The sequence below is a fragment of the Wenzhouxiangella sp. YN1 genome (assembly GCF_056324145.1).
This window is the reverse complement of sequence record NZ_JBJNIO010000120.1, coordinates 1-110,693: the sequence shown is the minus strand read 5'-3', so window position 1 is coordinate 110,693 and position 110,693 is coordinate 1. Positions and strand designations below refer to the sequence as shown.

General features: G+C 64.1%; 105 protein-coding genes, 11 tRNA genes and 1 other RNA gene (1 of these 117 running past the window's edge). 57 read left to right on the top strand and 60 right to left on the bottom strand.

From position 1 onward, the window contains the following. From ACEWQZ_RS03935 to ACEWQZ_RS03915, 5 genes are all read left to right on the top strand, one after another. Nucleotides 1–161, top strand: partial view of a type II toxin-antitoxin system RelE/ParE family toxin gene (locus ACEWQZ_RS03935; RefSeq protein WP_476481761.1) — the 3' portion only. It extends 118 nt beyond the left edge of the window; only the last 161 of its 279 coding nucleotides appear in the window; its start codon lies off the left edge, out of view; the stop codon is at nt 159–161. A 9-nt stretch (nt 162–170) separates the two neighbouring features. After that, nucleotides 171–455, top strand: a complete 285-nt coding sequence (locus tag ACEWQZ_RS03930) for a HigA family addiction module antitoxin (protein ID WP_476481760.1) — start codon at nt 171–173, stop codon at nt 453–455. A gap of 68 nt (nt 456–523) precedes the next feature. Next, nucleotides 524–1,303 carry a hypothetical protein gene (locus tag ACEWQZ_RS03925; protein ID WP_476481759.1) on the top strand — a complete coding sequence of 260 codons (780 nt, stop codon included), beginning with the start codon at nt 524–526 and terminating at the stop codon, nt 1,301–1,303. Continuing rightward, a complete protein-coding gene (locus ACEWQZ_RS03920; protein ID WP_476481758.1) occupies nt 1,300–1,797 on the top strand; it encodes an RNA polymerase sigma factor in 498 nt (165 codons plus the stop codon). Before ACEWQZ_RS03925 ends, ACEWQZ_RS03920 begins: the two co-directional genes overlap by 4 nt. Beyond that, on the top strand, nt 1,794–2,366 hold the full coding sequence (locus ACEWQZ_RS03915; RefSeq protein WP_476481757.1) for a hypothetical protein: 573 nt from the start codon (nt 1,794–1,796) through the stop codon (nt 2,364–2,366). The genes ACEWQZ_RS03920 and ACEWQZ_RS03915 overlap by 4 nt, the downstream gene beginning before the upstream one ends. 19 nt (nt 2,367–2,385) lie before the next feature. Here ACEWQZ_RS03915 and ACEWQZ_RS03910 read toward each other — a convergent pair whose 3' ends face one another. The 4 genes from ACEWQZ_RS03910 to ACEWQZ_RS03895 all read right to left on the bottom strand — a co-directional run bounded on the left by ACEWQZ_RS03910 (nt 2,386) and on the right by ACEWQZ_RS03895 (nt 7,363). Next, nucleotides 2,386–3,723, bottom strand: a complete 1,338-nt coding sequence (locus ACEWQZ_RS03910; RefSeq protein ID WP_476481756.1) for an FAD-binding oxidoreductase — start codon at nt 3,721–3,723, stop codon at nt 2,386–2,388. Next, nucleotides 3,720–4,856 carry a cyclopropane fatty acyl phospholipid synthase gene (cfa, locus tag ACEWQZ_RS03905; RefSeq protein WP_476481755.1) on the bottom strand — a complete coding sequence of 379 codons (1,137 nt, stop codon included), beginning with the start codon at nt 4,854–4,856 and terminating at the stop codon, nt 3,720–3,722. The genes ACEWQZ_RS03910 and cfa overlap by 4 nt, the downstream gene beginning before the upstream one ends. Nucleotides 4,857–4,985: 129 nt before the next feature. Next, nucleotides 4,986–5,870, bottom strand: a complete 885-nt coding sequence (locus ACEWQZ_RS03900) for a universal stress protein (protein ID WP_476481754.1) — start codon at nt 5,868–5,870, stop codon at nt 4,986–4,988. Nucleotides 5,871–5,881: 11 nt separating this feature from the next. Then, nucleotides 5,882–7,363, bottom strand: coding sequence for a SulP family inorganic anion transporter (locus ACEWQZ_RS03895; RefSeq protein ID WP_476481753.1), 1,482 nt, complete (start codon nt 7,361–7,363; stop codon nt 5,882–5,884). Between the two features lie 363 nt (nt 7,364–7,726). Here ACEWQZ_RS03895 and ACEWQZ_RS03890 point away from each other — a divergent pair, with 363 nt between their 5' ends. From ACEWQZ_RS03890 to ACEWQZ_RS03870, 5 genes are all read left to right on the top strand, one after another. Then, nucleotides 7,727–11,143, top strand: a complete 3,417-nt coding sequence (locus ACEWQZ_RS03890; protein ID WP_476481752.1) for a hypothetical protein — start codon at nt 7,727–7,729, stop codon at nt 11,141–11,143. A 79-nt stretch (nt 11,144–11,222) separates the two neighbouring features. After that, a complete protein-coding gene (locus ACEWQZ_RS03885) occupies nt 11,223–12,683 on the top strand; it encodes a sodium:solute symporter family protein (RefSeq protein WP_476481751.1) in 1,461 nt (486 codons plus the stop codon). A 73-nt stretch (nt 12,684–12,756) separates the two neighbouring features. Continuing rightward, nucleotides 12,757–13,992: an efflux RND transporter periplasmic adaptor subunit gene (locus tag ACEWQZ_RS03880; RefSeq protein WP_476481750.1), complete on the top strand. Its 1,236-nt coding sequence runs from the start codon at nt 12,757–12,759 to the stop codon at nt 13,990–13,992. A 65-nt stretch (nt 13,993–14,057) separates the two neighbouring features. Beyond that, complete coding sequence (locus ACEWQZ_RS03875) at nt 14,058–14,741, top strand: ABC transporter ATP-binding protein (RefSeq protein ID WP_476481808.1); 684 nt, start codon at nt 14,058–14,060, stop codon at nt 14,739–14,741. Next, entirely contained in the window at nt 14,738–15,946 is a 1,209-nt protein-coding gene (locus tag ACEWQZ_RS03870; RefSeq protein ID WP_476481749.1) for an ABC transporter permease, read from the top strand. Before ACEWQZ_RS03875 ends, ACEWQZ_RS03870 begins: the two co-directional genes overlap by 4 nt. 46 nt (nt 15,947–15,992) lie before the next feature. Here ACEWQZ_RS03870 and ACEWQZ_RS03865 read toward each other — a convergent pair. The 6 genes from ACEWQZ_RS03865 to grpE all read right to left on the bottom strand — a co-directional run bounded on the left by ACEWQZ_RS03865 (nt 15,993) and on the right by grpE (nt 20,934). Then, nucleotides 15,993–16,068: transfer RNA gene (locus tag ACEWQZ_RS03865), tRNA-Glu, on the bottom strand. A 36-nt stretch (nt 16,069–16,104) separates the two neighbouring features. Then, a tRNA-Ala gene (locus ACEWQZ_RS03860) sits at nt 16,105–16,180 on the bottom strand. A gap of 59 nt (nt 16,181–16,239) precedes the next feature. After that, nucleotides 16,240–16,968 (bottom strand): 4-hydroxy-tetrahydrodipicolinate reductase, encoded by a 729-nt coding sequence (gene dapB / locus ACEWQZ_RS03855; RefSeq protein ID WP_476481748.1) that lies wholly within the window; start codon nt 16,966–16,968, stop codon nt 16,240–16,242. Nucleotides 16,969–17,015: 47 nt separating this feature from the next. Continuing rightward, nucleotides 17,016–18,137 carry a molecular chaperone DnaJ gene (gene dnaJ / locus ACEWQZ_RS03850; RefSeq protein WP_476481747.1) on the bottom strand — a complete coding sequence of 374 codons (1,122 nt, stop codon included), beginning with the start codon at nt 18,135–18,137 and terminating at the stop codon, nt 17,016–17,018. Between the two features lie 188 nt (nt 18,138–18,325). Then, complete coding sequence (gene dnaK, locus ACEWQZ_RS03845; protein ID WP_476481746.1) at nt 18,326–20,260, bottom strand: molecular chaperone DnaK; 1,935 nt, start codon at nt 20,258–20,260, stop codon at nt 18,326–18,328. A 125-nt stretch (nt 20,261–20,385) separates the two neighbouring features. Further along, entirely contained in the window at nt 20,386–20,934 is a 549-nt protein-coding gene (grpE, locus tag ACEWQZ_RS03840; protein ID WP_476481745.1) for a nucleotide exchange factor GrpE, read from the bottom strand. A 136-nt stretch (nt 20,935–21,070) separates the two neighbouring features. Between grpE and recN the strand changes: the two genes are divergently transcribed. Next, complete coding sequence (gene recN / locus ACEWQZ_RS03835) at nt 21,071–22,747, top strand: DNA repair protein RecN (RefSeq protein ID WP_476481744.1); 1,677 nt, start codon at nt 21,071–21,073, stop codon at nt 22,745–22,747. Between the two features lie 87 nt (nt 22,748–22,834). On the opposite strand, the gene fur is transcribed toward recN, so the two are convergent. Next, complete coding sequence (gene fur / locus ACEWQZ_RS03830) at nt 22,835–23,257, bottom strand: ferric iron uptake transcriptional regulator (RefSeq protein ID WP_476481743.1); 423 nt, start codon at nt 23,255–23,257, stop codon at nt 22,835–22,837. A gap of 57 nt (nt 23,258–23,314) precedes the next feature. Here fur and ACEWQZ_RS03825 point away from each other — a divergent pair, with 57 nt between their 5' ends. Then, entirely contained in the window at nt 23,315–23,749 is a 435-nt protein-coding gene (locus tag ACEWQZ_RS03825; RefSeq protein ID WP_476481742.1) for an outer membrane protein assembly factor BamE, read from the top strand. Between the two features lie 26 nt (nt 23,750–23,775). Here ACEWQZ_RS03825 and ACEWQZ_RS03820 read toward each other — a convergent pair whose 3' ends face one another. Further along, entirely contained in the window at nt 23,776–24,078 is a 303-nt protein-coding gene (locus tag ACEWQZ_RS03820; RefSeq protein WP_476481741.1) for an RnfH family protein, read from the bottom strand. Beyond that, a complete protein-coding gene (locus ACEWQZ_RS03815) occupies nt 24,068–24,499 on the bottom strand; it encodes a type II toxin-antitoxin system RatA family toxin (protein WP_476481740.1) in 432 nt (143 codons plus the stop codon). Before ACEWQZ_RS03815 ends, ACEWQZ_RS03820 begins: the two co-directional genes overlap by 11 nt. A gap of 130 nt (nt 24,500–24,629) precedes the next feature. On the opposite strand from ACEWQZ_RS03815, the gene smpB reads away from it, so the two are divergent. From smpB to ssrA, 3 genes are all read left to right on the top strand, one after another. Beyond that, entirely contained in the window at nt 24,630–25,094 is a 465-nt protein-coding gene (gene smpB / locus ACEWQZ_RS03810) for an SsrA-binding protein SmpB (protein WP_476481739.1), read from the top strand. Between the two features lie 37 nt (nt 25,095–25,131). Continuing rightward, on the top strand, nt 25,132–26,232 hold the full coding sequence (locus ACEWQZ_RS03805; protein ID WP_476481738.1) for a diguanylate cyclase: 1,101 nt from the start codon (nt 25,132–25,134) through the stop codon (nt 26,230–26,232). Nucleotides 26,233–26,287: 55 nt separating this feature from the next. Next, nucleotides 26,288–26,645: a transfer-messenger RNA gene (ssrA, locus tag ACEWQZ_RS03800) on the top strand. A gap of 70 nt (nt 26,646–26,715) precedes the next feature. Here ssrA and ligD (ACEWQZ_RS03795) read toward each other — a convergent pair. Genes ligD (ACEWQZ_RS03795) through ACEWQZ_RS03785 form a run of 3 tightly spaced genes read right to left on the bottom strand, consistent with a single transcriptional unit; the run spans nt 26,716 to nt 29,259 of the window. After that, nucleotides 26,716–27,654, bottom strand: coding sequence for a non-homologous end-joining DNA ligase (gene ligD / locus ACEWQZ_RS03795; RefSeq protein ID WP_476481737.1), 939 nt, complete (start codon nt 27,652–27,654; stop codon nt 26,716–26,718). After that, nucleotides 27,651–28,667 carry a non-homologous end-joining DNA ligase gene (ligD, locus tag ACEWQZ_RS03790; RefSeq protein WP_476481736.1) on the bottom strand — a complete coding sequence of 339 codons (1,017 nt, stop codon included), beginning with the start codon at nt 28,665–28,667 and terminating at the stop codon, nt 27,651–27,653. Before ligD (ACEWQZ_RS03790) ends, ligD (ACEWQZ_RS03795) begins: the two co-directional genes overlap by 4 nt. After that, nucleotides 28,660–29,259, bottom strand: a complete 600-nt coding sequence (locus tag ACEWQZ_RS03785; protein WP_476481735.1) for a DNA polymerase ligase N-terminal domain-containing protein — start codon at nt 29,257–29,259, stop codon at nt 28,660–28,662. Before ACEWQZ_RS03785 ends, ligD (ACEWQZ_RS03790) begins: the two co-directional genes overlap by 8 nt. A 20-nt stretch (nt 29,260–29,279) precedes the next feature. Here ACEWQZ_RS03785 and ACEWQZ_RS03780 point away from each other — a divergent pair, with 20 nt between their 5' ends. After that, entirely contained in the window at nt 29,280–29,507 is a 228-nt protein-coding gene (locus ACEWQZ_RS03780; protein ID WP_476481734.1) for a KUP/HAK/KT family potassium transporter, read from the top strand. A gap of 41 nt (nt 29,508–29,548) precedes the next feature. Then, nucleotides 29,549–31,360 carry a cation:proton antiporter gene (locus ACEWQZ_RS03775; RefSeq protein ID WP_476481733.1) on the top strand — a complete coding sequence of 604 codons (1,812 nt, stop codon included), beginning with the start codon at nt 29,549–29,551 and terminating at the stop codon, nt 31,358–31,360. A gap of 33 nt (nt 31,361–31,393) precedes the next feature. Here ACEWQZ_RS03775 and rlmKL read toward each other — a convergent pair whose 3' ends face one another. Beyond that, entirely contained in the window at nt 31,394–33,520 is a 2,127-nt protein-coding gene (gene rlmKL, locus ACEWQZ_RS03770; protein ID WP_476481732.1) for a bifunctional 23S rRNA (guanine(2069)-N(7))-methyltransferase RlmK/23S rRNA (guanine(2445)-N(2))-methyltransferase RlmL, read from the bottom strand. Nucleotides 33,521–33,629: 109 nt separating this feature from the next. Here rlmKL and ACEWQZ_RS03765 point away from each other — a divergent pair, with 109 nt between their 5' ends. Further along, nucleotides 33,630–34,166: an acyloxyacyl hydrolase gene (locus ACEWQZ_RS03765; protein ID WP_476481731.1), complete on the top strand. Its 537-nt coding sequence runs from the start codon at nt 33,630–33,632 to the stop codon at nt 34,164–34,166. Nucleotides 34,167–34,170: 4 nt separating this feature from the next. Here the strand turns inward: ACEWQZ_RS03765 and ACEWQZ_RS03760 are convergent, their stop codons facing one another. The 3 genes from ACEWQZ_RS03760 to ACEWQZ_RS03750 all read right to left on the bottom strand — a co-directional run bounded on the left by ACEWQZ_RS03760 (nt 34,171) and on the right by ACEWQZ_RS03750 (nt 38,011). Continuing rightward, nucleotides 34,171–34,695, bottom strand: a complete 525-nt coding sequence (locus ACEWQZ_RS03760; RefSeq protein WP_476481730.1) for a Z-ring associated ZapG family protein — start codon at nt 34,693–34,695, stop codon at nt 34,171–34,173. Between the two features lie 68 nt (nt 34,696–34,763). Next, on the bottom strand, nt 34,764–36,314 hold the full coding sequence (locus ACEWQZ_RS03755) for a GNAT family N-acetyltransferase (RefSeq protein ID WP_476481729.1): 1,551 nt from the start codon (nt 36,312–36,314) through the stop codon (nt 34,764–34,766). Nucleotides 36,315–36,355: 41 nt separating this feature from the next. Next, the gene (locus ACEWQZ_RS03750; protein WP_476481728.1) at nt 36,356–38,011 is read right to left on the bottom strand and encodes an amidohydrolase; all 1,656 of its coding nucleotides are present in this window, start codon (nt 38,009–38,011) and stop codon (nt 36,356–36,358) included. A 142-nt stretch (nt 38,012–38,153) separates the two neighbouring features. Here ACEWQZ_RS03750 and xseA point away from each other — a divergent pair, with 142 nt between their 5' ends. After that, nucleotides 38,154–39,521, top strand: a complete 1,368-nt coding sequence (xseA, locus tag ACEWQZ_RS03745; protein ID WP_476481727.1) for an exodeoxyribonuclease VII large subunit — start codon at nt 38,154–38,156, stop codon at nt 39,519–39,521. Beyond that, a complete protein-coding gene (locus ACEWQZ_RS03740; RefSeq protein WP_476481726.1) occupies nt 39,518–40,102 on the top strand; it encodes an IMPACT family protein in 585 nt (194 codons plus the stop codon). The genes xseA and ACEWQZ_RS03740 overlap by 4 nt, the downstream gene beginning before the upstream one ends. 27 nt (nt 40,103–40,129) lie before the next feature. Here the strand turns inward: ACEWQZ_RS03740 and glmM are convergent, their stop codons facing one another. After that, the gene (gene glmM / locus ACEWQZ_RS03735) at nt 40,130–41,485 is read right to left on the bottom strand and encodes a phosphoglucosamine mutase (RefSeq protein WP_476481725.1); all 1,356 of its coding nucleotides are present in this window, start codon (nt 41,483–41,485) and stop codon (nt 40,130–40,132) included. 2 nt (nt 41,486–41,487) lie between these two features. After that, nucleotides 41,488–42,354, bottom strand: coding sequence for a dihydropteroate synthase (gene folP / locus ACEWQZ_RS03730; protein ID WP_476481724.1), 867 nt, complete (start codon nt 42,352–42,354; stop codon nt 41,488–41,490). A 122-nt stretch (nt 42,355–42,476) separates the two neighbouring features. On the opposite strand from folP, the gene ACEWQZ_RS03725 reads away from it, so the two are divergent. After that, nucleotides 42,477–43,313: a methylated-DNA--[protein]-cysteine S-methyltransferase gene (locus tag ACEWQZ_RS03725; protein ID WP_476481723.1), complete on the top strand. Its 837-nt coding sequence runs from the start codon at nt 42,477–42,479 to the stop codon at nt 43,311–43,313. A gap of 274 nt (nt 43,314–43,587) precedes the next feature. On the opposite strand, the gene ftsH is transcribed toward ACEWQZ_RS03725, so the two are convergent. Continuing rightward, the gene (gene ftsH / locus ACEWQZ_RS03720; protein WP_476481722.1) at nt 43,588–45,501 is read right to left on the bottom strand and encodes an ATP-dependent zinc metalloprotease FtsH; all 1,914 of its coding nucleotides are present in this window, start codon (nt 45,499–45,501) and stop codon (nt 43,588–43,590) included. A gap of 70 nt (nt 45,502–45,571) precedes the next feature. Beyond that, nucleotides 45,572–46,171 carry an RlmE family RNA methyltransferase gene (locus ACEWQZ_RS03715; RefSeq protein ID WP_476481721.1) on the bottom strand — a complete coding sequence of 200 codons (600 nt, stop codon included), beginning with the start codon at nt 46,169–46,171 and terminating at the stop codon, nt 45,572–45,574. Between the two features lie 264 nt (nt 46,172–46,435). Here ACEWQZ_RS03715 and yhbY point away from each other — a divergent pair, with 264 nt between their 5' ends. Together yhbY and ACEWQZ_RS03705 are read left to right on the top strand one after the other, a co-directional pair. Further along, the gene (gene yhbY, locus ACEWQZ_RS03710; protein ID WP_476481720.1) at nt 46,436–46,729 is read left to right on the top strand and encodes a ribosome assembly RNA-binding protein YhbY; all 294 of its coding nucleotides are present in this window, start codon (nt 46,436–46,438) and stop codon (nt 46,727–46,729) included. Nucleotide 46,730: 1 nt separating this feature from the next. Continuing rightward, nucleotides 46,731–47,123: an Mth938-like domain-containing protein gene (locus tag ACEWQZ_RS03705; RefSeq protein ID WP_476481719.1), complete on the top strand. Its 393-nt coding sequence runs from the start codon at nt 46,731–46,733 to the stop codon at nt 47,121–47,123. On the opposite strand, the gene ACEWQZ_RS03700 is transcribed toward ACEWQZ_RS03705, so the two are convergent. The 4 genes from ACEWQZ_RS03700 to surE form a co-directional block, all read right to left on the bottom strand. Beyond that, complete coding sequence (locus ACEWQZ_RS03700; RefSeq protein ID WP_476481718.1) at nt 47,092–47,829, bottom strand: peptidoglycan DD-metalloendopeptidase family protein; 738 nt, start codon at nt 47,827–47,829, stop codon at nt 47,092–47,094. The genes ACEWQZ_RS03705 and ACEWQZ_RS03700 overlap by 32 nt on opposite strands. A 110-nt stretch (nt 47,830–47,939) precedes the next feature. Beyond that, nucleotides 47,940–48,515 (bottom strand): YqaA family protein, encoded by a 576-nt coding sequence (locus ACEWQZ_RS03695; protein ID WP_476481717.1) that lies wholly within the window; start codon nt 48,513–48,515, stop codon nt 47,940–47,942. A gap of 8 nt (nt 48,516–48,523) precedes the next feature. Beyond that, a complete protein-coding gene (locus tag ACEWQZ_RS03690) occupies nt 48,524–49,183 on the bottom strand; it encodes a protein-L-isoaspartate(D-aspartate) O-methyltransferase (RefSeq protein WP_476481716.1) in 660 nt (219 codons plus the stop codon). After that, complete coding sequence (gene surE, locus ACEWQZ_RS03685; protein WP_476481715.1) at nt 49,183–49,965, bottom strand: 5'/3'-nucleotidase SurE; 783 nt, start codon at nt 49,963–49,965, stop codon at nt 49,183–49,185. The genes ACEWQZ_RS03690 and surE overlap by 1 nt, the downstream gene beginning before the upstream one ends. A 60-nt stretch (nt 49,966–50,025) precedes the next feature. Here surE and ACEWQZ_RS03680 point away from each other — a divergent pair, with 60 nt between their 5' ends. Next, nucleotides 50,026–50,559, top strand: a complete 534-nt coding sequence (locus ACEWQZ_RS03680) for a Smr/MutS family protein (RefSeq protein WP_476481714.1) — start codon at nt 50,026–50,028, stop codon at nt 50,557–50,559. Continuing rightward, nucleotides 50,556–50,891 carry a DUF3301 domain-containing protein gene (locus ACEWQZ_RS03675; RefSeq protein ID WP_476481713.1) on the top strand — a complete coding sequence of 112 codons (336 nt, stop codon included), beginning with the start codon at nt 50,556–50,558 and terminating at the stop codon, nt 50,889–50,891. Before ACEWQZ_RS03680 ends, ACEWQZ_RS03675 begins: the two co-directional genes overlap by 4 nt. Nucleotides 50,892–50,913: 22 nt before the next feature. On the opposite strand, the gene ACEWQZ_RS03670 is transcribed toward ACEWQZ_RS03675, so the two are convergent. From ACEWQZ_RS03670 to petA, 5 genes are read right to left on the bottom strand one after another with little or no spacing between them, the layout of a single operon-like run. Then, nucleotides 50,914–51,321, bottom strand: coding sequence for a ClpXP protease specificity-enhancing factor (locus tag ACEWQZ_RS03670; protein WP_476481712.1), 408 nt, complete (start codon nt 51,319–51,321; stop codon nt 50,914–50,916). Between the two features lie 3 nt (nt 51,322–51,324). Further along, complete coding sequence (locus ACEWQZ_RS03665) at nt 51,325–51,936, bottom strand: glutathione S-transferase N-terminal domain-containing protein (protein ID WP_476481807.1); 612 nt, start codon at nt 51,934–51,936, stop codon at nt 51,325–51,327. Nucleotides 51,937–51,994: 58 nt separating this feature from the next. Further along, on the bottom strand, nt 51,995–52,732 hold the full coding sequence (locus tag ACEWQZ_RS03660; RefSeq protein WP_476481711.1) for a cytochrome c1: 738 nt from the start codon (nt 52,730–52,732) through the stop codon (nt 51,995–51,997). Then, a complete protein-coding gene (locus tag ACEWQZ_RS03655; protein WP_476481710.1) occupies nt 52,732–53,976 on the bottom strand; it encodes a cytochrome b in 1,245 nt (414 codons plus the stop codon). Before ACEWQZ_RS03655 ends, ACEWQZ_RS03660 begins: the two co-directional genes overlap by 1 nt. Before the next feature lie 2 nt (nt 53,977–53,978). Then, entirely contained in the window at nt 53,979–54,599 is a 621-nt protein-coding gene (gene petA / locus ACEWQZ_RS03650) for a ubiquinol-cytochrome c reductase iron-sulfur subunit (RefSeq protein ID WP_476481709.1), read from the bottom strand. 328 nt (nt 54,600–54,927) lie between these two features. On the opposite strand from petA, the gene ACEWQZ_RS03645 reads away from it, so the two are divergent. Together ACEWQZ_RS03645 and dcd are read left to right on the top strand one after the other, a co-directional pair. After that, a complete protein-coding gene (locus ACEWQZ_RS03645) occupies nt 54,928–56,025 on the top strand; it encodes a S1C family serine protease (RefSeq protein WP_476481708.1) in 1,098 nt (365 codons plus the stop codon). Nucleotides 56,026–56,083: 58 nt separating this feature from the next. Then, on the top strand, nt 56,084–56,653 hold the full coding sequence (dcd, locus tag ACEWQZ_RS03640; protein WP_476481707.1) for a dCTP deaminase: 570 nt from the start codon (nt 56,084–56,086) through the stop codon (nt 56,651–56,653). Between the two features lie 233 nt (nt 56,654–56,886). Here the strand turns inward: dcd and apbC are convergent, their stop codons facing one another. After that, the gene (apbC, locus tag ACEWQZ_RS03635) at nt 56,887–57,960 is read right to left on the bottom strand and encodes an iron-sulfur cluster carrier protein ApbC (RefSeq protein ID WP_476481706.1); all 1,074 of its coding nucleotides are present in this window, start codon (nt 57,958–57,960) and stop codon (nt 56,887–56,889) included. Nucleotides 57,961–58,261: 301 nt separating this feature from the next. Continuing rightward, nucleotides 58,262–58,486 carry a hypothetical protein gene (locus tag ACEWQZ_RS03630; protein ID WP_476481705.1) on the bottom strand — a complete coding sequence of 75 codons (225 nt, stop codon included), beginning with the start codon at nt 58,484–58,486 and terminating at the stop codon, nt 58,262–58,264. On the opposite strand from ACEWQZ_RS03630, the gene metG reads away from it, so the two are divergent. The 5 genes from metG to ACEWQZ_RS03605 all read left to right on the top strand — a co-directional run bounded on the left by metG (nt 58,485) and on the right by ACEWQZ_RS03605 (nt 63,980). After that, entirely contained in the window at nt 58,485–60,509 is a 2,025-nt protein-coding gene (gene metG / locus ACEWQZ_RS03625; protein WP_476481704.1) for a methionine--tRNA ligase, read from the top strand. The two genes, ACEWQZ_RS03630 and metG, sit on opposite strands and share 2 nt — an antisense overlap. Nucleotides 60,510–60,631: 122 nt before the next feature. Further along, nucleotides 60,632–61,210 (top strand): electron transport complex subunit RsxA, encoded by a 579-nt coding sequence (gene rsxA, locus ACEWQZ_RS03620; RefSeq protein WP_476481703.1) that lies wholly within the window; start codon nt 60,632–60,634, stop codon nt 61,208–61,210. A gap of 82 nt (nt 61,211–61,292) precedes the next feature. Further along, nucleotides 61,293–62,597, top strand: coding sequence for a PQQ-dependent sugar dehydrogenase (locus ACEWQZ_RS03615; RefSeq protein ID WP_476481702.1), 1,305 nt, complete (start codon nt 61,293–61,295; stop codon nt 62,595–62,597). Between the two features lie 25 nt (nt 62,598–62,622). Beyond that, nucleotides 62,623–63,192, top strand: a complete 570-nt coding sequence (locus tag ACEWQZ_RS03610) for a PH domain-containing protein (RefSeq protein WP_476481701.1) — start codon at nt 62,623–62,625, stop codon at nt 63,190–63,192. Further along, nucleotides 63,189–63,980, top strand: coding sequence for a DUF2189 domain-containing protein (locus ACEWQZ_RS03605; RefSeq protein WP_476481700.1), 792 nt, complete (start codon nt 63,189–63,191; stop codon nt 63,978–63,980). Before ACEWQZ_RS03610 ends, ACEWQZ_RS03605 begins: the two co-directional genes overlap by 4 nt. 3 nt (nt 63,981–63,983) lie before the next feature. Here the strand turns inward: ACEWQZ_RS03605 and ACEWQZ_RS03600 are convergent, their stop codons facing one another. Next, a complete protein-coding gene (locus tag ACEWQZ_RS03600; RefSeq protein WP_476481699.1) occupies nt 63,984–64,355 on the bottom strand; it encodes a cupin domain-containing protein in 372 nt (123 codons plus the stop codon). Nucleotides 64,356–64,459: 104 nt separating this feature from the next. Here ACEWQZ_RS03600 and rsxB point away from each other — a divergent pair, with 104 nt between their 5' ends. The 3 genes from rsxB to ACEWQZ_RS03585 are packed head-to-tail and all read left to right on the top strand — an operon-like array spanning nt 64,460 to nt 67,564. Continuing rightward, nucleotides 64,460–65,017: an electron transport complex subunit RsxB gene (gene rsxB, locus ACEWQZ_RS03595; protein ID WP_476481698.1), complete on the top strand. Its 558-nt coding sequence runs from the start codon at nt 64,460–64,462 to the stop codon at nt 65,015–65,017. Next, nucleotides 65,010–66,542: an electron transport complex subunit RsxC gene (gene rsxC, locus ACEWQZ_RS03590; RefSeq protein ID WP_476481697.1), complete on the top strand. Its 1,533-nt coding sequence runs from the start codon at nt 65,010–65,012 to the stop codon at nt 66,540–66,542. The genes rsxB and rsxC overlap by 8 nt, the downstream gene beginning before the upstream one ends. Further along, nucleotides 66,539–67,564 carry an RnfABCDGE type electron transport complex subunit D gene (locus ACEWQZ_RS03585; protein ID WP_476481696.1) on the top strand — a complete coding sequence of 342 codons (1,026 nt, stop codon included), beginning with the start codon at nt 66,539–66,541 and terminating at the stop codon, nt 67,562–67,564. The genes rsxC and ACEWQZ_RS03585 overlap by 4 nt, the downstream gene beginning before the upstream one ends. Before the next feature lie 361 nt (nt 67,565–67,925). On the opposite strand, the gene ACEWQZ_RS03580 is transcribed toward ACEWQZ_RS03585, so the two are convergent. The 3 genes from ACEWQZ_RS03580 to ACEWQZ_RS03570 all read right to left on the bottom strand — a co-directional run bounded on the left by ACEWQZ_RS03580 (nt 67,926) and on the right by ACEWQZ_RS03570 (nt 70,602). Then, complete coding sequence (locus ACEWQZ_RS03580) at nt 67,926–68,564, bottom strand: hypothetical protein (protein ID WP_476481695.1); 639 nt, start codon at nt 68,562–68,564, stop codon at nt 67,926–67,928. A gap of 210 nt (nt 68,565–68,774) precedes the next feature. Beyond that, on the bottom strand, nt 68,775–69,254 hold the full coding sequence (locus ACEWQZ_RS03575) for a nucleoside deaminase (protein WP_476481694.1): 480 nt from the start codon (nt 69,252–69,254) through the stop codon (nt 68,775–68,777). A 25-nt stretch (nt 69,255–69,279) separates the two neighbouring features. Continuing rightward, the gene (locus tag ACEWQZ_RS03570) at nt 69,280–70,602 is read right to left on the bottom strand and encodes an OmpP1/FadL family transporter (RefSeq protein WP_476481693.1); all 1,323 of its coding nucleotides are present in this window, start codon (nt 70,600–70,602) and stop codon (nt 69,280–69,282) included. 238 nt (nt 70,603–70,840) lie between these two features. On the opposite strand from ACEWQZ_RS03570, the gene ACEWQZ_RS03565 reads away from it, so the two are divergent. The 8 genes from ACEWQZ_RS03565 (at nt 70,841) to nth (ending at nt 76,690) form a co-directional block, all read left to right on the top strand. Continuing rightward, entirely contained in the window at nt 70,841–71,491 is a 651-nt protein-coding gene (locus tag ACEWQZ_RS03565; RefSeq protein ID WP_476481692.1) for a c-type cytochrome, read from the top strand. Then, nucleotides 71,488–72,543 carry a c-type cytochrome gene (locus ACEWQZ_RS03560; RefSeq protein WP_476481691.1) on the top strand — a complete coding sequence of 352 codons (1,056 nt, stop codon included), beginning with the start codon at nt 71,488–71,490 and terminating at the stop codon, nt 72,541–72,543. The genes ACEWQZ_RS03565 and ACEWQZ_RS03560 overlap by 4 nt, the downstream gene beginning before the upstream one ends. A gap of 140 nt (nt 72,544–72,683) precedes the next feature. Beyond that, nucleotides 72,684–73,025, top strand: coding sequence for a DMT family transporter (locus tag ACEWQZ_RS03555; protein ID WP_476481690.1), 342 nt, complete (start codon nt 72,684–72,686; stop codon nt 73,023–73,025). Then, nucleotides 73,025–73,339, top strand: coding sequence for a DMT family transporter (locus ACEWQZ_RS03550; RefSeq protein WP_476481689.1), 315 nt, complete (start codon nt 73,025–73,027; stop codon nt 73,337–73,339). The genes ACEWQZ_RS03555 and ACEWQZ_RS03550 overlap by 1 nt, the downstream gene beginning before the upstream one ends. 134 nt (nt 73,340–73,473) lie before the next feature. Further along, a complete protein-coding gene (locus tag ACEWQZ_RS03545) occupies nt 73,474–74,607 on the top strand; it encodes an FG-GAP repeat domain-containing protein (RefSeq protein WP_476481688.1) in 1,134 nt (377 codons plus the stop codon). A gap of 65 nt (nt 74,608–74,672) precedes the next feature. Further along, nucleotides 74,673–75,290, top strand: coding sequence for an RnfABCDGE type electron transport complex subunit G (locus ACEWQZ_RS03540; RefSeq protein WP_476481687.1), 618 nt, complete (start codon nt 74,673–74,675; stop codon nt 75,288–75,290). Between the two features lie 45 nt (nt 75,291–75,335). Beyond that, nucleotides 75,336–76,031, top strand: a complete 696-nt coding sequence (locus tag ACEWQZ_RS03535; RefSeq protein WP_476481686.1) for an electron transport complex subunit E — start codon at nt 75,336–75,338, stop codon at nt 76,029–76,031. Then, the gene (nth, locus tag ACEWQZ_RS03530) at nt 76,028–76,690 is read left to right on the top strand and encodes an endonuclease III (RefSeq protein WP_476481685.1); all 663 of its coding nucleotides are present in this window, start codon (nt 76,028–76,030) and stop codon (nt 76,688–76,690) included. The genes ACEWQZ_RS03535 and nth overlap by 4 nt, the downstream gene beginning before the upstream one ends. Nucleotides 76,691–76,719: 29 nt before the next feature. Here nth and ACEWQZ_RS03525 read toward each other — a convergent pair whose 3' ends face one another. Then, complete coding sequence (locus tag ACEWQZ_RS03525) at nt 76,720–77,589, bottom strand: TraB/GumN family protein (RefSeq protein ID WP_476481684.1); 870 nt, start codon at nt 77,587–77,589, stop codon at nt 76,720–76,722. Between the two features lie 33 nt (nt 77,590–77,622). On the opposite strand from ACEWQZ_RS03525, the gene rnt reads away from it, so the two are divergent. From rnt to ACEWQZ_RS03505, 4 genes are all read left to right on the top strand, one after another. Then, on the top strand, nt 77,623–78,243 hold the full coding sequence (gene rnt / locus ACEWQZ_RS03520) for a ribonuclease T (RefSeq protein ID WP_476481683.1): 621 nt from the start codon (nt 77,623–77,625) through the stop codon (nt 78,241–78,243). A 95-nt stretch (nt 78,244–78,338) separates the two neighbouring features. Next, the gene (locus tag ACEWQZ_RS03515; protein ID WP_476481682.1) at nt 78,339–78,920 is read left to right on the top strand and encodes a superoxide dismutase; all 582 of its coding nucleotides are present in this window, start codon (nt 78,339–78,341) and stop codon (nt 78,918–78,920) included. Between the two features lie 98 nt (nt 78,921–79,018). After that, complete coding sequence (locus tag ACEWQZ_RS03510; RefSeq protein ID WP_476481681.1) at nt 79,019–80,194, top strand: acetylornithine/succinylornithine family transaminase; 1,176 nt, start codon at nt 79,019–79,021, stop codon at nt 80,192–80,194. Further along, the gene (locus ACEWQZ_RS03505; RefSeq protein ID WP_476481806.1) at nt 80,191–81,264 is read left to right on the top strand and encodes an ABC transporter ATP-binding protein; all 1,074 of its coding nucleotides are present in this window, start codon (nt 80,191–80,193) and stop codon (nt 81,262–81,264) included. Before ACEWQZ_RS03510 ends, ACEWQZ_RS03505 begins: the two co-directional genes overlap by 4 nt. Before the next feature lie 30 nt (nt 81,265–81,294). Here the strand turns inward: ACEWQZ_RS03505 and ACEWQZ_RS03500 are convergent, their stop codons facing one another. Next, complete coding sequence (locus ACEWQZ_RS03500) at nt 81,295–82,434, bottom strand: 5-(carboxyamino)imidazole ribonucleotide synthase (protein WP_476481680.1); 1,140 nt, start codon at nt 82,432–82,434, stop codon at nt 81,295–81,297. After that, a complete protein-coding gene (gene purE, locus ACEWQZ_RS03495; protein WP_476481679.1) occupies nt 82,431–82,928 on the bottom strand; it encodes a 5-(carboxyamino)imidazole ribonucleotide mutase in 498 nt (165 codons plus the stop codon). Before purE ends, ACEWQZ_RS03500 begins: the two co-directional genes overlap by 4 nt. A 73-nt stretch (nt 82,929–83,001) precedes the next feature. Here purE and ACEWQZ_RS03490 point away from each other — a divergent pair, with 73 nt between their 5' ends. The 4 genes from ACEWQZ_RS03490 (at nt 83,002) to ACEWQZ_RS03475 (ending at nt 85,133) form a co-directional block, all read left to right on the top strand. Then, the gene (locus ACEWQZ_RS03490) at nt 83,002–83,304 is read left to right on the top strand and encodes a Trm112 family protein (protein WP_476481678.1); all 303 of its coding nucleotides are present in this window, start codon (nt 83,002–83,004) and stop codon (nt 83,302–83,304) included. Between the two features lie 49 nt (nt 83,305–83,353). Continuing rightward, entirely contained in the window at nt 83,354–84,439 is a 1,086-nt protein-coding gene (gene metX / locus ACEWQZ_RS03485) for a homoserine O-acetyltransferase MetX (protein ID WP_476481677.1), read from the top strand. Further along, complete coding sequence (locus tag ACEWQZ_RS03480; RefSeq protein ID WP_476481676.1) at nt 84,436–85,008, top strand: cysteine dioxygenase family protein; 573 nt, start codon at nt 84,436–84,438, stop codon at nt 85,006–85,008. The genes metX and ACEWQZ_RS03480 overlap by 4 nt, the downstream gene beginning before the upstream one ends. Nucleotides 85,009–85,046: 38 nt before the next feature. Beyond that, nucleotides 85,047–85,133 (top strand) — tRNA-Leu (locus ACEWQZ_RS03475). A gap of 74 nt (nt 85,134–85,207) precedes the next feature. On the opposite strand, the gene ACEWQZ_RS03470 is transcribed toward ACEWQZ_RS03475, so the two are convergent. Beyond that, a complete protein-coding gene (locus ACEWQZ_RS03470; RefSeq protein WP_476481675.1) occupies nt 85,208–87,040 on the bottom strand; it encodes an SUMF1/EgtB/PvdO family nonheme iron enzyme in 1,833 nt (610 codons plus the stop codon). A 160-nt stretch (nt 87,041–87,200) separates the two neighbouring features. Between ACEWQZ_RS03470 and ACEWQZ_RS03465 the strand changes: the two genes are divergently transcribed. Further along, on the top strand, nt 87,201–88,361 hold the full coding sequence (locus ACEWQZ_RS03465; protein WP_476481674.1) for a ribonuclease D: 1,161 nt from the start codon (nt 87,201–87,203) through the stop codon (nt 88,359–88,361). An 11-nt stretch (nt 88,362–88,372) separates the two neighbouring features. Next, nucleotides 88,373–88,449, top strand: a tRNA-Arg gene (locus tag ACEWQZ_RS03460). A gap of 201 nt (nt 88,450–88,650) precedes the next feature. Here ACEWQZ_RS03460 and ACEWQZ_RS03455 read toward each other — a convergent pair. From ACEWQZ_RS03455 to ACEWQZ_RS03445, 3 genes are read right to left on the bottom strand one after another with little or no spacing between them, the layout of a single operon-like run. Beyond that, nucleotides 88,651–91,722 carry an efflux RND transporter permease subunit gene (locus tag ACEWQZ_RS03455; RefSeq protein WP_476481673.1) on the bottom strand — a complete coding sequence of 1,024 codons (3,072 nt, stop codon included), beginning with the start codon at nt 91,720–91,722 and terminating at the stop codon, nt 88,651–88,653. Then, the gene (locus ACEWQZ_RS03450) at nt 91,719–92,792 is read right to left on the bottom strand and encodes an efflux RND transporter periplasmic adaptor subunit (RefSeq protein ID WP_476481672.1); all 1,074 of its coding nucleotides are present in this window, start codon (nt 92,790–92,792) and stop codon (nt 91,719–91,721) included. Before ACEWQZ_RS03450 ends, ACEWQZ_RS03455 begins: the two co-directional genes overlap by 4 nt. After that, entirely contained in the window at nt 92,789–93,436 is a 648-nt protein-coding gene (locus tag ACEWQZ_RS03445; RefSeq protein ID WP_476481671.1) for a TetR/AcrR family transcriptional regulator, read from the bottom strand. The genes ACEWQZ_RS03450 and ACEWQZ_RS03445 overlap by 4 nt, the downstream gene beginning before the upstream one ends. A 110-nt stretch (nt 93,437–93,546) precedes the next feature. Between ACEWQZ_RS03445 and ACEWQZ_RS03440 the strand changes: the two genes are divergently transcribed. Beyond that, nucleotides 93,547–94,332, top strand: coding sequence for an enoyl-ACP reductase FabI (locus tag ACEWQZ_RS03440; RefSeq protein WP_476481670.1), 786 nt, complete (start codon nt 93,547–93,549; stop codon nt 94,330–94,332). Nucleotides 94,333–94,396: 64 nt separating this feature from the next. Here the strand turns inward: ACEWQZ_RS03440 and ACEWQZ_RS03435 are convergent, their stop codons facing one another. The 13 genes from ACEWQZ_RS03435 to ACEWQZ_RS03375 form a co-directional block, all read right to left on the bottom strand. Continuing rightward, nucleotides 94,397–96,298, bottom strand: a complete 1,902-nt coding sequence (locus ACEWQZ_RS03435; RefSeq protein ID WP_476481669.1) for a SurA N-terminal domain-containing protein — start codon at nt 96,296–96,298, stop codon at nt 94,397–94,399. 77 nt (nt 96,299–96,375) lie between these two features. Next, nucleotides 96,376–96,452, bottom strand: a tRNA-Asp gene (locus tag ACEWQZ_RS03430). Between the two features lie 6 nt (nt 96,453–96,458). Then, nucleotides 96,459–96,534: transfer RNA gene (locus ACEWQZ_RS03425), tRNA-Val, on the bottom strand. 14 nt (nt 96,535–96,548) lie between these two features. Further along, entirely contained in the window at nt 96,549–96,821 is a 273-nt protein-coding gene (locus ACEWQZ_RS03420; RefSeq protein WP_476481668.1) for an HU family DNA-binding protein, read from the bottom strand. Nucleotides 96,822–97,078: 257 nt separating this feature from the next. Beyond that, a complete protein-coding gene (lon, locus tag ACEWQZ_RS03415; RefSeq protein ID WP_476481667.1) occupies nt 97,079–99,496 on the bottom strand; it encodes an endopeptidase La in 2,418 nt (805 codons plus the stop codon). A gap of 134 nt (nt 99,497–99,630) precedes the next feature. Next, nucleotides 99,631–100,890, bottom strand: coding sequence for an ATP-dependent Clp protease ATP-binding subunit ClpX (gene clpX / locus ACEWQZ_RS03410; RefSeq protein WP_476481666.1), 1,260 nt, complete (start codon nt 100,888–100,890; stop codon nt 99,631–99,633). A gap of 72 nt (nt 100,891–100,962) precedes the next feature. After that, nucleotides 100,963–101,568 carry an ATP-dependent Clp endopeptidase proteolytic subunit ClpP gene (gene clpP / locus ACEWQZ_RS03405; protein WP_476481665.1) on the bottom strand — a complete coding sequence of 202 codons (606 nt, stop codon included), beginning with the start codon at nt 101,566–101,568 and terminating at the stop codon, nt 100,963–100,965. Next, on the bottom strand, nt 101,565–102,848 hold the full coding sequence (tig, locus tag ACEWQZ_RS03400; protein WP_476481664.1) for a trigger factor: 1,284 nt from the start codon (nt 102,846–102,848) through the stop codon (nt 101,565–101,567). The genes clpP and tig overlap by 4 nt, the downstream gene beginning before the upstream one ends. A gap of 71 nt (nt 102,849–102,919) precedes the next feature. Further along, nucleotides 102,920–102,995: transfer RNA gene (locus ACEWQZ_RS03395), tRNA-Lys, on the bottom strand. Nucleotides 102,996–102,999: 4 nt separating this feature from the next. Further along, nucleotides 103,000–103,075, bottom strand: a tRNA-His gene (locus tag ACEWQZ_RS03390). Nucleotides 103,076–103,142: 67 nt separating this feature from the next. Beyond that, nucleotides 103,143–103,219 (bottom strand) — tRNA-Arg (locus ACEWQZ_RS03385). 37 nt (nt 103,220–103,256) lie between these two features. Then, nucleotides 103,257–103,333, bottom strand: a tRNA-Pro gene (locus ACEWQZ_RS03380). 293 nt (nt 103,334–103,626) lie between these two features. Continuing rightward, nucleotides 103,627–103,703, bottom strand: a tRNA-Arg gene (locus ACEWQZ_RS03375). A 210-nt stretch (nt 103,704–103,913) separates the two neighbouring features. On the opposite strand from ACEWQZ_RS03375, the gene ACEWQZ_RS03370 reads away from it, so the two are divergent. From ACEWQZ_RS03370 to ACEWQZ_RS03360, 3 genes are all read left to right on the top strand, one after another. Beyond that, nucleotides 103,914–106,055: a cytochrome D1 domain-containing protein gene (locus ACEWQZ_RS03370; RefSeq protein ID WP_476481663.1), complete on the top strand. Its 2,142-nt coding sequence runs from the start codon at nt 103,914–103,916 to the stop codon at nt 106,053–106,055. Nucleotides 106,056–106,125: 70 nt separating this feature from the next. Further along, the gene (locus ACEWQZ_RS03365) at nt 106,126–108,324 is read left to right on the top strand and encodes a TonB-dependent receptor (RefSeq protein WP_476481662.1); all 2,199 of its coding nucleotides are present in this window, start codon (nt 106,126–106,128) and stop codon (nt 108,322–108,324) included. 45 nt (nt 108,325–108,369) lie between these two features. Beyond that, nucleotides 108,370–109,782 carry a dihydrolipoyl dehydrogenase gene (locus ACEWQZ_RS03360; protein ID WP_476481661.1) on the top strand — a complete coding sequence of 471 codons (1,413 nt, stop codon included), beginning with the start codon at nt 108,370–108,372 and terminating at the stop codon, nt 109,780–109,782. Between the two features lie 57 nt (nt 109,783–109,839). On the opposite strand, the gene ACEWQZ_RS03355 is transcribed toward ACEWQZ_RS03360, so the two are convergent. Continuing rightward, nucleotides 109,840–110,475, bottom strand: a complete 636-nt coding sequence (locus ACEWQZ_RS03355) for a bifunctional 4-hydroxy-2-oxoglutarate aldolase/2-dehydro-3-deoxy-phosphogluconate aldolase (RefSeq protein ID WP_476481660.1) — start codon at nt 110,473–110,475, stop codon at nt 109,840–109,842. Between the last annotated feature and the right edge of the window lie 218 nt (nt 110,476–110,693).

The following is a 110,693-nucleotide window of genomic DNA, read 5'->3' as shown; positions in this document are numbered from 1 at the left end:
CGCAGCTTCGGTCGCTGGCGATTCCGCCGGGCAACCACCTCGAGGCGCTGAAAGGTGATCGTCTGGGCCAGTACAGCATCCGCATCAATCAGAAATGGCGAGTTTGCTTTCGATGGGGCGATGAGGGTCCGAAAGATGTTGAAATCGTGGACTACCACTGAGGTTTGCATATGAGCCGCATTACCACTCATCCAGGAGAAATGTTGCGCGAGGAATTCATGGTGCCGCTGAGCCTTTCAGCTCGTGAACTGGCCCGTGCACTGGATGTTCCACACAACCGGATTTCGGAACTTGTTGCCGGCCGACGCGCCATGACGGCTGACACTGCCTTGCGTCTTGAAAAGCACTTCGGCATGGAAGCGCGCTTCTGGCTCAACCTGCAGGCAGCGCACGACTTGTCTCGAGCCCGGCGCGAGGGCGACTACAACGACGTCCACCCCCACGAAGCAGCCTGAGCCCGTTACCGTTCATGACTTGAGGCCCCGAAGCGCCGCCTGCCAGGTTTCGGACGCCCCGGGTGTCTATGGGTATCGAACTCGCCACGATACCGAAGAGACTTCCGATGATCGAAGCACGAACCGCTTGCACCTGCCCTGCCCTCGGCTCCCCCGCGGCCCTGAGTCGCTTTCCCCGCTGGCTGATCATGGGCTGGCGTTTGTTCCGGCGTGCACCTCTCAGGCTGTTCGGCATGATGCTGCTGTTGTTTGCTATCGAGATGCTGGTGCAGATCACGGCTCCAGTGGTCGGTATTCCACTATCGAAGTGGGTGGTGGGAATGCTTGGCGGGATTTACTGGCTGGCGCTGTATCAGCTGGCCGACAGCGGGCGGCTGCAAATTCTTACCGCGCTGCGCAAGGTCAAAGACAAGTGGCCGGCGCTGGCTGCTCTGGCTTTCGTCTCTGGACTGACCTATGTTTGGCAGGTGGCAGTCGGGTATCTGGTATTGGGTCCTGGCGCCGTGGATTTGCTGGTGTTTGCGCACAAGACGGACGACGCGTCAGGCAGCCCATTCCAGCTCGGGCTCATCTTTGCCTCGGGCGTGCCGCTGTCGACGCTGATGATGTTCGCCGCGCCGCTGCTGCTGATCGATCGTCTTTCGCTGGGAAAAGCCTTGCTTAGGAGTACTCATCTGTGTGCCCGGCATGCCTGGCCAATCACCTGGCTGGCCCTCGTGACAATGCTGCTGGTCTTTCTGGCGCCGGCCGCCTGGCTACTGCCGCCCCTGCTGCTGGGCCCTTGGCTGCTTTGCGTCGGGCTGGCCGCGTATCTTGAAATCAGGCCGCCTGCCGAGGGCGGCGAGTGAACCGCAATCGAAGCGACCATTTCATGCAGGTCATTGAGCGCTTCGGCCCCATGCTCTCGCGCGTTACTCTGAGCTACGAGGCCGATGCGGCACTGCGCGAGGATCTGTTTCAGGAGATTCTGTTGGCGGTCTGGAAAGCCTTGCCGTCTTTTGGTGAGCGAGCCAGCCTGAAAACATTCGTGGCGCGCGTGGCGCACAACCGCGCGGTCGATCACGTAATACAGCAACAGCGTGTTCTCGATCACGTTTCAGGCGGCGACCCGGACGACCTGGCGCCTGCCTCTGCCCACACCCTGCCCGAACAGCATGACCTGGCGGCTGCCATACGCAACCTGCCGCTGACGTACCGGCAGTGCATCGAGCTGATGCTCGAAGGTTTCACGCACGCTGAAATCGGCGAGACGCTCGGCCTGGCTGAAAACACCGTTTCCCAGCGCCTGAGCCGCGGCCGCCAACGGCTTAAAAAGCTGCTTGCAAAGGAAGAACCCGCATGAACACTGATCATGAAATCGAACAATGGCAGAGCGCATGGCAGAAGACGCCGGCGGCGGCGCTGGACGTCACCGCCCTGATGGCCAAAACCAGGCGGCGCAACCGGCGCGAGAAGGCGGTCGCCGTAATCGAGCTGCTGTCTGGCATCATAGTCGTTGGGGCCTGCCTTTTGATTGCGGCGACATTCGAGCTGCATGTGTTCGAGCGTGCGATGTTTTTTGCGCTCGCCGTCATGTCCGTCGGATTCACCGTGTGGACCTTTTGGCAGCGTCAGCGCAATTGGTGCCACCTGCCGATGGACGCGAGTGCGCTGCTCAAGCTTGAACGGCGACGCCTGCAAAGCCGGCTTCGCTACTGGCATGTCAGCGTATGGATGCTCGCAGGAATCTGGGGACTGACGCTGCTTGCCGCAGCCATAAGCTACTTCCTCGCATCCGACGCTTTCGATAACTTGCAAGCTTCGGCTGCGGGCGTACTGATCGTGTTTGTTGCCACGGTCCTGTGGTCGATCGTCGTTCGCAGGCAGGTCAGGCGCCGCCTGAAAAAACTGGACGCGCTCGAGCGATCATGACTGACGTAGCCAGAAAGCCTCAGCCCTGCTCTACTGCCTTTTCGTACAGCCCCGGAAAGCGTCCGTCCGGATCGCACTCGCGCTTGAGGGCCTCGTAGGTCTCGCGGTCGTATTCCTGCCAGAAGGTCGCTTCATCGTAAGTGCTGCGCGAATACAGGCTCTTCTTGCCGCCGTGTTTCGCCACCAGCTTTTCGACCAGGGCGTTGTAGTGGCCGTCGGGTTCGTTCGAGGGAATCATGTCCCAGAAGCCGAAGTTGATGTAAGGCGTGTCGGTGCGCAGCTCGAACAGGGAAAAGCGGCCGTCGGGCACGATGAAGGGACAGATCCAGACCGGGCGGATGCCGATGGCGGATTCGAAATCCTCGAGGAAGGCGGCGGCGTTGTCGATGGGGATGTCGATATCCTGGATGACCGACTCGGTGCGCGGACGGACGTATTGCAGCAGGCTCAGCGGCCAGCGCCGGCTGGCGCGCATGATCTTCTGGTAGGTGATGCTCGACAGGCGCTTGCGCCCCAAAAGAAAGCGCAGCGGCTTGAAGTTCATGCCGACATTTTTGCTGCACCAGAACCAGTCGGTATCCCAGCGCCACAGATAGTCGTGGGTGCTGAGCCAGTCCTCCTGCTTTTCCAGCAGGCTCTTCCAGTACTGCTGCATCCAGGTGTAGTCGCTCGGAGCGGTACCGGCCGGCGGCGACTCGGCAAAGCTTGCGCGCACGAGCACGAACTCGTCGGGCGCGAAGTACACCGCATCGAGGTAGTCGCAACTCGGCTGCGCGCATTCTTCTCCGACGGCGGCAAACAGCGCCTGCGAATCGCTGAAGCGACTGTGCTCCAGGCGCAGGTATTGCTTGACCGGGACCAGCTCCACCCGCAGCCGGGTGGCATACCCCAGGCTGCCGAAGGAGTTGGGAAAGCCGAAGAACAGCTCGGGGCGTTCATCCGGCGAGCAGGTCAGCACGCGGCCGTCGGCGACGAGCACGTCCATCTCGCGGACGGTGTGATGAACCAGGCCATGGCGAAAGGCCATGGATTCGATGCCCAGTCCGGTCATCGCGCCGCCGACGGTAATGCTCTTGAGCTGCGGCACGATGGCGGGCGCCAGGCCGTGCGGCAGCGTTGCATCGACCAGGCCGGCGTAGGTGATCATGCCCTCGACATCGGCAACGCCGGCTTCAGCGTCGATGGCAATGACGTGATCGAGCGATGTCACGTCAAGCTCGGTGCGATTGCCTTCCTCGCGCGGACGAAACAGGTTGCTGGTGCGCTTGCGCAGTCGTACCGGGCCGTGCGAGTCGGTCAATGACGCCGACAGCGCCCCCACGCGACTTCGATGTGCCTGCCAGGCTGCTTCGCTCATGGCTGGCGCACCGACACATAACGCGGCACGTCTCCGTGGCTGAACACCATCTGCCACAGGTTCAGACCGCGGGCGCGAAAGGCGCTGGCCGACATGTTCAGGTAGTAGCGCCACATGCGGTAGAAGCGCTTGTCGAGGCCGTCGTGCTCGGCCAGTCCTGGCCAGGCCTCGAGAAAATTGGCCTCCCAGGCCATCAGCGTGCGGTCGTAATCGGGGCCGAAGTTGTGCCAGTCCTCGAGCACCAGCAAGCCTTCTTTGGCCCGGGCGAGTTGTGCCTCTGACGGGATAACACCGCCGGGGAAGATGTACTTGCTGATCCACGGATCGGCAGCGGAGCGGCTTTCATTGCCGCCGATGCAGTGCACCAGCGCCAGTCCGCCGGCCTTGAGCCGCGCGTGGATCAGCTCGAAGAAGCCGTGATAGTTCTTCGGGCCAACGTGTTCAAGCAGGCCAACGCTGACTACGCGGTCGAAATCTTCGGACTCGTTGATCGCCTCGCGGTAGTCCTCGAGCCGGATATCGACCGGCAGGCCTTCGCAGATGGCGCGCGCGTAGTCGACCTGCTGGCGGCTGATGTTGAAACTGACGACCTCGCAGCCGTGCTCGGCGGCCAGATAACGGGCCAGCTCGCCGAAGCCGCCGCCGAGCTCGAGGATGCGCATGCCCGGTTCAAGGTGGAGCTTGGCGGCCACCAGCGCCAGCTTGGCGGCCTGGGCCTCGTCCAGGGTTTCGATTTCACCTCGTTGGCCGTAATAGGCGCAGGTGTACTGCATGGTCGGGCCCAGCATGGCCTCGTAGAGCCGGTTGGACAAATCGTAGTGCTGTTCGGCCACCTGGCGGGAGCGACGGCGGCTTTGCGGGTTGCTCAGGCGGCTGAGCAGCGCCTGAAAGAGCGTCGATGGTCTGCGAACCTTGCGATCGAGCCGGGCGCGCTGAATGCGGGTGAAGAAATCGTCAAGCTGATTGGCGTCCCACCAGCCGTCCATGTAGGCCTCGCCCGCTCCCAGCGAGCCTTCGGCCAGAACGCGCTGGTACAGGCGATCGTCATGCACCTGAATATCCCGGGGACGATCACCGTCGATGCTCACGTCAGCGGCCTCGAGCAGTGCGGCCACTTCTTGTTTCGCTGACACGACTGGGCTCCCTCTCTTACGCTGGGTTGCATTCCAATCGCAGCCGGCGGGAGCGCCCCGGCGCGGCTGCCCGGCCCCTCGTCAACCAGCCTAGCCGGGCAGACCTGGCGCGGTCAAGGCGATGCAGCGCTAGCGCAGAAGCAATACGGGAATGGTGCAGCGGCGCAGCACGCTGGTGGTGGTGCTGCCGACAATCAAGCGTCGGATACGCGAGTGGCCATAAGCCCCCATCACCAGCAGATCAATATCCAGCTGCTCAGCCTGCTCGATGATCACGTCCTCGGCATGGCCCGTTCGGACCACGGTCTGCGGCTCGAAACCCGCTTCCTCGAGCGTCTGCCGGGCCCAGTCCAGGCTTTTGCCGAGCTTACCTTCTTCGCTGCCGGCCACGACCAGATAACAGCCGAGGCCGCGCAGCAGCGGGCTCTGGCAAACCATGGCAACGCATTTTTGCGTAGTGGGGCTGCCGTCGAAAGCAATCGCGAAAGACTCGATCTGCCGGAACTGGCGTGAGCTGACCAGCAGCGGGCGGTGCACCGCGCGAACGGCGCGCTCGAGGTTGGCGCCAAGGTGTCCCTTGTGGAAATCCACCGACTCACCGCGCTTGCCGATCACGAACAGGCGAACGCCGTCTTCGAGCTCGACCAGCGTTTCCGCCAGCGTGCCGTGACGCTGAAGCGCTTGCGGGTCGACGGCGCCGGCCGCGGCGGCACGCCCGGTCATGCGCTCCAGCAGGACGCGCCCCTGCTGCATGGCCAGACGCGAGCGCCGGGCGTCGAGCTCGGCCAACTCTTCAAGCAGGGCCGATTGCGTATCGATGCCGATGTTGCCGCTGTAGTCGGCCTGAGCGGCGTGGCTTGGCTCACGATTGATCACGTGCAGGCACGTCAGCGCGGAGCCCATGCGCCGGGAAGCCCAGGCCGCGTGATCGACAACCGAATCAGCATAAATCGAGGGATCGAGGCAGGCCATGACGCGGCCGTCGGCGGGAATGGTGTAGGTGATCTTGCTCATCAGCGGTCTCCTCAGTGGCCCAGCAGCTTCTCGGCATTCGGTTTGTCGTGCACGCCCAGACGGTCAACCAGGGTGCGACTGGCCTCATCCATGCCGACGACTTCGACCTCCACGCCTTCGCGACGGAACTTGAGTATGACGCGATCGAGCGCGCCCACGGCGCTCAGGTCCCAGAAGTGGGCGGCGGAGACGTCGATGCGAATGTGTTCCACCACCTCACGAAAGTCAAAGGCGTCCAGAAACTTGTCCGACGAGGCAAAGAAAACCTGCCCGGTGACGGTATAGCGGCGGGTCCGGCCCTCGTCTTCCAGGTGTCGCTCCACGACCAGCACCTGCGACACTTTTCTGGCAAAGCCCAGAGCCGAAAGCAGCACGCCGGTCAACACGCCCTTGGCCAGATCGTGCGTGATCACGGTCACGGCAACGGTTCCGATCATCACCAGGCTCGATGTTCTGGGATGGTGCCTGAGGTTGCTGATCGATTGCCAGCTGAAGGTGCCGAAAGACACCATGATCATCACCGCGACCAGCGCCGCCATGGGAATCATGCCGACATAGTCGTCCAGAAAGACGACCATGATCAACAGAACGACCCCGGCCACCAGAGCGGAAAGCCGCCCCCGCCCGCCGGACTTCACGTTGATGACCGACTGCCCGATCATGGCGCAACCGGCCATGCCGCCGAAAAAGCCGGAGACGATATTGGCCATGCCCTGCCCCCGGGCTTCGCGATGCTTGTCGCTTGGCGTGTCGGTCAGGTCGTCGACAATCTGCGCCGTCAGAAAGGATTCGAGCAGCCCCACGACCATCATGGTCGTCGAAATCGGCAGAATGATCAGCAGGGTCTCCAGCGTCCAGGGCACGTCGGGCAGCAGAAACGTCGGCAGCGAGTCGGGCAGCTCGCCCTTGTCGCCGACGGTAGGCACTTGAATGCCCAGCGCGATCGAGGCTGCGGTCAGCAGCACGATGGCGACCAGGGGCGAGGGCACGGCGCGCGTCAGTCGCGGCAGCCCATAGATGATCAACAGCGCGATCGCCACCATCGGATACACGGCAACCGGCACATCGATCAGCTCGGGGAGCTGGGCAAGAAAGATCAGGATGGCCAGTGCGTTGACAAAGCCGGTCACGACCGAGGTCGAGACGAAGCGCATCAGATCAGCCAGCTTGAGGTAGCCGGCCAGGATCTGAAGCAGGCCGGTGAGAACCGTCGCCGCAAGCAGGTACTCCAGCCCGTGCTCGCGCACCAGCGTGACCATCAACAGCGCCATGGCTCCGGTGGCAGCGGAGATCATGCCCGGACGCCCACCGGTAAACGATATGACCACGGCAATGCAGAACGAGGCATACAGACCGACGCGTGGATCGACGCCGGCAATGAGCGAAAAGGCGATGGCTTCCGGAATCAGGGCCAGAGCCACAACCAGGCCGGCGAGCACGTCACCACGGATATTGGAGAGCCAGTCACGGCGGAGGGTGTAGAGCGCGTTCATGCAAACAATACCTTCTCGGCCCGGGCCGCAGTGGCCGGGCGTGTGCACATGTCAGGGAGATGAAATCGAGCTGATGGCGCCGAGATGAACTGGAACCTCGTCTTGCCGGGCGCACAATCAGTGCCAGCGTATTGTAGACCAGCCAGCACCGCGTGAGGTGCTGAGCTGTTACAGCTGTTGGCCTCCGGCAAGGAGCAGCCGTGCGGCGATGCTCGCCACGCCTGATCAAGCGCCGTTGATCGCCGAGTTGCGGCCGTCGATCCAGGCGGCGCGGTATTGCCACCGGGCTGCGGTAGGCTGGCCGCAACGTGCCAGTGGCCACAACGGCCGCGCCAGCAAATAACAACTCACGAGGGAGAAAACGTGCGCTCAACCACGCCTTTGACCATGCCGTGCCGTATGGCCGGCGCGCTGCTCGCCGCCCTGATACTGCAAATCATGACCGTCCAGGCCGTACGCGCCCAGGACGTTGATCTGGTGGTCAACATCGTCGCCGATCAACCAGCTTACATGGCCTTCGAGCTGCAGTCGTTTTCGGTAACGATCTCCAACAACGGCCCGGATCCGGCCACTGCCGTCGAGCTGGTCGTCGAGCATCCGATCGCCGACGCGCCGTTCGAGCTCAGCGCCACCTGTCAGGCCCTGCCGGGGCCCAACCCGAACGGACCGGCGGTGTGCCCGCCCGGTTCGGGTACGGCGCCTTCGCCGGCCTTTGTTCGCAGCGGCGACACCTTCAGCGTGACCCTGCCGTCGATACCCAGCCAGAGCCAGGCGAGAATCGACTTCGACACGCAGGTGCGCTGCCCAAAACCCCGCAACGCCGGTGAGCCGGTCTGCTTCGGCGTGCCTGCGGGCAATTTCCAGATCAACGTCGACGTCAGCTCGGCTGAAAACGAAACGATCGACGCAACCAACACCAGTTCCACCAATGTCTTCCTCTACCCGCCGGATGTGCAGTATCGGATCGAGATTACCGATGCACCCGCCACGGCCACGCCCGGCTCGGTGGTCGAGTACGAGTTCGAGGTTCACAGCTTCGGCCTGCAGCCTTCCGACCAGCTTGAGCTGGCGGCCATCATCACCGGCCAGGCGGGCACCATGCTGCCGCTGACCGCCAGCAACAACCCGCACGGCTCGCAGGGATCGACGCTGCCGGGCACCGAGCTGCTGGCGATCGACTGCGTGTCGACCGCGCTCGGCGCCTGGCCGCCCGGCGCACTCTTCCCGCCCTCTCCGGCGCCCTGGCAGACCTGCCCGTCGACCGGGCTGATTCCGATCCCGGTTCCGACCAGCCCCACCAACCAGAACCCGGTGACCGGCTTTGCGGGCGGTGCCTTTCTCGATAATCTGCCGGGAACCGACGACGGCCCGCCGGGCGGCGGCGTGATGCGCTTTCGTGCTCGGGTCAAGGTCGGCGAGCCGGTGTGCGTCGACGTTCCCGACTCGGGCGTGCGCGATCTGGTTTTCGAGGTGAAGGTCAACGGCCTGCAGAACACCGACCTGGTGCCGCCGGGGCCGGCCGACAACACCGCCACGGCAACCACCGAAGTGGCCGGCAACTGCGAGGTCGCCGATATCGAGTTCTCGACCTCAGCCAACCCGGCAAACATCACGCTGGATTCCAGCGGCGAAGCGAGCTGGACGCATGAGATCACCGTCAGCAACCTCAGCACCGGCCCGTCGGCCGGTACCGCCACCAACGTTCCAGTCGAGTTCGAACATCACAGCCACGCCTTTGCCGAAACGCAGGGCCCGCTCGCCTGCAGTTCATCGCCGAGCGGCTTGTGCCCCACCGCCGCCGAGCTGGCCAACGGCGTCGTCTCGAGCAGCAGCAGCCATTTCCGCTTCGCCTCGAGCATCGACTCGCTGCCGCCGGGCGCGTCGATCACGATCTCGCTGCCGGTCGACATCGTGCGCACCACCTGCTGGGGCGATACCACCGCGCTGATCAACCTCAGCGGCCAGGCCTCGCCCTCGCCGGCGCTTCACGATCCGATCTACAGCCCGACGACGCCGCCGGAGCCGCCGCCATTCACCCCCGGAAGCAATCCGTTTTTCGGCAACAACGGCCTGCAGACCGTCGCCGAGGTCGGTGGCCTGACAAGCTGCCCGGGCGGCGGACCATCGACCCGACTGGAAATCGTCAAGAGCGGGCCATTTGCCAGCGCCGCTGATGCCCAGGCCGGCACCCCGCTGATCGGGCAAACGCCCGGCAGTTACATTGCCGACGGCACCGACGTGTACTACAAGCTGGTGGTCACCAATCCCGATACCTTCAGCCCGGTAATGGTCGGCGACATCAACGACCAGAACTTCAACCTGGCCGGCCTGGCGGCGACACCGCCCAGCGGTTTTACCTACACCGGCCCGACGCTCGCGGACTGGGGTATTACCTGCACCGCCAGCCCGGCCAGCGAGACCTGTCACGAGCTCGCCAGCACGCCGCTGGCCACCGCCGGCTACAACTGGTGGCTCCGGCTCGGCTATGACCCGAACGCACACGGCGGCGACAGCGAAGTCGCGCTGGCGCCAGGCGGCGAGCTGACCTACATCATTCCGTTCACGATGCCGACTCATCTCAACCGCTGTCACGATCCCGAGCAGACCAGAAACCGGGCCCAGGCCAATTTCCTCAGCGTGACCGGTGCCAACGCGACGACGCCCTGGTCGATGGTCAACCAGTACATCGGCATGCCGCCGTGCGTGCCCGGCGAGCTGGAGATCGAAAAGGAAATCCTGCCGCCGGCAACCGCCAGCAGCATCCCCTCCAGCGGCGAAATCAGCTGGCGCATCACGCTGACCAACGCCTCGGCAACCGAGACCCTGGATATTCCGCGGCTGATCGACCAGACCTTCGCCTGGGGCGTCGATGCGACCATCACCCAGGTCGACTGCACCGTGCTCTCCGGCGGGGCGCAGTGTCCACCCACGCCCGTCATCCCCGGCACGCGAACGCCGGCCTCGGGCCCGAGCTTGCCGCTGGCCGACCCGCTCCATATCGACCACGAATGGGGTTCGGTCGGCAACAACACCTTCCCGCCGGGCGGCTCGGTCGCCTTCGAGATCACCGCGCAGCTGGCCAACCCGACCGGCAACTTCGGCTGCGTCAACAATCGCGCCAGCTTCAACGGCTTCAGCGATCCCAACGGCTGGATTCCAGCCGAAGACTCGGCCTATATCTGCCCGCCGGACAGCCCGGATTTGAGCCTGCAAAAGCGAGTTTCGCCGCAGATTGCCCAGCCCGGTGACCTGGTCACCTGGACCGTCACCGTGGTCAACATCGGCTCGGCTCCCGCCGACGGCGCCGTGCTCGATGATCCACTGCCCGCCGCGCTGCTGGCCGACAACCCGGGCGGCTACAGCAACGCAAGCTGCACCGATATTTCGGGCTCGAGCTTCATTCCCAACCCGCAGGGCACGGCCGTGTGCCCGCCGATCACCAGCAACGGCTCGGGCCTGAGCGCCGTGATTGGCACCATGGGGCCCAATACGGCTCTGGAGTTCAGCTACCAGGCGGTGATGCCGGCCACGCCCGTTTCGGTCGACAACGTGGCGACCGTCGTCGCCCCCTCGCCCGGCGGCCCGAGCTTCGGCTCCGGCACCGCCCAGTCGCGCCAGAGCGTTCAGGTACAGGACGAAACCCTGACCGGGCCGCCGTCGCCGCCGCCCGTGCCCGTGCCGGCACTGGGCTTGTGGGCATCGATTGCGCTGGTGATGCTGTTGCTGCTGCTGGCCTGGTCCAGCGGTCTGCTGCGTGACTCCGGGGCGCGCTCTTGGTAGTGTATCGAGCGATTTGACCGGTTGCCCCGGCCACCCGGCCGGGGCAACTTGCGCCCTCGATATCCTCGGAACGACACTGATGCCGACCCTGCAAGCGATCATTCTCGCGATTTATTTCATCGTGATCTTCGGGGTGGGCCTCTACGCCACCCGTTTCATCGACGACACCACCGACTTTCTTCTGGCCGGGCGTCGGCTTGGCCTGGTACTGGCCACCGCCACCCTGTGCGCCACTCACTTTGGCGGCGGTTTCGTCATGGGTTCCGGCGAGTGGGGTTTCGAATACGGCTTGACCGGCATTGCCTACGCTGCCGGCGTCGGTCTGTCGCTGGTGGTGCTGGGGCTGGTCGCCGCGCGGCGAATGCGTGAACTCGCCATGTTCACCGTGCCCGATTACCTGGACCTGCGCTACGACAGCAAGCTGGTGCGCTTTCTGGGCGCGCTGCTGTCGCTGGTGGCCATCATCGGCATCATTGGCGCGCAGGTCTGGGCGGCCCAGGGGGCGCTGTCGATCATCGGCCTCGATCCCACTCGGGCGGCCATTGCAGCCACGGCCCTGTTCATTGTCTACACCGCTCTGTCGGGCCTGTGGGGCGTAACGCTGACCGATGCCGTGCAGCTGGCCATCATTTTCATCGGTGTGCCGATCGCTGCCTTCATGGCGCTGGGCGAGACCGGCGGGTTTGCCGGCATTCGCGACGGCATCGACGGGCTCGAGCTCGCCGTCTCCACCCCGGAGTACTTCAACCCGCTGGGCGCGGGCCTGGGCCTGGTGCTGACCGCCATCATTCCCACGATGATGTATACCCTCATCGGCCAGGATTTCTATCAGCGCCTGTTCGCTGCCCGCAACGAAAACACCGCCCGCCGCGCGGCCATTCTGGCCGGAGTGCTGCTGGTGGTTTTTGCCGTCTTTCCGGTCATTACGGGCATGGCCGCCCATGCCCTGTTCGGCAATGAAATCGAGCCGGCCCAGGCCATTCCGAAGCTGATCGTCGAAGTTCTGCCCGATGCCGCTGCGGCCATCGTGATTGCCGCCATCATCGGCGCCATCATGTCCACCGCCGACTCGCTGCTGGTGGCCGGCACCGCGCACGTCACCAACGACTTCTACAGCAAGCTGATCAACCCCGACGCCGAAATGGACAGCCGCAAGCTGCTGCGGCTATCGCGCATGGTCACGGTCGTCATCGGGGTGCTGGCGCTGTGGATGGCGCTGGCTTTCGAGGCCATCATCGACCTGCTGTTGATGTCCTACACCCTTTATGCAGCCGGCGTGTTCATTCCGGTGGTGCTGGGGCTGTACTGGCGGCGTGGCAATGCCGCCGGCGCGATCGCCGCGATTGTCGGCGGCTCCTGCGTGGGCGTGGCCGGCGAGCTCGGCTGGCTGAAGCTCTCCGGGCTGCCGCTCATCGGCGGATTTCCCATCATCGTCATCGGCGCGCTGGCGTCGCTGCTGCTGTATGTTGTGGTGTCGCTGTTGACGCCGGCCCCGCCCCATCGTCCGGGCGCGCCGCCGTCAGCCTCGGCGGCATCATGACCCGTCTGCTCGCTATACTCGACACCGCCGTGACCGCACGATCCGAACCCGCAAGTCTCCGGAGCAGCCGCAAATGAATCAACCCGACAACGCCAGCCTTGATGAGATGGCCGACGAGGTGCATACCGCCATTCGTTCGCAGCGCCGCCGCGGTCGCTTCGGGCGCCTGGCCTGGATTGCCGGCGGCACCGTGCTGCTGGCGCTCGTGGTCTGGTGGCTATGGCCACAGAGCACCACCATCGAATGGGAAACCCGCGCCGTCGACCGCGGCGACATGGTGCTTATCGCCACGGCCACCGGCAACCTCGAGCCGCGCAGCGAGGTCACCGTGGGCGCCGAGATTTCCGGCCTGATCAGCGAGGTGACGGTCATCGAAAACGACCCCGTCGCCGTCGGCGACGTTCTCGCGCGCTTCGATACCGAAGAGCTCGAGGTCAATCTGGCCCAGGCCGAGGCCCGCCTGGCGCTGGCCCAGGCCTCGGTGGCCGAGGCCGAAGCCACGCTGGAGGAGACCACCATCGACGAGCGCCGCCTGAAAAACCTGATGGAGCGCAACATGACCTCGCAGGCCGAGCTCGATACCGCCCGCGCCGCCGTCAAGCGCGCAACCGCCCGGGTCAGCCACGCGCAGGCGTCGGTCAGCGAAGCTCAGGCCGCGGTATCAGCCAGCCGTACGCGCCTGGACAAGGCGGTCATCACCTCGCCCATCAACGGCGTGGTTCTCAAGCGCAGCGTTGAACCCGGCAACACCGTGGCGGCCAGTTTTCAGGCGCCCGAGCTGTTCATTCTGGCCGAGGATCTGCGCGAAATGGAGCTGCACGTGTCTCTGGACGAAGCCGATGTCGGCCTGGTCGAGCCGGGGCAGCCGGCGACCTTTACCGTTGACGCCTGGCCCGGCCGGGAGTTTGCCGCCGAGGTGCTGCGCGTCTATCTCTACCCCACCATCGAAAGCAATGTTGTCACCTACACCACCGTGCTGGGCGTGGACAACCCGGACGAGGATCTGCTGCCGGGCATGACCGCAACCGCGACCATCACCACCGACACGCGCGAACAGGTAGTGCGTGTACCCAACAAGGCGCTGCGCTTCAAGCCGCCGGGCGGGCCGCGTGTGGTCTTCTCCGGGCCTGGCGGGCGATCCGACGCGGATACCGAGGCGGGCAGTTCGGTCTGGGTGCTGGAGAATGGTCAACCGGAACGCGTGAAGGTCGCCACCGGCTACACCGACGGTCGTTACACCGAGATCCTCAACCAGGCGGTATCACCCGGAGACGAGGTTCTGGTTGGCAGTCGTCAGCCGCGCGAGTGAGCGTGAATCAGGCCGTGAATCACAGCAACGCTCACTCCCCAGGCGATGCCGCCGCGGTCTTCCGGATGCGGCGCATCTACAAGATCTATGGGCAGGGGCCGACCGAGGTGCGCGCGCTCGACGGCGTTGATCTTGACATCCGTGCCGGTGAGTTCGTTGCCGTCATGGGCCCCAGCGGCTCGGGCAAATCGACTTTTCTCAACATCCTCGGCTGTCTGGACGTGCCGACCGCCGGGCAGTACCTGTTTCGCGGCGTGGATATTGCCAAGCTCAGCCGCGACGAGCTGGCGCTGCTGCGGCGAAAGTTCATGGGGTTTGTCTTTCAGAGCTTCAATCTTCTGGCCCGAACCGGCGCCGCGGCCAACGTCGAGCTGCCGCTCATCTACGAGGGCGTTGCGCGCGCCCGCCGCCGCCAGCTTGCCGTCGAGGCGTTGAGCGTGGTCGGCCTGGGAGATCGCGCAGCGGCCACGCCAAACCAGCTTTCCGGCGGCCAGCAGCAGCGCGTGGCCATTGCCCGCGCGCTGGTGACCCGGCCGCCGGTGCTGCTGGCCGACGAGCCGACCGGCAACCTCGACACCCGCACCGCCGGTGAAATCATGGATCAGCTGGTGCGGCTGCGAACCGAGCGCGATGTCACCATCATCATGGTCACCCATGAGCCCGACATTGCCGCCTATGCCGACCGCGTCCTGTATTTCGTTGACGGCAGAATCCGCGACGACGGGCCACCGGCCGAGGTGCTGGAATGAATCCGCTCGACACCCTGCTGATGGCCGTTCAGGCCATTGCGCGCAACAAGATGCGCTCGTTTCTGACCATGCTGGGCATCATCATCGGCGTGGCCAGCATCATCGCCATGGTTCATCTGGGCCAGTCGGCAACGCGTGCGGTGACCGCCCAGGTAGCCAGCATCGGCTCCAACCTGCTGTTCGTGATGCCCGGCACCTCACAGCGCGGCTCCGGCGGCGTGCGCGGCACGGCCGAGCCGTTCGAGATGGCCGATGTCGAGGCAATGCGGCGTGAAATCCCCGGCATTCGCGTCGCGCCGGCGGTCTCGCGCAGCGTGACCGTGATCTACGGCAATGCCAATCAGAACGTCAATATCGAAGGCACCACCAACGAATACTTCAGCGTGCGCAATCACCCGGTCACGCGCGGGCGCACTTTCAAACCCGAGGAGCTGGCCGCGGGCGCAGCCGTGTGCATTCTCGGTCAGACCGTCGTCGACGACATGTACGCCAGCGAAGAGCCGTTGGGCTCGACGCTGAGAATCGGTCGGACCGCCTGCCGGGTCATCGGCATTCTCGAGGAAAAGGGGGCCTCCATGGGACAGGATCGCGACAACCTGATCCTGATGCCCATCCGGGCCGTTCAGAGACGCCTGGCGGGCAGCCTGGACATTCCCGTCATCTACATCTCCGCGCTTGAAGACGGTACCAGCGCCCGCGTTCGCAGCGACATTGAATCGCTCATGCGTCAGCGCCGCCGTGTCGGCATCGGCAAGGAAGACGATTTTCACGTCCGCGACACCCAGGAGATCATGGACGCGCTCGAACAGACGGCCGGCATCATGATCCTGCTGCTCGGCGGCATTGCCGCGGTCAGCCTGCTGGTGGGCGGCATCGGCATCATGAACATCATGCTGGTGTCAGTCACCGAACGCACCCGTGAAATCGGCATTCGCCTGGCCATCGGCGCACGCGCCCGCGACGTGCTCACGCAGTTTCTGGTCGAATCGATCGTGCTGGCCACCTTTGGCGGCCTGATTGGCGTGCTGCTGGGGCTGGCCGGCACCCTGCTGATGACCAGTCAATTCAACATGCCGTTCGTGGCCTCGCCGGGCGTGATGATCCTGGGCTTCGCCTTTGCCATGAGCATCGGCGTGGTCTTCGGCTTCGTCCCGGCCCGCAAGGCCGCCCACCTCAACCCGATCGACGCGCTGCGCCACGAGTAAGAGCCGGAAAGAAAAAGGCCCGCTCGATGGCGGGCCTTTTTCATGTTGGCGTCCCCACGGGGATTCGAACCCCGGTCGCTGCCGTGAAAGGGCAGTGTCCTAGGCCTCTAGACGATGGGGACTGAAAACGTCGCTGGCGAAGCTTTCAGAAACCTGTTTGGTGGAGCCAGGCGGGATCGAACCGCCGACCTCTACAATGCCATTGTAGCGCTCTCCCAGCTGAGCTATGGCCCCACAACAAGCCGAGCATTCTAGTGCAGGATTCAGGGGCTGTCAAACCCAATTTGAGCCGATTACAGCACAAGCTCCGAAAACGCGATCATGCCGGCCGATTGATCCACGATTCGGCGCGCGGCGAGCAAGGCGCCGCGGGCAAATACGCGGCGATCGCTGGCGCGATGGCTCAGCTCCAGGCGCTCGCCCTCGGCAAGGTAGTAGACGGTGTGCTCGCCGGCGACATCACCGCCACGGATGGCGTGCATGCCGATCTCGCCGGGCGCGCGTGCCTGACGGCGCGTGCTGCGATCGTGGACGACGTCGGCGTCCAGGGTCTGGCCTCTTGCGGCGGCCACCTGCTCGCCGAGCCAGATCGCGGTGCCGGACGGGGCGTCAATCTTGCGTCGGTGATGGGCTTCGAGAATCTCGATATCGAAATCATTGCCCAGCGCGGCCGCTGCCCGCTGCGCCAGCTCAACGAGCAGATTCACGCCCAGGCTGAAATTGGCGGCCTGGCAGACGGGAATGGTTTGCGCGGCCTGCTCGAGGCGATGCTGCAACTCGGGCCCCAGCGCCGTGGTGCCGGTGACCAGCGGAATGCGGTGTTGCAGCGCAAAGGGGATGACCTGCGCCAGCAGCTCCGGGTGTGAAAAGTCGATGATGACGTCGGCCTCGACGTCTGGCTCGAAAAAGGCCTGGCGGGTGGCTTCTCCGGCGAGAACGCCTTGCTGGTCGTCAGCAATGACTGCCGCAATGGTTTGCCCCACGGCCCCGCTGGCGCCACTTAGAAGAATTTTCAGGCTCATGGGCCAAGCCTACCCGATTCTGCCGGCGTGCAGAAGACGCCGGCCAATCAAAAGCCCATGCGATCGAAGAAGCTCTTGACGCGATCAGTCCAGCCCGAAGACTGGGGGCTCTGCTCGGGCTGATCGCTCAGGCTTTCCTGCAGTTGCTTGAGCAGATCCTTCTGTGCCCGGCTGAGGTTGACGGGCGTCTCCACGTCAACGCGGCACAGCAGGTCGCCGGTCGAGCGCGAACGAACCGACTGCACGCCCTTGCCGCGCAAACGAAAGACCTTGCCCGATTGTGTCTCGGAAGGAATCTTGAGCATGACCGAGCCGTCGAGCGTCGGCACCTTCATCTGCCCGCCCAGCGCGGCGGTCGTGATGGTAATCGGCACTTCGCAGAACAGGTCGTCGCCATCGCGCTGAAACAGCGGGTGCGGTCGAACCTGCACGTCGACGTAGAGATCGCCGGCGCCGCCGCCCTGAGTGCCGGCACCGCCTTCGCCACTCAGGCGAATGCGGTCGCCGGTATCCACGCCGGCGGGAATGCGAATCTGCAGCGTCCGGGTTTCGCGCACCTGGCCGCTGCCGTCGCAATCGTCGCAGGGGTCCTTGATGGTGCGCCCGCTGCCGCTGCAGGCCGGGCAGGCCTGCTGAACCGAGAAAAAGCCCTGCTGCATGCGTACCTGACCCTGGCCGCCGCAGGTCGAGCACACGTGCAGCTGGCCGCCTTTCGAGCCGCTGCCGTTGCAGGTGCCGCACTCGCCCAGCGTGGGCAAGCTGACTTCCTTTTCGACGCCGGCAACGGCTTCTTCAAGATCCAGCTCCATGGTGTAGCGCAGATCCTGCCCGCGGCGCGACTGGCTCTGACGCCGGCGGCCACCGCCGAAGATATCGCCGAAAATGTCGCCGAAAATGTCGTTGATATCACCGAAGCCGCCCTGCGGCCCGCCGCCACCCATGCCGCCGTTGACGCCGGCGTGGCCAAAACGGTCATAGGCCGCCCGCTTCTGCTCGTCCTTGAGCACATCATGCGCCTCACGCACCTCCTTGAACCGGTCTTCGGCTTCGGGATTATCCGGATTGCGGTCCGGATGATACTTGCGCGCCTTGCGCCGATAGGCCTTGCGGATCTCGTCGGGGGTGGCGTCTCGCGAGACGTTGAGGATGTCGTAATAATCAGCGGACATGGATACTCGGCTTAAACATTAAAAAACAGTGTGAAGCGGTCAGTGTGAAGTGTGAAGTAAAACCAATCAAAACCGGGATGGCGGTGAAGCCAGCCCTTCACACTTCACACTTCACACTTCACACTTCACACTTCACACTTCACACTTCACACTTCACACTTCACACTTCACACTTCACACTTCAAGACCTACTTCTTGTCGTCGTCATCGACTTCAGTGAACTCGGCGTCGACCACTTCTTCTTCATCCGCGGAAGCGTCAGCGCCCTGTTCCCCGGCCGACTCGCCGCCGCCTTCCTGGGCCTGGGCCTTTTCGGCTGCGGCCTTGTAGAGCTCGGCGCCGGCCTGCTGCAGTTCGTTGACGGCGGACTCGATGGCGTCCTTGTCATCGCCCTTCAGAGCCTCGTCGACCTTGGACAGAGCGTCTTCGATCTGCTTTTTGGTGGCCGCATCGATGTTGTCGCCGTGCTCTTCCAGGCTGCTTCGCGTCGAGTGAGCGACGGCATCGGCATTGTTGCGCACCGACACCAGCTCCTGGAACTTCTTGTCCTCTTCGCGATGGGCTTCGGCGTCGCGCACCATGGCCTCGATTTCGTCGTCGGACAGACCGGAGCCGGCCTTGACTTCGACGCGCTGCTCCTTGCCGGTGGCCTGATCCTTGGCAGAGACGTGCAGGATGCCGTTGGCGTCGATGTCGAAAGTGACCTCGATCTGCGGCATGCCGCGCGGGGCGGCCGGAATGCCGGCCAGGTCAAAGCGCGCCAGCGACTTGTTGGCCGCGGCCTGCTCACGCTCGCCCTGCAGAACGTGCACGGTGACCGCCGACTGGTTGTCCTCAGCGGTGGAGAACACCTGCGAGGCCCGGGTCGGAATGGTGGTGTTTTTCTCGATCAGCTTGGTGAACACACCGCCCAGGGTCTCGATGCCCAGAGACAGCGGCGTGACGTCGAGCAGCAGCACGTCCTTGACGTCGCCGGAAAGCACGCCACCCTGAACGGCAGCGCCCACGGCCACGGCCTCGTCGGGGTTCACGTCCTTGCGCGACTCCTTGCCGAAGAAGTCTGCAACCGCCTTCTGCACCGCGGGCATGCGGGTCTGGCCACCGACCAGAATCACCTCGTCGACTTCATCGACCTTCAGGCCGGCGTCGTTGAGCGCAGTACGGCAGGGCTCGATGGAGCGCTTGACCAGCTCTTCGACCAGCGACTCGAGCTTCGAGCGCGTGACCTTGATATTGAGGTGCTTCGGCCCGGATTGATCCGCGGTGATATACGGCAGATTGACCTCGGTCTGTTCGGTCGAGGACAACTCGATCTTGGCGCGCTCGGCACCTTCACGCAGACGCTGCAGCGCCAGCGGGTCGTTGTGCAGGTCAATGCCCTGCTCTTTCTTGAACTCGCCGGCCAGATAATCGATCAGACGCAGGTCGAAGTCCTCGCCACCGAGGAAGGTGTCACCGTTGGTGGCCAGCACCTCGAACTGCTTTTCGCCGTCGACGTCGGCAATCTCGATGATGGAAATATCGAACGTACCGCCGCCGAGGTCGTAGACAGCCACCTTGCGGTCGCTGCCTTCCTTGTCCAGGCCATAGGCCAGCGATGCAGCGGTCGGCTCGTTGATGATGCGCTTGACCTCGAGGCCGGCAATCTGGCCGGCGTCCTTGGTCGCCTGACGCTGCGAGTCATTGAAATAGGCCGGTACGGTAATCACCGCCTCGGTGACCTCTTCACCGAGATAGTCTTCGGCCGTTTTCTTCATCTTCATCAGCGTACGCGCCGAAATCTCCGGCGGCGCCATCTGCTTGTCACCTACCTGAACCCAGGCGTCGCCGTTGTCGGCTTCCACAATCTTGTAGGGGACGAGCTTGATGTCCTTCTGGACCACGTCCTCCTTGAACTTGCGGCCGATCAGGCGCTTGACTGCATAAAGCGTGCGCTCGGGGTTGGTTACCGCCTGGCGCTTGGCCGGCTGGCCGACCAGTACTTCGTCGTCCTTGGTAAAGGCAACAACCGAGGGCGTCGTACGATCGCCTTCGGCGTTTTCGATCACCCGCGCCTTGCCGCCTTCCATGACGGCAACGCAGGAATTAGTCGTTCCCAGGTCAATGCCGATAATCTTGCTCATGGTGTCTTGTTCCCGTTCAATTCGTTTGAAAGTTCAATCGACTCGAAAAATCGATTCGTCAATGCTCTAGCCGTTTAGTGGGGCCCGGCGCTCGTCATTTCAATCACCGCGGCTGTCCAACCGCCTCAGCTTTCGCTGGCCACGATCACGCGCGCCGGCCGCAGCACCCGATCATTGAGGCGATAGCCCTTCTGCAGCACCATCAGGACGGTATCGGGCTCGGCCTCGTCACTGGGCTGTATGCTCATGGCCTCATGCCACTGCGGGTCGAAGCGCTCGCCTTCGGGATTGAGCGTTTCCAGACCATGATCGGCCAGGGCCTTGAGCAGCAGCTTGCGTGTCAGCTCGAGCCCCTCGTATGCGGCATCACCCTGCTCCGCGCTTTCGAGCCCCTGATCAAGCCCGTCGATCACGGGGAGCAGATCACGCATGATGGCCTCGTGCTGATAGCGACGCGCCTTGTCCATCTCGCGCTCGGCGCGCTTTTGCATGTTGTCCATGTCGGCGCGCGTGCGCATCAGCGCATCGCGAAGCTTCGTGATCTCGCCCTCGAGTTCCCCGGCGCCATCAGCCTGCGCGCCGTCCTCGAGTTCCTCGACCACGGCCTCTTTTTCCGTGTCCTGCGCTTCGGCGGTTTCGGTTTCCGGCCGCTCGGTATCGTTGTTTTCACCCATATCGCTTCGCCTCGGTGGTAATCGAGTTGACATCTGCGCGCAATAATGGGGGCCGGCTACTGTCAACACAACCGCCATTGCCCAGCCGGGTTCTTGGTGCTAGCTTGTTGGGCCTCCTGGCCCGACCGGAAAGCGCATGCTTCGTCACCTTGCGATTCGCCAATTTGCCATTGTTCGCGAAGTCGAGATCGACATCGAACCCGGCTTTACCGTCGTCACCGGCGAAACCGGTGCCGGCAAGTCGATTCTGGTAGACGCCCTTGGCCTGTTGCTCGGCGACCGCGCCGATGCCGGCCTGATTGCCGAAGGTCATGACCAGGCCGAGCTCGAGGCGATATTCAGCCTGCAACCCGACGATCCGGCGCGAGCCTGGCTGGCCGATCAGGCTCTGGAAGAAGGCGATGAACTGATTTTGCGGCGGGTGCTGACGGCGCCGAGTGGCTCGCGGGCCTGGATCAACGGTCGCTCAGCCACCGTGGGCCAGCTCGCCGAGCTGGGCAGCCTGCTGGTCGAAATCCACGGTCAGCATGAACACCAGCAGCTGGGAAAACCGCCGGTGCAGCGCCAGCTGCTCGACCGCCAGGTGGAGCGCAAACAGCTCGAAAAGGTGGTCACGGCCACACAACGGTGGCAGACGGCGCGCCAGGCACTCGAGGCGCTGCAGGCCGATCTGGGCGACGCCGATCAGCTCGAGCTGCTGCGCTTTCAGGCGCGCGAGCTGTCCGACCTGGCGCTGCAGGACGGCGAATTCGAGGCACTGGAACAGGAGCAGGAGCGGCTGGCCCGAAGCGACGACATCCGCCTGGCCGTGGGCCAGGCCGGCAACGCGCTCGATAGCGATGACGGACTCGGCGCCCGCAGTCTTCTGCATCATGCCCTGCAGGCCCTCGATGCCGTGCGCGAGCTCGAGCCCGAGGTCGCGGAGGTGGCCGGCATGCTGGAGGAGGCGCGCATCAACGTCGACGAGGCCCACGCCACCCTCGAGCGCCTGGGAAGCCGCGACCAGGGAGACCCCGAGCGCCTGACCGACATCAACCAGCGCCTGGAAAAGACGCTGGACCTGGCGCGCAAACACCGCGTTGAACCTGACCGACTGCCGGCGTTGAGCGCGCAGCTGAACGACCGGCTGGCTTCTCTGGACAACCACCAGCACCGGCTGCAGGAGCTGACCGCGTCGGTGGAAGAGCACGCCGCCGAATGGCGCGCCGCGGCTCAAGCGCTCAGCAAGGCACGCCAGCAGGCCGCCAAAGCGCTGTCAGCACGGGTGGAGTCGCGGCTGGCCGAGCTGGGCATGGACACGGCCCGGCTCGATTTTGTGGTCGAGCCCAACGCTCAGACCGAACCGGTCAGCCACGGCATGGATCGGATAGCCATCGAGTTCAGCGCCAACCCTGGCCAGCCCCTGCAGCCGCTCTCACGCGTGGCCTCGGGTGGCGAGCTTTCGCGCGTGGCCCTGGCCCTGATGATTGCAGATGATCGCCCGCAGGGTGCAAAAACACGCATCTTCGACGAGGTGGATGCCGGCGTCGGGGGCGAAACCGCGCATGCGGTGGGCCGCTTCCTTCGCCAGGCCGCCGCCGTGGGTCAGGCGATGTGCGTTACCCACCTAGCGCAGGTGGCCGCCTGCGCCGACCACCAGCTACGCGTGCATAAAGACAAGGGCAGCGACAGCACCCTGGTCGACGTGAGCGTGCTTGCCGGAGCGGCCCGCGAGCGCGAAATCGCGCGCATGCTCGGCAGCGCCGATTCGGAAACCAGCCTGGCACACGCACAAGAATTACTGAAAACAAAGAAGAAGAAGAAGAAAGTGTGAAGTGTGAAGTGTTAAGTGAAAACAAGCAGTTAGCAGCGGCGAAGCATTCATTCCCCTTGAATTTCGCAACACTTCACACTCAACGCTTCATTTCTTAGGCCTGACGTAAAGCACCATCGAATGGTCGACAATTTCGTAGCCGTGGTCCGCGGCGAGAGATTCCTGGCGCTGTTCGATCGTTTCGTCGAAAAACTCGATCACTTCTCCGGTTTCCAGACAGACCATGTGGTCATGATGGTCGCCATCATCGAGTTCGTAGCAAGCTTGTTGGGCACGACCGGTGCCGTCCTCGAATATATGCTTGCGCACCAGATGGGCCGTCTCGAACTGGGCCAGCACGCGATAGACCGTCGCCAGCCCGATCTCCTCGCCCTGGTCGACCAGCGCCCGATAGATATCGTCGGCGGTCATGTGTTTTTGCGTGGTCGTCTCGAGCAAGCGCAGAATCTGGCGGCGCGGCTGGGTGACCTTGAGACCGGCATCCCTGAGTTCCTTGCTGTGTCCTGCCATCGGTAAAACCCGTCAGAATAGCCCTGTAATGAGAACGAGTATTGTATCATTGCCGCCATGCCGACCCACACCAGAAAAACCATCATCACCCGCACGCTCATCGTGCTGGCCTGCCTGTTGCTGAGCGCTTGCATCTACAAGCAGGACATACAACAGGGCAACGTGCTCAAGCGTGAAGAGGTTTCCGAGCTGAAGACCGGCATGACCAAGCGCCAGGTACAGGTGCTGCTGGGCACGCCTTCGGTCAACAGCCCGTTTCATGCCGACCGCTGGGACTACATGAATACCTACTCCCAGCGCGGCAGCCGCCCCGACAAGCGCGTACTCACGCTCTACTTCGAGGACAACACGCTCAGCTCCATCGAAGGCAACTACCTGGACGAAGAGCGCCTGGCCAGCGAAGCCCTCGATGAACTGCAGGATCCGGAAGAAACGCCGATTCAGGATCTCGAGTCAGTGCGCAAGGAAAAACGCGGCGGGCCGGGCGGCTGAACCCGCTCGAACCCTTCGGGTTGTGGTCAGATGTTGCGCCCGCCACGCGCCAGCTCAGCCAGCTGCCGGCGAATCTCCTTCGGGTCGGCGGTGAGCGGCCGATAGATCTCGACGCGGTCGCCGGGTGCAAGAACCGTATCCGGATCGCGCCGCTTGCCAAAGATCCCCAGGCGCTGACGATCCACGACCAGCCCGGGCAAACGGGCCGGCAGATCCGCCTGCTCGACTGCTTCGGCCAGGGTCGTGCCTGCGGGCACTTCCAGGGCAACAATCAGCTGCCGCTCGGGCAAGGCTGCCGCCACCTCGACAGCAATGCGATCAGCGGCCATGAATCTGCTCGGCGCGGCGCGTGAAATCATTGACCATGCGGTCGGCCATGCGCGAAAAGTTGCGCTGAAACGGGCGCAGAAACAGCCCGCCGACCACTTTGAAGCGCAAATCCAGGCTCACACGACAGCCCGACCCCGCCGGAGCGAACTCCCAGCTGCCGCTGAGATTATCGAATGGCCCGCTGTCGAGCACCATGGTCAGCTTCCGATCAGGCACCAGCGTGTTGCGCGTCGTGAAACGCCGCACCAGCCCGGCCAGCTGCACTTCCAGCGTCGCCAGCTGGCTGTGCTCGTCTTCCCGATGCACCTGGGCCGATCTCACCCAGTCAAGAAACTCCGGATACCGCTCGACGTCGCGGACCAGGGCGTACATCTGTGCAGGCGTGTATGAAACCAGGGCGGAGCGGTTGATCTCGGGCATCGGGGAAGACTTGTAAAGTGTGAAGTGTGGAGTCCGGAGTGCGAAGTTTAACGGTTGGGAGGTTGCCGAATGGAGCGGGTGACTCCAAGTTATCATTCTGCCTTCGCCCAAACAGCTCGATATAAATACCGTGGCCAAAAAACAGCCTTCTTCCACCATTGCCCTCAACAAGCGCGCGCGCTTTGAATACAAGCTCGACGAGCGGCTGGAGGCCGGAATTGCCCTGGAAGGCTGGGAAGTCAAGGCCCTGCGCGAAGGCAAGCTGCAGTTCGGCGACAGCTACGTGCTGCTCAAAAACGGCGAGGCTTTCCTGTTCGGGTGCCTGATCACGCCACTGCCGTCGGTGTCGACCCATATCAACCCCGACCCGATGCGCACCCGCCGCCTGCTGCTGCACCGGCGCGAAATCGACCGCCTGATCGGCCTGGTCGATCGCAAGGGGCAGACGGTAGTCCCTACCGCCATGTACTGGAAACAGGGTAAAGTGAAAGTCGAGGTCGCCGTGGCCACCGGCAAGAAGCAGCACGACAAGCGGCGCGCCGAAAAGGAAAAGGACTGGCAGCGTCGGAAAGGCCGGATTCTCAAGCAGAACTGACGGCGGTATCGGTCAGCACAAGAACAGGCGAGAGCTGATGAATGACGACGAGTCGGACCGACCCATTGCCCGCCTGAGCGACCTCGACCTGATGCGGCAGCGCATCCATCGCCTGCGCATGCTGGGCATGGGCCTGGGCGCCCCGGCCATTGCCGCGGTGCTTTACGAAAACGCCGCCGCATGGCCGAGCTGGGCCATGCTCGCTTTTACCTGCGCGCTGTGGCCACAGCTCGCCCTGCTGGTCGCCCGGAAAAGCCGCTCACCGTATCGTGCCGAGCTGCGCAATCTGATACTCGACTCCGCCCAGGCCGGCTTGTGGGTGGGCCTGATGCACTTCAACCTGCTGCCGGCGGTGCTGCTGCTCACCCTGGCAACCGTCGACAAGATCAGCACGGGCATTCGACGCCTGTGGCTGTGGTCGCTGCCCGGCCTGCTCGCCGGCGTACTGACCGGCGCCGCGCTCACCGGCTTTGCCTTTCGGCCCGAGACCAGCGTATTCGTGATCATCGCGTGCATGCCGCTGCTGGTCATCCACACCATTGCCGTGAGCCTGACCACCTATCGCCTGGTGCGCAAGGTTCAGCGCCAGAATCGCCAGCTCGACGCGCTCAACCGGCGCGACCCGCTGACCGGGCTGGCCAGCCGTGACCACTGGCTGGCGCACGCCCGCCGCCTGCTCACCGCCCACCACGCCGAAGGCCGGCCCGCCAGCCTGCTTCTGGTTGACATCGACCACTTCAAGGCGGTCAACGACCGCCACGGCCACGCCGCAGGTGACGAGGCGCTGCGCCGCGTCGGCCGAGTCCTGAGCGCCCACGCTGGCGCCGACGATCTGGCCGGGCGCATCGGCGGCGACGAACTCGGCCTGGTGCTTGCCGCCGGCCGCCAGCACGCCGCTGTCGTGGCCGACGGCATTCGTCACCAGCTCGCTGCCGCAGATCCCGTCACCGCAGACAGCGACCGCGTCACCGTCAGCATCGGCCTGGCCGAAGCCGACCCGGGTGATCACGACCTGCACACCTGGATGGACGCTGCCGACCGCGCGCTCTACCGCGCCAAGCGCAGGGGCCGCAATCGCGTCGAAACCCGTGACCGCGCGTCGGCACCGGCGCTCAGCGACAAGCACCGCGCCGCCTGAAGGGAAACCGCTTGCGGAACTTCTGCCCGAACTGCTAGTCTATGTATACAACTTCGGGGGCGTTCCGGCTTCGACGTGGATCGGACGTACCCTGGGGCATGCCGAGGTCTCAGCTACCCTCGTAAAACCGGCTGAACCAAAGTTAGTTGCCAACGACGACAACTACGCACTGGCTGCCTAAAAACCAGCCTGCTCCCGACCGTTTGAGCCTGCGCTTTCGATTCGGGATCATTCAGCAGGATCGCTTCATGTCGCGTCTCGGGGCATTGAAGTTAAACCAAACCGGGACTGGTCGTTGCGTATGCCCTGCCCCTCGGGCGGCGTAACGACGAGAAAAAATCGAGCGGGCTAAGCATGTAGAACCAGGATCAGATGGTTCGCGGACGCGGGTTCGACTCCCGCCGCCTCCACCAAGATCCCCCGACGAAAAGCCGGCCCGCGCGCCGGCTTTTTTGTGTCCGGGCGCTCAGGCCTTCTCCTCTTTCAGTCTTCTGCGCTCTGCCTGTCGCTGCGCAGCCCCTTCAAGCGCCGGGGAACGGACTCGAGTGACTGCCTGATTTCCGGATACGTACCCCAGGGGTCGGTTTTATGCGCCAGGCGACGGAAGATGTTTTTCAGCTTGTATTCTTGCGGGCTGAAATCGGCAGCCAGGGCCTCATTCCAGTCCAGCGGGGCGGCCACCGGGGCGCCGGGGCGGGCGCGCAGGGCGTAAGGCATGACCGTGGTCTGGCCCTCGGCGTTGCGGTAGATGTCGAGGTAGACGCGCCGGCCGCGCTTGTTCTTGCGCTGTTCGACAGTGAGCTCATCGCAATGGCGCCGGGCCAGATGTTCGGCCATCGAGCGGGCGATATTGCGGGCCCGGTCGAAGCCCAGGTCGCGCCGGCAGGGAATATGGACGTGCAGGCCGCGCGAGCCGCTGGTCTTTACGAAGCTTTGCAGCTCCAGCGCCCGGCACAGGTCGCGCACCGCGCGAGCGGCGAACTGAACCTTACCGAAATCCTCATCGGAGGGGTCGAGGTCGAAGATGATGTGATCGGGTCGGCTGATACGGTCGATACGCGACAGGGCGACGTGCGGGGTGATCATGCCCTGATCGGCCAGATAGACAAGCGTGGCGGTGTTTTCAACCACGACATGATCGACGCTGCCGCCGTCTTTCTTGCTCAAGGTGGCGGTCTTGATCCAGTCGGGAAAGTAGTCGGCCGCCTGCTTCTGATAAAACCCGTCCTCGTCGATGCCGTCGGGAAAACGCTCGATCGACAGCGGTCGGTCTTTGGCATGGGGCAGCGCGTATTCGCCGATGCGGCGGTAGTAGTCGATGACCTCGCCCTTGGTGATCGAGTCCGCGGGGAAGAACAGCTTGTCGAGCCGCGAGAGCTCGATTTCGATGCGGTCGACGCAGATGGTCTTGTCCGTGCTCACTGGCTGCCCTCCGGCTGCTCTCTGACCACCTCTTCGGCCGCCTTGTCGTCGCGCAGGCCCAGAAAGCTGGGGTGGCGCAGCTTGCCGCTGGCTGTCCATTCGGTAAAGGCGAATTCGCCGACCAGATCGGGCCGGACCCAGTGCACGCCGCGCTCGTCGATGGCCTGGCCATCGTCGAAGGGGCAGGTCTTGCGCGCTCGCGCCTCGAGCTTTTTGGTCAGTTGTTGCAGGGTTTTTTCGTCGAAGCCGGTGCCGACCCTGCCGGCATAGCGCAGCCTGCCGTCGCGGTAGTGGCCGACCAGCAGCGCGCCGAAGCCGCTGCGCTGCCCTGAGGGCTCGGTATAGCCGCCGATGACCAGCTCCTGGCCGGCGGTGCACTTGAACTTGAGCCACTTGCCCGAGCGGGAACTGGCATACACCGCCCCCGCGTCCTTGGCGATGATGCCCTCCCAGCCCTTGCGGCAAGCCTCCTGAAACAGGGCCTGGCCGCACTCATTGCGGTGCGGCGTGAAGCGGACGGTTGAGCGGAACCGAAGGGCATGGCGCAGCAAACGCTTGCGGGCGCGAGTGTCCAGCCGGCGCGTGTTCTTGCCGTCGAAATGCAGCAGGTCAAAGACGTAATAGAAAACCGGAATATCCGAATTTCGCGCCGCCTGTTCGTCGTCGATCTGCATGCGCCCCTGCAGCCGAGAGAAGCTGGTGACCGCCCCGTCGAAGGCGACGATTTCGCCGTCGACAACAAAGGGTTTGTCGGCCACCTCGCTCAGCGCCTCGATCAGTTCCGGATAGGTGCGGCTGATGTGCTTGCCGTTGCGAGTTTTCAACTGCGTCCGGCTGCCGTCGAAGAAGGCCAGCGCGCGCTCGCCGTCGAACTTGCGCTCGAAAATCCAGTCCGGATCGGAGAAACGCCGGTCGGTCAGGCGCGCGAGCATGGGCGAGAGCGAATCCGGCAGCGCCTCGTCTTCAAGCCGGTCGGCCTCGGCGGCGTTCAGGCGGGCGAACAGCTCAGTCATCGTCGGACGCCTCGTCGTCGAGCTCGTCGATGGTGCGCCCGCTCAGAACCGACTTCGGCTCGCTCGAGACCGGGTTGCGGCGCGCATCGGCGTGCTCGTCGTCCATCTTGATCAGCAGCCACTGCTCGCCGTCGTCGCTGTCGGCGCCGCGAAAGCGCTGCAGCGCATACCCGCCGCTGATCTTCTCACCGTGGAGCCGGATCAGGGCATGCCCGTCGCCAAGCGCCCGGGCCAGCGACTTTGTGCTGCCGTTCTTTTCGGTAATGTTCTCGTAGCGACCGCGATCCCACACGATCACGCGCCCGGCGCCGTAGTGGCCTGCGGGGATCACACCCTCGAAATCGGCATAGTCGAGCGGATGGTCTTCGGTGGGAATGGCCAGGCGCTTGGCGCGCGGATCGGTCGAAGGCCCCTTGGGTACGGCCCATGATTTCAGGGCGCCGTCGACCTCGATGCGGAAATCGAAATGATGACTGCTGGCAGCGTGCTCCTGGATGACGAAGATCGGCTCGTTGCCGCCCTTGCGCTGGCCGCCCTTCGGCTCCGGCGTGGCCGAGAAATCGCGCTTGCTTTGGTAGTCCGAAGAACTCATGACGCCCTGCCCGCGCAGCGATGCGCACGTTGGCCCGTCAGCGCAGTGTACCCTGTCGAAGTCGGGCGCACCGGCGATGGCGCTACACTCGGGCTTCAAACCGGCGGCGATCGCGCTTTCGCGCTGGCCAGGCCGCCTGGCGCGAGCGGCTGTTTGCCTTCATGGCCCGCAACGCCATGGACCCGACCGAGTACTACCAGATCCCGGCCGATCGCACCGTGGTGCCGGGCTTGCGCGTGCGTATCTGAACAGGCTACCCGACCGCCACTCTCCGCGGTAGACTCTCGCGATGCATATCGCCACGCTGATGCTCATCATTCTCGCCGCCGGGCTGGCCAGTCAATGGCTGGCCTGGCAACTGCGTGTGCCGGCAATCGTCATCCTGATCGCTGCCGGCCTGCTGCTGGGGCCGATCGGCGGCGTGGTCGATCTGGCCCTGGCGCCGGGCGAGGTCAACGAACTGATCGGCTTCGGGGTGGCCATCATCCTGTTCGAAGGCGGCATGGATCTCAAGCTTGGCGAGCTCAAGCGAGTCGGCCACGGCATCGCCCGGCTGACGACGCTCGGGCCGCTGCTGGCCTGGGGCCTGGGAACCCTGGCGGCTTTCCATGTCGCCGGCCTGGACTGGCCGGTGGCCGTGGTCATCGGCGCCATCCTGGTAGTCACCGGGCCGACGGTGGTCTCGCCGCTGCTGCGCCAGGCGCGGCTGAACAAGGAGACCGCATCACTGCTGAAGTGGGAAGGCATCGTCAATGATCCGGTTGGCGTGCTGCTGGCAGTGCTGGCGGTCCAGTACTTCACCATTTCACCGGCGGACCTGAGCGAGATCTTCTGGGGCCTGGGCAAAGCCATCGGCGTTGCCCTTGTGCTCGGCGGCGCCGGTGGCTGGTTGACCGGCTGGTTCTATCGTCGCGGCGTGGTTCCGGCTCACCTCAAGCCGCCGATGCTGATGGTGCTGGTGCTCGCCGCCTTCTGGCTGAGCAATCAGGTGCAGCATGAAGCCGGCCTGCTGACGGTCACGCTCATGGGGCTGGTGCTGGGCAACATGCGCCTGGTCGAGCGCGAGCCGCTGCGCCACTTCAAGGAAAACCTCACCGTGGTGCTGCTGTCGGTGCTGTTCATCGTCATTCCGGCTCAACTCCACGTCTCTCAGCTTGAATCGATCGGGCTGTCTTCGCTGCTGTTCGTGGCCGTGATGCTTTTCATCGTGCGTCCGGCAAGCGTGGCCCTGGCCACCCTGGGCGCGCCGATGCGCTGGCAGGACAAGCTGCTGCTGGCCTGGATCGCGCCGCGCGGCATCGTGGCCGCCGCCACCGCAGCCCTGTTCGGCCCGGCGCTGGTTGCCGCCGGCCACCCACAGGGTGAGCAGCTCATGCCGCTGGTCTTTCTGGTGATTCTGGTGACCGTCGTGGTCCACGGTGCCACGCTGGGCGTACTCGGGCGGCGCCTGAATCTGGCCGCCCAGGCGGCCAACGGCCTGCTGATTGCCGGCGCCAGCGACTGGAGCCGGGCGCTGGCAAACACGCTGATGGCGCACGATATCAAGGTCATGATCGCCGACGGGTCGTGGCATCGGCTCAAACGCGCGCGCATGGATGGCATTCCCGTCTACTACGGCGAGCTGCTGTCGGAGCACGCCGAACACGAGCTTGAAATCGAGCACCTGAGCTATCTGCTGTGTGCAACCGACAACGGTTATTACAACGCGCTGGTGTGCAAAGCCCTGGGCGCGCGCTTCGGCCACCACCGCACCTTCCAGCTGCCGCCGCCGCGTGAATCCAACAACGAAAAGCGTCGGTTGACGCTACAGCAGCGCGGCTACTTCGCGTTCAAGCCACCAATGGATGCCTACACGCTCAGCAAGCGGATGACCGAGGGCTGGCGCATTCAGACCACGCGGCTGGGGAAGAACATGTCGCTCGAGCAGTTCGAGAAGCGAATGGGCGAGCCCGGTGAGGACTGGCTGCTGCTTGGCAGCGTATCGCCGGAGGGGCGTTTCCGGCTGTTCTCGCGCGAACACCGTTCCACCCCCGACGACAATGGCCTGTTGCTCCACTTTTCCCCGCAAGCGTCGCCTGCCTCCGAGCCGGACGGACGCTGAGCGCGCAGCCGCCGGGCGCATCACCATCAATCATCAACCGTGGCGGATGAACCAGCAGCGATGAATGCGGCGATTGCGCTCGAAATCCCGCGGGATGGACCAGCCGGTGCGGTCTTCCACTGACCAGCGCTCACACAAGGCCTTGTCCAGCTTGAAGTTCCCCAGGTTGTTGGAAAACACCAGCGTCCCGTCGCCCGCAAGACAGCGCATGGCCTGATCGATCAGCCCGGCGTGATCGCGCTGAATGTCGAGGTTGCCGTCCATGCGCTTGGAGTTGGAAAAGCTCGGCGGGTCGAGAAAGATCAGATCGAATTTCTCGCTGCAGGCGGCCAGCCACTGGCGCGCATCGGCGTGCAGCGTGCGGTGGCGCGGGTGGTCGCAGCCGTTGAGCGCGAGATTGCGGCGCAGCCAGGCCAGATAGGTTTTTGACAGATCCACGCTGACGCTGGCCCTGGCGCCTCCCACCGCGGCATGAACCGTAGCCGCACCGGTGTAGCAGAACAGGTTGAGCACGCGCTTGTTGGCGGCGCGCTGGCCCAGCCAGTGCCGCACCGGACGGTGATCTAGGAACAGGCCGGTATCCAGATAGTCGGTCAGGTTGACTTCCAGCCGGCAGGCACCCTCGCGCACCACCAGCGTGCGCGCCTGCTCGCTCAAGCGCTGGTACTGCTCAGCCCCGCGCTGGCGGCGACGAACCTTGAATACCATGCGTTCGGGCGGCACCCCCACGGCTGCCGGAATGGCCGTCAGCGCCGCGCGCAGACGAGACAGAGCCTTGCCCGGATCAACGCTGCCCGGTGCCTGATACTCCTGAACATGCAGCCAGTCGCCCGACTCACTGCCGTAGAGGTCGATTGCCAGCGCATACTCGGGGATATCGGCATCGTAGAGCCGGTAGCAGGTCACGCCCTCGCGATCGAGCCAGCGTTTCAGCTGCCGCCGGTTCTTGTGCAGGCGATTGACCAGATCCTGTGCCGGCGCTGCCCGCGGCCCTTCGCCTTCGCTTGCCGCTGCGAGCTCGAAGCGCTCGAGCCGGCATTCCAGCGGGCCATTGAACATCTGCCAACTCTTGTCGGGCCGCAGCCCGATCTGGCAACCGGCGCCGTTGAGCACGAGCGCGTGCCAGCCGGGAAATTGGCTGCGCAGCACCTCGCCCAGCCGCAGATACAGCGGCAGCAGCTCGTGTTCATCGCCGATCCGCTCGCCATAGGGCGGATTGGTGGCAATCAGGCCACGATTGACGCCGGCCGGCGCCGAGGCCGCTGAAAGCTCGCGCCGCTCGACGTGAACGCGACCACTCAGGCCGGCGCGCTCGACGTTGCTCAAAGCCAGGCGCACGGCCGAGCGGTCGTGATCGAAAGCCACGATCGGCGGCAGCTTTCCCTCGCCGGCCTCCTGTCGCTCGAGTGCTTCGTCGACCAGCCCTTTCCAGAGTGCATCGTCATGGCCGCGCCAGCGCTGAAAGCCAAAGCGTGTGCGCAGCAGACCGGGAGCGGTATCAGCGGCCATCCAGGCGGCCTCGATGGCCAGCGTGCCCGAGCCGCACATCGGGTCGACAAAGCGGCCGCCGGCGGCGGCAATCGCCGGCCAGTCGCCGCGATAAAGCATGGCCGCGGCGAGATTCTCCTTCAGCGGCGCGGCCACGCCCGTCTCGCGATAACCGCGCCGGTGCAGGCTCTCGCCCGACAGATCGATGGCCACGCTCACGGTGGTGCGCTGCATGTGCACGTTGATGCGAACATCGGGCTGGCGGATGTCGACCGACGGCCGCGCGCCGTCGCGCTGACGAAGCTGGTCGACGACGGCGTCCTTAACGCGCTGGGCGGCAAACCGGCTGTGTGAAATCGCGGGCTTGATGCCGGTAAAGTCCACCGCCAGCGTGCTGTCCACGCCCAGATGCGCCGACCAGTCGATCCGGCCGACGCCGCGGTAGAGGGCCGCATCATCTTCTGCTTCGAACTGCCCGATGGGCAGCAACACGCGGTTGCCGACGCGCGACCACAAGCAGCTGCGGTAGGCATCCCCGAGCACACCGTGAAACAGCACGCCGCCGCGCTGCGGCCTGACCTGGCTCAGACCAAGCGATGTCAGCTCCCAGGCCAGCAGATCCGAAAACCCGCGCGGCGCGGTGACAACGAATTGCAGAGCGGAATTTTCCATTGAAACGCCAGCGGGACCGATCACCGCCAGTCTATCCGAATCCGCACCGTGAGCTGAGGATGCGTTAACCTTGTTCCGGATCCTTTCCCCACCTTCATGGAGTTGAACCTTGCTTTCCAGTATGACCCGGTCAATATCGCGCCTCGCTCTAGCCTCTGCCCTGGCGCTGACGCCGCTTTTCCCGCTCCAGGCCGCCGAAGTGATGGTGGCGCCCGGGATAACCAACGGCGGCGAAAAAACGGTTAACGCCAGCCTTGCATTCGACTGGCCGCAGCGCTGGTTCGAAAGCGAAACCGGCTATTTCGGCGGCTACTGGAACGTCGCCTACACCTGGTGGGAGGCCGGATACTTCCGACAGAATGAGCATTCACTGTCGTTTTCACCGGTATTGACCTATCGTTTCAACTCCGCCGGCTGGCAGCCGTTCGTGGAGGCCGGCATCGGCGCGGCATATTTCACCGACAAGCGCGTGGGCGACCAGCACCTGGGCTCGCGGGCTCACTTCGAGGACCGTTTTGCGCTGGGCCTGCAGATGACGCCGCGCGATGCCCTGAGGCTGCGGGTGATTCACTACTCCAATGCCGGACTGAAAGACCCCAATGAAGGCATCAACAGCTGGTCGCTGGTCTACAGCCGGCGGTTCTGATCGCCTAGGCCGATTTGTGGCTGCTGCGGTCATCTTCCGCGGCAGCACTCTCGGAGTCGCCGGCGGCGTCGGTCGGCTCGCTGTCTGACGTTCGGGCATCGTGCCGTTCGTGGTCAGCGGCCGGCTCACTTTCGGCTCGGGCCTCCGCGCTTTTTTCAGGCTCACTGCCAAACGGCTCGGGCCCGCCCGGGTCGGGCGTGGATGCGCTCGGGGCACCGATGTGGCGCAGGCGAACTTCCTGCTGACCGACCTGGGGCATGCGGTCGCGCACGGCCTGCTTGTCAACCAGGCGATCAGCGCCGTCGCTCAGGTGATCGAAAACCTTCTTGTAGCTGTCGGTCAGTTCGTTGATGAGCCCGGCAGTCTGGACGAAGTGCTCGTTGACCTCCTCCCTGAAACGGTCGTTTTCGGCCTTGAGCTGGCCAACCGTGGGGGTATGGGTTCTTCGCGCCATGACGAGCCAGACAACGCCGGATCCGACGATGAGCCCCACGATGGCACCGATAATGCCCCAGGTCATACTGTCCATTCAGCTACTCCTGCAGTTTTGGAAATGAAATTGGACACCATGGTAACAACTGGCCGGTGGTCGGCCCTTCATCTTTTGCTGTCCTTCCAGCGCAGCTCATAGAGATCATGGCGGCGGTCGGCCAGATTGCGCACCGATCCGTGGGAGCGGATCTCGCGCAGGTTGTCCAGATCAAGATCCGCGATCAGCATGGTCTCGGTGTTGGGCGTGGCCTCATGAGCGATGGCATCGTGCGGAAAGGCAAAATCCGAGGGCGTGAACACCGCAGCCTGCGAATACTGCATGTCCATGTTCTCCACCCGCGGCAGGTTGCCGACCGAGCCGGTGATGACGACGTAGCATTCGTTTTCGATAGCGCGCGCCTGGGCGCAACGGCGCACTCTCAGATAGGCGTTGCGGGTGTCGACCCAGTAGGGCACGAACAGGATATTCATGCCGCCATCGGCCAGCAGGCGCGGCAGCTCCGGGAATTCCACGTCGTAGCAGATCAGGATTCCGATCCGGCCGCAGTCGGTATCGAAAACCCGAACCCGGTCGCCGCCCTTGAGGCCCCAGTAGCTGACCTCGTCGGGGGTGACATGGACCTTGTACTGGCGGTCCCAGGTGCCGTCGCGCCGGAGCAGATAGCAGACGTTACGCAGCCGCTGGCCATCATATTCGGGCATCGAGCCGGCGATGATGTTGATGTTGTATGAGACGGCCAACTGCTGCATGCGCTCACGGATGGCCTCGGTGTAGCCCGCAAGCTGACGCACCGCTCCGGCCGGGCCCTGATCATTCCAGGCTGCCATCAACGGGCCGTTGAAGAATTCGGGAAACAGCACGACGTCGGCCTGATAGCCGGATACGGCATCGACGAAGTACTCGATCTGGCTATAGAGATCCGCGAGTGAATCGGTTTGCCGCATCTGCCACTGCACGGCGCCGACGCGAACATCGGAGGGGCGGCCGCCGATCATCTTCTGCTCGCCCTCCTCGTGGTACACATTGACCCACTCGAGAAGGACAGCGTGGCCGGCGGAATCCCGATCATCCGGGAGATAGTCGCGCACGATGCGGCGCACCTGAAAGTCGTTGGCCAGCTGAAAGGTCAGAATCGGATCAGCCAGTTCGCGGGCGCGCACGCCGGCCACATATTGCTGCGGCGTCATCCGATCGGCGTGGTGGCGATAGCCGGGGATGCGACCGCCAACAACGATGCCGCGCAGATTGAGGTTTTCACACAATTCCTTGCGGGCATCGTAGAGACGACGCCCCAGGCGGAGATCGCGGTAGTCGGGGTGGACGAAGACATCCACGCCGTAGAGCACGTCACCACGCGCATCATGCGTGGTCAGGTAGCCGTTGCCGACGATATCCCAGTAGCGGTGATCCTGACCCCAGCGGCTGTATTTGACGATCAGCGAAATGGCGGCGGCCACCACCTTGCCGTTGTCCTCGATGCAGATCTGGCCTTCCGGGAAGCGCGTGACCTGCGACTCGAACTGCTCGCGCTCCCAGGCACCGTCCATGCCCGGGTAGACACGCTCCATGATCTCGGCGATATCGTCGTAGTCTTCCTTGCGCGAGGGACGCAGGATAAGGCGGTGAGATTCCGTGTTGCCGTCGAACGGGTTCATCGCTGGACCTCGGGCATCATTCTGATTCGAGACTCGACTTCTTACTCGGTCGTTCCAGCTTGAGCCCGGTAGACGGTCTCGCCGCCAACCACCGTACGCAGCACCTTGATGTCGGCCAGTTCCGAAGGCTCGATCTCGAAGGGATCGGCGTCGATGACGATGAAATCAGCCTGTTTGCCCACCACCAGGCTGCCGACCCGCTGCTCGGCAAAGCCGGCACGAGCCGCATCGACAGTAAAGCCGCGCAAGGCCTGCTCGAGACTCAGCGCCTCCTGCGCACGCCAGCCGCCCGGCGGCTGGCCGTCGCGCTGGCGGGTCACGGCCGCATGGATTCCCAGCCAGGGATTGACCGGCTCGACCGGAAAGTCGGAGCCCAGCGCCAGGTGAATGCCGTGCTCGAGCATCGATGCCCAGGCATAGGCCCCCTGCAAGCGGCTTTCTCCCAGACGCTCGCCGGCCCAGCGCATGTCCGAGGTGGCGTGGGTCGGCTGCATGCTGGCGATGATGCCGTGCTCGGCCAGGCGCGGAATATCGTCGGGATGGATGATCTGAACGTGCTCGATGCGCTGCCGGCCGGGATTGTCGGGATGAGCCTCCTGGCCGGCGGCCAGGGCGTCGATGACCTGACGATTGGCGGCATCGCCAATGGCGTGAATGCCGAGCTGCAGACCGCAGCCCATGGCGCGGTCGACCAGCGCCTGGAGGTCGGCGTCGGATTCGAACAGCAGGCCGCGGTTGCCGGGATCGTCGCTGTAGTCGCTCAGCAGCGCTGCGCCGCGGCTGCCCAGGGCACCGTCAGCGTAGAGCTTGACCGAGCGCGCCTTGAGCCGATCGCCGGAATGGGCACCTTCTCGGCACAAGTGGTCCAGCATGGCGTCATCGCCGTCGGCGAAGGCAGTGATGCGAACCGACAACGTCCCGGCGCGGTCGCGCTCGCGAAACAGGCGAAAATCTTCCAGGCTGGCGCCCATGTCGTGGGCGCCGGTCAGGCCAAGCCGGCTCATCTCGGCCAGCGCCAGGTCGAGCGCGCGTTCACGCGCCTCCGGCCCTGGTGTCGGCACCGCCTCGCTGATGAAACGCATCGCCGTATCAATGAGCACGCCCTCGGGCGCGCCATCGTCATCGCGACGGATATCACCGCCCTGCGGCTGCCAATCGCCCGAAAGATCGCGCGTTGCCGCATTCAGCGCCGCCGAGTTGGCCCAACCGGCGTGGCCGTCCACCCTTACCAGCCACACGGGGCGCTTCGGAAAGGCTGCATCCAGGTCGGCTGCGGTGGGGAAGCGCTGCCCGGGCCACAGGGTCTGATCCCAGCCGCGGCCGGTCAACCAGGCATCGTCGGGCAGGCGCTGAGCGTGCTCGCGCAGGCGATCGAGCACCACCTCGATGCTGTCGGCGCCCACCAGGTCAGCCTGCAAACGCGCCAGCCCCAGACCCATGACGTGGCCGTGGGCATCAATCAGGCCCGGAAGAATCGTTCGTCCGCCGACATCCGTCGCCGGCAGCTCGGGATGGTGGCTTTGCAGCCCCTCGGCATCGCCCAGAAAGACGATGCGGCCCTCGTCGTCCCAGGCCATGGCTGCGGCGGTCTCTCCGCTCAAGGTATGGATGCGGGCGTTGACGACAGCGCCGGGCTCTGCTGCCGCCGCAGCCAGCGACAGCAACAGCAGTAAAACAAACAATGACAAACGTGGCATGGCAGGATCAACCGTGTAGGGACAAGGGAAACTGCAGCAAGTCTCCGACTCCGCCAGCGTTTCGTCAAGTGCGCGTCAACGGCATTCGTATCCGCCGCGGGCAGGCCGAGAGAGCCCGGCGCGGGCGGTATAATCGGATGCCATGTCACTTGCTGCCCCAGGTCCCGAAACCCGCGTCTATCGGCCCGCCGAGCTCAACCGCGAGGTCCGGTTTCATATCGAAGCCGGCTTTCCGCGGCTGTGGCTGTCGGGCGAGATCTCCAATCTGGCGCGTCCGCCCTCCGGCCACGTCTATTTCACGCTCAAGGACCAGCGCGCCCAGATTCGCTGCGCGCTGTTCAGAGGCAACGCAGGCGGCGTCGGCTTTCGCCCGGAAAACGGCATGCAGGCACTGGTGCGCGGGCGGCTGAGTCTGTACGAACCCCGAGGCGACTATCAGCTGATCGCCGACGGTATGCTCGAAGCCGGCGCCGGCGCGCTGGCCCGGGCCTTCGAGGCGCTGAAGAAAAAGCTCGAGGCCGAAGGTCTTTTCGAGGCAGCGCGCAAGCAGCCCCTGCCGCGCTGGCCCGAGCGGATCAGCGTGGTCACCTCGCCCTCGGGCGCGGCGGTGCGCGACATCGTGCAAACGCTGGCGCGCCGCTGGCCAAGCGCGGCGCTCCGGATCTACCCCAGCCAGGTTCAGGGCGACAGCGCGCCCGCCGAACTCATCCGCGCGCTGCAGGCCGCTGACCGGCACGCCTTTGGACAGATCATCCTGCTGGCGCGCGGCGGCGGCTCGCTGGAGGATTTATGGGCCTTCAATGACGAAAACCTGGCGCGCGCGATTGCCGCCTGCCACACGCCCGTCATCAGCGGCGTCGGTCATGAAACCGACTTCACCATTGCCGACTTTGTCGCCGACCAGCGCGCGGCGACGCCAACGGCTGCCGCCGTGGCCGCCACCCCGGATGGCCCGGAGCTGCTGGTCCAGCTGGGTCGCAGTCGATTGCGCCTGACGCGGGCGGTCGAGCAGACACTGCAGCGCCAGATGCAACGCCTGGACCACGCCGACAAGCGCCTGCACCAGCAGCATCCCAGGCGCCGCCTCGACGAGCTGACGCGGCGCCAAACGGATCTGGCCCGGCGCAGTACTCTGGCCATCAAGCGCCAGCTCGATAGCCACAGCCGGCGGCTCCAGGGGCTGGAAAGCCGTCTTTTCGCGCGCCACCCCGACCGCCAGCTACAGCGACTCGAGCAGCAGCTGGCCGCAGCTCACACTCGTCTTAAGCGCGCTGCCGATCACGCCATCGAACGGCGAGAACAACAGCTGGCAGCCGTGGTCCGGTCGCTCAACAACGTCAGCCCCCTGGCGGTGCTCGAGCGCGGCTACGCGGTGGTCCGGGATTCGCAGGGCCAGGCGCTAACCGAACGACGCCTGTTTGAAAAGGGAAAGAAAATCAACCTCTTGATGAGCTCATTTGAAGTGGATGCCGAGGTGGCGTCAACGCCCCGGGACGCGCGCCTGAAATGAACTATCGCCTGATCAAACCGGTAACGCACGAAGCCGAAATCAAGAAAAGCCGCTTTATCGCCCAGGCCGCACCGGTCGACGACGAAGCGGCTGCGCTGAGCTTCATCGAGCGCATCAGCGACCCGGCCGCCAACCACAACTGCTGGGCCTGGCTGATCGGCGACAGTTACCGCTTCGACGATGCCGGCGAACCCGGTGGTACCGCCGGAAGGCCCATTCTGCAGGCCATCGAAAGCCAGGGCTATGACCGCACGGTGGTGGTCGTGACGCGCTTTTTCGGCGGCATCAAGCTCGGTACCGGCGGGCTTGCCCGCGCCTACGGCGGCACGGCCAGCGAGGCGCTGCGCACCGCCGAGAGCGCGCCCATCATCCCCAGGGTACGGCTGCGTCTGAGCCTGCCTTTCGAGTTCGTCGATGCCGCCCATCATGCGCTGTCGGAATTCGAAGGCGACAAGCTGGATGAAGACTACGCCGCCGACGGCGTCACCCTGATCGTGAGCGTGCCGGCCGCCAGCCGCCAGGCCTTTGCCGAGCATATGCGCAACGCCGCCCGGGGCCAGGTTCGACTGGCCCGAATTTAGCGCACTACGCCAGCACTTCCCGGGAGTTCACGCTGCCAGCGCCTGCTCGACGGTGCCAGCCAGGTCTTCGGCCAACTGCTGCACCTGTTTTGAGTCAAAGCCCTCGACCGTCACTCGAACCACGGGCTCGGTGCCGGACGGACGCAGGATCACGCGGCCCTGCCCCCCAAGCGCTTCTTCAACGCGGCGCACGGCGGCATCAATGGTCGCGTTGTCGTTGAGCACCGCGCGCCCCTTGCCGCCGCTGGGAACGTTGATCATGACCTGAGGGCATTTGACCATGCCGGCAGTCAAATCAGCCAGGCTGCGACCGCTGCGCGCGACAACCTCGAGCACCTGCAGCGCGCTGACGATGCCGCAGCCGGTGCTGGCGCGATCAAGGCAGAGAATATGCCCGGAAGACTCGCCGCCAAGCACCCAGCCGCGCTCGATCAGCGCCTTGTGGACATGGCGGTCACCAACGGCGCTGCGCACAAAATTGACGCCGCGCTCAACAAGCGCCTGCTCAAGGCCGAAGTTGCTCATCACGGTGCCAACCACCCCGCCCCGAAGCCCGCCGTCGGCATGCCGCGCCTCGGCCAGAACGTAGAGAATCTGATCGCCATCGACCAGTTCGCCGCGATGATCGACCATCACCACGCGGTCACCGTCGCCGTCAAAGGCCACGCCCAGGTCGGCGCGCTCGGCGGTCACCATGCGCGCGAGGTTGTCGGGCCAGGTCGAGCCGCATTCGCGGTTGATATTGACCCCGTCAGGGCGGTCGAAAATACTGACGACTTCCGCGCCCAGCTCACGGAACACGGCCGGGGCGATGCGGTAAGTCGCGCCATTGGCCGAATCGACAACGATCTTGAGCGCTTCCAGGCGGGTACCCCAGGTCACGGTGCCCTTGCAGTATTCGACGTAGCGACCCACGGCGTCGTCAATGCGCCGGGCCTTGCCCAGGTCTTCTGGCTTGACCTGCACGAACGGCTCATCGAGGCGCGCTTCAATGGCGCGCTGCAAATCGTCATCCAGTTTCTGGCCGTCGCGCGAGAAGAACTTGATGCCGTTGTCTTCGAACGGGTTGTGCGAAGCCGAAATCACGATGCCAGCGGCCGCGTGCATGCTGCGCGTCAGATGCGCAATGGCCGGCGTCGGCATCGGGCCCAGCAGCAGAATATCGACCCCGGCGGCCGACAGGCCGGCCTCCAGCGAGGACTCGAAAAGATAGCCGGAGATGCGCGTGTCCTTGCCGATGACCACGGTCGCTTCCTCGCCGAAGGTCTCGATGAGCACGCGACCGGCTGCCCAGCCCAGCTTGAGCATGAAATCGGCCGTGATCGGCGGCTCGCCGACATGACCGCGGATGCCGTCGGTTCCGAAGTACTTCATTGCTGCCATTATTAAAACCCTTTGTTTTCAATGGTTACCGGCGCATTCCTGACCGCCTGCAATACCTTCAGTGCGTCAACCGTCTCGGCAACGTCGTGGGCCCGGATGATGGCTGCACCCTTCTGGGCGGCCAGCAGATGGGCGGCCACCGAGGCAGCCACGCGATCGGCGGCGCACTCGCGGCCGGTCAAGGTCCCGAGCATGGACTTGCGCGACATGCCGACCAGAATCGGAAAGCCGATCGCGACCAGCTCGTCGAGCCGCGCCAGCAGCTCGAGGTTGTGATCCAGCGTCTTGCCGAACCCGAACCCGGGATCGAGCACGATCCGGGCCGGATCGATGCCGGCGCTTTTGGCAATCCGTACCCGCGCGTGGAGAAAGTCACGGATATCGTCGACCACCGCATCGTAGCGCGGGTTGTCCTGCATCGTGCGCGGCTTGCCGAGCATGTGCATGATGCACACCGGCACCCCCAGATCGGCGATGGCTTCGGCCACACCTTCACCCCGCAAGCCGTTGATATCGTTGACCATCGAGGCGCCCGCGGCAACCGCACGCCGCATCACCGCGGGCTTGGCCGTATCGATCGAAACCGGCACGTTGGTGGCCGCGATAATGCCTTCGATGACCGGCAGCACGCGTTCAAGCTCTGCGCACTCGGTGACGGGATCAGATCCGGGCCGCGTGGATTCTCCGCCCACATCCAGCAGATCGGCTCCGGCGGCGGCCAGCGCCAGCGCATGTTCAACCGCGCGCCCGGAATCAAGATAGCGGCCGCCGTCGGAAAAGGAGTCCGGCGTGACGTTGACCACGCCCATGACCAGGGTCTGTCCGGTCACGTGCGCTTGTTGCAAGCGTTGTTCGAGCGTATCGGTCATGGCCTCGCAGGCATTGGAAGGTTCCCGGCGGCATTCTATCGCGTCGAAGCTCGCGCGCGCCCGGTGATATCAGGTCAGAAATCGGAATGCGCTCGGGGTGCGGTGGCGATATGCTTTCTGCCATGAACCAGACTGACCGCCAGATGGAAAGGCTCGCTGCGGCCCTGAAGGCCGCCGCCGAGAACGAGTTCGATATCGACGTGAACGGCCTGGCCGAGCTGGCCGGCTACAGCGCGGGCCATTTCCAGCGCGTGTTCCGTCGCTGCATTGGAATCAGCCCCGGCCGATTCCTGCGGCATGCACGCATTGACCGCTTCGCCGAGCTGCTGCGCAGCGGCCGAAGCGTCACCGAGGCGGCGCACGAGGCCGGGTTCGGATCCTCCAGCCGTGCCCATCAGGCTGCAGGCGATGGCCTGGGCATGTCGCCATCGCGCCTGGCCCGGGGCGGCCAGGGCCTGCTCATTCATCACGGCATTGCCGACTGCCGCCTGGGCCGGGTGCTGGTGGCAGCCACTGAACGCGGGCTGTGCGCGGTGCTGCTGGGAGACCACGAGGACGACCTGCTGGCGGACCTGCGGCGACGCTTTCCCCGTGCCGAGCTGCGAGCAGGCAGCGGCCGTTTCCAGTCAACGCTTGATCGTGTCGTGAGCCTGATCGATCAGGCGGCAGAGCGGCCCCCTTCTCTGCCGCTGGATCTGTACGGCACGGTCTTTCAGAAAAGGGTCTGGGATGCGCTGCAGGATATTCCGCCGGGGCGCACGACGACCTACGGTGAACTGGCGCAGCGCGTCGGCCTGCCCGGCGGCGCCCGAGCCGTGGCCCAGGCGTGCGGCGCCAATCCGGTGTCGGTGGTCGTGCCCTGCCATCGCGTGGTGGCCGCCGATGGCGGGCTTGGGGGGTATCGGTGGGGGATGGAGCGGAAGCGGGCGTTGTTGGCGCAGGAGCAGCGCGACGCGTAGATGCGTTGGCTCGTTACCTGGTTGGCTGGTTAGCCGGTTCGGCAGCCGATGGGCTGGCGGGGCGGACAAGCCACGCAAGGGCGTGCAGAGACGACGCGCTGGATCGCGATCTGGAGATCGCTCCCACAAAACCTTGCCGGCAATTATTTGTTGGAGCGGTCTCCAGACCACGATAAGCGCTCCGGCTGGCAGCGCAATTCGCGGCGGAGCCGCCCCGCAACGACGTCAGATGCTGAACCAGCGAACTCGCGAACGAGCCAACCAGCCAACAGGCTCATCCAAGCGCCGGCTCGCCCGACGGCTCCTCGCCCTTGTCATCGCCATCGCCGCCCGACGGCGGCTCGCTGTCGTTCCAGCCTTTAGGCGGATCGGGCTCGTGGCCATCCATGATCTGGTCGATCTGCTTCGAATCGATGGTTTCGTAGCGCATCAGGGCATCCGCCATCAAGTGCAGCTGCTTGTCGTGCTCTCGCAGGATCCCGGTGGCCTGTTCGTAAGCCACGTCGACGATACGGCGCACTTCCTTGTCGATCTTGCGGTGGGTTTCATCCGAGATGCTCTTGTGCTGGGTCACCGAGCGTCCGAGAAAGACTTCATCCTCGCTCTCGTCGTATGAAAGCGGCCCGAGCTCGTCGGATAGCCCCCACTTGGAAACCATGTTGCGTGCGATCGCGGTTGCGCGCTCGATGTCGTTGGACGCGCCGGTGGTGACCTTGTCCTTGCCGTAGATCAGCTCCTCGGCGATGCGGCCGCCGAACAGGCTGGCCAGCTGCGATTCGAGCTGGGTCTTGTTCTGGCTGTATTTGTCCTCTTCGGGCAGGAACATGGTCACGCCCAGCGCTCGCCCGCGCGGAATGATGCTGACCTTGTAGACCGGGTCGTGGTCGGGCACGATGCGGCCGACAATCGCGTGGCCGGCCTCGTGGTAGGCCGTCAGGCGCTTGTCTTCTTCGGACATGACCATCGACTTGCGCTCGGCGCCCATCATGATCTTGTCCTTGGCCAGCTCGAAATGCCGCTGCTCTACCGACTTGCTGTCTTCGCGGGCGGCAAACAGAGCCGCCTCATTGGCCAGATTGGCCAGATCGGCGCCGGAGAAGCCCGGCGTGCCGCGCGCAATCACGCGCGCGGCGACATCGTCGCCCAGCGGCAGCTTGCGCATGTGCACTTTCAGGATCTGCTCGCGCCCCTTGATATCGGGCAGGGGCACGACCACCTGGCGGTCGAAACGGCCCGGCCTGAGCAACGCCTGGTCGAGCACGTCCGGACGGTTGGTGGCCGCGATCATGATGATGCCTTCGTTGCCCTCGAAGCCGTCCATTTCCACCAGCAGCTGGTTGAGCGTCTGTTCGCGCTCGTCGTGACCGCCGCCCAGGCCGGCGCCACGCTGACGGCCAACGGCGTCGAGCTCGTCAATGAAGATGATGCACGGCGAGTGCTTCTTGGCGGTTTCGAACATGTCGCGAACGCGCGAGGCACCCACGCCGACGAACATCTCGACAAAATCCGAGCCGGAAATGGAGAAGAACGGCACCTTGGCCTCGCCGGCAATGGCGCGCGCCAGCAAAGTCTTGCCGGTACCCGGCGGGCCGACCATCAGGATGCCCTTGGGAATGTTGCCGCCCAGGCGCTGGAATTTGGCCGGATCGCGGAGAAAATCGACCACCTCGACGACTTCGTCCTTGGCCTCCTCGCAGCCGGCGACATCGCCGAAGTTGACCTTGACCTGGTCTTCGCCCTGCAGCTTGGCGCGCGACTTGCCGAAGCTCATGGCGCCGCCGCGGCCGCCCGCGCCGCCCTGCATCTGGCGCATGAAATAAACCCACAAGCCGACCAGCACCAGCACCGGCAGCAGGCTGATGAGAATGTCGACGATGATGGAGCGCTTTTCGGGCGGCTTGGCGTCGATCTGGACGTTGTTGTCGAGCAGATCCTTGATCAGACCGTCGTCGCGCGGCGCCATGACCCGGAACTGCTCGCCGCCACGAGTCTGGCCCGTGATCGTCTTGCCGCCGGAACCCTCCTGGATGACCACGCTGCTGACCGCGCCGCTCTCGACTTTTTCGAGAAACATCGAATAGTTCATGTCGCGTGGCTGCGCATCAGGCTGCGAGTAGTGGCTGAACACGCTCATCAGCACGACGGCGATGATGATCCACATCACCAGGTTCTTGGCAAAATCACTCAAAACGTTCAACTCCGGCTATGGGTGCCTTGATTACAGATCAGATTCTACGACAACGCAATCGTCGCCGTGTTCAGGGCCGACGGTTTCTCGCCACCAGGTAAACCTCCCGACTCTCGGCGCGTGACGCCGCCGGCTTGCGCACATGCACGGTGGTATACGTGCCGCGCAGCTGCGCCAACAGGGCATCAAAGCCCTCGCCCTGAAACACCTTGACCACGAACACGCCGTCAGCCGCCAGCCAATCGTCGGCAAAAGCGGCGGCCAGCTCGGCCAGGTGCATGCTGCGGGCCTGATCGGACGGACCGATACCCGAGATATTGGGGGCCATATCCGAGAGCACAAGGTCGGCCCGGCGGCCTTGCATGGTGGCTTCGAGCTCGGCCAGCGGCTCATCCTCGCGGAAATCGCCCTGGATAAAGGTCACGCCATCGATCGGCTCCATGGGCAGAATATCGAGCGCAATGACCCGCCCTTTGCGGCCGACCTTCTCGAGAGCAACCTGGCACCAGCTCCCCGGCGCCGCGCCCAGATCGACCACGAACTGTCCCGGTTTGAGCAAACGATCCTTGTCGTCGAGCTCAGCCAGCTTGAACGCTGCCCGCGCCCGATAGCCCGCCTCACGGGCGCGCTTGACGTAAGGGTCGGATTGTTGGCGCTTCTTCCAGTCCATCGAAAGATACTGTGAAGTGTGAAGTGTGAAGTGTGAAGTGTGAAGGATTTTGGGGGCAAATGCAGCGTGGCGGTGCCAATTGACGGCTCCAGCCCACGCTCAACATCCCAACCCCACCAATTCGCACCTCTTCTTCACACTTCACACTTCACACTTCACACTTCACACTTCACACTTCACACTTCACACTTCACACTTCACACTTCACACTTCCCGCCTGCCTTTTCACGTTATCATTGGCCTCTGTTCGAACACTCCGTCGCCATGCCGCTGTCCAATTCACAGAAAAAACACCTGCGCGGGCTTGCCCACGATCTGCATCCGGTGGTCATGGTGGCCGACAAGGGCCTCAGCGAGAACGTGATGGCCGAAGTCGAGCAGGCACTGACGCATCACGAACTTATCAAGGTCAAACTGCGCGGCGGGCGCGAGCAGCGGCGCGAGTGGGTCGAACAGCTGACCGCGACCACACGGGCGGAAACTGTGCAGCAGATCGGCCAGGTCGTGTGCCTGTATCGTCGCCACCCCGAAAAGCCCGCCATCGAATTGCCGAAATAACGTGGAACTGACCGAACATACTGCTGAACATCACAATCAGATTCGCGGCGTCGAAGCCCATCGTGTTCGCATCAACGAGCAGTGGTATGACGCCAGCCTGCTGGTGGGGGCACATTATCTGGAACCCGACTGGTCGGCCACCTCGCTGAGCGACCTGGACGAAGAACGCAGCCAGGCACTGATCGAGCTCGCTCCGGAGCTGGTCATCATCGGCGTCGGCGAACGCCAGAAATTCCTTCCGCACGCGGTTCAGCGCGCCTTCATTCGCCACGGCATCGGCATCGAGTGCATGACACTGGACGCGGCCGCGCGAACCTTCAACGTGCTGATGAGCGAGGACCGCCGGGCCCTGGCGGGCCTGATCATCGCTTCGGAAGATAATCCCTCGGATTGACCGGTTCGCCGTTTTTCCGGATCTCGAAGTGCAGCATCTCCTCGCGGCGATCGTTTTCGCCCATTTCCGCTATTTTCTGACCGCGCTGAACCCGGTCGCCCTCGGCAACCAGGCGTTGACGATTGTGGCCATAGGCCGACAACAGCTGATCGGAGTGCTTGATGATGATCAGCTCGCCATAGCCGATCAGGGCGGTGCCGCTGTAGACCACTCGACCCTGCGCGGCGGCGACCACGTCCTGGCCTGCCGAGCCGGCCACGCCGATGCCCTTGCGCGTATCCGCCGGATCGAACGAGCGGGCAAGGCGGCCGCTGGTGGGCCACTGCCAGGTCACGCCGCCCACGGTACGCGTATTGTTCGAGGCTGAAGACGCCGCTTCCGGCTGCGCTGGCTCCGGCTCGGGTTTCGGCGCCGGCTTGGGTTCTGGTTTTGGTTCTGGTTCTGGTTTCGGCTCCGGGGCCCCGGGTTTGTTCTCACGACCGGCCGAACGCGAAGCCGAAGCTGTCTTGCCGCCACTGCCCCTCGTTGAAGGCGGCGGCGGGGTTGGTGCACGCATGCGCAGCTCCTGGCCGGGCCGGATGACGTAGGGCGCGTCAATCGTGTTCCAGCGCGCCAGGTGGCGCCAGTCCAGCCCATAGCGAAAGGCAATGGAATACAGGGTTTCACCGCGCTGCACGCGATACCAGGCCGGCGGTGTCTTGATCACTCGTTCCTGAGCCGGTGACCGCGTTGCAGTCGTTTTCTGCGGTGCTGGCTGCCAGGGCGCGCAGGCAGCCAGCAGCACCGCTGACAGAGCAAGAAGGAGTCCGGATCGACCTACCAGAGCCACCAGGCCACCCCGCCGACGGCCACGACCGCAATCACCAGCCATCCCAGCAGATCAACCCAGCTTCTGAGCCGATCGGCGGCCTGCTCGCCGCCCGCCCAGATGATGCCGGCCACGAGGAAGAAACGCGCGCCACGCCCAACCACCGAGCCGAAAACAAATCCCGGCAGCGGGGCACCCAGCGCACCACCGGCTATGGTGATGACCTTGAATGGAATGGGCGTAAAGCCGGCCAGCATGACAAACCACACGCCATAGGCGCCGAACGCGTCAACCGCGGCGAGATAGCCGTCGAGATAACCGACCCGCTCGACCAGGGGCAGTACCGTCTCGATGGCCAGCCAGCCGATCAGGTAGCCAAACAAACCTCCCAGCACCGAGGCGGCGGTCGTCAGCAGCGCCAGCCGCCAGGCGTCAGAACGCCTGGCCAGCACCATCGGCGCCAGCATGACATCGGGCGGCACGGGAAAGAATGTAGCTTCGGCGAAGCTCAGCCCGGCCAGATAGCGCCGGGCGTGCCGATGGCGCGACCACAGCAGAACACGATCATAAAGCCGCCGGAACATGCGCGCTCTCAGTCCAGCCCTTCGAGCAGGGGCACGAAGGTGACCGCTCCCAGCTCTTCGCGCTCGAGGCCTTTCTCGGTTCGCGTTACCCGCACCAGCTGCTGATGCGGGCCGGCCTCTTCCGGCGCCACAAGCACGCCGCCGAGCGCAAGCTGGTCATACAGCGCATCGGGAATATGACCGCCGGCAGTGACCACGATGGCGTCGAAGGGCGCTTGGGAGGGCCAGCCTTCCAGACCATCGACATGGCGCGTGTAAATGTTGTGCAGCCCCATGCGATGAAAGCGCTGGCGGGCAATCCGCTGCAGCTCGCCGATACGCTCGGTGGTAAACACCTTTGCCGCCAGCCGCGCGAAAATGGCCGCTTGATAGCCCGAGCCGGTGCCGATTTCGAGCACCTTCTGAGGCAGCTCGGCGCCCAGCGCGGCCTGGGTCATCATCGCCACCACATGGGGCTGCGAGATGGTCTGACCGCGCCCGATCGGCAGCGCGGTATCTTCATACGCGCGCGACGACAGCGCTTCGTCGACGAACAGGTGACGCGGTGTCTCGAGCATGGCCGCCAGCACGCGCTCGTCATCGATGCCCTTCTCGCGCAGCCGCCGAATCAAGCGCTGCCGTGTACCTTCGGACGTCATGCCAATGCCGCGGTGCGCACTGCTGTTCATTATTGCCCCTTTCGTTCAGACCCGTGGTTGAGTACATCGATCCAGTGGCTGACCTCATCGAGCGCCTGGTAGCGCGTGAGGTCGACATGCAGCGGCGTCACCGACACAAAGCGGTTGCTGACCGCGTGAAAGTCGGTGCCTGGCCCGTTGTCTTCTTCGGAGCCCGCCGGGCCAATCCAGAAGAAACGCCTGCCGCGCGGATCCTGAATCGGAATGACATCATCGGAACGGTGCCGATGACCCAGCCGCGTGGTTTCAAAGCCCCGGATCTCTTCCCAGGGCAGATCCGGTACGTTCACGCTTAGAATGGTGTCGGCCGGCAAGGGCTTTGCCTTGAGCTGAGCCATCAACCGGCAGGCTGCCTCGGCAGCCGATTCGTAATGATGCGGGCCCTCCGCGGAAAAGACCAGCGAAACCGCCATGGCCGGCAGCCCCAGAAAGCGGCCCTCCATGGCAGCCGCCACGGTGCCCGAATAGAGCACGTCGTCGCCCAGATTGGCGCCGGCGTTGATGCCGGAAACCACCATGTCGGGCTCATCGCCCAGCAGGCCGGTAATGGCGATATGAACACAATCAGTGGGCGTGCCATACACCTTGAATACCCGCTCGCGTCGCTCTTCGACACGAATCGGGCGGTCGAGCGTCAGCGAATTGCTGGCGCCCGAGCGGTCGCGATCCGGAGCCACCACGGTGACCTGGTCGGAATGCTCGATCAGCCTTTCGGCCAACAGCCGGATACCGGGCGAGTCGAGCCCGTCATCATTGGAAATCAGAATATGCATTGCTTGAATCGGAAGGTGAAAGCCGTAACTATAAACCAACACCGCAACGGGAAAGGCACGATGACTGAATCCGACGACGATACCGACCTGTTCCGCGCCGCGGTCGGCGATATCCGCCGGGTTCGCAGCGATCGTGACCACTCGCGCCCGGCGCCGCCCAAGCCCCGGCCCAGCCAGCGCGAACGCGACGAAGCCCGCGTCATGGACGACCTGGCGCACGGGCCAATCGATTTTTCAAGCATCGAAACGGGCGAGGAACTCAGCTATCTGCGGCCCGGGCTGCAAAAGCGGGTGCTCACGCGCCTGAAACGCGGCCACTGGCGAGTGGAAGACGAACTCGATCTCCACCAGATGAACCTGGAAGCCGCCGGCGCATCGATACGCTGGTTTCTGCTGGAGGCCGAGCGTGAGCACATGAGCTGCGTGCGCATCATTCACGGCAAGGGGCTGCGCTCCGGCCCGGCCGGCCCGCAGCTGAAGTACCTGACCGCCCGGCTGCTCAGCCGCCACAACCGGGTGGCCGCGTTTGCATCGGCGCCACCGCATGATGGCGGCACCGGGGCGGTGTATGTGCTGCTCAGGGCCCGGCGGTGAGCGGACTGGAAGGCAGCTTCGGAGCGCTGCTGGCGCTGGCGGCAGCCGTGCTGTTCTGGATCTCGGCGGTCAACGCCCGCGATCGCGCCAAGGCAATCGCGCGCGGATTCTGCCAGCGCCAGGGCTGGCAGCTGCTCGACCAGACCGTGGCGCTGAGCTCGATGCGGCCGATCAGAACGAACCAGGGCCTGCGCTGGCAGCGCCGCTATCGCTTTGACTTCAGCCCGGAGGGCACGGGCCGGCGCAAGGGCGAGCTGACCCTGCAGGGCCGGCAAATGATTCGCGTCTGGGGCGAACTGGAAGACGGCGGACGGCTGATCGAGCCGGATTGAACCCCGACACCGGGGCGGAAGGCTACTTGACCACCTTCAGGTTGGGCCGGGACTTGCGATCTTTTGGTTGACCCTCTTCGGCCTCGGCCGCGCCCTGCTCCGAAGCGCCGGTGTCGTCGTCCTCGTCGACCGGAAACATCATGCCGCGACCGTTTTCGCGCGCGTACACGGCTTCGACTGCGCCCATCGGCACGGTCACCGCCCGTGAAACGCCGCCAAAGCGGGCCACAAAGGTGACCATCTCGGCGTCGATCAACAGGTCGCGAACCGCGCTCGGCGAGACATTGAGCACCACCCGCCCGTCCTGGATGCTGGATTCGGGCACATCCAGCCCGGGCGCGTCGGCGTTGACCATCAAATGCGGCGTCAGGCCGCTGTCGATGATCCATTCGTTGACAGCCCGAACAAGATAAGGTCGACTCGAAAGCATGCGTTATTCGCCCTCCCGCAGAACGCGTTCGGCTTCGGTCAGGCTGCGCTTGAACGAATCGCGGGCAAACATGTGCTCCATGTACTGATTGATGTGCGGCGCCTTGCGGGGGTCGATTTCCACATCATAGGCCGGCAGCCGCCAGAGCAGCGGCGTGAGCGCACAGTCAACCAGCGACAGCTCTTCGCTGAGCAGATAGGTGTTGAGGCCGAAGAGATCGTCGGAAGCGACGATCTCTTCGCGCAGCAGCTTCTTGGCCGTGGCCACCCTCTTCTTGCCGGTGGAGGTTTCGATGATCTTTGCCGCCTCGATCCAGTCACGACTGATGCGATACATCGCCTGGCGCAGGTAGGCACGCGACAGCGGGTCAATCGGCATCAGCGGCGGATGCGGGTAGCGCTCGTCGAGATACTCGGTGACCACCCAGGTGCCGTAAAGCTTGAGATCCTTGTCGACCAGGGTGGGGGTTTCGCCATAAGGGTTGAGCTCGGCAAGATCGGCCGAAGCGGCACGATCCTGCTCGACGTGGATGATCTCCACGTTGATCCCCTTTTCGGCAAGGACAAACCGCACTCGATGACAATCGACGCAGTTCTCGGAAGAATACAGGGCCATCATAAGCCGGTTACTCCATCAAATAGTGCACTGTCGGATCGCCCCCGCCCACACGCGATCACTTTTTCACATCCTTCCAGAACTCCTGATAAAGCAGCCAGGCCAGGAAGGTGAATGCGACCAGAACAAGCAGCACCCAGATGCCGATCTTTTCACGCTGCAGCATCGAAGGCTCCGAGGCGTAACGCATGAAAGCCACCAGATCCTGGACATGCTCGCTGTATTCCTGCGGCGAGAGCTTGCCTTGCTCGTCCAGCTCCAGTTCGGTCACCTTGACGTGCTCGATCCCCTCATCGTCGGTCCACGACTCGGTTATCGGCCGCTGAATACCCTGAAGCTCCCACATCACGTGCGGCATGGAGGCATTGGGCAACACGGTGTTGTTCCAGCCGTCCTCGGTGAGATAGAAAGACTTCAGATAACTGTAAATCCAGTCCGCACCGCGCGAGCGCGCGGTCAGGCTCAGATCGGGCGGCGCAATGCCGAACCACTCTTCGCCCATGTCGGCGGTCATGACGCTGTCCATCGGGTCGGCCACTTCCTGATCGCCGTACAGCAAGAACTCGCTGATCTGCTCTTCGCTCAGTCCGAGATCCTTGGTCAGACGGTTGTAGCGCAGATACTTCAGGGAATGGCAACCCTGACAGTAGTTGACGTACATTGCCGCACCGCGCTGCAGCGAGGCCTTGTCGTGCACGTTGACGTTGGCGCTTTCCAGACCGCCTTCACCGCCGGCGGCAAGAGCAAGGCCGGAGGCCAGCATCACGGTGGCTGCAAGAATGTATTTGAGTCTCATCACTTGGTCACCCGCTCCGGTTCCGGTTTGGTTTTTTCAAGTCTGGTAACAAACGGCATCAACGCGAAGAAGGCGAAGTAGTACACCGTCCAGACTCGCGACTCGAACGTTTGTATCGGCGAACCGTCGCCCAGGGCCAGCATGCCCAGCCGGATGAAGCCGACCACGAACAAGGCCAGCATGATCTTGCTGGGCAGGCCCTTGTAGCGAATCGACTTCACCTTCGAGTGGTCGAGCCAGGGCAGGAAAAACAGCACGAAAATGGCCGCACCCATGACCATGACGCCAAAGAACTTGTCAGGCACCGCCCTGAGCATGGCGTAGAAGGGCGTGAAGTACCAGACCGGCACGATATGCTCCGGCGTGACCAGTGGGTCGGCCGGCACGAAGTTGTCGGCCTCGAGGAACATGCCGCCCATCTCCGGGGCATAGAACAGAATGAAGGCGAAAAGAGTCAGAAACACCCCGACGCCGAACAGATCCTTGACGGTGTAATAGGGGTGGAACGGAATCCCGTCGAGTGGGCGCCCCTTGGCGTCCTTGTGCTTCTTGATTTCCACGCCGTCGGGGTTGTTCGAGCCGACCTCGTGCAGCGCCACCAGGTGCAGCACGACCAGAGCCAGCAGCGCCAGCGGCATTGCCACGACGTGCAGCGCGAAGAAGCGATTGAGCGTGGCGTTGGAAATCATGTAGTCACCACGGATCCACTCGACCAGGCCATCACCGATGTAGGGCACGGCACCGAACAGGGAAATGATCACCTGCGCACCCCAGTAGGACATCTGGCCCCAGGGCAGGACATAGCCCATGAAGGCTTCGGCCATCAGCACCAGCAGGATGAACACGCCCAGAATCCAGATCAGTTCGCGCGGCTTGCGATACGAGCCGTACAGCAGCGCGCGGAACATGTGCAGATAGACGACGATGAAGAAGAACGAAGCGCCGGTGGAGTGCATGTAGCGAATCAGCCACCCCCACTCGACGTCGCGCATGATGTATTCCACCGAACCGAAGGCCAGCTCGGCCTGCGGGGTGTAGAACATCGTCAGCCAGATTCCGGTCAGCAGCTGGTTGACCAGCACCAGCAGAGCCAGTGAGCCGAAGAAATACCAGAAGTTGAAGTTCTTGGGCGCGTAATACTCGGTCAGGTGTTCGCGCCAGGTCTTGCTGACCGGCAGTCGCTGATCGACCCAGTCGCCAGCGGCCTTGACGTTCTTGCTGAGATTGCTCGCGGGCTTGGTCATGATCAAACTGCTCCTTCGGGACCGACGCCGATCATGACGGTCTGGTCGTCAACATAGTGATAGGGCGGAATGACGAGATTGAGCTGCGCCGGCACGCCGCGGTAGACGCGTCCGGACAGGTCGAACTTCGAGCGGTGGCAGGGGCAGAAGAAACCGCCCAGCCAGTCGGCATCGAAAGGCTCCGAGCCGGCCTCCGGCAAAAGCTGCGGAATGCAGCCCAGATGGGTGCAGTGAATGTTGGCCACCCAATACTCCGGCTTGATCGCACGCGCCGTGTTCTGCGCGTAGGACGGCTGCTGTGTGGCCACCTCGGACTCCGGATCTGCCAGTTTTTCATTGAGCTTGGGCAGGTCGTCGAGCATGCGCTGGTTGCGCCGCAGGATACCGATGGTCTGGCCGCGCCAGACCACGCGCATCATCTGCCCCGGCTCCAGGTTGCCGATATTGACTTCGACCGGCGCACCGACAAGACGCGCCTTGGTGCTGGGCTTCCAGGAGGCGGCGAATGGCCACAGGGCAAACCCGGCGCCAACGGCGCCCACCACGCCTGTCGTCCAGGTCAGCAAGCGACGCCGGCCAGGATTTTCCGGCGGCTGCAGGGACGCAAGATCAGTTTCCGACATGAAACACTCCCGATAAACAAGATCAGTGAAGATCGTTTGCCATTACCGGCCCACCCCTGGAGATCCTGGTGCTGCCCGGCGACGGTCGACTCCAAAGGCAGCGGCACAGACGCTCCGCGGCCAAGGCTGCCAGTTTCTGGCGACATAGAAGACAATCAGCCGCCTATTTTAGCGAAAAATTAAGCAAATACTCAATTCCAGGCTGTTATCCTCCCACATATCAAGAGGGTAAACCCGTTCATCGCTGGCGTGGGCGCCATTTTTGCGCCAGCAGGCAGCTTACAACAACCCAACCCAACAGCCTGACAGACTTCTTCCGGCCGAGTCCATGACGCGCATCATCCATTTCGCCGTTCAGTTCGTCGTTATCGGGCTGGCCGCTGCCTTCGTGCTGGTCTGGCTGTGGCCGCAGCTGCTGCCGGCCTGGCAGCAGCAGCCGGCCGCCGAGCCGGTCACCAGCTACGCCGACGCCGTCAACCGCACGGCCCCGTCGGTGGTCAGCGTCTACACGCGCACCCTGGTCACCGAGCCTTTGGGGCGAGAGTTTTCCGACCCGCTGTTCAACCAGCTCTACCGCGACCGCATGATTACCCGCCCGCGGCGCGGCCTTGGCTCGGGCGTGATCATCTCCAGCGACGGCCTGGTACTCACCACCCGCCACGTCATCTCCGGCGTCGACGATATCCTGGTCGCGCTGTGGGACGGCAGAGTGGCCGAAGCCAGCGTCGTCGGCTCCGACCCGGCGACCGATCTGGCGCTGCTGCGCGTCAAGCTGGATGATCTGCCCGCCGCCGCCCTGGACGGCGACGACCGGCTGCGCACCGGAGATGTGGTGCTCGCCATCGGCAACGCCTTCGGCCTGAGCCATACCGTCACCATGGGGATTGTCAGCGCGACTGGCCGAAGCCATCTCAGTCTCGCCTCCTACGAAGACTTCATCCAGACCGATGCCGCCATCAATGCCGGCAACTCCGGCGGCGCACTGATCAATCCGGCCGGCGAGGTGGTCGGCATCAACAGTGCCTCCATGGGCCAGGAAACCGGCGCTCAAGGCATTTCCTTCGCCATTCCGGCTTCCGTGGTGCGGCGAGTCACCGAGCAGATCATCGAATACGGCCGGGTCAAACGCGGCTGGATGGGCGTCGAGCTGGCCGATGTCAGCCTGCGCCTGTCCAACGCCGAGGCCCTTCAGCCGGGCGCCCGCATCAGCCAGGTCCACCGCGACAGCCCCGCCTGGCAAGCCGGCCTGCAGCGCGGCGACGTTCTGGTGCTTGCCGACGGCGAGCGCGTCGACAGCGCCCGCGATCTGATGCAGCGTATCTCCGGCTCGGAGCCGGGTTCGGAAATGGAGCTGGAAGTCATCCGCGGCAACCAGCTTTTCACCACCAGCGTCGAGCTGATCCAGCAGCCACCGCCGCAGGGTTAGGCGTGGCATGCGATAATCCAGCGCCCGCGCGCTGTTAAACCCCGGAGCCGAGCAGAAGATGAGCATCAAGTCCGATCGCTGGATTCGCCGCATGGCCGAAGAACACGGCATGATCGAGCCCTTCGAGCCGGGTCAGATCCGGCACAACGCCGAGGGCCGCAGGCTGGTCTCTTACGGGACCTCGAGCTACGGCTACGACGGGCGCTGCGCCAATGAATTCAAGATCTTCACCAACATCAACACCGCCATCGTCGACCCCAAGGCCTTCGACGACAAGAGCTTTGTCGACTTCACCGGCGATGTCTGCATCATCCCGCCCAACTCGTTTGCCCTGGCGCGCACGGTCGAGTATTTCCGCATTCCGCGCAACGTGCTCACCATCTGCCTGGGTAAATCCACCTACGCGCGCTGCGGCATCATCGTCAACGTCACCCCGCTGGAGCCGGAATGGGAAGGTCACGTCACCCTGGAGTTTTCCAACACCACGCCCCTGCCGGCCAAGGTGTACGCCAACGAAGGCGTGGCCCAGTTCCTGTTCCTTGAATCGGACGAAGTCTGCGAAGTCTCGTATGCCGACCGCGCCGGCAAATACATGGGCCAGCGCGGCGTCACGCTGCCGAGGACTTGAACAGGCTTCGCAGTGTGAAATGTTCAGTGTGAAGTGTGAAGTGTGAAGTGTGAAGGATTTTGGGGGCAAATTCAGCGTGGCGGTGCGAATTGTCGGCTCCAGCCCACGTTCAACACCCTGACCCCACCAATTCGCAACTTTTCTTCACACTTCACACTTCACACTTCACACTTCACACTTCACACTTCACACTTCACACTTCACACTTCACACTTAACGCTTCACCCTTTCTTTCAATCCGTAATCTTGATCTTGGGCATCCGCACCTTCGCCTCGCGCGACTGGGTCGACAGCCGGCCGGCAACGCGGCGGGCGATCTCGCGGAAGCGGCGGGCGGCGGGATGATCGGGCTCGGCGGCAACGATCGGCGTGCCCTCATCGGTGCTGCGCCCGATGGTCGACTCCAGCGGTAGCTGCCCGAGCGCGGGCACCCCGGCCTCGCGGGCCACGCGCTCGCCACCGCCGGCGCCGAAGATGGCATCCTCGTGGCCGCAGTTGGTGCACACGTGCGTGCTCATGTTCTCGATCACACCCAGCACCGGCACCTTGACCTTGGCGAACATCGTCACGGCGCGCCGCACGTCGTCGACCGCCACTTCCTGTGGCGTGGTCACGGTCACGGCCCCGGCCACCGGAATGCGCTGCGCCAGGGTGAGCTGAATATCGCCAGTGCCCGGCGGCAGGTCAATCACCAGATAATCGAGCCCCTCCCAGATGGTGTCGGAAAGCATCTGCTGCAGCGCCTGGGTAGCCATCGGCCCCCGCCAGATCATGGCCTGGTCGGTCTCGACCAGCACGCCGATGCTCATCACCTGCAGCCCGTGCGCGCGCAGCGGCAGAATGCGGCGGTTGTCGGTGGTCTGCGGGCCGCCTTCCAGCCCCAGCATGCGCGGCTGGCTGGGGCCGTAGATATCGGCATCGAGCACGCCCACGCTCGCCCCTTCGGCCGCCAGCGCCAGGGCCAGATTGGCGCTGACGGTAGACTTGCCGACGCCGCCCTTGCCCGAGGCCACGGCAATGATGTTGCGCACGCCCTCGACCGGCTCGAGCCCGCCCTGAACGGCGTGCTGCGGAATCTGCCAGTCGACGTCGACCGTCACCTCGTCGATCTCGCCGCTGGCGCGCAGCCGCTCAGAGATGATTCCCGCCAGCTCCTGGCGCCAGCCGGCAGCCGGATAGGCCAGGCGGATATCGACCGCGGCCCGGCGCTTGCGGATGGCTACCGCGCGCACGGTATCGCCCAGCGGCCGCCCGGTATTGGGATCCTCGATGGCGGAAACCAGTGACTTGCCTTCGTCGTTTTTCATGCGGAAAGGTGCCCGTTTGAATCTGGACCGATATTGTACCGGTTTGATTGGTTGGTTGGCTGGGTAGTTTGCTTGTTAGCTGGTGAGCTGGTTGGCTGGTTCGGCAGCCGCGAGGCCTGGGGGGGGGGCGGCTGCGCCGCGGGCGATGGGTGGGGCTGGTAAAAATCAAAATCCTTGAAACGCAAAGACGCGAAGGCGCAAAGAAGGTCAAGAGTGATGGAACCACGGAAAACGCGAAATGCACGAAAGATTGGGTCTGAAAGCAATGCGTTGCGCTTGCACTCCACGCATCCTGCGGTTGTCAAGTGGCACACCAAGGGTCAATCACCACCATTCGTTTCGCGGCGCAGCCGCCCCGCAAACCCAGCCGCGCCGAACCAGCAAACCAGCAAACCAGCAAACCAGCAAACCAGCCAACCAGCCAACCAGCAAACCAGCAAACCAGCAAACCAGCAAACCAGCAAACCATCTCGGCGCATGCGATAATTTCGCCCACGTCCCAAGCTCCCCCAACCCAGAAATTCATGCCCAGCCCGCGCCGCATCCTGGTTACCGCCGCCCTGCCCTATGCCAACGGTTCCATCCACATGGGGCACATGCTCGAATACATCCAGACCGATATCTGGGCGCGATTTCAACGCGCCATGGGCCATCAGGTGGTCTTCGCCTGGGCCGACGATGCGCACGGCACACCGATCATGCTGCGCGCAGAAAAGGAAAACATCTCACCCGAAGAGCTGATCGAGCGGATGCACGCCGAGCATCTGGAGGATTTCGAGGATTTCGCGCTGTCGTTCGACAATTTCTCCTCGACCCACACCGAAACCAACCGCGCCCTGGTCGAGCGCATCTGGTCGGCGCTCAAGGAGCGTGGCGCGGTGCGCACCGAAACCATCGAGCAGTACTACGACACCGAGCGCGAGATGTTTCTGCCCGATCGTTTCATCCGGGGTACCTGTCCGAGCTGCGGCGCCGAAGAGCAGTACGGCGACTCCTGTGAGGCCTGCAGCGCCACCTACGACCCGACCGAGCTGATCGAGCCGCGTTCGGTGGTCTCGGGCAGCACGCCGGTGATGAGAAAGACCGAGCACTATTTCGTCACGCTGTCGCAGTTCAGCGACAGCCTGAAGGAGTGGATGCGCTCCGGTGCCCTGCAGGACGAGGTGGCCAACAAGCTCGAAGAGTGGTTCGCCGAGGGCCTGCGCGACTGGGACGTGACCCGCGACAAGCCCTATTTCGGCTTTCGCATTCCCGATACCGAAGACAAATTCTTCTACGTCTGGATGGACGCCCCGGTCGGCTATCTGGCCAGCTTCATGGAGCTGTGCGAGCAACACGGCTGGGACTTCGAGGACTGGCTGCGCCCGCACTCCGACGCCGAAATGCACCACTTCATCGGCAAGGACATCATCTACTTTCACTGTCTGTTCTGGCCGGCCATGCTCGAAGGCGCGGGCTTCAAACGCCCCACCGGCGTCTACGCCCACGGCTTTCTGACCGTCAACGGCACCAAGATGTCGAAATCGCGCGGCACTTTCATCATGGCGCGCACCTGGCTGGATCACCTGCATCCGGATTATCTGCGCTACTACTTTGCCGCCAAGCTGGGCTCGGGCCTGGCCGACATCGACCTCAACTTCGAGGACTTCCGCTACCGGGTCAACTCCGATCTGGTCGGCAAGCTGGTCAACATCGCCAGCCGCTCGGCGGGCTTCATTCACAAGCTCGGCGGCGGCAGGCTGGCAGCCGAGCTGCCCGACCCGGAGCTGCACCAGCGCTTCGTGGGCGAACACCTGGCAATCGCCGAGCTGTTCGAAAACCGCAGCTATCATCGCGCCATCCGCCGAATCATGGCCCTGGCCGACGAGGCCAACGTCTACATCAACGAACACGAGCCCTGGAAGCTGGCCAAACAGGAGGGCCGGGAAGACGAGGTCGTCGCCATCTGCACGCAGGCGATCAACCTGTTCCGCCTGCTCATGACCTGGCTCTCTCCGGTAATTCCGCTGACCGCGGAGAAAGCGGCCGTATTTCTCGATGCTCCGCTGGACGACTTCAGCCGGATCGGCGAGCCGCTGCTCGACCACGAGATCAACAAGTTCAAGCCGCTGCTCCAGCGCGTGGACGAAAAGCAGACCGATGCCCTCATCGAGGCAAGCAAGGCATCGCTGGAAGAAGCGGACAGCAAACCCGACACGACTCCGGAGAAAGAAGACCACGACATGATCAAGTTCGACGATTTTCTCAAGGTGGACCTGCGCGTGGCGCGCATCGTCAAGGCCGAAGAGGTCGAGGGCGCCGACAAGCTGCTCAGGCTGCAGCTCGATCTGGGTGAGATGGGCAAGCGCGAAGTTCTGGCCGGCATCCGCGGCCATTACGACCCGGACGAACTCAACGGCCGCCTGACCGCAGTGGTGGCCAACCTCGAACCGCGCAAGATGCGCTTCGGCACCTCCGAAGGCATGGTGCTGGCCGCCAGCGACGAAGACGGCCGCCCCTTCCTGCTTGCGCCAGACAGCGACGCCGAGCCCGGCATGCGGATCAAGTAGCCGAAAGATCTGGAACCACGGAAGACACGGAAATCACGGAATGGCGTTTCTCTTGAAACAGTTCTTCTTTCATTGAATCCGTGTCTTCGGTGACTTCCGTGGTTTCAAGGGTTTTCTGAACGATGGACTTGGCGCTGATCGTCATTTCGGCCGCGCTGGTCAACAACTTCGTGCTGGTGCAGTTTCTGGGCCTGTGCCCGTTCATGGGCGTGTCCAACAGCGTCTCGTCGGCCTTCGGCATGTCGGTGGCCACCGCCTTCGTGCTCACGCTGGCCTCGGTGGCCAGCTTCATGGTCACCGAATGGCTGCTCATCCCGCTGGGGCTGGATTACCTGCGCATCGTCGCCTTCATTCTCATCATCGCCGCGCTGGTTCAGCTCACCGAACTGTACATGCGCCACAGCGCGCCGATTCTCCACCGCGTGCTCGGCGTCTACCTGCCGCTGATTACCTCCAACTGCGCCGTGCTCGGCGTTGCCCTGCTCAACGTGCGCGAGCAGCACAGCCTGGTCGAATCCGCCTTCTACGGCTTCGGCGCCGCGCTGGGTTTCGGCCTGGTGCTGGTCATGCTCGCCGCCGCGCGCGAGCGTATCGCCATGGCCGACGTGCCGGAAAGCTTCCGCGGCGCGCCCATCGGTCTGATCACCGCCGGCCTGATGGCCCTGGCCTTCATGGGATTCGCCGGATTTGCCAAACTCTGAGCCTGACGTCCCGGGCGGCCCCGCAAGACCGGAAACCGGGTGCTGGTAGGATGAACCTTCAGTTCCTGCCCTGAGAGCCGCGATGAAAAACATGACCCTTGTTTTCAGTATCTTCATCCTTGCCGCCTGTGGCGCCGGCGACGGGGGCGAACCGGCACGGGCCGAGGCGGCGGATGACGCCAATGACACCCGCGCTGCCGCGGCGGCGGCAGCGGCTTCGACCGACCCGAAGAAAGAAACCACCACGGCCGAGACGCGAGCGCGCGAGGCGCCTCAGCTCGAACCGGCCTTCGCCGGCCAGACCCGCGCGCCGATTCCCGAGACAACCGAAGAATGGACCCTGGAGACGGTGGCCGAAGGTCTCGAGCACCCCTGGGCAATCGAGTTTCTGCCCGACGGTGCCATGCTGGTCAGCGAACGTCCCGGGCGGCTGCGCCTGGTGAGCCCCGATGGCAGCCTGTCCGATCCGATCGCGGGTGTGCCCGAGGTCGACAACCGCAACCAGGGCGGCCTGCTGGACGTGGCCATCGCGCCCGACTTCGAGTCCAGCCGCGTGATTTTCCTCAGCTTTGCCGAGCCGCACGACGACGGCACGAACAACACCGCCCTGGCGCGCGCCCGGCTGAGCGAGGATCGCTCGGCGCTCGAAGACGTCGAGGTCATCTTCAGCCAGCAGCCGGCGGTGGAATCGACCGGTCACTTCGGCTCGCGCATCGTGTTCGAAGGCGACAACACCCTGTGGCTGACCATGGGCGATCGCCAGGGCCACCCCGTGCGCCGCAACGCCCAGGATCCGGGCAACCACATCGGCAGCGTGGTGCGGCTGCACTTCGACGGCTCGGTTCCGACCGACAATCCCTTTGTCGATGACGAGGACAAGAGAGCGGAAATCTTCTCCTTCGGCCACCGCAACATCCAGGCCGCGGCGGTCGATGCCGACGGCAACTTCTGGACCGTCGAGCACGGCCCCAGAGGCGGCGATGAACTCAACTTCACCGAGGCCGGCAAGAACTACGGCTGGCCGGTCATCTCCTACGGCATCGAATACCGCGGCGGCAAGGTCTACGAGGGCCGCACACAGGCCGAAGGCATGCAGCAGCCGGTCTATTTCTGGGACCCGGTCATTGCTCCATCAGGCATGGACTTTTATGACAGCGATGCTTTCGAGGCCTGGCAGGGCGACCTGTTCGTCGGCGGCCTGCGCGAGCAGCGCGTCTCGCGCCTGGTGATCGACAGCAATGGCCAGGACAGCCGCGTCACGGGCGAGGAGTGGCTGCCCGTCGGCCAGCGCGTGCGCGACGTCAAGACCGGGCCGGATGGCTTCATCTACCTGGTCACCGACGCCGGCAACGGCCAGGTGCTGCGCATCGTGCCCGGACAGCCCTGAAGACCATCCCAGCGCGGAGCCCACCATGAAAAACCGAACCGAAACGCTTCGACAGGCAGCCATCCGACCGCAGGTCATCCGCTACCACCTGTGGGGTGTGGCGATCACCTGCGTCCTGACTGTAGTGGGCATTGCCCTCTTGCCGATCGTCCTGCCGCTGGCCTGGTGGCTGATGAAGCGCTATTACGCGCGCCTGGAAGTGGTCCTGACCCGGCGCGATCTGAAGGTGCGCCGTGGTATCTGGAACGTCGAGGAAAAATCGGTGCCGCTGGAGAAAATCACCGACCTGGCGCTCAAACAGGGGCCGCTGATGCGTCTGTTCGACATCAAGGGCATGCGCGTGGAAACCGCCGGCCAGTCCTCGCAGGGTGCGCTGGTGAACATCACCGGCATTGACGAGGTCGACGCCTTTCGCGATGCGGTGCTCGATCAGCGCGATCGCGTCAGCGACTGGCAGGACGACGCGCCCGATGCAGCTCGGCCGGGCGGCCTTGAAGGTCAGGCGGATGATTCGCGCGCGCTGCTCGGCGAGATCCGCGACAGCCTGGTTCGCATCGAGTCGCATCTGGCCGGGCGCGACAAGGGCAGCGAGTGAACCGGCCTGAGAGGCAGGCGCCGTCGGCACAGCTGCCCTTCGTTGCGCCGTGCACAAGGCTCCCTGCCAGCCGCCCGCTGAGCTGGCTTCGGCGCGGCTGGGCCGATCTGCGGGCAGCGCCGCGTCAAAGCCTGAGCTTCGGCTTGTTGATTCTGCTCGCCAGCCTGGCGATCACCGCCGCAGCCTGGCGCTTCGGCAACCTCGGCATCTATCTGGGCGTGGCCAGCGGCTTCGTCTTTGTCGGCCCCTGGCTTGCGCTGATCGTCTACGCCATCAGTCGCCGGCTCGAACAGGGCCGGAGCGTGAGCCTGCGCGGCTGCCTGGCCGACGCCGGTCGCACCCTGGGCAACGAACTGGTGTTTGCCGTGATCATGATCGTGGTCTTTCTCGTCTGGGCGCGGGCCGCGAGCATGGTGCACGTCTTCTTTCCGCCCGACAGCGACCCGGAACTGGCTGAACTGCTGCCCTTTCTGGGCGTTGGCAGCGCCGTGGGCGCGCTCTTCTGCGCCCTCATCTTTGCCGCCAGCGCGTTCTCGCTGCCGATGATGATCGACCGCCGGACCGACACGGTCACGGCCATCGTCACCTCGGTCAACGCAGTGCTGCGCAACAAGCCGGCCATGGCCGTCTGGGCGGCAGCGATCATCGCCTGCGTGCTGATCGGCGCCCTGACCGCCTGGCTGGCCTTCATCGTGCTCATGCCGCTGCTGGGCCACGCCACCTGGCACGCCTATCGCGACACCATCGATGCCGGCCAGTGGCCGGCATTGAACGGTGACGGAGGCTGAGTATCAGCCCTCGGCGTCGGCCTTCGTTTCGTGCTCGGTACCCGGCTCGTGCTCGGGCGGGGAATAGGTGGTGTAGAGCCTGAGCATGCCCGATCCGGTATTGGTGAAATTGTGCCAGGCGCCCGAGGGCACGATGGCGACATCGCCGGCCGTGACCGGCTGCTCACGTTCACCGATCTTCGCCTGGCCTTCGCCGTCGACAAACCACAGCAGCTGATCGTGGCCTTCGTGCACCTCGCCGCCGATCTCGCCGCCTTCGGGAACCGCCATGAGCACAAGCTGGCTGTGCTCGCCAGTCCAGATCACCTTGCGGAACTCGTCGTTTTCCCTGGCCATCTGCTCGATGGGCAGCGTGGTCTTGTCCGTTTCCTTCATTGCCTGCTCCTTGTATCGCCGAAAGTTTGAAAACTCACCCCTTCAATTAAACTGGGGGATATTTTCGCCAGATCAATAGCCGCGCTGCGCATTATCATGGGGCCATGATCAGCGCGATCCTGACATTGACCGCCATGGTGCTCCTCATCGGCGCCGTGCTGCTGTGGCTCGGCCGCCGCCTGGCGCCCGACGAGGACAGCCTGGTCGAGCGCATCAACGAGACCCTGCCGCAGACCCAGTGCGCGCAGTGCGGCTATCCGGGCTGCCGGCCTTACGCGCAGGCCGTTGCCAATGGCGAAGCCGACATCAACCAGTGCCCGCCCGGCGGTGAAGAAGGCGTCAGAAAGCTCGCGGAACTGCTTGATATCGAAGCAAAGCCCCTGGATGAGTCGCGCGGCGAGCACAAGCCGGCAATGGTGGCCGTCATCGACGAGGATCGCTGCATCGGCTGCACACTATGCATCCAGGCCTGCCCGGTCGACGCCATCCTGGGCGCCCAGCGCCAGATGCATACCGTGATCGAGGCCGAATGCACCGGCTGCGAACTGTGCGTGGCACCCTGCCCGGTCGACTGTATCGACATGGTGGCGCTGGCGCAAACCTGGCGCTGGCCAAGGCCCGAGCCCATCGCGCTCAGGGTCCGGGAGACGGCGCATGGATGAAGCCCTGCCCGGCGAGCGCATCCACGGCTTTCCCGGCGGCCTGAAGCTCGAGCATCACAAGCAGATCGCCTGCCGCGACCCGGTCGAGCGCCCGCCGCTTCCCGAGCGCCTGTTCATTCCCATGCGCCAGCACCAGGGCGAGGCCGGCCGGCTGTTGGTCGAAGCCGGCGAGCGCGTGCTCAAGGGCCAGGCGCTGAGCGCATCGGGCGATGACTTCATCGTGCCCGAACACGCGCCGACCTCGGGCACCATCGAGGGCGTAATCAACCACCCCGCCGCCCTGCCGCCGGGCGGCACCCGGCCGGCCATCGTGCTGCGCCCCGACGGCGAAGAGCGCCGGGCACCCCCGCGTCCTCTCGAGAACTGGCGCGAGCGCGCGGCCGACGAGATCGTCGACCATCTCCATCGCGCAGGCCTTGCCGGCCTGGGCGGCGCCATGTTTCCCACCGCCGCCAAACTGCGCGGCGGCTGGTCGGACCTGCACACCATCATTCTCAACGGCGCCGAGTGCGAACCCTGGATCGCCTGCGACGAGATGCTGATGCGCGAGCGCGCCCGCGACGTGATCGAGGGCGGGCTGATTCTGGCCCGCGCCGCCAGCACCGGGCACGTGGTCATCGCCATCGAAGACCGCATGGGCCGGGTGGAGGAAAAACTGCGCGACGCCCGCCGGGCACTGGGTGCCGAACAAGACGTTCGCATCCGCAAGGTGTTCACGGTCTACCCCGAAGGCGGCGAGCGCCAGATCATCCAGGCCCTGACCGGCCGCGAAGTGCCCCACGACGGCCTGCCGCAGGATCTCGGCGTGGTCGTGCACAACGTCGGCACCGCCGCCGCAGCGCGCGACGCGGTTGTCGAAGGCCAGCCGCTGATCGAGCGCATCGTCACCGTCACCGGCCCGGGCATCGTCCACCCGCGTAACCTGCTGGCGCTGATCGGCACGCCATTCAGCCACCTTGTCCAGGCCGCCGGCGGCTACCGCGGGCACGTCACCCGCCTGATTCTGGGCGGGCCGATGTCGGGCACGGCCCTGGCCGGCGACGACATTGCCGTCACCCGAGGCAGCAACTGCCTGCTGGCCCTGACTCGCGAGGAAACCGCGCCGCGCCAGCCGACCCTGCCGTGCATCAACTGCACAGCCTGCGTGCGCGCCTGCCCGGCGAAGCTGCTCCCGCAGACCCTGTTCAAGCTCGTCGAGGCGGGAAAATACGAGGCTGCCGCCGAATACGACCTGGCCGACTGCATCGAATGCGGCTGCTGCGCGGCCGTGTGCCCCAGCCACATCCCGCTGGTCGACTTCTACAAACACGGCAAGGACGAGCTGGCGCAGCGCAACCTCGACCAGCGCCGCGCGGCCCTGGCAAAGCGGCGCCATGAGGCGCGCGAACAACGCTTGGCCCGCGAGCGGGAAGCGCGCCAGGCCCGGCGAAAGGAGCGCGAGAAGAAACTCAAGCGCTCGGAGACCGAAGCCCAGAGCGAAATTCAGGCCGCCATCGAGCGGGCCAGGCAGAAGAAAAAACCATGAAATTCGAGCTCGCCGGCGCGCCACACCAGCCGCCCGCCACAACGGTGGGCGGCGTCATGCGCCAGGTGCTCTATGCCCTGGTGCCGGCGGTGGCCGCCCACGTGTGGTTCTTCGGCTACGGCATCCTCTTCCAGATCGTACTGGCGGTCGCCTTTGCGGTCGGCTTCGAGGCGGCCATGCTCCGCCTGCGCGATCGCCCGGTCGGCCTGTTCCTGTCCGACTACAGCGCCGTGGTCACCGGCGTGCTGTTCGCCCTGTGCATGCCGCCGCTGGCGCCGTGGTGGATCGCGGCAATCGGCATGCTGTTTGCCATCGTCATTGCCAAGCACCTCTACGGTGGGCTGGGCTACAACCTGTTCAACCCGGCGATGGTCGGCTTTGCCGCCGTCATCATCGCTTTTCCGCTCGAGCTCAGCCAGTGGCTCCTGCCGCGCCCGCTCTCGCCGGGCCTGCCAGGCCTGGCCGAGACGGCGCAGGCCATCCTTACCGGCCAGCTGCCTGAAACGCTGAACTGGGACACGGTATCCGGCGCCACGCCGCTTGACCGACTGCGCACCGGCGTGAGCGCAAATCTGCCCCTGAGCGAAATCCGCGGCGCACCGATCTTCGGCGACTTCGGCGGCCGCGGCTGGGAATGGATCGCCAACTTCTACGCCATCGGCGGAATCTACCTGCTGTGGCGCGGGGGCATCTCCTGGCGGGTGCCCGTCGCCGTGATCGCGACCACCATCATCGTCTCCACGCCGCTGTGGCTGCTTGGACCCGACACCAATCCCTCGCCCCTGCAGCACATCTTCTCCGGCGCCCTGGTACTGACTGCCTTCTTCATCGCCACCGATCCGGTCTCGGGCTGCGCCACGCTGCGAGGCCAGCTGGTCTTCGGCGCCGGCGTGGCCATCCTCACCCTCGTCATCCGCCGCTGGGGCGGCTACCCCGATGGCGCCGCCTTCGCCATACTGCTGATGAACATGGCCGCCCCGCTCATCGACCGACTGACCCGGCCAAGAACCTACGGGCATTGAGCCGGCGCAGGCAACTGCAAATTCAGGCAAGAACCCTCACCGGCACGCCAGCGCTCGTTTCAGGGCACGATCAATCTGCTCATCCTGCGGCGCTACCAAGAACCCAGTGAGGGCGGTATCCCCGGCAATCAGCCGGGGCCTCATTGAAGTGGGCGAAGCCCATCCCCGCGAAAGCGGGGACCTTCCGGATGCAGCCCGCACGCCCGGATTTCAGCGCGGTGCCACCCAATGGGGATCCCGGATCAGCCTAAGGCTGTCCGGGACGACCACGCTGAAGGTGGTCGGTTGGCAGGAGGGTTTGCCTGGCAGGTGGTCAACCGGGCAGCGGTGGGGCGCGGCGGTGTCGGGGGCTTTCCTGCCTTCAGGCTCCCCAGGGTTCGGGGCATTGGCCGGCCAGGGTGAAGCTGCCGCCCAGGGCTTCATCGTGATAATACGGGTGCGCCTTTTCCACGGTGGAGTCGACGGTGAAGGTGCCGTCAGGCTGGGCGTGCAGCAGCGGCAGTGATTTGCCCTCGGGGTCATCATCGTTGGGGCCGCCCTGCATGGAGCTGTGCCGCTGGCCTTCCTTGCTGGCATCGACGACCACCTGCAGGGTGGCCGCGTCCTGGCCCGAGTAGGCGTAAAAACTCTCGCGCTCGCGGTTGACCGCACGGCGAAGATCGAAGTAGCCCGAGCGGCCATCTCCGGCTTCGAAATCGCCTCTGATCGCGATCGAAAACAGCGTGTCGTGGCCGTCGTTGACAACGCCCGGTCCGCTGCACTGGATGGCAACGTCATAGCGAGTGCCGTCGATGGTCATCACGGCGGTGCCAGCGGCGGGAATCTCCATGTCGTGGAGCTCGACCCAGCCGTCTTCCGCGGTCATTTCCGGGACAACCGGGCGCTGTGGCGCTTCTGACTCGTCGCTGGCCTGTTGCCCTGCAACATCGGCGTCGCCGGTGTCACCGCCGCAGGCCGTCAGGGCCAGCAGTGTCGCTGCCAGCAGCGCCAGGAAATTCAATGAAAGAACGCTGGGAGCAAGCAGCGCAGCATAACGACAAGATCCATGCCGAACAGCCACGTCGTGGCCTCCTGATATCGATGGGTTCAGCCTGCCATTACGAGACTGCTGCGTGAAACCTGCCATTACTGCGCAGAAAGCCGGCCCGGCCAGGCCAGAAGTGACGGGACTGAGCGAGGGGACAGGCTCTCGCCATTGCCTCGCTCGGCATCAGCTCCTGTCGTGTGCGCGACGATGCAGGGCGTGGATCTCGTCGGCCAGCTCGGGGATGGGGCCTTCCACGGTCAGGTCGGGAACGATCTCGCCGATCGGCAGCGGGCGAACCCGGGGCCGGGGCGCGCCGAGCTCGGCGCGCCACTGGGCGAGCTGTTCAGACGAGCTGATGTAGACAATGCGGCCCAGCCCCGCCAGACCATGGGCGGCGGCGCACATCGGACAGTGCTCGCCGGAGGTATAGACGGTGGCTGCGGCGCGCTGTTCGGCATCCAGATGCTTGGCGGCCCAGCGGGCGATCTCGAATTCCGGGTGGCGCGTCATGTCGCCCGAGACGGTGCGGTTGCGGTCTTCGAAAAGCACTTCGCCGTCGGCGGCGACCAGCACCGAGCCGAAGGGTTGATCGCCGGCCTCGAGTGCTTCGGTCGCCAGTTCCACGCAGCGGCGAAGATGCTTTTCGTCTGCAGAGTGGCTCACTTGTCGTCTCCCGTGCAAGCGCCGCTCAGAACCGGTAGGTGGCCGCGGCGGAAAACAGATGGGTCTCGGCATCGACGGTACCACCGAGCGTGCTGCCGGTGTCGGCTACCTTGTTGATATCGGCGTCGTCGCTGAAGATGCGGGCATAGCCGGCATCGAGCGTCCAGTTCGACACCGGCTGCCAGCTCGCGCCGATGGTCAGCCAGCGGCGATCGGAGTCGGGTACGCGCGGCGAGCGGTAGGCATCGCTGGTTGGCGTTTCGTCGTAGGCCACGCCGGCACGCAGCTTCCAGTGGTAGCCAAGGCGGTATTCGCCGCCCAGCGAAGCAAACCAGGTATCGCTCCAGTTCTGTGGTTCGACCAGCGCTTCCTGGGCGGGGTTGTCGAAGCGGATTTTCAGCTCGTCGAACGAATGCCAGTAGGTGCGAGCCACATCGGCGGTCAGGTCGAGGCGATCGGTCAGCTCGGTGTGCAGGCTGAGCGTGGCCACCGCCGGGGTGTCCAGATCGGCGCGGCCGCCGGTGTCGGTAAACAGCTTGCCGGGGAGCTGATCGAATACGGCCGCGGCTTCGGCTGGCACCTGAAAGCGGGCATTGCCGCTGAGCTCGTGTTCGATTTTCGAGCGGTAGCTCAGCCCGATATGGGTGTGGTCGCCAACGCGCCAGAGCGCGCCCAGCGACCAGCCGGGGGCATAATCATCGCCGCTGAGGGTGGCCTTGCCGTCGGCCGACTGCGGCACGAACGCGCCCTGGGGCACGGCGGGCGACTGGGCGCGGATGGCGCCAAAATCGACCGCGCGCGAAAGGGTGGCGTCGGCGTACTGAAGAATCGCGCTGCCGCCCAGCGAAAACCGGTCGGTCAGATCGTAGGCCAGCGACAGGCCGAGGTTGACGGTTTCCAGATCCGATCGCAGGGCGTGGTAGCGGCCGACCCAGCCGTCGTTGTACTCGGTGCTCAGGCCAAAGGGCGCCGTCAGCGACATCCCGGCCGTCCAGTTTTCGCTCAGCGGAGTGGCGAAATAGGCGGCCGGAACCGGTTCGAGGTCACCGGCGTCGCCGCCGTTACCGCCGGCCAGCGGATTGCCAGTGGCATCCCGGCCGCTGCCGTCGAACTCGAATGAAAGGTCAATGGCTGACAGATCCACCTGCACCAGGGGGTCGTCGAGCAGCGTCATGCCGGCCGGGTTGTTGTAGATCAGGGCGGCCTCGCCGGGAGTGGCAGCCGAGCCGGAAAAGGCCCGACCCAGTGCCGCGGCACTGTTTTCGCGAATTTCAAAGCCGGATCCGTGGGCGCCGGCAGCGTACAGGGCCGTGGCCGCAATCAGGCTCGCGTAGCGTTTGTCATTCATGATCAGCTCCTGCGGGTTGAATACATGGACTCTGGCGCAAGCCACATGCTTCGCCCCCCACAAGTGCTCATCGCGCTGTGGCAAACGTCGACTGCTTCGACCTGAGAGCCCGCCGCACAGTTCCGGACCGAGCCCGATCCGTGCGCCGCCAATCAGGTACAACAAGTACATGATTGCAGCACATCCAGCCGCGCTAATATGGGCCCATGACCCGTCACCCCAGCCAGCGATTATGCCGATGATCCGCACCTCGACCCTTCTCCTGCTCGGCCTTGTGCCGGGGCTCACCCTTGCCGGCCCCAAAGGCCTGGAAGGCGATGCCACCCGCGGCGAACAGGCGGCTGCCGCCTGCGTGGCCTGTCACCAGACCGACGGCAGCGGCATGAACATTCCCGGCGGCGAATCGTGGCCGCGCCTGGCCGGGCAGAATGCCGCGTATCTGGCGCAGCAGCTGCATGACTTCAAGCAAGGCCGTCGCGAAAGCCCCAGCATGGCGCCCTTTGCCAACATGCTCGACGACCAGCAGATTGCCGATGTGGCCGCCTACTACAGCCAGATGCCGGTAACCGCAGCCGGCGGCGGTGAACAGGCCGACGAAGAACTGCTTGCCCGCGGTGAAAAGCTGGCGCGGCGCGGCGACTGGGATGACTACATCGTCGCCTGCCAGAGCTGCCACGGACCGCGCAACGAAGGCGGCGGCAGCATCTTTCCCGGCATCGCCAGCCAGCACGCCGGCGTGATCGAATCACAGCTGCGCGCCTGGCAGGAGGGCAAGCGCAGCAATGACCCGCAAGACCTGATGGGCGCGATTGCCCGACGCATGAGCGACGAAGACATCCGTGCCGTGGCCGCCTGGCTGGCGCACCGGACCGTGGAGACACAACCATGAAGCCTGCAATGATCAATCCGTGCCGACCGGCAACGACGCTGGCCGCCTTGATGGCAATCACCGCAACCGGCCTTGTCGCGCTGATTGCCGGCATCAGCCTGCCCGCGCGGGCGCAGCACGAACAACTCGTCGAACTGGGCTTTCCACCGCCCACGGAAGACCAGCTGGTACACGTGCCGCCGACCCTCGAAGACCTCGAACAGGCCGATCTGCATCCGCAGCTCAAGCAGGTGATCCGCCGCGGGCGCGAGCTGTTCATCGACACCCAGCAGCTGCGCGGAAAAAACGTATTCAACGACATGAACTGCTCGAGCTGTCACCTCGATGAGGGCCGCCTGCCCTTCAGCGCGCCGGTGTGGCCGGCGGCGGTCACCCTGCCGGACTTTCGCGGCAAGAACCAGCACGTCAACAGCCTGGAAGAACGCATTGCCGGCTGCTTTGCCTATTCGATGAACGGCATTCCGCCCGAATACGGCAGCGACGACATGCTCGCGCTCAGCGCCTATCACCAGTGGCTGGCCCGGGGCGTACCGATGTTTCCGGACAAGCCCATTTACGGCCGCGGCTACGCCTCGCCCGAGCGCCCCGAAAACCTGAGCTACGAGCGCGGCGAGCAGGAATACCAGACCCACTGTGCCGTCTGTCACGGCACGGATGGTGCGGGCCATTACGAGAACGGCGAATACGTCTTCCCGGCGCTGTGGGGTGATGGCTCGTACAACTGGGGCGCGGGTATCGTGCGCATCAACACGGCCGCGGGCATGATCAAGCACGACATGCCGCTGGGCCAGCCCAACTCGCTGAGCAATCAGCAGGCCTGGGACATTGCCTGGTACATCAACAGCCAGGAACGCCCGCAGGACCCGCGCTACCGCGGTTCGGTCGATGATCTGCTGGAGCGCTTCGGCGACACCTTCCATCGCCATACCCGCTACGGTGAAATCCGCGAGCACGACGGCCACCGTCTCGGCGAGCACGAAAACTACGGCGAAAAGGAAGACCGGGTGCCGTGGAACATCGGCGTCGGCCGCTTCGAGGACAGCGAAGACTGAGCCGAGCGTCCACCCTCGAATGCAGCGGTAACCGTTTATACTTTCACGGCGCATTGTCCGGCCGCGGCCCTGCCCGGCCGGACTGCCTGCGCGCCTCACCTCGATTCTGCACACTCATTGAATCTGGAGCAGCACACCTCATGGGCTGGATGTACGTCTTCTGGGCCGCATTTGTCGAAATCTTCTGGGTACTTGGGCTGAAATATTCATCCAATTTCTGGATGTGGGCGGGCACCGTCGTGGCCCTGATCTTCAGCTTTTACTTCATCATCAAGGCCTGCGCGGTACTGCCGTCGGGCTCGGTGTATGCCACGTTCACCGGCTCCGGGGCGGCGGCCATCGCAATCATCGATTTCACTCTGCTGGGCGAACCGTTCACGCCGGCCAATGGCCTGTTTCTGGCGCTGATCATCGTCGGCGTGGTCGGTGTTCAGCTCACCACGCCGGCAGAGTCGGCCGGCGCCGGCGAGGGCACGCCCTGATGGCCTGGTTGTATCTGTTCATCGCCAGCTTCGGCGAGATCTTCGGCGTGGCCGCCATCAACATGTATCTGCAAAAGAAATCATGGCAGTGGCTGCTGGCCGTGGTGGTCATCTTTTCATTCGGGTTCTGGTTCCTGGCCCTGGCGATGCGCGACATTCCGCTGGCCACCGCCTACGCCATCTGGACCGGCCTGGGCGCGACCGGCGCGGTGCTGATGGGCGTGACCTTCTTCAAGGAATCAATGACCTGGCTGCGCCTGCTGTTTCTGGCCTGTATCATCAGCGGCGCCGTGGGCCTGAAGCTGATCAGCTGACGCGCTCTGGGGTCTGCCGGGCACCCGCCCCACCGCGGCACGATGATGGCGCGCCGCTCATGGCACAGCGAGGGCACACATCCCGTACTCTAAGGGTCGGCAAATTGCCACAGACCAAGCTCCGGGAGAAATCAATGTCAAGGCACCACAAGAAGAACACCGCGACGAGGCGGGCTGCTGCTGCAGTGGCGGCCATTGGCCTGGCCACCACGGCGATGGCGCAGGTCGCTTTCGAAGAAACGGGTGAACAACTGACCCTCGCCGGCGCGTTTTTCGACGCGCGCGCAATTCACTATGCCGACATGAACAACGACGGCAGCCTTGACGTGATTGTCGGCTCTTTCGGTACATCGGTGCGCATCTGGCTCAACAACGGCTCCGGCAGCTACTCCGACAGTGGATTCAGGGATGACCAAAATGCAAACCGCGTCAATCAGCTATTGATCGAAGACTTCGATAACGATGGCTATCTCGACATCCTGGCCGTACGCGGCGCCCACAAACCGTCAACGCTGTGGCTCAGCGACGGCAGCGGCGGGCATGCGCTGTCGTCGCAGACCCTGCCGACAGGCACGTACGCTGCCGCCGGCGATCTGGACGGCGACGGCAACATCGATGTCGTATTCGGAACCGGAGAAGTCTATCTCAACGACGGCGCCGGTCAGCTAAGCGCGGTCACAAGCCTCACCGGGCAGAACGGAGCGGTCGATATCGGTGACCTAGACGGCGATGGCCACGCCGACATTCTCGTCGTGGGCGGAGTGTCTAGCGCGGCCTACTTCAACGACGGCGGCTCGACCCCTGACTTTGGCTCGCCAAGGCAAGAGCCGGTCATCGGCAGCCGCAGCGTTGAGCTTGTCGATCTCGACGGTGACGGCAGTCTGGACGCACTCACCAACGCAGGTGTCTATATCAACGACGGCAACGGCGATTTTTCCAGAGTACATACCTGGAGCGGTGGGGTCAGCCAAGCCATCACGGCAGATGTGGATCAGGATGGCGATATGGATGTGGCGCTGGCCCTGCAGGGCCCTTCTTTCAGCGAAGCGCCGAACGAACTCTGGATCAACGACGGCAATGCCTCGTTCTCGAATTCAGGCCTGCAGCTGGGACCGGCAAACTGGGCCCTTTCAGTCGCGTTCGGAGACTTTGACGGCGACAGCGACCCGGACCTGATCTTCGGCACAGCGGGCAACGACTACGTCTACCAGCATGAGAACCTGACCGATGCATGGCGCTTCTTTCACGACCGTTTCGAGAGCAACTGAACGGCACCGGGCACGTGCGGCCCGGCAGTCCCGGAATACCTGCCGACCTTCAGGTGGCCGCTTGAATGACTGAGCGCGCCTCGATCTGGCGCCCGGCTGTTGGCCTGGGTCTGATCGGGCTGGCCGCGGCCCTGCTGCTTGCCGTGCTTGACCGGGTGACGGACGAGCGCATTGGCGAGCAGCGCCGCGAGCACGCCCTGGCCGCGGTCGCCTCGATGCTCGAGCCGGGCAGCTACGACAACGCGCTGCTCGAAGACGCCGCGCGCATGACGATCGACGGCCTGCCCCAGGCGGCCACCGTCTATCGGGCCCGGCTGGACGGTCAGCCGCGCGCGGCGGTGATCGACCTGGCCACGCCCGAGGGCTACAGCGGCGAAATCCGCATGCTGGTGGCGGTCGATCTGGCGGGCACGGTGCTGGGGGTCCGGATTCTCGAGCATCGCGAAACCCCCGGTCTGGGCGACCGGATCGAACGCGGCAAGAGCGACTGGATCGAGCAGTTCCGCGGCACATCGCTGGAACACCCCGATGCTGGCAACTGGGCCCCGGACCGCAGAGGCGGAGCATTCGACACGGTCTCCAGCGCCACGATCACATCGGCCGCCGTCATCGCCGCGCTCGAACGCGCCTTGCAGGCCTTCGAGACCAAGCGGGACAACCTGTTTGCAACCACCGATAATTGACTTGCTCGTGACTTCCGTACATTTCCTGACTTCAGGCGGCTCGACATGACGCCCAGCGAAACGAAACGCATCTGGCGCGACGGCCTGTGGGACAACAATCCCGGCCTGGTGCAGCTGCTGGGCCTGTGCCCGCTGCTGGCGGTGTCCAATACCGCGGTCAACGGCTTCGGGCTGGGCGTGGCCACCCTGCTGGTTCTGGTTGTCAGCAGCGGCCTGGTCTCGGCTCTGCGCCAGACCTGGCGCCCGGAAATCCGCATTCCCGCCTTCGTGCTGATCATCGCCTCGACGGTGACCGCCATTGACCTTTCAATGCAGGCCTGGCTGCACGAGCTCAGCCGCACGCTGGGCATCTTCGTGCCGCTGATCGTGACCAACTGCACCATCCTGGCGCGGGCCGAGGCCTTTGCCTCGAAACAGCCGGTCGGTGCCAGCCTGGCCGATGCACTGGCCCAGGGCACGGGCTTTGCCGCAGTGCTGATCGTGCTCGGGGCCGGGCGCGAAATCATCGGCCAGGGCACGCTGCTCGACGGCGCGGACATGCTGTTCGGCACCGCCGCAGCGGACTGGACGATGCAGATCCTGCCCTTCGATCAAGGCCTGCTGCTGGCCGTGCTGCCGCCCGGCGCGTTCATCGGCCTGGGCCTGCTGGTTGCGCTCAGACAATGGCTGATCCGGCGTCCGGCGCGAACTGGCGCAGAATCGGGCGCTGCCCCTTCACCCGCCGAACCCTCAGCATCATGAACAAGGCCGATCGCGAGGAATTCTTCCGGCGTCTGAAGGAACTCGATCCCGAACCCACCACGGAGCTGGAGTACGACTCGACGTTCGAGCTGCTGGTGGCCGTGATCCTGTCGGCCCAGGCCACCGACGTTGGCGTCAACAAGGCCACCCGCCGGCTGTTTCCGGTGGCCAACACGCCGGCAACCATCCTGGCGCTGGGCGAAGAAGGCCTGAAGGACTACATCAAGACCATCGGCCTGTTCAATTCCAAGGCCAGGAACATCATCAAGACCTGCCGGGATCTGATCGACAAGCACGACGGCGCCGTACCCGATACGCGCGCCGAGCTGGAAGCCCTGGCCGGGGTCGGCCGCAAGACCGCCAACGTGGTGCTCAACACCGCTTTCGGCCAGCCGACCATGGCGGTCGACACGCACATCTTCCGGGTATCCAACCGCACCGGCCTGGCGCCGGGCAAGACGCCGCTGGCAGTCGAAAAGGCCCTGCTCAAACGCGTGCCCGAAGCCTACCTGAAGGACGCGCACCACTGGCTGATTCTCCACGGCCGCTATACCTGCCGGGCGCGCGCACCGCTGTGCGGGCAATGCCCGGTCTACGATCTGTGCCGCTGGCGGCAGAAGCGCCGGCACTTCGAGGCGACGCAGCCCACAGTCACCTGAGGGCGCACTCAGTACCAACCCGGCCCGGGTCAATAAATGCCGTCGACCTGCCAGCCACGCGCCCTGAGCAGTTCGATCAGGCCGTCATCTCCGTGCAGGTGCAGCGCGCCGACAGCAATGATCAAGCCCCCTTCGGCCAGCCACGCGTCGGCCCGCTCGAGCATTTGCCGATTGCGTGCCGCCAGGCCCTGCTGTTGAAAATAGCGAACGATATGCTCGTCATGGCCGGCCATCTGCGCTTCGGCCACGGCGGCAAGACGCTCCAGGTCCCCGTCGAGATAGGCCGACACCAGCTGCTCGAACACCGCCTGGTGGGCCGCATGATCATTGACCGTTTCACGGATCAGGCTGATCTGGTCTTCCAGCGGCAGGCCGGAAAGAAAGTCGACCTGGGCGTCAACGCTTTCCAGCGCCACCACGTCCAGACCGGCGCCCTGGGCGCGCCAGGACAGCATCAGATCCATGTACATCCCGGTTTCGGCCGGCGGGGTGGCCAACGTCAGCGCCACGGCCCAGGGTTTCAGCTGGCTGACGGCCGCCTCGGTGAGGCCGTATTCGCCGGTCAGCAAGGTGCAAACCCGCTGATAGAGCGCAGGCTCCAGCACTTCATCGAGACGTTTTTCGGGCGCCACCATGGCCTGCTGCAAGCGCTCGAGCATGCCGGCATCCGGAATCAGCTCCAGCGCCATGCGATCCGCTCGGGTCAGAGCCTCTACCAATGGCGCGGGCCACTCGAGCAGGCGGGCGTCTTCGCTGTGCATGGTGCCCAGCAACCAGTTCTGGCGGCCCTGCGCATCGCTTACCGACCAGAACACCTCGGCGGTGGCCAGGCTCGGCAGCAACCACAGCACCAGCAGCACGACGGCGGCGTTGCGGTGGTCAAACCGGTGAGGGTGCATTATGCTGGTCTCTGTTACCCAATCACGCTTTCCATGTCTTCAATCGTCAATCGATTTCGAGGTTTCCAGCCCGTGGTCGTCGATGTTGAAACCGGTGGTTTCAATGCCGCTACCGATGCCCTGCTGGAGCTGGCCACTTGCATCATCGAAATGGACGCCGATGGCTGGCTGTCCCCCGGTGAGGTGATGATGCAGCATATCAAGCCGTTCGAGGGCGCCAATATCGAAGAAGCTGCGCTGGAGTTCAACGGCATCCGTCCGCACCACCCGCTGCGCCCGGCGGTGGACGAGCGCGACGCGCTCAGGCACCTGTTCCAGCCGATTCGCCAGAGCCTGCGTGCCACCGGCTGCAAACGCGCTGTGCTGGTCGGCCACAATGCGCACTTCGATCTCGGCTTTCTCAATGCGGCGGTCGAGCGCACCCGCTACAAACGCAACCCGTTTCACCCTTTCAGCTGCTTCGACACCGCCACGCTGGGCGGCCTGGCCTACGGGCAGACGGTTCTGGCCCGGGCGGTTGACGCCGCCGGGCTGGACTGGGACAAGAGCCGCGCCCACTCGGCCGCCTACGATACCGAACGCACGGCCGCACTGTTTTGCAATATCGTCAATCGCTGGCGTCATCTCGAAGAACTCGAGGACGACCGCGGTTGATCCACGCGGCGCAAAATACCGCGTGCCCTTGAAACCCTGCGGGTCTCGCTACCATCTATAGAGATGCACCCGCAATAATAATGGAGGACCAAACCATGGCTTTTGAGCTTCCCGATCTGCCCTATTCACTGGATGCCCTGGCACCCAACATCTCGCGAGAGACGCTGGAATACCATCACGGCAAGCATCACCAGACCTACGTCAACACCCTCAACGACATGATCGAGGGCACCGAGTTCGCCAACATGGAACTCGAGGACATCATTCGCAAGTCCTCCGGCAAGATGTTCAACCAGGCCGGCCAGGTCTGGAACCACACCATGTACTTCAACTGCATGACGCCCAACGGCGGCGGGCAGCCCGAAGGCCGGCTCGGCGAGCTGATCGAGCGCGACTTCGGCGATTTCAATCGTTTCGTCGACGAGTTCACCAAGGCTTCGGTCAGCCAGTTCGGCTCCGGCTGGGGCTGGCTGGTGCAAAAGCCCGACGGCAAGCTCGCCGTGACCTCGACATCGAATGCCGAAAGCCCGTTGACCGGCGACGACACGCCGCTGCTGGTCTGTGATGTGTGGGAGCACGCCTACTACATCGACTATCGCAACGCGCGTCCGAAATACGTCGACGCTTTCTTCGAAATCGTCAACTGGGATCACGTCGCCTCGCGTCTGCGCGACTGAAGCGTTTTCACCTCTTCAACCCGTCACCGGCGGCGCCAGGCGCCGCCGGTTGCCAATCAGCGGTAGAATGACCGCTTTCCAAACTTGCCAACGAGTCAATGACGCACCTGTTCAATACCTATGCGCGCATGCCCGTGCGCATGGTCCGTGGCGAAGGGGCCTGGCTGACTGACGATCAGGGGCGTCGCTACCTCGACGCCATTTCCGGTATTGGCGTGTGCAGCCTGGGGCATGCCGAGCCCCGGCTGGCCAAAGCCATTGCCGATCAGGCTCACCGGCTCATCCATACCGCCAATATCGTCGAAGTACCGCTGCAGGAAGAACTGGCGCAGGCCCTGGCGGAGATCAGCGGCCTGGAGCGGGCATTCATTGCCAACTCCGGCGCCGAGGCCAACGAATGCGCGCTCAAGCTGGCGCGCCGCCACGCCCACGCGAAGAATATCGCTCACCCCGCCGTTCTGGTCGCCGATCACAGCTTTCACGGACGCACGCTTGCCGGCATCAGCGCCTCGGGCAACCCGGCGATACAGGCCGGCTATGGGCCCCTGGTTGACGGCTTTGTACGCGTGCCCTTCGGCGACGCCGAAGCGGCCGCGACCGCTCTGGCCGAGCATCCGGAGATCGTTGCCGTGCTGGTCGAGCCGATTCAGGGCGAAGGCGGCGTGCACGTCCCGCCCGACGATTACCTGCCGACCCTGCGCCGCCTGTGCGACCAGCACGACGCCCTGCTGATGCTCGACGAGATCCAGACGGGCATGAATCGCACCGGCAAGTGGCTCGCTTTTCAGCACCATGCCGGCCTCAGGCCCAACGTGGTCACGCTCGCCAAGGCGCTAGGCAATGGCATGCCCGTGGCTGCCTGCCTGGCGCGCGAGGACGTGGCCGCGATGATGACGCCCGGCACTCACGGCACCACCTTTGGCGGCAACCCGCTGGCCTGCCGCGCCGCCCTGACGGTGCTCGATATCATGCGCGAAGACGGCATCGGCGAGCGCGCCGCCAGCGCCGGACAGCGGCTCATCGACCGGCTGCGAGCCGGGCTCGAGGGCCTGGCCCCGGTAAAGGCCGTGCGCGGGCGCGGCCTGATGGTGGGAATCGAGCTCGACCGCGACTGCGGCGAGCTCAAGGACGATGCCTTGGCCGATGGCGTGATCATCAACGTCACCCGTGGCCGAACCGTTCGTCTGCTGCCGCCGCTGATCGTCAGCGACGAAGAAGTCGACCGCATTGCCGAAGTCGTGATCGGCGTAATCCGCAAGCGTTATTGCCCGTGATTCTCGAGGTCGACGACATCTGGCTCGGTTACGAAGAAGCCTGCGTCATACGCGGTCTGAGCTTCGGGCTTGACGTCGGCGAAATCGGCTGTCTTCTGGGCGCCTCGGGCTGCGGAAAAACCACGGCCCTGCGCGCGGTTGCCGGCTTCGAGCCCCTGCGCTCCGGCGAAATCCGCATCGACGATCGGGTGGCCTCGACCCCGGACTTTCGTCTGGCACCGGAAAAGCGCAGCGTCGGCATGGTGTTTCAGGATCACGCGCTGTTCCCGCATCTGAACGTGACCGGCAACGTCGGCTTCGGCCTGCGCCGGCTGTCACGGCGCGAACGCGACCACCGTATCGACGAGCTCCTCGAGCTGACCGGGCTGGAGGGTTTGTCGCATCGTTATCCACACGAACTCTCCGGCGGGCAGCAGCAGCGCGTCGCCCTGGCGCGTGCGCTGGCAACCGAGCCCGACGTGCTGCTGATGGACGAGCCTTTTTCCAATCTCGATGCCCGCCTGCGACGGCACGTCGGCGAGGAAGTTCGCAGTATTCTCAAGCAGCGCGGCACGGCAACGCTGATGGTCACCCACGACCAGCAGGAGGCTTTCGCCCTCGCCGACCGGGTGGGGCTGCTCAAGGACGGGCGCATGCTGCAGTGGGACTCGCCCTACCAGCTCTACCATGAGCCGACCAATCACTATGTCGCCGCCTTTACCGGCCGCGGCAGTTATCTGAAAGCGCGCGTGGTGGAAGACCAGACCCTGGTGCACGGGCTGGGCCGTTCACCGGCGCCCGACGACCGCCCCGATGGCGACGAGCTGGCGCTGCTGATCCGGCCCGATGACATCCGCCCGGACACCGATGGCTCCAGAGCCCGCGTGGTCGGCCGTCAGTTTCAGGGAGCACAGATCCTGTATCGCCTGGAACTGGACACCGGCGAGGAGATCGCAGCGCTGTTTCCCAGCCACGACGACTATGCAGTCGACCAGACCATCGGCGTGACGCTGGACGCCCACCATCTGGTTCTTTTCCCGACCGCTCAGACCGAACCGTTCATCAACCCTTCGCACCACAACGGGCGCTGAAAACGGGGCCGGCTTGCGGCCAATACCGCCCTATTCCCTGCCTTTCCGAGACGCAACCAGCCCGCCGAGCAGATCGCCCAGCGGCCGGGGCAGCTCCGGGCGCGCCTGGAGCGCCTGGTGTGCCAGCTCGGCCCAGGTCTCGGCCAGCAGCGTGGCGTGACCCACCTTGCGCCCCGGCCGGGATGACTTGCCGTAGTCGTGCCAGTGAAGATCCGGCAGTTTCAGCAGCCCGGATGCCGAAGGCATGCCGCCAATCCAGTTGAACATCAGCGACGGGGCGCGCAGAGCCGTGCTGCCCAGCGGCAGATCACACACCGCGCGCAGGTGATTTTCAAATTGCGAGCACACCGCGCCCTCGATGGTCCAGTGGGCCGAGTTGTGCACCCGCGGAGCAAACTCGTTGCCGATGATCCGATCGCCGGAGACGAACAGCTCCAGGGTCAGACAGCCGACGTAGTCCAGATGCTCGGCGAGAAGCCGGCCACAGGCCTCGGCACGCTCGCGCAAGCCGGCATCCACCGCGGCGGGCGCAGCGGCCAGCCGCAGCATGCCATCGGCGTGCAGCGTGCGCGAGAGCGGATAGCAGCGCAGCTCGCCTGCGGCGTTGCGCACCACGGTCATGGCGCACTCGAAATCAAAATCGACCCAGCCTTCGAGGATCAACGCATGGTCGCCCAGCTGCGCCCAGGCGGGCTCGAGATCCTCGGGCCCGTGCAGCAGATACTGCCCCTTGCCGTCATAACCCATGCGGCGGGTCTTCAGCAGCGCCGGGTAACCGATGTCATCCAGGGCGGCAAGCAGATCGGCGCGCCCGGAAACGGCGGCAAAAGGCGCCACCTCGATGCCAAGCGACTCGAACAGCTGTTTTTCATTGAGCCGATCCTGGGCGGCGGCAAAGGCATTGGCTGCCGGCCGCACCGGATGGCCGGACTCGGCCAGACCCTCGAGTACCGCCGCGGGAACATTTTCAAAGTCGCAGGTGATCCGGTCACAGCCGGACAGCTGATCCAGCCCCGCCGGATCGCTCCAGTCAGCGGTGACCAGCCGTCCCAGCTGGCCGGCACAGGCATCCGCCTTGGGATCAAGAAACACGAACTCCGCGCCCAGCGGCAGCCCCGCCTGAGCCATCATGCGTGCCAGCTGGCCGCCACCCAGAATACCAACCTTCATGAGGCGCGCGGGTCGGTCGCCGCCAGCACGGCATCGGTCTGCTCCTGCCGCCAGCTCCGATAGCGCTCGCGAATATCAGGATGCGCGGCGCCCAGCATGGAAGCTGCCAGCAGGCCGGCATTCACGGCCCCCGCCTTGCCGATGGCCAGGGTGCCCACCGGCACCCCGCCCGGCATCTGTGCAATTGAAAGCAGCGAGTCCAGCCCGTTGAGTGCGCGCGACTGAACCGGCACGCCCAGAACCGGCAGCACGGTTCGGGCCGCAACCATGCCCGGCAGATGGGCGGCGCCACCGGCCCCGGCAATGATCACCTCGATACCGCGCTCCTCGGCGGCTTGCGCGTATTCGAACATGGCTTCGGGCGTTCGGTGAGCCGACACCACCTTCACTTCGTGGGGCACACCGAGCTGTTCGAGCAGCCCGGCGGCATGCGACATCGTTTCCCAGTCGCTTTTCGAACCCATGATGATGCCGATCAGAGGCGATGCGGCCATCGCGAACCCTCCGCGTTGGATAAGGAAAACAATGAATCTTATCAGGGCCGCCGTGACGAGTAAACGCGCTTCCATGCGCACCCTCCGAAAGGATACAATCATCGGCATGGCCACCATCGATCCTCTTCTCGACATCCTCTGCTGCCCGGTCAGCCATCAGCCGCTGCGCCCGCTGGAGAAAAGCCGCCTGAAGAAACTCAACGCGCTGATTGCCGCCGGTCAGGTGCAATATGTCGACCACAGCGCAGTCGAGGACAAGGCGCGCGAAGCCCTGATCACCCGCGATGATAAAGTCATCTATCTGGTCGTCGACGGCATCCCCGTTCTGCTGCCCGACCGCGGCATCGGCAGCGCGCAGTTCACCGACCCGATCTGAGTCTCGGGCAGGCGCTGTAGAATGGCTTTTTTGACCATAGAGGAAATCCATGGGTCCGGCCACCCGCTATTTCGATCTTGAGCAGCCCTTTGAACTCTACCGCGGCGGGCGACTGCCTCACGTGCGCCTGGCCTGGGAGTCATGGGGCGAACTCGACGCCGACAAATCCAACGCCATACTGATCTGCACCGGCCTTTCGCCCGGCTCGCACGCGACCTCCTCGACCCAGGATCCGGAGCCGGGATGGTGGGAAGACATGATCGGGCCCGGTCGCTACATCGACACCGACCGCTTTTTCGTGCTCTGCATCAACTCCCTGGGCTCGTGCATGGGATCGACCGGACCGGCCAGCATCAATCCGGACACCGGCAGGCCGTGGCGGCTGGACTTTCCGGAGCTTGCCATCGAAGACATCGCGCGGGCTGCGCGCCTGGTGGTCCGGCATCTGGGCATCGAGACCCTGCACGCGATCATCGGCCCATCGATGGGCGGGCTCACGGCGCTGGCCTGGCTCAAGCAGTTTCCGCAGAGCGCGCGCAAGCTCGGCCTGATTTCAACCGCCTGCTCGGCGACGCCCATGGCCATTGCCATTCGTTCGCTGCAGCGAGAAGCGATTGTCACCGACCGCAACTTTCGCGACGGGCTTTATACCGAAGACGACTGGCCCGAGGTCGGCATGCGCCTGGCGCGCAAGCTGGGCATGATTTCCTACCGCTCGGCAACCGAGTGGCGGCAGCGTTTCGGCCGTCAGAGCCAGGACTATTTCCCGCCGACGCTGTTTGGCATGCGCTTTGCCGTTGAATCCTATCTCGAGACCCATGCGCGCAAGTTCGTCGGCCAGTTCGATCCTTGCAGCTATCTGTACTTGTCGCGCGCGATGGACACCTTCGATTTCTGCGACAGTGACGACACGCTCAAGCGCATGTTTGACCGCTGCTTTGCCGGTGAAGCCCTGGTGCTCGGGGTCAAGACTGATATCCTCTTTCCGTTGTTTCAGCAAAAGGACCTGGCCTCGGCCCTGGAAGCCAGCGGCAACGATGTGACCTTCCAGGCGCTACCCTCGATACAGGGCCACGATGCGTTTCTGGCCGACGTGCCCACGTTTGGCGAACCGATAAGGAAGTGGTTGCAATGAGTCTAGACTTTCCCGGCAAGTCGCGGATGATCGACCGGATTCACCGTGCGGTATCAGCCGACTGCGCCGAAGACATCACCGAAAACCTTCGCCAGTGCCTGTGTGAGCTGGTGGCCGACGAGGACATCCAGCTGCCCGACTGCGTATACGAATACAGCAACGAGCACTACCGCCGCCGGCTGCTGCACCAGGACAAGGCGCTGGGCTACACCGTGCTGGCCATGACCTGGGGCCCGGGTCAGGGCACGCCGCTGCATGATCACGCCGGCATGTGGTGCGTCGAGGCTGTCTGGCACGGCGAAATCGAGGTGGTCCAGTACGAGCTGGTCGAACGCGGCAGCAATCAGTTCCGGTTCGAACCGCGCACCACCATGCGAACCGGAGTCGGAAGCGCCGGCAGCCTGATCCCACCGCACGAACACCACACCATCGCCAACCCCAGCCCCGATCAGCCGGCGGTCACCATCCACATCTATTCCGGCGTGATGGACGAATGCTGTGTCTTCAAGCCCGTCGAGGACGACTGGTACCAACCGCAGCCAACCAGCCTGAGCCTGGATTCGGACTAGACAAACACGCGTCCGAGGCAGACAATATGCGTCCCCGAGCCGGGGTGGCGGAACTGGTAGACGCGACGGATTCAAAATCCGTTTGCCGAAAGGCAGTGAGGGTTCGATTCCCTCCCTCGGCACCAGATATCACCTGTAAGCAAAAAGGCCGTCGCGGTCAATGCCGCGACGGCCTTTTTGCTACCGCTTTGTCGCCGGCTCAAAGATCGCGCGCGATCCGGAAGCCAACGCGCATGTCGGTGCTGTCGCTGGTGCTGGAAATGCGAAATGCCGAACGCGACATGGCGGGCGTGCTCGACCAGGAGCCGCCGCGGATGACACGACGGTTGCAGCCGGGGTTGACCCATGCCGAGCCATCTTCCGGGGCGCGCACGTAGCTGTCGTGCCAGCAGTCCTCGACCCACTCCATGACGTTGCCGCCCATGTCGTAGAGGCCGAATGGGTTACTGGCCAGGCTACCCACTGGGGCCGGCCCCCAGTAGCCGTCGGTATAGCGACGAAAAGCAACGTTCCAGCGGGCCCCTGAAGGCGACACGTCACGGTCGCCGGTCACGTTCTCGACCTCGTTTTCATCGGGTGCGCCGTTGCCCCACCAGTAGGGCGTGAGCGTGCCGCCGCGCAGGGCGTACTCGAACTCCGCTTCGGTGGGCAGTCGATAGTTGCGTTCAGTCTGCTCTGAAAGCCAATCGACATAAGCGTTGGCATCTCGCCAGGAGACATGCAGAACAGGCAGATCATCGTCGGCCCTGCGGCCGGAAAAGTCCGCCCGCCAGTCGGTGCCGTTGCGATCGACCATGCGCCCGCTGTCCAGATCATAGACGCGCGACGACCTTTCGATCTCGGCGTCGGTGCGATAGCCGGTCGAGCGCACGAAATCGGCGAACTGGCCCACGGTGACTTCGGTGCGCGCCATCGCGAAGCCGCGCTCGAAAGTCACCCGATGTTGCGGCCCCTCGTTGCTCAGACGCTCATCTTCACTTTCCGGCGAGCCCATCATGAAACTGCCGGCCGGCATGACGACCATCTGCGGGCCGGGTCGCGCCAGCGCTGCAATCCGATCTGAAAACACCTGGCCCGGCTCGAAACTGCCGTAGGTGCGGGCGTCAGCCAGCGAGGCTTGCAGTGCTTCGACGCTGGCACGATCCTCGCCCAGAGAAACGAGTTCCGTTATCGCATCGTCAGCTTCGTCGTAGCGGCCTTCGTCGATATGCTCCCGCGCCTGGACATAAAGATCTTCTATATGGCCCTGCCGGAAGTCGCTGATGGCTTGCCGAGCCTCGGCCACCACCTCCGGTGCCTCGTGGATTGTCTCGGCTTCGGTCAAGCGTGCGCCGGCGCCTTCGAAATCAAGCTCCTCGCGGGCCAGATAAAGCGCTTCGTCGACCACCGCCTGATGCACGTCGGCCAGGCCGGCCACGGCGGCCTGGTTGCCGGGATCGAGCTCCAGAACCTGGGCGAACAGGTCAGCCGCGTTACCGTCGGCCGGCTCGGTCAGTCGGCCGGCCTGCAGGGCCGCATCGGCCTGTTCGACCAGCGCGCTGACGCTGCTGCGGCGCTGGAGCTCAGCCTGAACCTCATTGATGATGCCCCGTTCGGGCTGCACCTCGGCCATGACGCCGGCCAGTTGCCGCGCACGCGCCATATTGCCCTGGGCCAATGCCTGCTCGATGTCGCGCTCGACCTCATCGAGCAGCGCCGTGAGCGCGCGTTCCACTTCCGGGTCGTTGGGAGCAAAGGCCTGTGCACGCAGCAACTCCTGCAGCTGCTGGTCCTGTTGCGGGTTGGGCAGGCTGACATCCGGAACGTTTTCCGCGGCGCGGTTCGGAATATCGAGATTCTCGAAGTCGATATCGAACTCGTCCGACCCGGCTCCGACCACATCTCCCAGCCGGCGAACCCGGCGTTGCTCTTGCGCCTCCTCGGCCTGCGCCTCGGATTCGGCCCCCTCGGCCGTCTCGGGTTCGTCCTGACCCCTGGCGGGCCACGCGACGAACAGAAAGACGACGCTAGTTGCGAGCAGCAGATATCTCATCTAGATCACAGCTCCTGTTGCCGGTAAAACGAAGGATTGATGCTTTGCAATTGTGACACCCCCGACCCGCACGTGAGCGCGGGCAGACTGATCGAATATGTGAAAATAGCGTATCCGGACGCTTGCGACAACCTTCATCGACCACGGAAGAGCCCTTTTCATGCATCCAGAGCTGCCCCAACACGCCGCAACACAACAACAACGAGACCGCGCCATCGAGGCGGTCGAGCACGCACTCTGGCTGGACGAGCCAGAGCCGGTCGAGGCGGTCGAGACGCAGTGCCGCGCTGCCGATACGGTCGGCCTGGACACCGAATTCGTTCGCGAGCGTACATTCTACGCCCGCCCGGGCATGGTACAGCTCAGCGACGGCATGCGGATCTGGCTGCTCGATGCCGTCGCCCTGCCGCGCTCCGAGGCCCTGGGCCGTCTGCTCGCTGACCGCAGCACGGTCAAGGTGCTGCACAGCGTGGGCGAGGATCTGGAGGTGCTGCGCGACGTTGGCGGCTGCCTTCCCGACCCGCTGTTCGATACCCAGACGGCAGCGGCCCTGCTGGGCCTGCCGCTGCAGGTGCGCTACGAACACCTGGTTGCGCAGCTGCTGGGCGTTGAGCTGAGCGGCGGCAAGGCGCGCAACGACTGGTGCAAACGGCCGTTATCGAAGGAGCTGTTGCGCTACGCCGCGGAAGACGTCATCTGGTTGCCGGCGGTAAAGGCCGATCTCGAGGCGCGGCTGCAGGCTGCCGGCCGCATGGAATGGCATCGCGAAGACTGCCAGCGGCTGCTGCAGAAAGCGGCTTCGGGCGACAGTGTGCCGCCGCTGAGCCGGGTCAAGGGGGCCGGCCGACTGGATACTCCGGACCTGGCGCGCCTGGATGCGCTGGCGCGCTGGCGGGATGTCATGGCGCGCCGGAAAGACCTGCCCAGACGCTTCGTGCTGGGCGATGAAACCCTGATCGAACTCGCCCGTACCGGGGAGCGCTCGCTGCGCGAGCATCTCGGCCGGGCGCTGCCGGGCAAGCATCGCAAGCGCTATGCCGACGCCCTCGAGCAGGTGCTCGACGAGGTTGACACCGCGCACTTTCAGCGCCCCGACTGGATCGACCCGCTCGACCCCGGGCAGCGCAGTCAGCTCAAAGCCCTGCAGGAGTGCGTGCGCAACGTGGCTGCGGAACTGGGCATCGAGCCGGCGGTGATTGCCAGCAAACGCGAGCTGACCCGGCTGGTGCGCGGCGAGCGGCCGGAATGGCTCGACGGCTGGCGCGGGCAGGTGCTGGGCGGGCGCCTTGACTCGGCTTCTGTTAATATTTTTCCCCGCTGACTTTCCAGCGCGCCCCGATAGCTCAGCAGGATAGAGCGGTCGCCTCCTAAGCGACAGGTCGCAGGTTCGAATCCTGCTCGGGGCACCAAATACTAGAGTGGGCACAAGCACCCACCGGCAGTGCCCGTTCTTTACGGTGCCGCAATTCGAACCGGCGACCCACGACAATCAGGTTCGCATTGCGCACAGCGCAATCGCTGGAGCGAAGCGACAGCCCGAAGGGCAAGCGACCGCAGGCCGCGAAGCACCCCTGCTCGGGGCACCATTCCGCCTTGCCGGCCCGGCCGCGTCAGCTCGGTGCTGTTTCTCCGCGCTGGTGGCCAAAGCGCTTCTCGAGGATGGAATAGGCCGCCGGCACCACCACCAGGGTCAGCAACGTGGAGCTGAGCATGCCGCCGATCACGGCAATTGCCAGCGGACCGTTGGTGTCCGCGCCTGCACCAAAGCCCAACGCCGGCGGCAGCAGCGCCAGGATGACGGTAAACGAAGTCATCAACACAGGGCGCAGCCGCACGGGACAGGCCTCGCGCAAAGCCTCGTCGATACTGTCGCCACGCTCGCGATACTGGTTGGTCAAGTCCACCAGCAGAATCGAGTTCTTGGCCACCAGTCCGACCAGAAGCACCATGCCGATCATCGAGAAGATGTTGAGTGAGTGGCCGGTCAGCCACAGCAGCAGAATGCCGCCGATGACCGCCAGCGGCTGCGCGGTCATGACGATGAAAGGCTGAAGGAAGGAGTTGAACTGGCTGGCCAGCACGATGAAGACCAGCACCACCGCCAGGCCGAAGGCGAACAGCACGTAGCCGACCGTCTGCTGGAACTCACGCGCCTCGGCCTTGTATTCCACCCGGTAACCGAGCGGCAGCAGCTCGGCTGCGACCCGATCGATGGTATCGACGGCCTGACCCAGGGGCATGTCCGGATTGCCGTAGAAATCGGCCGAGTAGTTGAGGTTGAAACGGGTGATGACCGCCGGGCCGACGGTCTGATCGATGCTTGCCAGCGAGTCGAAGCGCACCAGCTCGCCGTCGCGCGTGCGCAGGTAGATCTTGCCCAGATCCGACGGGCGAGTCATTTCGCCCTGAGCGCTCTTGACGCGGATATCGTAGCGCTCACCGTCGCCGGGCTGGTCGTTGTAGCGGGCAATATCAACGCCGCCGACGAGCATGTTGACGGCAAAGGCCACGTCCGAGGAGCTCAGGCCGGCTTCAGCGGTGCGCACGCGGTCGACGTTGACATCGAGCTGCGGCAGATCGAGCTGCAGGTCAAGATCGAGGCGCCCCATCCCGTCAATGTCTTCCAGGCGGCTGCGCATTCGGTCAGCCAGGCTGGCCACCTGTTCCAGATCCGGTCCGTTGATGACGAACTGCAGCGGATCGCCACGCTGGCCGCCAACGATTGACGGCGGCGAGGCAAAGGCGGTAACGCCCGGCGTCTCGGCCAGCTCGGCCCGGATGGTGTCGAGAAAGACCTGTTGCGTGACGTCGCGTTGATCGCGGTCGACCATGCGCACGAAAGCAATGCCACGATTGACCTCACCGGCCTGGCCGAGGCCGACGGCGGTAAAGTAGGTCCTGATCTCCTCGTGCGAGCCCAGCACCTGCTCGATGCGGTCGAGGTAATTTGCGGTCATGTCGATGCCGGTACCCAGCGGCGCGCGGAAGGAGACGACAAAGCGGCCTTCATCTTCTTCGGGGACGAACTCCTTGTCGATATCGAACAGGAAGAAGCCCGAGCTGAGCACCACGAGCAAAGACAGCAGCAGTACGCCCCAGCGGTGATCCAGGGTCCAGTCAAGGGCGCGGCGGTAGCCATTGTCCATGCCGGTAAAGAAACGGTCGAAGGTGTGATAGATGCGCCCGCGCTGCTGGTCTTTCTGGCGCACACGTAGAAAGCGCGAGCTGAGCATGGGCGTGAGCGTCAGCGACACCACCGCAGAGGCCAGCACACCGACGGTCACGGTGACCGCAAATGACTCGAAGAAGCGGCCGATGATGCCGCCGAGAAAGATGACCGAGGCAAAGATCGATACCAGCGTCAGAGTGGTGGCGATAATGGCAAAGAACACCTGGTTGCTGCCGCCAATGGCCGCCTCGATGGGGTCGGGCGTTACTTCTTCACGGAAGCGGTAGATATTTTCCAGCACCACGATGGCGTCATCGACGACGACGCCGATCAGCAACAGCAGCCCCAGCAGCGTCATGGTGTTGAAGGTATAGCCGAGCATGTAGATCACGGCCACTGCTGCCAGCAGCGAAACCGGAATGGCCAGCGCAATGATCAGCGTGCCGCGCCAGGTGCGCAGAAAGAACAGCACCACCAGGGCCGCCAGCAGGGTGCCTTCGATCAGATGCTCTTCCAGCGCCGCGACGATCTCCTCGATCATCTCCGAGTCATCGGAGGCAATGTCGATGCTCATCCCCTTGGGCAGCTGCGGAATGATTTCTTCGTTGAGGCGGCGTTTGACCTCCTCGACAATGGCCACCGTATTGGTACCGGCAATCTTGACGATGCCCAGGCCCACGGTCGGCTCGCCCATGAAACGGGCGATGGCGCGGTTGTCGGCCAGCCCGTCGACGACCTCGGCGAAATCGCCGATGCGCACCGGCGCGCCGTCGACATGGCGCACCACCATTTCCGAAAGCGCCTCGGGGGAGTGATATTCGAGATCGAGCTTGACCAGCGATTCGGTCGCGCCAGAGACCAGAAAACCACCGGGGTACTGCACGTGCTCGGTGGCGAAAGCCTGGCGAATGTCGCCGGCGGTGACCCCGAGCGCGGCCATGCGATCGAGATCGACCTCGACACGGATGGTGCGCTCCCGACGACCACCGATCTGCACCTTGCCGACGCCGTCGATGGTTTCCAGGCGCTTGCGAATGGTGTTGTTCGCGTACTGGTTGAGCTGCTGCAGGGTGCGATCGCCCTGCAAAGAAACCCACAGTACGGCGCTGGCGCCGGCCTCGATCTTGGCCACTACCGGCGGGTCGGCATCGTCGGGCAGCTGGCGCAGAATCTGGTTGACCTTGGCCTGCACCTCGTTGAAAGCGACGTCGATGTCCTTGTCGAGCTTGAAGGTGACGACCACGTTCGATACGCCCGGCGAAGAGCTCGACTGGATGTAGTCGATGCCCGGCGTGCTGTTGACCGAACTTTCGATGATGTTGGTGATGCTGGCATCGACGATTTCGGGGCTTGCCCCGGGCAGCACCGTGGTGATCGACACGATGGGAAACTCGATCTCGGGGAAGCGATCCACGCCGATCGAGCGAAACCCGATCAGGCCGAACAGCACCATCACCACCGATATCATCCAGGCCAGCACATGCCGGCGAATGGATAACTCCGGCAGGGTCATCGTTCCTCTCCCTGCGTCTTGATATCGAGCAGCGCGCCGTCGCTCAGGAAGCCGGCGCCGTCAACCACCACCTGCTCACCGGCTTCAACGCCGTCGGCGATTTCAATCCAGCCGTCACCGCGCAGGCCGGCCTCGACCTGGCGCTCCCGGGCGCGCTTGCCATCAACGACATACACCACCTCGCCGTCGGGACGGCGCACCAGGCTGGTGGGCGGAACCACCAGGCCCTCATGCCGATCGAGCACGATGTGCGCAGTCACCGAGCCGCCCGGCCGCCAGCCGCGCGGGTTGTCGAGTTCGACAATCAGGTCGATGGCACGCGAACCTTCGCCCACGCTCGGGCGCAGCTCGCTGACCTCGGCTTCGAGCTGTTTCTCTGGCCTGGCGGGTACGCTCAGGCGCACTCGCTGACCCACCGCAATGCGGTCCTGCAGGTGTTCAGGCAGAGGCAGGAAGGCGCGCAGCGCTTCAGTGGCAACCAGCTCGTAGACGCGCGTCCCCGGGCTGACGTAGTCACCGACGCTGACCAGCCGCGCCTGCACGATCCCGCTGACCGGGCTGACGATGCGTGTCTGCTCGAGGTTGTATTCGGCGTCTTCCAGGCGCGCCTGCGCCGCCTCGAGCTGCGCCTTGATCGATTCAAGCTGGGTCACCGCCTCGTCCAGGCGGTCTTCGGCCACCGACTGCTGGGCGGCCAGACGCTCGAGGCGTTGCACCTGACGCTGTTGATTGGCCCGCAGGGCCTCCAGCCGGGCGAGCTCGGCACGCGCGGAGCTGACCGCGATGCGTTGCACGTCGGGAGCAATTTCGGCGAGCGCATCGCCGCTTTCCACTGCGTCGCCGACGTCGGCGTGGATGCGCGCGATGCGCCCGGCCGTTTCCGCCGAAATCGCCGGCGTGGTGGTGGCACGCAGTCGACCCACAGCAAGCTCGGTGCGCTCGACCGTTTGCGACTCGACTGCGGTAACGGTAACGGCCGTGGCGCGCTCCTCGGGGCCTGAGCCTTCTTCTTCACCGCAGGCGCTCAGCAACAGCGCCGCCACGCTCAGCAGCAGGACTTTCTTGTTCATTGTTCGGCTCCGTTCGCGGCCTCGGAAACAAGGCCATTGTAGAGAATATCGGTGAATGAATCGGCAAACTCATCGGGATTTCCGGCCAGCTGCAGCCCGGGCATGTCGACCAGTTCACCGGCATGCTGAAACAGGAACACATTGCTGGCAAACAGCATCAGAGCGCTCACCCGGCAGTCGGCCGTCGACCGGATGCTGCCCGCGGCCTGCGCCGACTCCAGGTAGCGCACCAGGCGACTGAAATTGATTGCAAGCAGTTCGCGAATCAGGGGGCGCTTGTGCTCCAGGGCCGGGTCATGAAGCTCACGCAGGATCAGCCGGACGACCTGCCGATGGGCCGCCATGTGCCGCAGATGCTCACGCTGAAAGCGCTTCAGTGCGCCGGGCAGATCGTCCGCCTGCGACAGTGCATGATCGAGATGCTGACCAAAACCCTCGATGGCATTCCGGATCACGGCCAGATAAAGGGCTTCCTTGGAGGGAAAGTGGTGAAACACCGTCGACTTGCTCATGCCGGCCCGTCGCGCGATGGCAGCAATCGAAGCGGCGGCATAACCTCGTTGCGAGAAGATGGCCGCGGCCGCCTCCAGCAGGCGCTGCAGCCCGTTCGGCGGAGCCTCGTTTACAGGGGATTTCACGTGCATGCGGCGATCACGGATCAGCTGACCCGACCGACCGGTCGGTTGGTGTCATTCTAACACTGCCGTCGTTACAATTGACGTTCCATTGCAAACAACACAAGGAAGTCGGAAACATGGGCATGCTCGAAGGCAAGAAAGCCTTGATTGTCGGGGTTGCCAGCCCGCGCTCGATTGCCTGGGGAATCGCCGAGGCGATGCACCGGGAAGGCGCGGAACTGGCCTTTACCTATCAGAACGAAAAGCTGCAGTCACGCGTCCAGAAGATTGCCGACCAGACCGGGTCGAAGCTGACCATGCCGCTAGATGTCGCCAGCGACGAACAGATTCAGGCGGTCTTCGAGACCATCGAAAAGGAATGGGGAGCGCTGGACATCATCGTTCATGCCGTTGGTTACGCACCGCGTGAGCAGCTCGAAGGCGAGTTTGCCGACGTCATCGACCGCGAAGGCTTCCATGTCGCTCACGACATCTCCAGCTACAGCTTCGCCGCCCTGGCGCGCGCCGGAAAGCACTTGATGAAAGGCCGCAACGCCGCGCTCCTGACGCTGAGCTATCTCGGCGCGGTGCGCGCCATGCCCAGCTACAACGTGATGGGTCTGGCCAAGGCCTCGCTGGAAGCGTCGGTTCGGTATCTGGCCCACGGTCTGGGTGCAGACGGCATCCGCGTCAACGGCATATCGGCCGGGCCGATCAAGACGCTTGCGGCCTCGGGGGTGTCCCAGCTGCGTTCAATGCTGGATCATGTCGGTGAAACCTCGCCGATCCGCCGCAACATCACCAAGGAAGACGTCGGCAACGCCGCGGCCTTCCTCTGCTCCGATCTGGCTGCCGGGATCACCGGCGAAATCACCTACGTCGACGGCGGCTACAACACCGTCGGCATGGCCGGCCTGAAGTAACCAGAAAGCAAGAAGCCGGGCAAGCCCGGCTTCTTCACACTTCACACTTCACACTTCACACTTATCACAGCCTTTCCTCGACCACGCTGACGGTAGTCTGCTCGCGCAGCTGAGCGATCAGGCCCTCGATCGCTTCCTGGGCGCGGCTGCTGCGAATCTGGCGACGAATCATTTCGCGCTCGGAATCGCTCGCCTCGGTCGGGTCCCCGGGGCGTACCTGTTCGAGACGAACCAGCGCATAACCACCCTGACGCGGCAGCACGTGAAGCGTGGGATCGTCTCCGGGTGCCGGCAGCCTGAACACTTCCTGGATGAACGACGGCCCCTGCTGGAAGTCGGTTCGGCCCAGCGACTCGAGGGTTTCCAGCTCCAGCTCTTCGGCTTGCGCCACCGACTCCAGGCTTTCTCCGCCGGCCACCCGCTCGCGCAGGGACTGTGCACGCTCGCGGGCCATCTCGCCGCTGCGCTGAGTGATCAGACGCTGACGAATCTGCTCAGATACTTCCTCGAGCGGCTTGGGCTCGGCCGGCTCGTGCTCGACCACCTTGATGGCCACCATGTGATTGCGCTCGATCTCGATCGGATCGGAGACCGCATGGTCACGCAACACCAGGTCGGAGAATGCCGCGTCGACAACGCGCTCGTCAGAAGCGATCCCGGAATCGGTACCGGCTCGGGTCAACCAGTCGGTCTGCCTGATCTCCAGACCCAGCTCCTCGGCCAGCGGCTCGAGGCTGCTGTCGTCGGCGTAAACGAGGTCAATCATGCGCTCGGACATGTCGATGTAGAGCTCCTCGCGCTGGCGCTGCAGATGGTCACTCAGAATCTCCGTCCGCGCCTGCTCAAAGCTCATTCCCTCGGGCGGGCGAATGCCATCGAGCCGGATCAGATGCCAGCCGAATTGCGTCTTGACCGGGTCGGAGACTGCACCGGGTTCCGCCAGCGCATACAACGCGTCTTCGAACGGCTGGACCATGTCTTCGGGTTCGATCCAGCCCAGGTCGCCGCCCTGCCCCGAGGATGCCGGGTCGTCGGAGTATTCGGCTGCCAGCTCGGCAAAGGAGTCACCGCTTTCCAGGCGCTCCCGGAGATCTTCGGCCAGCGCCCGGGCCGATTCAGCATCGCCAGCGCTGTCTTCGGTAATCAGGATGTGTGAGGCCTGTCGCGCCTCGGGCGTGAGATAGCGCGCACTGGCGGCCTCATAGCGCTGCCGCAACTCTTCTTCGCTGAGCGTTGCCTCGTCGAGCAGCTCGTCAGGCTGCAGCTCGACATAGGCCAGACGCACGCGTTCCTCGTTGGTAAAGCGGTCAAGGTTGTCCTGGTAATAGGACTCGATATCCGCCGGCGTGATCTCGACCTCATCGGTGAATGGCGCCGAGCTGATATCCACCAGGCTGACCTGCCGGCGCTGGCGCTGCAGGCCGATCATGCGATCCACCTCGGTTTCAGTCACCACCGAAGACTCGGCAATTGCCTCGGCAACCAGCCGCGTCTGGATATCCTGGCGCACCCCCTGCTGAAAGCCCCTGGGCGTCTCGCCCGCAGCGCGCAGAGCCTGCTGATAGACGTCGGGATTGAACTGGCCCTCGATCTGGAAGGCGGGCACGTCACGAATCATTTCAGCGATGGTCCGCTCACTGACCCGCAGCCCCAGCTTTTCGGCGTGCTGGCGCAGCAGCAGCTGATCAATCAGGCTTTCAAGGTGTTCCCGGCGGACCGCCGGCTGATTGGTTTCAAGATCGCTGTAGCGATCACCCAGCTGGTCGCGCAGTCGCGCCCGATAACGGGCGAAGCTGGTCTGAAAGTCGGCAGAGGAAATCTCGTCGTCGCCGACCACGGCCACCGCGTCCTGCGGGACGGCACGCATGTAGCTGTCCAAGCCGAAGAAAAGAAACGGAACGGCCAGCAGGCCGAGCACGAAGATAGCGACGATCCCGGTTACGCGATCACGAATGGCCTGAAGCATGATCCTTGGATGACCCCGGTTGTATTTTCAGTTGTCAGAAATAAACAGGGCGCCCCGATGGGCGCCCTGCAGATTAGTGGCGGAGTGGACGGGACTCGAACCCGCGACCCCCGGCGTGACAGGCCGGTATTCTAACCAACTGAACTACCACTCCTAATCCTGGTGGGTGCTGGAGGGCTCGAACCTCCGACCCTCGCCTTGTAAGGGCGATGCTCTCCCAGCTGAGCTAAGCACCCCGGGCTTCAGCCCACTATCTTATCGCGTCTTTGAAACCTTTGCCAGCCTTGAATGCAGGAGTTTTCGATGCCTTGATCTGAATCGTCTCTCCGGTAGCCGGGTTACGGCCGGCACGCGCCGCCCGCTCTCTGACCGAAAACGTGCCAAATCCTACCAGAGACACGGTGTCCCCACCTTTGAGCGCTTCGGTAATGGACTCCAGGGTCGAGTCCAGGGCACGCTGCGCGTCGGCCTTTGACAGACCTGCGCGCTCGGAGATATTTGCAATCAATTCGGTTTTGTTCATATGAGTGTCACTCCAGACCTTATCAAGTTCATTATGCGGATGGCAACGGCCAGGCCCTTCGCTGCAATCGTGAAAGCGCTCCCTCCAGGGCAGCAACCAGCCGTCTGTTGGCCAGTGATGGTATATCAGCCCATCCCTGTCATCAATAGCGAAACCCGGAAAAATGCCCAAAAAGCCCCGCTCAGGGGGCTTTTGTCACGATTCACCCGCCCGCAAGACGATTTGCCGTGCGGGCCGGTGAACATCAGCGTCGAATATCAATGTGCGCGCACGCCTTGATTTGCTCGCCGCTTGCTCGACGCACCTTCACCCTCGCCTGCCTGATCGGCCGGCGGCAGCCCGACCAGGGCCAGCTCGAGCACTTCGTCGATCCACTGAACCGGCCGAATCTCGAGGCCTTTCTTGATGCGCTCGGGGATCTCGTCGAGGTCTTTCTTGTTCTCTTCGGGGATGAGCACCAGGCTGACACCGCCGCGTCGCGCGGCCAGGAGCTTTTCCTTGAGCCCGCCGATGGGCAGCACCTTGCCCCTCAGCGTGATCTCGCCGGTCATGGCGACGTCAGCACGCACCGGAACGCCGGCCAGCACCGAGACCAGGGCGGTCACCATGCCGATACCGGCACTTGGACCATCCTTCGGCGTGGCCCCTTCGGGCACGTGAATATGCAGGTCCCGATTCTGATGAAAGTCTTCGGGAATGCCCAGGGCGGATGCGCGCGAGCGCACCACCGAAAGCGCTGCCTGAACCGACTCCTTCATTACCTCGCCGAGCTGACCGGTATGCGTGAGCTTGCCCTTCCCGGGAACGGCAGCGGCTTCGATCTGCAACAGCTCCCCGCCGACTTCGGTCCACGCCAGGCCGGTAACCTGCCCGACTTCGTTGTGCTCTTCGGCACGACCATAACGATGCCTGCGCACGCCCAGATACTTGCTCAGGTTCTGGACGGTGACGTGACGCTTGTCGAGCGCAGCGTCAAGGCTGAGCTCCTTGACCACCTTGCGACAGACCTTGGCGATCTCGCGCTCGAGATTGCGCACCCCGGCCTCGCGGGTGTAATGGCGGATCATGTCGATGATCGCGCCCTCGCTGATCTGCAGCTCCGCTTCCTCGAGGCCATGCTCGCGCAGCTGCTTGGGCAGCAGATAGCGCGTGGCGATATTGAGCTTTTCGTCTTCGGTATAGCCCGGAATGCGGATGATTTCCATGCGGTCCAGCAGGGGCGCCGGAATGTTGAGCGAGTTGGCCGTCGCCACGAACATCACTTCAGACAAGTCGAAATCGACTTCGAGATAGTGATCCGAGAAGGTATCGTTCTGCTCCGGGTCAAGCACCTCCAGCAGGGCCGAGGACGGGTCGCCGCGGAAATCCATCGACATCTTGTCAAGCTCATCCAGCATGAACAGCGGGTTGCGCTTGCCGACCTTGCTCAGGCTTTGCAGCACGCGTCCGGGAAGAGAACCGATATAGGTTCGACGATGCCCGCGAATTTCTGCCTCGTCGCGCACACCACCCAGACTCATGCGGATGAACTCGCGCCCGGTGGCGCGGGCAATCGATCGCCCCAGCGAGGTCTTGCCCACGCCTGGCGGGCCCACCAGGCACAGAATCGGACCCTTGAGCTTCTTGACGCGCTTCTGCACCGCCAGGTATTCCAGAATGCGCTCCTTGACGCGCTCGAGACCGTAGTGGTCAGCTTCCAGAATATCGGAGGCGGCCTTGATGTCGTGGCTGATACGGCTGCGCTTTTTCCACGGCAGCAGCAACATCCAGTCCAGGTAGTTGCGAACCACCGTCGCCTCGGCCGACATCGGCGACATCATCTTGAGCTTGTTGAATTCGCTGCGAGCCTTCTCCAGTGCCTCTTTCGGCATGCCGGCCTTTTCGATCTTCGCTTCCAGATCACCCAGATCGTGGCCGGATTCATCGAGGTCACCCAGCTCCTTCTGGATGGCCTTCATCTGCTCGTTGAGATAGTACTCGCGCTGGCTCTTCTCCATCTGGTTCTTGACCCGGCCGCGAATGCGCTTTTCGAGCTTGAGCACATCGATCTCGCCCTCGATGAGCCCCATCAGAAACTCCATGCGATCAGCGACCGGCGCCAGCTCCAGAACGCGCTGCTTGTCTTCGATACGTACAGCCAGATGCGCGGCTATGGTGTCAGCCAGGCGGCTGGGATCTTCAATGCCTGACAGCGTGGTCATGAGCTCCGGTGGCACTTTGCGGCTGAGCTTGACGTACTGTTCGAACAGGCTCGTCAGGCTGCGCGTGGTCACGTCGAGGATACGCAGATCCTCCGACTCCTCGCTTGCCAGCTCGGTATAGCGCGCGGCGAGATATTCACCGTCGTTGTCGAGCTCATCGATGTGCACGCGCTGTCCGCCTTCGACCAGCACCTTGGTGGTGCCATCGGGCAAGCGCAGCATCTGCAGCACGGTCGCCATTGTGCCGCAGTCAAACAGCTCGTCGGGCCCAGGCTCTTCAACCTCGGGATTTTTCTGGGTGACGAGCAGAATCTGTTTGTCGACATTCATCGACTCTTCAAGCGCGCGCACCGAACGGTCGCGGCCCACAAACAGCGGGATGACCATATGCGGATAAACCACCACATCGCGCAGGCTCAAGACCGGCACGGGCTGGCGGGGCGGATTGGTTTTGCTGACGTCGTAGTCGGCCATTACTCTCTCTGCAGCGCTCTGCGGACCCAACGGCCCGTCAGGCTTGATGTGAACTGACACCAGATATTGGCGCCCGACCGGCTCGATTCAAGCCGGCGGATGACAATGAAGGACTGACAGCTGACGGAAATCGCTCAGGATTCCGCGCCGGCGCGTTGAGGCGGGTTCTCGTAGATGAGATAGGGCTCGGATTCACCGTTGATCACGGCTTCGTCGATAACGACCTTGGTCACATTTTCGGTCGACGGCAAGTCGTACATCACATCCAGCAGCACGTTTTCGATGATGGTGCGCAACCCGCGAGCACCGGTCTTGCGCGCCATGGCCTTGCGGGCAATGGCGTGCAAGGCGTCGTCGCGAATCTCGAGCTCGCAGTTGTCCATCTCGAACAGCTTGTAGAACTGCTTGACCACGGCGTTCTTCGGTTCGGTCAGAATGCGGACCAGCGCTTCGGCATCAAGCTCGGTAAGCGTGGCGACCACGGGCAAGCGACCGACAAACTCGGGAATCAGACCGTACTGGATCAGATCCTCGGGCTCGACTCCAGCGAGAATTTCGGAAACGTCTTCAGCCTCGGGGTTGCGCACCTCGGCGTGAAAACCGATGCCGGCCGACTGCGAACGCTCCTGAATCACCTTGTCGAGACCGGCAAAGGCACCGCCGACGATGAACAGGATATTGCGTGTGTCGACCTGCAGGAACTCCTGCTGGGGATGCTTGCGGCCGCCCTGCGGCGGCACCGAGGCCATCGTGCCTTCGATGAGCTTCAGCAGCGCCTGCTGCACGCCCTCTCCGGAAACATCGCGGGTAATCGACGGGTTCTCGGCCTTCTTGGAGATCTTGTCGATTTCATCGATATAGACAATGCCCTGCTGCGCCTTGTCGACATCATAGTCGCACTTCTGCAACAGCTTCTGGATGATGTTTTCGACGTCTTCACCCACGTAGCCGGCCTCGGTCAGCGTCGTCGCGTCGGCAATGGTGAAGGGTACATTGAGCATGCGCGCCAGCGTCTCCGCCAGCAAGGTCTTGCCCGAGCCGGTCGGGCCAATCAGCAGGATGTTCGACTTCGACAGCTCGACATCATCGCGATGCCGCGAGGACTCAAGCCGCTTGTAGTGGTTGTAGACGGCTACTGAAAGCACTTTCTTGGCCGACTGCTGGCCAATCACATAGCTATCGAGAAAATCATGAATCTTGTGCGGTGTGGGCAGGCTCTCCGGCTCGGTCTCGCTGGCCCCCTCGAGCTCCTCGCGGATGATGTCGTTGCACAGCTCGACGCACTCATCGCAAATATAGACGCTGGGGCCGGCAATCAGCTTGCGCACCTCGTGCTGGCTCTTGCCGCAGAAGGAGCAGTACAGAATCTTGCCGTCGCTGGAGGATTCGCTCATGACCCGTAATTCTTCCCGATTCGTCCGTGGTTCTTCCCGACTCTAATGAATGGTAACCGAAAACACCCGCGGTTATTGTGACTGGCGGTCGCTCATGACTTCGTCAACCAGCCCGTAGTCGCTGGCCTCGCCGGCAGACATGAACTTGTCGCGGTCGGTGTCACGCTCGATCGTTGCCAGGTCCTGCCCGGTATGGCTGACCAGAATCTCATTGAGCGTATTCTTCATCTTCAGGATCTCACGGGCGTGAATATCGATATCCGACGCCTGACCCTGGTAGCCGCCCAGGGGCTGGTGGATCATCATCCGCGAGTGCGGCAGCGCAAAGCGCTTGCCCTTGGCGCCGGCGGCCAGCAGCAGCGCGCCCATGCTGGCGGCCTGGCCCACGCACATGGTGGCGACGTCGGGCTTGACGAACTGCATGGTGTCATAAATCGCCAGGCCCGCGGTCACCGCCCCCCCCGGCGAGTTGATGTAGATATTGATGTCCTTGTCGGGATTCTCCGACTCCAGGTACAGCAACTGCGCCACGATCAGGTTGGCGGCATAGTCCTCGATCGGCCCGACGATGAAGATCACCCGCTCCTTGAGCAGGCGGGAATAGATATCGTAGGCCCGTTCGCCCCGAGCAGACTGCTCGACGACCATCGGAACCAGGTTGAGTGCCTTCTCGTTCATGCTCGACCCATCAGCTCATTGAATGACATGAACTTGTTGCTTACCTTGGCATTTTCAAGCACCCAGTCAACTACCTGCTCTTCAAGAACCATGTTTTCGACCTGATCCATCAGGCGAGGTTCTGAACGATAAAGCTCGATCACCTGCTCGGGTTCGTCATAGGTTTCGGCCATCTCTTCGATTCTGGCCTGAACCCGGCCGGCATCAATGCTGATGTCGTGCTGGCGTGCGATCTCGGCCAGCAGCAGCCCCAGGCGCACGCGCTTTTCCGCACTTTCGCGCAGCTGATCGGCCGCTGGCGCCTGCTGAGCGCCACCCTGCTGCTGCAGCTGCTCCTGCATCTGACCAATTTCCTGTTCAACCGCGCTCGTCGGCACGGCCACGTCACCATAGCGCTGGGCCAGGCCGTCAGTCACCGCCTGCTTGAGTCGGTTGGTTATGGCATGGCGCAGCTCGCGCTCCAGGTTTTTCTGGATATCGGCACGCAACTGCTCGACCCCGCCGTCGACGCCGAAGCTTTCAGCGAACGCGTCGTCAACTTCCGGCAACTCGGGTTCCTCGACCGACTTGATCTGCAGCGTGACCTGAGCCGTTTTCCCGGCCAGGCTTTGATGGCGATAGTCGTCCGGAAAGGTCAGCTCGGCTTCCTTTTCTTCACCCTCGCGCACACCGGCCAACAGCGCTTCGAGCTCCGGAAAAGCGGCCAACTGCCCCAGCACAGGAGCGATTTCATGTTCGCCTGCGTCGGGCACTTTTTCGCCGTCCAGCTCGGCCACGTAACCCAGCCGCACGCGATCGCCTTCAGCGGCCGCGCGCTCGGCGGTCTTCCAGCTGCGGCGCTGCTCACGCAAGGTTTCGATCATCTGGTCGACATCGGCTTCACCGATTTCGGCCTCGGGCTGCTCGAGCTCGAGGTCCGAAACCTCGATCTCCGGAATATCGGGAAAAACCTCGAGCTCAGCAGTGAACTCGAGATCACCCTTCTCCTCGAGCGCCCCGGGCTCGATGCGGGTGACGCCGGCCACGCGCATTTCCTGCTCGCCGATTGCCTCTTGCAGGCTCGACTGCATGACTTCCTGCAGGATTTCCTCGCGCACCTGCGCGCCATAGCGTTGCCTGACGATATTCATGGGCACGCGACCGGGCCTGAAGCCCTTCAGACGCACCTGACGGCGCAGCTCGTTGAGTCGTCCTGAAACCTTGTTTTCGATGCGCTCACCGGGCACCTGGACGGTCATTTTCCGCTCCAGATCGCCCGTCTTTTCAACAGATACCTGCATGGTTTCGAGTCTTTGGTGAAGTGTCAGTCAGAATTGAACACAGCCGGCCGGGAATCCCGACCGGCCACAAGTGGTGGGCCGTCGGGGACTCGAACCCCGAACCAACTGATTAAGAGTCAGCTGCTCTACCAATTGAGCTAACAGCCCATGGTGGGGTGAGCGACGGGGCTTGAACCCGCGACCTCTGGAGCCACAATCCAGTGCTCTACCAGCTGAGCTACGCCCACCACTGAAACAAATTGTACGGCGACGCAAAATCGCCAATCCTTCATTATAACCCGTCTTGAAGACGGGTGGCGCGCCCGGCAGGACTCGAACCTGCAGCCCTCGGCTTAGAAGGCCGATGCTCTATCCGGTTGAGCTACGGGCGCATGAACCGCCTGCCCGGATCGTGCCGACGATACGCTTTGGTCGGGGTGACAGGATTTGAACCTGTGACCTACTGCTCCCAAAGCAGTTGCGCTACCAGACTGCGCTACACCCCGATTTCTCAAGCCGGCCAATATTACGGAATCGCCTGCCCGCGGTCAACCGCGAAAATCGCCCGGCGCCAACACCAGTGTACCCCCACCCATCGCGCCCCGGATACGAAAAAAGCCCCGTCACCGGCGGGGCTTTCTCTTGAATCTGGCGCGCCCGGAAGGATGGCTGACGCTGCGCGTCAGCGAGCTCGCGCCTGCGGCGCTCGGTTCGAACCGACTTGTCGATTGTCGGAGGTTCGAATTTTGCCTCCGGATACGAAAAAAGCCCCGTCACCGGCGGGGCTTTCTCTTGAATCTGGCGCGCCCGGAAGGATTCGAACCTCCGACCGCCTGGTTCGTAGCCAGGTACTCTATCCAGCTGAGCTACGGGCGCGTTTGTTGAAGCCGGGCATTGTCGTCGACCTGCGATTGACTGTCAAGCTCTACCCCCGGATTCTTTTCGGCAAGCTCGAAATGAAGGCCGGGCCGGATGGCTGCATACCCTCTGCAGGGGTTTTTGATCTGGCTCAATAGGCGCATCTGAAATACCCTTAACATGATGACCGGCAATACGCCAATACAGCCTATCTGGAGGGCAAAAACGATGATACGACCTCGATATCCCATGCACTGGCTCGGGGCCTTTGGCCTGGCGCTGGCGATGACGACTGCCTGCGTTGCCGAGACTCCGCAGGCGTCTTCGGCGTCGGGCGACGCGGAAGTTCATGCTGCCGAAGTGGCCAAGGCCGCGGCCGGCGACATGCAGGCCGGAGAAAAGCTCTACCAGACGCATTGCGCGGCCTGCCACCAGGGCGACGGCAGCGGCCTGCCGGGCGCCTTTCCGCCGCTTGCCGGCAACGACAACATCGCCGGTAACGCCGACTACGTCATTCACAACATTCTGGCCGGTCGCGAGGGTGAGCTGACCGTCGATGGCGTGACTTACAACGGCGTCATGCCCGCGATGGACTATCTCGACGACGAAGAGGTCGCCAATATCGTCACCTTCGTGTTCAACTCCTGGGGCAATGACGGCAGCAGCGCCAGCGTGGAACAGGTGGCCGCGCAGCGCGCACAGCTCGATGGCCCCGAGCTGGCGAAAAGCGACCCCCACCCGGGCGCAGGCGAAAGCCGTATCCAGTATCAGGGGGCACCCTCCCCGATCGAGGGCGGCAAGCGCGTCGTCACACCGGGCGCGCCGGACATGAGTCAGGCCGAGTTCGATCGCTCGCAGCAAATCTATTTCGAGCGTTGTGCGGGCTGCCACGGCGTATTGCGCAAGGGTGCGACGGGCAAACCGCTGACGACCGATATCACGCAGGAAAAGGGAAGTGCGTATCTCAAGGCCCTGATCAACTTCGGTTCGCCGGGCGGCATGCCCAACTGGGGCACCTCGGGCGAGCTCAGCGACGAGGAAATCGACGCCATGGCGCGCTTCCTGCAGCACGATCCGCCACAGCCGCCGGAGTGGGGCATGCCGGAAATGATGGATTCCTGGAAGGTGATGGTCGCGCCCGAAGACCGCCCGGATTCGCCGCAGCACGACTACGATGTGGACAACCTCTTCGCTGTCACGCTGCGCGACGCGGGTGAAGTCGCCATCATCGACGGCGACAGCAAGAAAGTCGTTTCCTACGTGCCGACCGGCTACGCGGTGCACATCTCGCGCGCCTCGAGCTCGGGCCGCTACTTTGCCACCATCGGCCGTGACGCCAAGGTCGACCTCATCGATCTGTACATGGACCCGCCGCAAGTGGTGGCTGAAATCAAGATCGGCATGGAGGCGCGCTCGGTCGAAAACTCCCGCTACAAGGGTTATGAGGACGAAATCGCCATCGCCGGCGCCTACTGGCCTCCGCACTATGTATTGATGGACGGCCAGACCCTGGAGCCGCGAAAGATCGTCTCGACCCGCGGCATGACCGTCGACACCCAGGAGTACCATCCGGAACCGCGCGTGGCGGCAATCGTCGGCTCGCATCAGCACCCGGAGTTCATCATCAACGTCAAGGAAACCGGACAGATCCTGCTGGTCAACTATGAGGATCTCGACAACCTCAAGACAACCACCATCGGCGCCGCCCGTTTCCTGCACGACGGTGGCTGGGATGCCAGCGGCCGCTATTTCCTGACCGCGGCCAACGAGTCCGACAAGATTGCAGTGGTTGACGCCAAGGATCGTGAACTCCAGGCCCTGATTGACGTCGAGCGCATTCCGCACCCGGGCCGTGGCGCCAACTTCGTGCACCCGGAATATGGTCCGGTGTGGGTCACCAGCGCACTGGGCAACGCCAACATCACGCTGATCGGCACCGATCCGGACAACCACCCCGAGCAGGCATTCAAGGTGGTCCAGGTGCTTCAGGGCCAGGGCGGCGGTTCGCTGTTCGTCAAGACCCACCCGGAATCGGAGAACCTCTGGGTCGACACGCCGCTGCATCCGGAGGAAAAGATCGCTCAGACCGTCGCGGTGTACGACATCAATGATCTCGACGCCGGTTATGAGGTGCTGCCGATCGCGGAATGGGCCGATCTCGGGCCGGGACCCAAGCGCATTGTTCAGCCGGAGTACAACAAGGGCGGCGATGAAGTCTGGTTCTCGGTATGGTCGGGCATGGAAGAAGAATCGGCAATCGTGGTGGTTGACGACAAGACCCGCGAACTCAAGCATGTCATCAAGGGCGAGAAGATCATCACGCCCACCGGCAAGTTCAACAACTACAACACGCGAAACGAGATCTACTGATCACCGTTTTGCAGATGCCTCCTCACGCGCCCCGGACTTCCGGGGCGCTTTGATATTCAGCGAATGCAACATGCCCATAAAACACCTGATCATCGCCGCCGCCGTGCTCCTGCTGGCGGCCCCCGCCCAGGGCCAAACCGGGTCACAGACAGAACGCAAGGAACAGGAACAGACCCCGATTCTTGATCGCGTCACGGTAGTTGCCCACCGCCAGCCGCGCCAGGTTTCCGAAGTGGCCGGCACCGTCACCGTCATCGACCAGGAGCGCCTGGCACGCGACATGGTTCTCGACGCCCCTGACCTGGTGCGCTATGAGCCGGGCATCGACCTCGAAGGCGGCGGTTCTCGCTTCGGCTTCAGCGGCTTTCGCATTCGCGGCATCGGCGGCAACCGCACCGCCGTGGTGGTCGACAGCATTCCGGTTTCCGAACAGTTCGATACAGGCGCCTTCGCCGATACCGGCCGCGCCCTGCTTGACCTGGGCCTGACCCAGCGGGTGGAAATCCTGCGCGGCCCGGCCTCGACGCTCTATGGCTCCAAGGCGCTTGGGGGCGTCGTCGCCATTTCCACCATCAGCGCCGATGACATCATGGCCGCCGGTGATCACGGCACGCGCATCAGTCTGCACGGTGCCAGCGACAGCGATCGCGCCCGTCTGGGTGGAGCCACCGCCTTTCGCAAGGGTTCCTTCGACCTGCTGATTGCCGGCGCCGGCCAGCGCAGCAACGAAATCGACGCGGCCAGCCGCCCGGAGAACACGCCGCGCGACCTGCTCGACCGGGATCAACAGCGGGTTCTGCTCAAGGCTCGTCATGACGTCGCACCCGGAGCATTGCAGCTGACGCTTGACGGCAATCGCGAAACCCGGAAAACCGATCTTCGCGCCGCGCTTGGAAAAAGCGCCCAGTTGGCCAGCACCAAGCGCTTGCTGGGCGACGACCGGCGCATCAGCTGGCGCCTGGTGCTTGATCAGGACCTCAACGCCATCGGTCCGATCAGCCGCGGCGGCTGGCGCATCTGGCATCAGGACAGCGACACACGGCAGGAAACCGACGACCACCGCCCTGCCGCGCGGGTGCCCGTGGATGTGTTCCGTCGCTTTGAGTTCGACCAGTCCACTGCCGGTATCGGCGCCGATCTGGAATCAGATCTGACCATCGGCGGGCTGAACCACCGTATCGGCTATGGCTTCGAGTACACCCGCTCCCGGGTCAGCACGCTGCGCGACGGGCGCGAGACGCGTCTGGAAGACGGTCGCACAAGCAATGTCATTCTGGGAGAGGTTTTCCCGCTGCGCGATTTTCCGCGCAGCCGGATCACTGAGCTCGGCATCTATCTGCACGATGAAATTCACCTGTGGCAGGGTGGACCGATACTCAGCCCCGGCATTCGCTGGGAGCACTACGACCTCTCCCTGGGCAGCGACCCGCTGTTCGATCAATCCTTTCCCGATGCCCACCCAACCGAGCTGAGCCTGAACCGCTGGCTGCCCCGCCTGGGCCTGATCTGGCCCATCAGCCCCTCGCTGGAGTTTTTTGCCCAGCACGCACGCGGCCTGCGCGCGCCGCCATTCGGAGACGTCAATATCGGCCTGGAGTGGCCGCAGTTTCGGGTGCGCGCGATTGCCAACCCCGACCTCAAGCCGGAAAAGGGCCGTACTTTCGAGGCCGGCCTGCGCTGGCGCGGCACCAATGCCCGGGCTGAAGTGGCGCTGTATCGCAACGACTATCGGGACTTCATCCAGTCGCGCGCGCCGCTGGGCTTCGACCCGGAGTCGGGGTTCAACCTTTTCCAGTCAGTCAATCGCGATCGCGTGCGTATCGAGGGCGGAGAGCTGCGTCTCAGGCATCGGCTCGGGGCCGGCTTCAGCGCTGAGCTTGCCGGCGAATGGTCGCGCGGCGAGGACCGCATCAGCGGCCGCGCCCTGCCTGGCGTCACCCCGCCCACGGCCATCGTCGAACTGGCCTGGCGCCACCCGGCAGCCGACTTCGAGACCCGCCTGATCGCCACGGGCGTACGCGGCCAGCGCGAGCTGGTGGACGCCGAAGGCGAAGCCCTGTTCTCGGCGCCAGGTCATGTCACCATCGATTGGCTTGGTCGCTGGTTCCCGCGGCATGACCTGGAGATCGGCTTCGGCCTGTTCAATCTCGCCGATCGCAGGTACTGGCAAAATGGCCGAGTGATCGGCTACGCCCCTGACGACCCGACGTTGCCGCTACTGGCCGAACCCGGCCGCTGGGCGATGTTGAGCCTGACGTGGCATCGCTGACGCGCTAGGCTGATGGCATTGAACCGCACACTGGAGAGATCGGATATGCCGCACCACCGCCTGATTATCCTGGGAGCCGGCACCGCCGGCCTGAGCGCCTGGAAACAGGCGCGCGAGCTCACCGACGAAGTGATTCTCGTCGATCCGGGCCCGCTGGGAACGACCTGCGCCCGTGTCGGCTGCATGCCGTCAAAGGCCCTGCTGCAGCTCGCCGGCGAAGTGGCCAGCAGTCGCCGCTTGCACGCCGAAGGCTTGATTGCCGGGCCGCCCGGGCAGCTTGACGACGCTGCGGTCATGACCCGGGTGCGCGCCCTGCGCGATCGCTTTGCCGCCGGGCCGATTCGCGCCACCGACAAGATGGGCGAGCGCTTCATTCATGCTCCGGCACGCTTCATCGGCCCCGATCGGGTCGAAATCGATGGCGTCACTCACAGCGCTGATGCAATTCTCGTCGCGACCGGCACCCAACCCTTCGTTCCGCCCGACTGGCCGGCGCTGGGCGCCAGGCTCGTGACCAGCGACAGCCTGTTCGATCTGCCGTCGATCCCCGCGCGCATCGGCGTTATCGGTGCCGGCGCCATCGGCAGCGAGATTGGCCAGGCCTTTGCCATGCTCGGTGCCGAGGTGCATCTGTTCGGGCGTGATCAGCGCCTGGCCGGCATCGATGATTCGGCCATCAACCAGGTCATGCACGCCGCCTTTTCCGAGCAGATGACGCTGCACCTGGGCGCTGATGCCCGACCGACGCCAGCGGGCGACGGCGTCGAAATCCACTGCGGCGACCAGACCATCGAGGTCGACCTGGTCGTTGCTGCCATCGGCCGACGTGCGCCGCTGGACGATCTGGGGTTGGAGCACCTGGGCGTGGCGCTCGACCAGCGCGGCCTGCCCGAGATCGATCGCGAAAGCCTGCGCGCCGGCGATGCCCCGGTCTGGTTCGCCGGCGACGTCAACGGCATCCGCCCGCTGATGCACGAAGCCGCCGACGAAGGCCGCCTGGCCGCCTGGCATGCGCTGCATCCCGAAGACGAGTGCCTGGCCCGGCGCACGCCAATGGGCATTGTCTTTACCGAACCACAAGTCGCCTGGGCCGGCCTGCGCAGCAGCCAGCTGCCCGACGAGGCCCTGACCGGCGAGGCCGACTTCAGCCGTCAGGGCCGCGCCGTCATCAAGGGCTATCGTCACGGCCAGATGAAGGTTTTCGCCGACGCCTCAGGTCGCCTCATCGGTACGGAAATGGCCTGCGCCGGTGCCGAACACATGGTTCACGAGCTGGCCTGGCTGATCCAGCAGCGCACGGGCGTGATCGATGCGCTCAAGCTGCCCTTCTATCATCCGGTGCTCGAAGAGGGCCTGCGCACCGCCCTGCACGGCATTCGCCGCCAGCTGCCCAAGCGCGAACGCCGGCCCGATCTGCCGCTGTGCCGCCCGCCCGAGGCATCGCTGCCCGGCCTGTAGCGCCACTTGCCCGACGGAAGGGCAAGCGCCCGCCCGTCGAACGGATCACCCGCAAACTCAGTCGCGGTCGAGCGCTGAAAGCAGTCGACGAGCGCGCTGCTCGATGGCGTCGAAGTCACCGGCGGCGATCAACGCAGGGTCGAACAACGGCGCGACAAAGCCAATCGCATGCGCCCCGGCAGCCAGCCAGTCGGCGGCGTTGGCTTCGGTCACGCCATGGGTAGGCACGATGTTGAGAAACGGCATCGGCCCCAGACAGGCACGCACGAAATCCGGACCGATGCCGGGCGCGGGGAACAGCTTCTGAAGCCCGGCACCCGCACGATGGGCGCGCAGCATCTCGGTGGGCGTATGCGTGCCCGGCATCGCGGCCACACCCAGGTTGGCGGCGGCTGCGATGACGGCCTCGTCGGTCACCGGCGAAACCACGAACTTTGCCCCGGCAGACACGGCCTTTTCTGCCTCGTCTACCGTCAGCACCGTGCCGGCACCAAAGACGATGTCCGGATAGCGCTGCGAAAAATCAGCGATCAGCTCGTAGACGCGCGGCACCGTGAGGGTGAATTCACAGATCGTGAACCCGCCGCGCACGGCCGCTTCCATCGCCTGATGGGCGGCATCGGCGTCATCGGTGCGGAGAATGGCGGAAGCCCGGACATTGCCGAGCTGCTGGACGAAATCCTGTGGTGACATTTATAAAAGCCAGTGTGAAGTGTCAAGTGTAAAGTGTAAAGAATCAAACCAAAACCACCAACATCAAAATCGTCGCATGTTAGCCCAAAGCACTAATGTCCCCTTTCCACAAAGTTAAAGTGTCCCCTTTTTGTTCTGACAAGGAGCGGGGCCATGGATCGGGAGACGATTGCCATGAGTCACAGGGAGTTGGATCGGGTGGGTGTCATCCGGAAGGT

Bases quoted from the DNA above. Each gene is read 5' to 3' on its own strand.
- ACEWQZ_RS03930 (WP_476481760.1), top strand. From the start codon at position 171: ATGAGCCGCATTACCACTCATCCAGGAGAAATGTTGCGCGAGGAATTC.
- ACEWQZ_RS03925 (WP_476481759.1), top strand. From the start codon at position 524: ATGGGTATCGAACTCGCCACGATACCGAAGAGACTTCCGATGATCGAA.
- ACEWQZ_RS03915 (WP_476481757.1), top strand. From the start codon at position 1,794: ATGAACACTGATCATGAAATCGAACAATGGCAGAGCGCATGGCAGAAG.
- ACEWQZ_RS03910 (WP_476481756.1), bottom strand. From the start codon at position 3,723: ATGAGCGAAGCAGCCTGGCAGGCACATCGAAGTCGCGTGGGGGCGCTG.
- ACEWQZ_RS03900 (WP_476481754.1), bottom strand. From the start codon at position 5,870: ATGAGCAAGATCACCTACACCATTCCCGCCGACGGCCGCGTCATGGCC.
- ACEWQZ_RS03895 (WP_476481753.1), bottom strand. From the start codon at position 7,363: ATGAACGCGCTCTACACCCTCCGCCGTGACTGGCTCTCCAATATCCGT.
- ACEWQZ_RS03885 (WP_476481751.1), top strand. From the start codon at position 11,223: ATGCCGACCCTGCAAGCGATCATTCTCGCGATTTATTTCATCGTGATC.
- ACEWQZ_RS03880 (WP_476481750.1), top strand. From the start codon at position 12,757: ATGAATCAACCCGACAACGCCAGCCTTGATGAGATGGCCGACGAGGTG.
- ACEWQZ_RS03875 (WP_476481808.1), top strand. From the start codon at position 14,058: ATGCGGCGCATCTACAAGATCTATGGGCAGGGGCCGACCGAGGTGCGC.
- ACEWQZ_RS03870 (WP_476481749.1), top strand. From the start codon at position 14,738: ATGAATCCGCTCGACACCCTGCTGATGGCCGTTCAGGCCATTGCGCGC.
- dapB (WP_476481748.1), bottom strand. From the start codon at position 16,968: ATGAGCCTGAAAATTCTTCTAAGTGGCGCCAGCGGGGCCGTGGGGCAA.
- dnaJ (WP_476481747.1), bottom strand. From the start codon at position 18,137: ATGTCCGCTGATTATTACGACATCCTCAACGTCTCGCGAGACGCCACC.
- dnaK (WP_476481746.1), bottom strand. From the start codon at position 20,260: ATGAGCAAGATTATCGGCATTGACCTGGGAACGACTAATTCCTGCGTT.
- grpE (WP_476481745.1), bottom strand. From the start codon at position 20,934: ATGGGTGAAAACAACGATACCGAGCGGCCGGAAACCGAAACCGCCGAA.
- recN (WP_476481744.1), top strand. From the start codon at position 21,071: ATGCTTCGTCACCTTGCGATTCGCCAATTTGCCATTGTTCGCGAAGTC.
- fur (WP_476481743.1), bottom strand. From the start codon at position 23,257: ATGGCAGGACACAGCAAGGAACTCAGGGATGCCGGTCTCAAGGTCACC.
- ACEWQZ_RS03825 (WP_476481742.1), top strand. From the start codon at position 23,315: ATGCCGACCCACACCAGAAAAACCATCATCACCCGCACGCTCATCGTG.
- ACEWQZ_RS03820 (WP_476481741.1), bottom strand. From the start codon at position 24,078: ATGGCCGCTGATCGCATTGCTGTCGAGGTGGCGGCAGCCTTGCCCGAG.
- ACEWQZ_RS03815 (WP_476481740.1), bottom strand. From the start codon at position 24,499: ATGCCCGAGATCAACCGCTCCGCCCTGGTTTCATACACGCCTGCACAG.
- ACEWQZ_RS03805 (WP_476481738.1), top strand. From the start codon at position 25,132: ATGAATGACGACGAGTCGGACCGACCCATTGCCCGCCTGAGCGACCTC.
- ligD (WP_476481736.1), bottom strand. From the start codon at position 28,667: ATGACTGAGCTGTTCGCCCGCCTGAACGCCGCCGAGGCCGACCGGCTT.
- ACEWQZ_RS03785 (WP_476481735.1), bottom strand. From the start codon at position 29,259: ATGAGTTCTTCGGACTACCAAAGCAAGCGCGATTTCTCGGCCACGCCG.
- ACEWQZ_RS03780 (WP_476481734.1), top strand. From the start codon at position 29,280: ATGCGCACGTTGGCCCGTCAGCGCAGTGTACCCTGTCGAAGTCGGGCG.
- ACEWQZ_RS03775 (WP_476481733.1), top strand. From the start codon at position 29,549: ATGCATATCGCCACGCTGATGCTCATCATTCTCGCCGCCGGGCTGGCC.
- rlmKL (WP_476481732.1), bottom strand. From the start codon at position 33,520: ATGGAAAATTCCGCTCTGCAATTCGTTGTCACCGCGCCGCGCGGGTTT.
- ACEWQZ_RS03760 (WP_476481730.1), bottom strand. From the start codon at position 34,695: ATGGACAGTATGACCTGGGGCATTATCGGTGCCATCGTGGGGCTCATC.
- ACEWQZ_RS03755 (WP_476481729.1), bottom strand. From the start codon at position 36,314: ATGAACCCGTTCGACGGCAACACGGAATCTCACCGCCTTATCCTGCGT.
- ACEWQZ_RS03750 (WP_476481728.1), bottom strand. From the start codon at position 38,011: ATGCCACGTTTGTCATTGTTTGTTTTACTGCTGTTGCTGTCGCTGGCT.
- xseA (WP_476481727.1), top strand. From the start codon at position 38,154: ATGTCACTTGCTGCCCCAGGTCCCGAAACCCGCGTCTATCGGCCCGCC.
- ACEWQZ_RS03740 (WP_476481726.1), top strand. From the start codon at position 39,518: ATGAACTATCGCCTGATCAAACCGGTAACGCACGAAGCCGAAATCAAG.
- glmM (WP_476481725.1), bottom strand. From the start codon at position 41,485: ATGGCAGCAATGAAGTACTTCGGAACCGACGGCATCCGCGGTCATGTC.
- folP (WP_476481724.1), bottom strand. From the start codon at position 42,354: ATGACCGATACGCTCGAACAACGCTTGCAACAAGCGCACGTGACCGGA.
- ACEWQZ_RS03725 (WP_476481723.1), top strand. From the start codon at position 42,477: ATGAACCAGACTGACCGCCAGATGGAAAGGCTCGCTGCGGCCCTGAAG.
- ACEWQZ_RS03715 (WP_476481721.1), bottom strand. From the start codon at position 46,171: ATGGACTGGAAGAAGCGCCAACAATCCGACCCTTACGTCAAGCGCGCC.
- yhbY (WP_476481720.1), top strand. From the start codon at position 46,436: ATGCCGCTGTCCAATTCACAGAAAAAACACCTGCGCGGGCTTGCCCAC.
- ACEWQZ_RS03695 (WP_476481717.1), bottom strand. From the start codon at position 48,515: ATGTTCCGGCGGCTTTATGATCGTGTTCTGCTGTGGTCGCGCCATCGG.
- ACEWQZ_RS03690 (WP_476481716.1), bottom strand. From the start codon at position 49,183: ATGAACAGCAGTGCGCACCGCGGCATTGGCATGACGTCCGAAGGTACA.
- surE (WP_476481715.1), bottom strand. From the start codon at position 49,965: ATGCATATTCTGATTTCCAATGATGACGGGCTCGACTCGCCCGGTATC.
- ACEWQZ_RS03680 (WP_476481714.1), top strand. From the start codon at position 50,026: ATGACTGAATCCGACGACGATACCGACCTGTTCCGCGCCGCGGTCGGC.
- ACEWQZ_RS03670 (WP_476481712.1), bottom strand. From the start codon at position 51,321: ATGCTTTCGAGTCGACCTTATCTTGTTCGGGCTGTCAACGAATGGATC.
- ACEWQZ_RS03665 (WP_476481807.1), bottom strand. From the start codon at position 51,936: ATGGCCCTGTATTCTTCCGAGAACTGCGTCGATTGTCATCGAGTGCGG.
- ACEWQZ_RS03660 (WP_476481711.1), bottom strand. From the start codon at position 52,732: ATGAGACTCAAATACATTCTTGCAGCCACCGTGATGCTGGCCTCCGGC.
- ACEWQZ_RS03655 (WP_476481710.1), bottom strand. From the start codon at position 53,976: ATGACCAAGCCCGCGAGCAATCTCAGCAAGAACGTCAAGGCCGCTGGC.
- petA (WP_476481709.1), bottom strand. From the start codon at position 54,599: ATGTCGGAAACTGATCTTGCGTCCCTGCAGCCGCCGGAAAATCCTGGC.
- ACEWQZ_RS03645 (WP_476481708.1), top strand. From the start codon at position 54,928: ATGACGCGCATCATCCATTTCGCCGTTCAGTTCGTCGTTATCGGGCTG.
- dcd (WP_476481707.1), top strand. From the start codon at position 56,084: ATGAGCATCAAGTCCGATCGCTGGATTCGCCGCATGGCCGAAGAACAC.
- apbC (WP_476481706.1), bottom strand. From the start codon at position 57,960: ATGAAAAACGACGAAGGCAAGTCACTGGTTTCCGCCATCGAGGATCCC.
- metG (WP_476481704.1), top strand. From the start codon at position 58,485: ATGCCCAGCCCGCGCCGCATCCTGGTTACCGCCGCCCTGCCCTATGCC.
- ACEWQZ_RS03630 (WP_476481705.1), bottom strand. From the start codon at position 58,486: ATGAATTTCTGGGTTGGGGGAGCTTGGGACGTGGGCGAAATTATCGCA.
- rsxA (WP_476481703.1), top strand. From the start codon at position 60,632: ATGGACTTGGCGCTGATCGTCATTTCGGCCGCGCTGGTCAACAACTTC.
- ACEWQZ_RS03615 (WP_476481702.1), top strand. From the start codon at position 61,293: ATGAAAAACATGACCCTTGTTTTCAGTATCTTCATCCTTGCCGCCTGT.
- ACEWQZ_RS03610 (WP_476481701.1), top strand. From the start codon at position 62,623: ATGAAAAACCGAACCGAAACGCTTCGACAGGCAGCCATCCGACCGCAG.
- ACEWQZ_RS03600 (WP_476481699.1), bottom strand. From the start codon at position 64,355: ATGAAGGAAACGGACAAGACCACGCTGCCCATCGAGCAGATGGCCAGG.
- rsxB (WP_476481698.1), top strand. From the start codon at position 64,460: ATGATCAGCGCGATCCTGACATTGACCGCCATGGTGCTCCTCATCGGC.
- rsxC (WP_476481697.1), top strand. From the start codon at position 65,010: ATGGATGAAGCCCTGCCCGGCGAGCGCATCCACGGCTTTCCCGGCGGC.
- ACEWQZ_RS03585 (WP_476481696.1), top strand. From the start codon at position 66,539: ATGAAATTCGAGCTCGCCGGCGCGCCACACCAGCCGCCCGCCACAACG.
- ACEWQZ_RS03570 (WP_476481693.1), bottom strand. From the start codon at position 70,602: ATGAATGACAAACGCTACGCGAGCCTGATTGCGGCCACGGCCCTGTAC.
- ACEWQZ_RS03565 (WP_476481692.1), top strand. From the start codon at position 70,841: ATGATCCGCACCTCGACCCTTCTCCTGCTCGGCCTTGTGCCGGGGCTC.
- ACEWQZ_RS03560 (WP_476481691.1), top strand. From the start codon at position 71,488: ATGAAGCCTGCAATGATCAATCCGTGCCGACCGGCAACGACGCTGGCC.
- ACEWQZ_RS03555 (WP_476481690.1), top strand. From the start codon at position 72,684: ATGGGCTGGATGTACGTCTTCTGGGCCGCATTTGTCGAAATCTTCTGG.
- ACEWQZ_RS03550 (WP_476481689.1), top strand. From the start codon at position 73,025: ATGGCCTGGTTGTATCTGTTCATCGCCAGCTTCGGCGAGATCTTCGGC.
- ACEWQZ_RS03545 (WP_476481688.1), top strand. From the start codon at position 73,474: ATGTCAAGGCACCACAAGAAGAACACCGCGACGAGGCGGGCTGCTGCT.
- ACEWQZ_RS03540 (WP_476481687.1), top strand. From the start codon at position 74,673: ATGACTGAGCGCGCCTCGATCTGGCGCCCGGCTGTTGGCCTGGGTCTG.
- ACEWQZ_RS03535 (WP_476481686.1), top strand. From the start codon at position 75,336: ATGACGCCCAGCGAAACGAAACGCATCTGGCGCGACGGCCTGTGGGAC.
- nth (WP_476481685.1), top strand. From the start codon at position 76,028: ATGAACAAGGCCGATCGCGAGGAATTCTTCCGGCGTCTGAAGGAACTC.
- ACEWQZ_RS03525 (WP_476481684.1), bottom strand. From the start codon at position 77,589: ATGCACCCTCACCGGTTTGACCACCGCAACGCCGCCGTCGTGCTGCTG.
- rnt (WP_476481683.1), top strand. From the start codon at position 77,623: ATGTCTTCAATCGTCAATCGATTTCGAGGTTTCCAGCCCGTGGTCGTC.
- ACEWQZ_RS03515 (WP_476481682.1), top strand. From the start codon at position 78,339: ATGGCTTTTGAGCTTCCCGATCTGCCCTATTCACTGGATGCCCTGGCA.
- ACEWQZ_RS03510 (WP_476481681.1), top strand. From the start codon at position 79,019: ATGACGCACCTGTTCAATACCTATGCGCGCATGCCCGTGCGCATGGTC.
- ACEWQZ_RS03500 (WP_476481680.1), bottom strand. From the start codon at position 82,434: ATGAAGGTTGGTATTCTGGGTGGCGGCCAGCTGGCACGCATGATGGCT.
- purE (WP_476481679.1), bottom strand. From the start codon at position 82,928: ATGGCCGCATCGCCTCTGATCGGCATCATCATGGGTTCGAAAAGCGAC.
- ACEWQZ_RS03490 (WP_476481678.1), top strand. From the start codon at position 83,002: ATGCGCACCCTCCGAAAGGATACAATCATCGGCATGGCCACCATCGAT.
- metX (WP_476481677.1), top strand. From the start codon at position 83,354: ATGGGTCCGGCCACCCGCTATTTCGATCTTGAGCAGCCCTTTGAACTC.
- ACEWQZ_RS03480 (WP_476481676.1), top strand. From the start codon at position 84,436: ATGAGTCTAGACTTTCCCGGCAAGTCGCGGATGATCGACCGGATTCAC.
- ACEWQZ_RS03470 (WP_476481675.1), bottom strand. From the start codon at position 87,040: ATGAGATATCTGCTGCTCGCAACTAGCGTCGTCTTTCTGTTCGTCGCG.
- ACEWQZ_RS03465 (WP_476481674.1), top strand. From the start codon at position 87,201: ATGCATCCAGAGCTGCCCCAACACGCCGCAACACAACAACAACGAGAC.
- ACEWQZ_RS03455 (WP_476481673.1), bottom strand. From the start codon at position 91,722: ATGACCCTGCCGGAGTTATCCATTCGCCGGCATGTGCTGGCCTGGATG.
- ACEWQZ_RS03450 (WP_476481672.1), bottom strand. From the start codon at position 92,792: ATGAACAAGAAAGTCCTGCTGCTGAGCGTGGCGGCGCTGTTGCTGAGC.
- ACEWQZ_RS03445 (WP_476481671.1), bottom strand. From the start codon at position 93,436: ATGCACGTGAAATCCCCTGTAAACGAGGCTCCGCCGAACGGGCTGCAG.
- ACEWQZ_RS03440 (WP_476481670.1), top strand. From the start codon at position 93,547: ATGGGCATGCTCGAAGGCAAGAAAGCCTTGATTGTCGGGGTTGCCAGC.
- ACEWQZ_RS03435 (WP_476481669.1), bottom strand. From the start codon at position 96,298: ATGCTTCAGGCCATTCGTGATCGCGTAACCGGGATCGTCGCTATCTTC.
- ACEWQZ_RS03420 (WP_476481668.1), bottom strand. From the start codon at position 96,821: ATGAACAAAACCGAATTGATTGCAAATATCTCCGAGCGCGCAGGTCTG.
- lon (WP_476481667.1), bottom strand. From the start codon at position 99,496: ATGGCCGACTACGACGTCAGCAAAACCAATCCGCCCCGCCAGCCCGTG.
- clpX (WP_476481666.1), bottom strand. From the start codon at position 100,890: ATGAGCGAATCCTCCAGCGACGGCAAGATTCTGTACTGCTCCTTCTGC.
- clpP (WP_476481665.1), bottom strand. From the start codon at position 101,568: ATGAACGAGAAGGCACTCAACCTGGTTCCGATGGTCGTCGAGCAGTCT.
- tig (WP_476481664.1), bottom strand. From the start codon at position 102,848: ATGCAGGTATCTGTTGAAAAGACGGGCGATCTGGAGCGGAAAATGACC.
- ACEWQZ_RS03370 (WP_476481663.1), top strand. From the start codon at position 103,914: ATGATACGACCTCGATATCCCATGCACTGGCTCGGGGCCTTTGGCCTG.
- ACEWQZ_RS03365 (WP_476481662.1), top strand. From the start codon at position 106,126: ATGCCCATAAAACACCTGATCATCGCCGCCGCCGTGCTCCTGCTGGCG.
- ACEWQZ_RS03360 (WP_476481661.1), top strand. From the start codon at position 108,370: ATGCCGCACCACCGCCTGATTATCCTGGGAGCCGGCACCGCCGGCCTG.
- ACEWQZ_RS03355 (WP_476481660.1), bottom strand. From the start codon at position 110,475: ATGTCACCACAGGATTTCGTCCAGCAGCTCGGCAATGTCCGGGCTTCC.